Annotated in this window: 88 protein-coding genes and 1 pseudogene (1 of these 89 running past the window's edge); 49 read left to right on the forward strand and 40 right to left on the reverse strand. The window is 57.2% G+C overall.

What is annotated here, in order from left to right:
• From AB1S50_RS01620 to AB1S50_RS01645, 6 genes are all read left to right on the forward strand, one after another.
• A protein-coding gene (locus tag AB1S50_RS01620; protein ID WP_367148625.1) for a MotA/TolQ/ExbB proton channel family protein crosses the window boundary here: on the forward strand, nucleotides 1–177 show its end. The gene continues 1,206 nt to the left of window position 1, outside the view; only the last 177 of its 1,383 coding nucleotides appear in the window; its start codon lies off the left edge, out of view; the stop codon is at nucleotides 175–177.
• Between the two features lie 14 nt (nucleotides 178–191).
• Nucleotides 192–719, forward strand: coding sequence for a MotA/TolQ/ExbB proton channel family protein (locus tag AB1S50_RS01625; RefSeq protein WP_367148626.1), 528 nt, complete (start codon nucleotides 192–194; stop codon nucleotides 717–719).
• A gap of 118 nt (nucleotides 720–837) precedes the next feature.
• On the forward strand, nucleotides 838–1,239 hold the full coding sequence (locus AB1S50_RS01630; protein ID WP_367148628.1) for an ExbD/TolR family protein: 402 nt from the start codon (nucleotides 838–840) through the stop codon (nucleotides 1,237–1,239).
• A 5-nt stretch (nucleotides 1,240–1,244) separates the two neighbouring features.
• The gene (locus tag AB1S50_RS01635; protein ID WP_367148629.1) at nucleotides 1,245–1,868 is read left to right on the forward strand and encodes an energy transducer TonB; all 624 of its coding nucleotides are present in this window, start codon (nucleotides 1,245–1,247) and stop codon (nucleotides 1,866–1,868) included.
• 11 nt (nucleotides 1,869–1,879) lie between these two features.
• The gene (locus AB1S50_RS01640; protein ID WP_367148630.1) at nucleotides 1,880–3,217 is read left to right on the forward strand and encodes a tetratricopeptide repeat protein; all 1,338 of its coding nucleotides are present in this window, start codon (nucleotides 1,880–1,882) and stop codon (nucleotides 3,215–3,217) included.
• A gap of 227 nt (nucleotides 3,218–3,444) precedes the next feature.
• A complete protein-coding gene (locus AB1S50_RS01645) occupies nucleotides 3,445–4,092 on the forward strand; it encodes an energy transducer TonB (RefSeq protein WP_367148631.1) in 648 nt (215 codons plus the stop codon).
• Between the two features lie 41 nt (nucleotides 4,093–4,133).
• Here the strand turns inward: AB1S50_RS01645 and ilvD are convergent, their stop codons facing one another.
• From ilvD to AB1S50_RS01665, 4 genes are all read right to left on the reverse strand, one after another.
• Nucleotides 4,134–5,966 carry a dihydroxy-acid dehydratase gene (ilvD, locus tag AB1S50_RS01650; protein ID WP_367148632.1) on the reverse strand — a complete coding sequence of 611 codons (1,833 nt, stop codon included), beginning with the start codon at nucleotides 5,964–5,966 and terminating at the stop codon, nucleotides 4,134–4,136.
• 144 nt (nucleotides 5,967–6,110) lie between these two features.
• Nucleotides 6,111–7,418: an amino-acid N-acetyltransferase gene (argA, locus tag AB1S50_RS01655; RefSeq protein WP_367148633.1), complete on the reverse strand. Its 1,308-nt coding sequence runs from the start codon at nucleotides 7,416–7,418 to the stop codon at nucleotides 6,111–6,113.
• Nucleotides 7,419–7,523: 105 nt separating this feature from the next.
• Nucleotides 7,524–8,681: an acetylornithine deacetylase gene (argE, locus tag AB1S50_RS01660; protein WP_367148634.1), complete on the reverse strand. Its 1,158-nt coding sequence runs from the start codon at nucleotides 8,679–8,681 to the stop codon at nucleotides 7,524–7,526.
• Nucleotides 8,682–8,823: 142 nt separating this feature from the next.
• Complete coding sequence (locus tag AB1S50_RS01665; protein ID WP_367148635.1) at nucleotides 8,824–9,702, reverse strand: DMT family transporter; 879 nt, start codon at nucleotides 9,700–9,702, stop codon at nucleotides 8,824–8,826.
• Nucleotides 9,703–9,719: 17 nt separating this feature from the next.
• On the opposite strand from AB1S50_RS01665, the gene AB1S50_RS01670 reads away from it, so the two are divergent.
• Nucleotides 9,720–10,178 carry a DUF6314 family protein gene (locus tag AB1S50_RS01670; protein WP_367148636.1) on the forward strand — a complete coding sequence of 153 codons (459 nt, stop codon included), beginning with the start codon at nucleotides 9,720–9,722 and terminating at the stop codon, nucleotides 10,176–10,178.
• Between the two features lie 8 nt (nucleotides 10,179–10,186).
• Here the strand turns inward: AB1S50_RS01670 and AB1S50_RS01675 are convergent, their stop codons facing one another.
• The 3 genes from AB1S50_RS01675 to AB1S50_RS01685 all read right to left on the reverse strand — a co-directional run bounded on the left by AB1S50_RS01675 (nucleotide 10,187) and on the right by AB1S50_RS01685 (nucleotide 13,059).
• Nucleotides 10,187–10,996, reverse strand: coding sequence for a PhzF family phenazine biosynthesis protein (locus tag AB1S50_RS01675; RefSeq protein WP_367148637.1), 810 nt, complete (start codon nucleotides 10,994–10,996; stop codon nucleotides 10,187–10,189).
• 101 nt (nucleotides 10,997–11,097) lie between these two features.
• Nucleotides 11,098–12,372, reverse strand: a complete 1,275-nt coding sequence (locus AB1S50_RS01680; protein WP_367148638.1) for an inorganic phosphate transporter — start codon at nucleotides 12,370–12,372, stop codon at nucleotides 11,098–11,100.
• Between the two features lie 9 nt (nucleotides 12,373–12,381).
• Nucleotides 12,382–13,059, reverse strand: a complete 678-nt coding sequence (locus tag AB1S50_RS01685) for a TIGR00153 family protein (protein ID WP_367148639.1) — start codon at nucleotides 13,057–13,059, stop codon at nucleotides 12,382–12,384.
• A gap of 151 nt (nucleotides 13,060–13,210) precedes the next feature.
• On the opposite strand from AB1S50_RS01685, the gene AB1S50_RS01690 reads away from it, so the two are divergent.
• From AB1S50_RS01690 to AB1S50_RS01700, 3 genes are all read left to right on the forward strand, one after another.
• A complete protein-coding gene (locus AB1S50_RS01690; RefSeq protein WP_367148640.1) occupies nucleotides 13,211–14,983 on the forward strand; it encodes a GspE/PulE family protein in 1,773 nt (590 codons plus the stop codon).
• A gap of 24 nt (nucleotides 14,984–15,007) precedes the next feature.
• Entirely contained in the window at nucleotides 15,008–17,875 is a 2,868-nt protein-coding gene (glnE, locus tag AB1S50_RS01695) for a bifunctional [glutamate--ammonia ligase]-adenylyl-L-tyrosine phosphorylase/[glutamate--ammonia-ligase] adenylyltransferase (protein ID WP_367148641.1), read from the forward strand.
• Nucleotides 17,876–17,945: 70 nt separating this feature from the next.
• The gene (locus AB1S50_RS01700; RefSeq protein ID WP_367148642.1) at nucleotides 17,946–18,899 is read left to right on the forward strand and encodes a branched-chain amino acid transaminase; all 954 of its coding nucleotides are present in this window, start codon (nucleotides 17,946–17,948) and stop codon (nucleotides 18,897–18,899) included.
• A gap of 53 nt (nucleotides 18,900–18,952) precedes the next feature.
• Here AB1S50_RS01700 and AB1S50_RS01705 read toward each other — a convergent pair whose 3' ends face one another.
• From AB1S50_RS01705 to AB1S50_RS01715, 3 genes are read right to left on the reverse strand one after another with little or no spacing between them, the layout of a single operon-like run.
• Nucleotides 18,953–20,296: a UDP-glucose dehydrogenase family protein gene (locus AB1S50_RS01705; protein WP_367148643.1), complete on the reverse strand. Its 1,344-nt coding sequence runs from the start codon at nucleotides 20,294–20,296 to the stop codon at nucleotides 18,953–18,955.
• Nucleotides 20,293–21,603, reverse strand: a complete 1,311-nt coding sequence (locus tag AB1S50_RS01710; protein ID WP_367148644.1) for an O-antigen ligase family protein — start codon at nucleotides 21,601–21,603, stop codon at nucleotides 20,293–20,295. The genes AB1S50_RS01705 and AB1S50_RS01710 overlap by 4 nt, the downstream gene beginning before the upstream one ends.
• Complete coding sequence (locus tag AB1S50_RS01715) at nucleotides 21,584–22,603, reverse strand: glycosyltransferase family protein (RefSeq protein WP_367148645.1); 1,020 nt, start codon at nucleotides 22,601–22,603, stop codon at nucleotides 21,584–21,586. The genes AB1S50_RS01710 and AB1S50_RS01715 overlap by 20 nt, the downstream gene beginning before the upstream one ends.
• Nucleotides 22,604–22,819: 216 nt before the next feature.
• Here AB1S50_RS01715 and AB1S50_RS01720 point away from each other — a divergent pair, with 216 nt between their 5' ends.
• Nucleotides 22,820–23,722: a mitochondrial fission ELM1 family protein gene (locus tag AB1S50_RS01720; RefSeq protein ID WP_367148646.1), complete on the forward strand. Its 903-nt coding sequence runs from the start codon at nucleotides 22,820–22,822 to the stop codon at nucleotides 23,720–23,722.
• Nucleotides 23,719–24,759 carry a glycosyltransferase gene (locus AB1S50_RS01725; RefSeq protein ID WP_367148647.1) on the forward strand — a complete coding sequence of 347 codons (1,041 nt, stop codon included), beginning with the start codon at nucleotides 23,719–23,721 and terminating at the stop codon, nucleotides 24,757–24,759. Before AB1S50_RS01720 ends, AB1S50_RS01725 begins: the two co-directional genes overlap by 4 nt.
• Before the next feature lie 10 nt (nucleotides 24,760–24,769).
• On the opposite strand, the gene AB1S50_RS01730 is transcribed toward AB1S50_RS01725, so the two are convergent.
• Entirely contained in the window at nucleotides 24,770–25,435 is a 666-nt protein-coding gene (locus AB1S50_RS01730; RefSeq protein WP_367148648.1) for a YrbL family protein, read from the reverse strand.
• A complete protein-coding gene (locus tag AB1S50_RS01735) occupies nucleotides 25,432–26,553 on the reverse strand; it encodes a glycosyltransferase family 4 protein (RefSeq protein WP_367148649.1) in 1,122 nt (373 codons plus the stop codon). Before AB1S50_RS01735 ends, AB1S50_RS01730 begins: the two co-directional genes overlap by 4 nt.
• 392 nt (nucleotides 26,554–26,945) lie before the next feature.
• On the opposite strand from AB1S50_RS01735, the gene AB1S50_RS01740 reads away from it, so the two are divergent.
• Together AB1S50_RS01740 and waaA are read left to right on the forward strand one after the other, a co-directional pair.
• Nucleotides 26,946–27,950: a glycosyltransferase family 2 protein gene (locus AB1S50_RS01740; protein ID WP_367148650.1), complete on the forward strand. Its 1,005-nt coding sequence runs from the start codon at nucleotides 26,946–26,948 to the stop codon at nucleotides 27,948–27,950.
• Nucleotides 27,951–28,054: 104 nt separating this feature from the next.
• Nucleotides 28,055–29,356 (forward strand): lipid IV(A) 3-deoxy-D-manno-octulosonic acid transferase, encoded by a 1,302-nt coding sequence (gene waaA, locus AB1S50_RS01745; protein ID WP_367148651.1) that lies wholly within the window; start codon nucleotides 28,055–28,057, stop codon nucleotides 29,354–29,356.
• 211 nt (nucleotides 29,357–29,567) lie between these two features.
• Here waaA and AB1S50_RS01750 read toward each other — a convergent pair whose 3' ends face one another.
• Complete coding sequence (locus AB1S50_RS01750) at nucleotides 29,568–31,055, reverse strand: TolC family outer membrane protein (protein WP_367148652.1); 1,488 nt, start codon at nucleotides 31,053–31,055, stop codon at nucleotides 29,568–29,570.
• Nucleotides 31,056–31,345: 290 nt separating this feature from the next.
• On the opposite strand from AB1S50_RS01750, the gene AB1S50_RS01755 reads away from it, so the two are divergent.
• From AB1S50_RS01755 to AB1S50_RS01905, 31 genes and pseudogenes are all read left to right on the forward strand, one after another.
• Nucleotides 31,346–32,023: a paraquat-inducible protein A gene (locus tag AB1S50_RS01755; protein WP_367148653.1), complete on the forward strand. Its 678-nt coding sequence runs from the start codon at nucleotides 31,346–31,348 to the stop codon at nucleotides 32,021–32,023.
• Nucleotides 32,020–32,688, forward strand: a complete 669-nt coding sequence (locus AB1S50_RS01760; RefSeq protein WP_367148654.1) for a paraquat-inducible protein A — start codon at nucleotides 32,020–32,022, stop codon at nucleotides 32,686–32,688. Before AB1S50_RS01755 ends, AB1S50_RS01760 begins: the two co-directional genes overlap by 4 nt.
• Nucleotides 32,681–35,020: a PqiB family protein gene (locus AB1S50_RS01765; RefSeq protein ID WP_367148655.1), complete on the forward strand. Its 2,340-nt coding sequence runs from the start codon at nucleotides 32,681–32,683 to the stop codon at nucleotides 35,018–35,020. Before AB1S50_RS01760 ends, AB1S50_RS01765 begins: the two co-directional genes overlap by 8 nt.
• A 46-nt stretch (nucleotides 35,021–35,066) precedes the next feature.
• Complete coding sequence (locus AB1S50_RS01770) at nucleotides 35,067–35,639, forward strand: DUF4136 domain-containing protein (protein WP_367148656.1); 573 nt, start codon at nucleotides 35,067–35,069, stop codon at nucleotides 35,637–35,639.
• Nucleotides 35,640–35,761: 122 nt separating this feature from the next.
• Nucleotides 35,762–36,328 (forward strand): DUF4136 domain-containing protein, encoded by a 567-nt coding sequence (locus tag AB1S50_RS01775; protein WP_367148657.1) that lies wholly within the window; start codon nucleotides 35,762–35,764, stop codon nucleotides 36,326–36,328.
• Nucleotides 36,329–36,352: 24 nt separating this feature from the next.
• Nucleotides 36,353–36,988 carry an NUDIX domain-containing protein gene (locus AB1S50_RS01780; RefSeq protein ID WP_367148658.1) on the forward strand — a complete coding sequence of 212 codons (636 nt, stop codon included), beginning with the start codon at nucleotides 36,353–36,355 and terminating at the stop codon, nucleotides 36,986–36,988.
• Nucleotides 36,989–37,089: 101 nt separating this feature from the next.
• Nucleotides 37,090–37,611 carry a DUF1249 domain-containing protein gene (locus AB1S50_RS01785; protein ID WP_367148659.1) on the forward strand — a complete coding sequence of 174 codons (522 nt, stop codon included), beginning with the start codon at nucleotides 37,090–37,092 and terminating at the stop codon, nucleotides 37,609–37,611.
• Nucleotides 37,612–37,653: 42 nt separating this feature from the next.
• A complete protein-coding gene (locus tag AB1S50_RS01790; protein ID WP_367148660.1) occupies nucleotides 37,654–38,457 on the forward strand; it encodes a phosphodiesterase in 804 nt (267 codons plus the stop codon).
• A gap of 32 nt (nucleotides 38,458–38,489) precedes the next feature.
• On the forward strand, nucleotides 38,490–39,290 hold the full coding sequence (locus AB1S50_RS01795; RefSeq protein ID WP_367148661.1) for a hypothetical protein: 801 nt from the start codon (nucleotides 38,490–38,492) through the stop codon (nucleotides 39,288–39,290).
• Between the two features lie 161 nt (nucleotides 39,291–39,451).
• Entirely contained in the window at nucleotides 39,452–40,075 is a 624-nt protein-coding gene (locus AB1S50_RS01800; protein ID WP_367148662.1) for a YqiA/YcfP family alpha/beta fold hydrolase, read from the forward strand.
• A gap of 8 nt (nucleotides 40,076–40,083) precedes the next feature.
• Nucleotides 40,084–41,970: a DNA topoisomerase IV subunit B gene (parE, locus tag AB1S50_RS01805; protein ID WP_367148663.1), complete on the forward strand. Its 1,887-nt coding sequence runs from the start codon at nucleotides 40,084–40,086 to the stop codon at nucleotides 41,968–41,970.
• A gap of 124 nt (nucleotides 41,971–42,094) precedes the next feature.
• Nucleotides 42,095–42,961, forward strand: coding sequence for a GntR family transcriptional regulator (locus AB1S50_RS01810; protein WP_367148664.1), 867 nt, complete (start codon nucleotides 42,095–42,097; stop codon nucleotides 42,959–42,961).
• A 662-nt stretch (nucleotides 42,962–43,623) separates the two neighbouring features.
• Nucleotides 43,624–43,956, forward strand: a complete 333-nt coding sequence (locus AB1S50_RS01815) for a Rieske (2Fe-2S) protein (RefSeq protein ID WP_367148665.1) — start codon at nucleotides 43,624–43,626, stop codon at nucleotides 43,954–43,956.
• Nucleotides 43,953–44,258, forward strand: a complete 306-nt coding sequence (locus AB1S50_RS01820) for a recombinase-like helix-turn-helix domain-containing protein (protein WP_367148666.1) — start codon at nucleotides 43,953–43,955, stop codon at nucleotides 44,256–44,258. The genes AB1S50_RS01815 and AB1S50_RS01820 overlap by 4 nt, the downstream gene beginning before the upstream one ends.
• A 44-nt stretch (nucleotides 44,259–44,302) precedes the next feature.
• Nucleotides 44,303–45,352, forward strand: coding sequence for a Rieske 2Fe-2S domain-containing protein (locus AB1S50_RS01825; RefSeq protein ID WP_367148667.1), 1,050 nt, complete (start codon nucleotides 44,303–44,305; stop codon nucleotides 45,350–45,352).
• On the forward strand, nucleotides 45,352–46,104 hold the full coding sequence (locus AB1S50_RS01830) for an SDR family oxidoreductase (protein WP_367148668.1): 753 nt from the start codon (nucleotides 45,352–45,354) through the stop codon (nucleotides 46,102–46,104). Before AB1S50_RS01825 ends, AB1S50_RS01830 begins: the two co-directional genes overlap by 1 nt.
• Before the next feature lie 25 nt (nucleotides 46,105–46,129).
• Nucleotides 46,130–47,068, forward strand: coding sequence for a VOC family protein (locus AB1S50_RS01835; protein WP_367148669.1), 939 nt, complete (start codon nucleotides 46,130–46,132; stop codon nucleotides 47,066–47,068).
• Between the two features lies 1 nt (nucleotide 47,069).
• On the forward strand, nucleotides 47,070–48,257 hold the full coding sequence (locus AB1S50_RS01840) for an NAD(P)/FAD-dependent oxidoreductase (protein WP_367148670.1): 1,188 nt from the start codon (nucleotides 47,070–47,072) through the stop codon (nucleotides 48,255–48,257).
• 52 nt (nucleotides 48,258–48,309) lie between these two features.
• Nucleotides 48,310–49,575 (forward strand): MFS transporter, encoded by a 1,266-nt coding sequence (locus AB1S50_RS01845; RefSeq protein ID WP_367148671.1) that lies wholly within the window; start codon nucleotides 48,310–48,312, stop codon nucleotides 49,573–49,575.
• 42 nt (nucleotides 49,576–49,617) lie between these two features.
• Nucleotides 49,618–50,139 (forward strand): cupin domain-containing protein, encoded by a 522-nt coding sequence (locus AB1S50_RS01850; protein ID WP_367148672.1) that lies wholly within the window; start codon nucleotides 49,618–49,620, stop codon nucleotides 50,137–50,139.
• Nucleotides 50,140–50,153: 14 nt separating this feature from the next.
• Nucleotides 50,154–50,981 carry an alpha/beta fold hydrolase gene (locus AB1S50_RS01855; protein WP_367148673.1) on the forward strand — a complete coding sequence of 276 codons (828 nt, stop codon included), beginning with the start codon at nucleotides 50,154–50,156 and terminating at the stop codon, nucleotides 50,979–50,981.
• Nucleotides 50,978–51,772 (forward strand): SDR family oxidoreductase, encoded by a 795-nt coding sequence (locus AB1S50_RS01860; protein ID WP_367148675.1) that lies wholly within the window; start codon nucleotides 50,978–50,980, stop codon nucleotides 51,770–51,772. The genes AB1S50_RS01855 and AB1S50_RS01860 overlap by 4 nt, the downstream gene beginning before the upstream one ends.
• A 35-nt stretch (nucleotides 51,773–51,807) precedes the next feature.
• Nucleotides 51,808–52,602: an aspartate dehydrogenase gene (locus AB1S50_RS01865; protein WP_367148676.1), complete on the forward strand. Its 795-nt coding sequence runs from the start codon at nucleotides 51,808–51,810 to the stop codon at nucleotides 52,600–52,602.
• 12 nt (nucleotides 52,603–52,614) lie between these two features.
• Complete coding sequence (locus AB1S50_RS01870) at nucleotides 52,615–54,093, forward strand: aldehyde dehydrogenase (RefSeq protein WP_367148677.1); 1,479 nt, start codon at nucleotides 52,615–52,617, stop codon at nucleotides 54,091–54,093.
• A 45-nt stretch (nucleotides 54,094–54,138) separates the two neighbouring features.
• A complete protein-coding gene (locus tag AB1S50_RS01875) occupies nucleotides 54,139–55,779 on the forward strand; it encodes a thiamine pyrophosphate-binding protein (protein ID WP_367148678.1) in 1,641 nt (546 codons plus the stop codon).
• Entirely contained in the window at nucleotides 55,776–57,014 is a 1,239-nt protein-coding gene (locus tag AB1S50_RS01880) for a hypothetical protein (RefSeq protein WP_367148680.1), read from the forward strand. The genes AB1S50_RS01875 and AB1S50_RS01880 overlap by 4 nt, the downstream gene beginning before the upstream one ends.
• A 267-nt stretch (nucleotides 57,015–57,281) precedes the next feature.
• Nucleotides 57,282–57,398: pseudogene (locus tag AB1S50_RS01885) on the forward strand (transposase); the annotation flags it as partial.
• A 598-nt stretch (nucleotides 57,399–57,996) separates the two neighbouring features.
• On the forward strand, nucleotides 57,997–58,359 hold the full coding sequence (locus AB1S50_RS01890) for a MerC domain-containing protein (RefSeq protein WP_367148681.1): 363 nt from the start codon (nucleotides 57,997–57,999) through the stop codon (nucleotides 58,357–58,359).
• A 335-nt stretch (nucleotides 58,360–58,694) separates the two neighbouring features.
• Entirely contained in the window at nucleotides 58,695–59,162 is a 468-nt protein-coding gene (locus AB1S50_RS01895) for a Fur family transcriptional regulator (RefSeq protein ID WP_367148683.1), read from the forward strand.
• Entirely contained in the window at nucleotides 59,162–60,202 is a 1,041-nt protein-coding gene (locus tag AB1S50_RS01900) for a CobW family GTP-binding protein (RefSeq protein ID WP_367148685.1), read from the forward strand. Before AB1S50_RS01895 ends, AB1S50_RS01900 begins: the two co-directional genes overlap by 1 nt.
• A gap of 74 nt (nucleotides 60,203–60,276) precedes the next feature.
• Nucleotides 60,277–62,502 carry a S46 family peptidase gene (locus AB1S50_RS01905; RefSeq protein ID WP_367148686.1) on the forward strand — a complete coding sequence of 742 codons (2,226 nt, stop codon included), beginning with the start codon at nucleotides 60,277–60,279 and terminating at the stop codon, nucleotides 62,500–62,502.
• 224 nt (nucleotides 62,503–62,726) lie between these two features.
• Here AB1S50_RS01905 and AB1S50_RS01910 read toward each other — a convergent pair whose 3' ends face one another.
• From AB1S50_RS01910 to AB1S50_RS01985, 16 genes are all read right to left on the reverse strand, one after another.
• Entirely contained in the window at nucleotides 62,727–62,918 is a 192-nt protein-coding gene (locus AB1S50_RS01910; protein ID WP_367148687.1) for a 4-oxalocrotonate tautomerase, read from the reverse strand.
• Nucleotides 62,919–63,027: 109 nt separating this feature from the next.
• The gene (gene dmpH, locus AB1S50_RS01915; protein WP_367148689.1) at nucleotides 63,028–63,819 is read right to left on the reverse strand and encodes a 2-oxo-3-hexenedioate decarboxylase; all 792 of its coding nucleotides are present in this window, start codon (nucleotides 63,817–63,819) and stop codon (nucleotides 63,028–63,030) included.
• Nucleotides 63,819–64,847: a 4-hydroxy-2-oxovalerate aldolase gene (gene dmpG / locus AB1S50_RS01920; RefSeq protein WP_367148690.1), complete on the reverse strand. Its 1,029-nt coding sequence runs from the start codon at nucleotides 64,845–64,847 to the stop codon at nucleotides 63,819–63,821. Before dmpG ends, dmpH begins: the two co-directional genes overlap by 1 nt.
• A 3-nt stretch (nucleotides 64,848–64,850) precedes the next feature.
• Nucleotides 64,851–65,774 carry an acetaldehyde dehydrogenase (acetylating) gene (locus AB1S50_RS01925; RefSeq protein ID WP_367148691.1) on the reverse strand — a complete coding sequence of 308 codons (924 nt, stop codon included), beginning with the start codon at nucleotides 65,772–65,774 and terminating at the stop codon, nucleotides 64,851–64,853.
• Nucleotides 65,775–65,793: 19 nt separating this feature from the next.
• Complete coding sequence (gene dmpE, locus AB1S50_RS01930) at nucleotides 65,794–66,579, reverse strand: 2-oxopent-4-enoate hydratase (RefSeq protein WP_367148692.1); 786 nt, start codon at nucleotides 66,577–66,579, stop codon at nucleotides 65,794–65,796.
• A gap of 67 nt (nucleotides 66,580–66,646) precedes the next feature.
• Nucleotides 66,647–68,107, reverse strand: coding sequence for a 2-hydroxymuconic semialdehyde dehydrogenase (locus AB1S50_RS01935; protein WP_367148693.1), 1,461 nt, complete (start codon nucleotides 68,105–68,107; stop codon nucleotides 66,647–66,649).
• A 115-nt stretch (nucleotides 68,108–68,222) separates the two neighbouring features.
• Complete coding sequence (locus AB1S50_RS01940) at nucleotides 68,223–69,143, reverse strand: flavin reductase (RefSeq protein ID WP_367148694.1); 921 nt, start codon at nucleotides 69,141–69,143, stop codon at nucleotides 68,223–68,225.
• 12 nt (nucleotides 69,144–69,155) lie between these two features.
• Nucleotides 69,156–70,079, reverse strand: coding sequence for a catechol 2,3-dioxygenase (locus AB1S50_RS01945; RefSeq protein WP_367148695.1), 924 nt, complete (start codon nucleotides 70,077–70,079; stop codon nucleotides 69,156–69,158).
• Nucleotides 70,080–70,160: 81 nt separating this feature from the next.
• Nucleotides 70,161–71,123: a PDR/VanB family oxidoreductase gene (locus AB1S50_RS01950; RefSeq protein ID WP_367148696.1), complete on the reverse strand. Its 963-nt coding sequence runs from the start codon at nucleotides 71,121–71,123 to the stop codon at nucleotides 70,161–70,163.
• 10 nt (nucleotides 71,124–71,133) lie between these two features.
• Nucleotides 71,134–71,889 carry an SDR family NAD(P)-dependent oxidoreductase gene (locus AB1S50_RS01955; RefSeq protein ID WP_367148697.1) on the reverse strand — a complete coding sequence of 252 codons (756 nt, stop codon included), beginning with the start codon at nucleotides 71,887–71,889 and terminating at the stop codon, nucleotides 71,134–71,136.
• Between the two features lie 11 nt (nucleotides 71,890–71,900).
• The gene (locus AB1S50_RS01960) at nucleotides 71,901–72,383 is read right to left on the reverse strand and encodes an aromatic-ring-hydroxylating dioxygenase subunit beta (RefSeq protein WP_367148698.1); all 483 of its coding nucleotides are present in this window, start codon (nucleotides 72,381–72,383) and stop codon (nucleotides 71,901–71,903) included.
• Between the two features lie 3 nt (nucleotides 72,384–72,386).
• A complete protein-coding gene (locus tag AB1S50_RS01965; RefSeq protein ID WP_367148699.1) occupies nucleotides 72,387–73,676 on the reverse strand; it encodes an aromatic ring-hydroxylating oxygenase subunit alpha in 1,290 nt (429 codons plus the stop codon).
• A gap of 53 nt (nucleotides 73,677–73,729) precedes the next feature.
• Entirely contained in the window at nucleotides 73,730–74,248 is a 519-nt protein-coding gene (locus AB1S50_RS01970; protein ID WP_367148700.1) for a nuclear transport factor 2 family protein, read from the reverse strand.
• Nucleotides 74,249–74,258: 10 nt separating this feature from the next.
• Nucleotides 74,259–74,621 carry an IacB protein gene (locus AB1S50_RS01975; RefSeq protein ID WP_367148701.1) on the reverse strand — a complete coding sequence of 121 codons (363 nt, stop codon included), beginning with the start codon at nucleotides 74,619–74,621 and terminating at the stop codon, nucleotides 74,259–74,261.
• Between the two features lie 98 nt (nucleotides 74,622–74,719).
• Entirely contained in the window at nucleotides 74,720–75,868 is a 1,149-nt protein-coding gene (locus tag AB1S50_RS01980) for an acyl-CoA dehydrogenase family protein (RefSeq protein ID WP_367148702.1), read from the reverse strand.
• 32 nt (nucleotides 75,869–75,900) lie between these two features.
• Complete coding sequence (locus tag AB1S50_RS01985) at nucleotides 75,901–77,013, reverse strand: amidase (protein ID WP_367148703.1); 1,113 nt, start codon at nucleotides 77,011–77,013, stop codon at nucleotides 75,901–75,903.
• 443 nt (nucleotides 77,014–77,456) lie between these two features.
• Here AB1S50_RS01985 and AB1S50_RS01990 point away from each other — a divergent pair, with 443 nt between their 5' ends.
• A complete protein-coding gene (locus AB1S50_RS01990) occupies nucleotides 77,457–77,936 on the forward strand; it encodes a MarR family winged helix-turn-helix transcriptional regulator (RefSeq protein WP_367148704.1) in 480 nt (159 codons plus the stop codon).
• A gap of 113 nt (nucleotides 77,937–78,049) precedes the next feature.
• Here the strand turns inward: AB1S50_RS01990 and AB1S50_RS01995 are convergent, their stop codons facing one another.
• The 11 genes from AB1S50_RS01995 to AB1S50_RS02045 all read right to left on the reverse strand — a co-directional run bounded on the left by AB1S50_RS01995 (nucleotide 78,050) and on the right by AB1S50_RS02045 (nucleotide 89,507).
• Nucleotides 78,050–78,433, reverse strand: coding sequence for a 2Fe-2S iron-sulfur cluster-binding protein (locus AB1S50_RS01995; protein ID WP_367148705.1), 384 nt, complete (start codon nucleotides 78,431–78,433; stop codon nucleotides 78,050–78,052).
• A gap of 127 nt (nucleotides 78,434–78,560) precedes the next feature.
• Entirely contained in the window at nucleotides 78,561–79,691 is a 1,131-nt protein-coding gene (locus AB1S50_RS02000) for a DUF819 family protein (RefSeq protein ID WP_367148706.1), read from the reverse strand.
• A gap of 2 nt (nucleotides 79,692–79,693) precedes the next feature.
• Nucleotides 79,694–80,014 carry a hypothetical protein gene (locus tag AB1S50_RS02005; RefSeq protein WP_367148707.1) on the reverse strand — a complete coding sequence of 107 codons (321 nt, stop codon included), beginning with the start codon at nucleotides 80,012–80,014 and terminating at the stop codon, nucleotides 79,694–79,696.
• A 5-nt stretch (nucleotides 80,015–80,019) separates the two neighbouring features.
• Nucleotides 80,020–81,003 (reverse strand): sugar kinase, encoded by a 984-nt coding sequence (locus AB1S50_RS02010; RefSeq protein WP_367148708.1) that lies wholly within the window; start codon nucleotides 81,001–81,003, stop codon nucleotides 80,020–80,022.
• The gene (gene uxuA, locus AB1S50_RS02015) at nucleotides 81,000–82,175 is read right to left on the reverse strand and encodes a mannonate dehydratase (protein ID WP_367148709.1); all 1,176 of its coding nucleotides are present in this window, start codon (nucleotides 82,173–82,175) and stop codon (nucleotides 81,000–81,002) included. Before uxuA ends, AB1S50_RS02010 begins: the two co-directional genes overlap by 4 nt.
• 14 nt (nucleotides 82,176–82,189) lie before the next feature.
• Nucleotides 82,190–83,671, reverse strand: a complete 1,482-nt coding sequence (locus AB1S50_RS02020; RefSeq protein ID WP_367148710.1) for an aldehyde dehydrogenase family protein — start codon at nucleotides 83,669–83,671, stop codon at nucleotides 82,190–82,192.
• Between the two features lie 4 nt (nucleotides 83,672–83,675).
• A complete protein-coding gene (locus AB1S50_RS02025; RefSeq protein WP_367148711.1) occupies nucleotides 83,676–84,761 on the reverse strand; it encodes a pyridoxal phosphate-dependent aminotransferase in 1,086 nt (361 codons plus the stop codon).
• 26 nt (nucleotides 84,762–84,787) lie between these two features.
• Nucleotides 84,788–86,425: a thiamine pyrophosphate-dependent enzyme gene (locus AB1S50_RS02030; protein ID WP_367148712.1), complete on the reverse strand. Its 1,638-nt coding sequence runs from the start codon at nucleotides 86,423–86,425 to the stop codon at nucleotides 84,788–84,790.
• Between the two features lie 28 nt (nucleotides 86,426–86,453).
• The gene (locus AB1S50_RS02035; protein ID WP_367148713.1) at nucleotides 86,454–86,741 is read right to left on the reverse strand and encodes a hypothetical protein; all 288 of its coding nucleotides are present in this window, start codon (nucleotides 86,739–86,741) and stop codon (nucleotides 86,454–86,456) included.
• Between the two features lie 9 nt (nucleotides 86,742–86,750).
• Nucleotides 86,751–87,905 (reverse strand): nitrilase-related carbon-nitrogen hydrolase, encoded by a 1,155-nt coding sequence (locus AB1S50_RS02040; RefSeq protein ID WP_367148714.1) that lies wholly within the window; start codon nucleotides 87,903–87,905, stop codon nucleotides 86,751–86,753.
• A gap of 18 nt (nucleotides 87,906–87,923) precedes the next feature.
• Nucleotides 87,924–89,507: a phytoene desaturase family protein gene (locus AB1S50_RS02045; protein WP_367148715.1), complete on the reverse strand. Its 1,584-nt coding sequence runs from the start codon at nucleotides 89,505–89,507 to the stop codon at nucleotides 87,924–87,926.
• A 376-nt stretch (nucleotides 89,508–89,883) separates the two neighbouring features.
• On the opposite strand from AB1S50_RS02045, the gene AB1S50_RS02050 reads away from it, so the two are divergent.
• The 3 genes from AB1S50_RS02050 to AB1S50_RS02060 all read left to right on the forward strand — a co-directional run bounded on the left by AB1S50_RS02050 (nucleotide 89,884) and on the right by AB1S50_RS02060 (nucleotide 94,697).
• Nucleotides 89,884–90,594 (forward strand): FadR/GntR family transcriptional regulator, encoded by a 711-nt coding sequence (locus AB1S50_RS02050; RefSeq protein WP_367148716.1) that lies wholly within the window; start codon nucleotides 89,884–89,886, stop codon nucleotides 90,592–90,594.
• 811 nt (nucleotides 90,595–91,405) lie between these two features.
• Nucleotides 91,406–93,703, forward strand: a complete 2,298-nt coding sequence (locus tag AB1S50_RS02055; protein WP_367148717.1) for a TonB-dependent receptor — start codon at nucleotides 91,406–91,408, stop codon at nucleotides 93,701–93,703.
• Nucleotides 93,704–93,842: 139 nt separating this feature from the next.
• A complete protein-coding gene (locus AB1S50_RS02060) occupies nucleotides 93,843–94,697 on the forward strand; it encodes an SDR family NAD(P)-dependent oxidoreductase (RefSeq protein WP_367148718.1) in 855 nt (284 codons plus the stop codon).
• The last annotated feature ends 203 nt before the right edge of the window (nucleotides 94,698–94,900 follow it).

Below are 94,900 nucleotides of genomic sequence, written 5' to 3' on the forward strand. Positions count from 1 at the left end.
CCCAGGGCCATGGCGGACGGTATCTCCTCAGCCCTGATCACCACCGTGCTGGGCCTGTGTGTGGCTATCCCGACCGTTCTGATGCACACCATTGTGAACGGCCGCGCCAAGCGTATCCTGCACGTTCTCGATGAGCAGAGTGCCGGTATCGTGGCGGAAAACGCCGAGCGTAAATAAGAGGAGGCGGCAACATGCACGCATTGATTGACGCATGGGCCGCCGTCAACGCCTTTATGGCGTCGGGCGGGCCAGTACTGCTTCTGATCGCCGGCCTGACCTTCTTTATGTGGACGCTGATTTTCGAGCGGGTGTTCTACTTCAACCGAAGTCTCAAGGTCGATGTGCAGGGTGCGGTGGACCAGTGGGAGGCGCGCCCTGAGCGCAAATCCTGGAGCGCGCACCAAATCCGTCACGCAATGGTTTCCCGGGTATCCGAGAAGATTCAGGACAATATGGACATGATCCAGGCCTGTGTGGCCCTTGCCCCCCTGTTCGGGCTGCTGGGTACGGTTTGGGGTATGATCAATGTTTTTGAGGTTCTCGCGATCACCGGTGGTGGTGATGCCAAGCAGATGGCCAGTGGTGTTTCCATGGCAACCATTCCCACAATGGCGGGGATGGTTGCGGCACTGTCCGGCGTGTTTGCCAACACCTATCTCACCCGCAAGGCGGAGCGCGAAACCCAGCTGCTGGAAGACCATCTGACGATGGATCACTAAGGCACCACACGAGGCGAACAGCTGCGCCTGTCCGCCGTGAAGGTTTAGCAAGCCGGATATTTTCGCCGGGGTGCCCATGGCGCGGCCCCCGGCGGGAAAGTTCGCTAAGAGAGTTGCAATGAGCAAGAAACAAAATACGGCAGAAGAGGAAGCTGGAGCGATTGACCTCACGCCCATGCTGGACGTGGTGTTCATTATGCTGATCTTCTTTATCGTCACCGCGACCTTTATCAAGGTGCCGGGCGCCGACGTGATCAAGCCGGAAGCGACGACCGCTGAACTCAAGACCGCCTCCATTCTGGTAGCGATTAACGAAAACAACGAAGTCTGGATCGCCAAGGAGCGGGTGGAAGACCGCATGGTCAAGCTCACCCTCGAGCGCCTCTACGCGGAGAATCCGAAGGGGTGGTTGGTGATTCAGCCCGACAAGAAAGCGAGTGTCGAGAAGATTGCCCTGATCGCCGATGCGGCCAGGAGAATCGGTATCGAGAAAGTTTCGGTCGCGACAGAAAAGAGTTGACAGCTATGAATCCGGTAAGATTAACAGGGGCGGGTGCGTTGGCACTGGCTACCACCTTTGGTCTGATCTTCACCATGCATCAGCTGATTGAGGCGAACATGAAAGCTCCGGAAGATGTGGAGCAGATCAAGATTGCCGATGTCGTGATGCCCGAGCAGGAGATCGAAACCCAGTACGACACCAGTAAGCCGGACAAACCGGACGAGCCGGAGGAGCCGCCACCCGAGGCGCCGGAGCCGGAGTTCGATGATCCGAATCTGGACAACAGCATCAATATTGCCGCGCCGCGGACATCGGTTGACCTGAGGGTTGGCGGTATCGGCGGTTTCGCCAGCGAGGGCGACTATCTGCCCATCGTGAAGGTCGCGCCCCAGTACCCCCGGCGGGCGCTGCAGCGGGGTATCGAAGGCTATGCAATCGTCGAGTATACGGTGACCAAAAACGGTTCCGTGCGTGACCCGCGGGTGGTGGAAGCCTATACTTTGGATGGCAATCCGACCACTATCTTCAACAGTGCAGCGGTCAAGTCTGCATTGAGATACAAGTACAAACCGCGAGTGGTTGATGGTGAGCCGATCGAAGTACCCGGTGTGAAAACCAAGATCAGCTTTACTCTGGACAAGAGCTAAAGGGGAGGCCTATGAAATTGACCACCATGGCGAGAGGGTTTTCCAGATTCGTTCTGCGTACCTCCGTGGCTCTGCCTCTGGTACTGGCACCGGCGGCGAGTGTCACGGTGCTTGAGGCGCTGGGTGTGTCCGCGACCTTCGCCCAGGCCGAAGCGCAAAGCGACCAGAAAACGCGCAAAGTGCCGGCGATGCGGGAAAATGTGTTCAAGAAACTGGGCAAGGTGCAGGAGGCTGCGGATGCGCAGAACTGGCCCGCCGCCCTGGCCGCGTTGCGGGACATGGAGGCCGGCAAGAGTAAATACAATGCCTACGAAGTGGCGCAGATGTATTACTTCTACGGCTTCGTCTACTACAGCATGGAGCGCTATCAGGACGCCATCAACGCCTATAAGCAGGTGCTTGCGCAGGGTGTGGAGAATATCCCGGTAGGGGTTGAGTTGAATACACTCAAAACCATCGCGCAGCTGTACCTGGCCACTGAGAACTACAAGAGTGGACTGGACTATCTGAATCGCTGGTTTGCCGCCGCCGACAAGGTGAACGCGGAGGACTATGCCCTGCGCTCCCAGGCCCACTACCAGTTGGGTGATGCGGCCAGTGCACTGGCCGACGTCAACCGAGCGGTTTCCATGTACGAGAAGGATGGCAAGGTGCCAAAGGAGAGCTGGCTGAGCCTGCAGCGCTTTCTCTACTATGAAAAGAACGACTACAACAAGGTGATCGATATTCTCGAGAAGCTGGTGAAGCACTACCCGAAAGGGGAGTACTACAAGCAGCTGGCGGGCATGTACGGTGAACTCAAGCGGGACAGGGACCAGCTCTATATGATGGAAGCGGCCTATGCCGCCGGGGCTCTGCAGAAAGAGAAGGAACTCCTGAATATGGCCTACCTCTACATGGGTAACGATACACCCTACAAGGGTGCCAAGGTTATCCAGAAGGGGTTCGATGAGAAGAAGATAGAGCGCACCTCCAAGAACCTGGAAACCCTGGCCCAGGCTTACCAAATGGCGCAGGAGTTGCAGAAGTCGATTCCGCAGCTTGAGGCGGCGGCCAGATTGTCCGACAAGGGTGATCTCTATGCGCGACTGGCCACCATCTACCTGGACCTGGACCAAAACCAGAAGGCAGTGGAGGTGGGTTCCAAGGCGCTGAATAAGGGCGGTGTCAAACGTCCGGATCAGCTTTACATTGTGATAGGCATGGCCAATGCGAACCAGAAGAAATACGACGCCGCACTGGTGAGCCTGAGGAAAGCACTGAAAGACGAGCGTTCCAAGAAGTTCGCCGAGCAGTGGATCAGCTTTGTGGAAGGTGAAAAGAAGCGTGAAGAGCAGCTGGCTATCTGACCGGATTCGCTTTTCGACGCCAAAAAGGCCGCACACTGCTGTGCGGCCTTTTTTTTGATGATTTCCTGTCTATCTTTCGGGCAACCTGACTAAATGTCGAACTATTAATGAGAATTATTTGCAAATTCACCAAAATCAGTTATTAATGGACTTGAGCTGATCAGCTTTTCCATGGCCGCCCTGTCGGCCGACCATTTAAACACCCGACAAGAATAAGGAGAGGTGTTATGGATAGAGCTTGTTCAGCAACCCCCTGGACCCAGTTCACACCCACTGCTTCTGCCCTCGCTGTGCGCAACTGGCTGCTGGCCGCTGTTGTGACTCTGTTACTGATAAGTGTGATGAGTCAGCTGATCACCACGGATTATCAGTTGCCGCAAACGAAGCCAAGTCCACCTATCGCCGATGTGCATCTACCCAAGTTAATACCAACTAAGAAAATTTACCATCGGCCGGAGATTGTGGATGACCCGCAACCGCAGCCCAAATGGCCGCGAAACAAAGAAACAGTGGATCCTGGGCCGGGTATCTTCACCATGGAGCCGCCAAAGCCGGGTAAATTTGGGAAAGATCCCGCATTGGTCAGCCGCGATCCGCTGCCGGTATTCAAGCCGGCTCCACGCTATCCATCGACTGCGTTACGGCGTGGACTGGAGGGCTATGTAGTGGTGGAGTTCAGCATTGGTACCGCCGGCAATGTGCTCAACCCCCGGATTGTCGGCGGCTACGACAATGCAGGCAATGCGACCGATGTGTTTAACCGTGCGGCCCTGGCGGCAGTGGCGCGGTTCAAGTATCAGCCGCAGCTGGAAGGTGGCGAGCCGACGGTACGCCACGGTGTGCGCAACCGTATCCGCTTTACCCTGGCGGATTAGCACCCTGTATAGAGTTTTCGGATACAGGCGCTAGTGGCCCGCTATTCATCATCCAGTGTCCGCACAGCGCCGCGGTCGGCGCTGGCGGCCAGCATCCCATAGGCCCTTAACGCCTTGCTCACCTTCCTTGGGCGCATCTGCACGGGGCTCCAGCCGCGGGCATTCATGGCTTGGCGGCGCCGCTCCAGCTCCCCATCATCGATGTCCACCTCTATGGTGCGCGCGGGGATATCGATACGGATACTATCCCCCTGTTCGACGAGGCCAATGGCCCCTCCGGACGCTGCCTCCGGGGATACATGGCCGATTGACAGACCCGAGGTGCCGCCGGAGAAGCGGCCGTCGGTAATCAGGGCGCAGGACTGGCCCAGGCCCTTGGATTTCAGGTAACTGGTGGGGTAGAGCATCTCCTGCATCCCCGGTCCGCCTTTGGGGCCCTCGTAGCGCACTATCACCGCCTCCCCTTCCTGCACATCTCCGGCGAGGATTTGTTCCACTGCGGCTTCCTGGCTCTCGACTACGCGCGCGGGCCCGCAGAAGTGCCACAGGGCCTCATCGACGCCGGAAGTCTTGACCACGCAGCCATCCGGAGCGAGATTGCCAAACAGCACCGCCAGACCGCCCTGGGCGGAATAGGCGTGCTGTACCGAGCGGATACAGCCGCGCTGGCGATCCTCGTCCAGACTCCCCCAGCGGGTGTCCTGGCTGAAAGCGGTCTGGGTGGGGATGCCCCCGGGGCCGGCGCGGTAGAAATCGCGCACTGATTTGTCGTCGGTGCGGCGGATATCCCACAGCTTCAATGCCTCGTCCAGGGAGTCGCTGTATACCGTGGGCAACGAGGCGTCCAGCAGACCGCCCGCCTCCAGCTCTCCCAGAATGGCCATCACCCCCCCGGCTCTATGCACATCCTCGATGTGATATTGCTGGGTATTGGGTGCCACTTTGCACAGCTGTGGAATCCTCCTCGACAACTGGTCGATATCCGCCAGGGAGAAATCCACCTGGCCCTCCTGTGCCGCTGCGAGCAGGTGCAGAATAGTGTTGGTGGAGCCGCCCATGGCGATGTCCAATGCCATGGCGTTGAGGAAGGCCCCCCGGTTGGCGATAGCCCTGGGCAGCGCCCTGGTGTCTTCCTGCTCGTAATAGCGTTTGGCGAGGGCAACTATTTCGCGGCCCGCGCGCAGGAACAGTTCCCGGCGGTCGGCGTGGGTGGCGAGGAGGGTGCCGTTGCCGGGCAGTGCCAGTCCCAGCGCCTCGGTCAGGCAGTTCATGGAGTTGGCGGTAAACATACCGGAGCAGGAGCCGCAGGTGGGGCAGGCGGAGCGTTCGTACTCGGCCACCTCCTCATCCGATGCGCTGTCGGTGGCCGCAATGACCATCGCATCCACCAGGTCCAGCTTGTGCTCCGAAAGCTTGGTTTTTCCCGCCTCCATGGGGCCACCGGAGACAAAGATGGTGGGAATGTTCAACCGCATGGCGGCCATCAGCATGCCGGGTGTGATCTTGTCACAATTGGAAATACACACCAGGGCGTCGGCACAGTGGGCATTCACCATATACTCCACCGAGTCGGCAATAATTTCGCGGCTCGGCAGGCTGTACAGCATGCCGTCGTGACCCATGGCGATACCATCGTCCACCGCGATAGTGTTGAACTCCTTGGCGACTCCACCGGCTTTCTCGATCTCCCGGGCGACCAGCTGACCCATGTCCTTCAGGTGCACATGGCCCGGTACGAACTGTGTGAAAGAGTTGGCCACCGCGATAATGGGCTTGTGAAAATCGTCGTCTTTCATCCCGGTGGCACGCCACAGAGCGCGGGCGCCGGCCATGTTGCGGCCGGCGGTGGAGGTTCTTGAGCGGTATTCAGGCATCTTGGTCAGTCCGCCAAAGCAGAAAAGGGGGGCTAGCTTAACAAAAAAGCGCCAAATTCGGGACAATTTGGCGCTTTACGAAAGCTAATTGGTGTTTCTTAGGATACAAATCCTGCCTGGATGGGTCCAGGCGGCAGCTTGTCTCTAGGCCAACCGTTTTTGGAGTACGCGGGAATTTCGCTGAATATTGTAGAGAGACTTCCGCGCCGCAGGTAAGTCCTGTACCGCTGCCACCGTGAAGCCTTGTTCGACGAACCAGTGCTCCGCCTGGGTGGTGAGCACATAGAGGGCATCGACACCGAGTACCCGCGCCTGTCGCTCCAGGTGGTGGAGCAACTTGGCCCCGCGGCGGTTGCCGCGGAAGTCCGGATGGATGGCGACACAGGCGATCTCCGCAGCCACGGCCTCGCCTCGTTTATCCCGAATGGGATAGAGCGCAGCGCAGGCTACTGGTGTGCCGTCCACTTCCACCAGGGTGAAGTGGTCAATCTCGGCCTCCAGCTTTTCCCGCGGGCGCCGGACCAGTATCCCCTGCTTTTCCAGCGGGCGGATCAGCCCCAGAATACCCCCCACGTCGGTAATGCGCGCACGTCGCACCACCTCGTAGCTGTCCCGGTAAATCATGGTGCCGGCACCTTCGCGGCGAAACAGTTCCTGCACCATCGCCCCGTCCTGGGTGTAGCTCAGCAGGTGGGCGCGCGGAGTGCCGGCGTTACAGGCGCGGATGGCGCAGTCGAGGGCACCGGACTGCAATGCCTCCGCGCGCTGCTCGGCCTGTACCAGGCTCAGTTCAAATAGCGGCTGGCCGTCCATCAGCAGCTGGGGCGCACGGCGGAAAAGCACCAGCTTCTCCGCCTGCAGCGCGCGCGCCGCCTCGGCGGCCAGTTCCAGATAGTTCACATTGAACAACTCCCCGGTGAGCGACGTGCCCAGGGGTGACAGGAGTACCAGTGCCCCCTGTTCAAGAGCGAGATTGATGGTATCGGTCTCCATGCGCCGCACTGTGCCGGCCCAGCCCAGATCTTCGCCGTCCAGGACGCCGATAGGACGCGCGGTGACGAAGTTGCCGGAGACCACTTTGAGGGCCGAGCGCGCCATGGGTGAGTCCGGCAGCCCCTGGGAGAAAGCGGCCTCGATATCGAAGCGCAGTGTTCCCACGACGGACTTGATCACCTCCAGTGTGTCCCGGTCCGTAACCCGGATATTGCCGTGAAACTGACAGCGGCGGCCGTGCCCGGCCAGAGCCTGGTTGACCTGTGGCCGCGCGCCGTAGACCACCACCAGCTTGACCCCCAGGCTCACCAGCAGGGCCAGGTCGTGCACCAGATTGCGAAAATTGGCGTGCTCCAGGGCCTCGCCGGGGAGGGCGATCACCACAGTACGGCCGCGCAGATCGTTGATGTAAGGCGCCGCATGTCGAAACCAATTGAGGGAGGCGTTGGTGTCGCTCAAGCTCAATTCCCCTGTCGTTAACTTTTACCAGTGCGCCTTTAGGGCCAACTCAGTTAGTGTGAACAGGCCCGGACAGGGCGCCGGTTTCCCCTTGCAAATATAAGCTTACAGGCAAAACTTGGCGATCAGTCCGCGCAGTATGTCTACCATCGGCTCTATGCGCTCCTGCCCCAGATACTCGTCGGGCTGGTGAGCCTGATCGATATCGCCGGGCCCCAGCACTATGGTGTCTATGCCCATGCGTTTGAAATAGGGCGCTTCGGTGGCGAAGGCGACGCTTTCCGCCCGGTGTCCGGTGAGTTTTTCTGCGGTTTGAACCAGCTCGCTGTGGCGATCCTGCTCAAACGCCTCGGTGCCGTCAAACAGTGCCCGGCACTGCAACTGCACCTGTTCTTCACTGACACTGTCCTGCAGGCGCCGCTCCAGTTCCCCGCACAGATCTGCCAATGCCATGCCCGGCAGGGGGCGCAGGTCAAACTGTAATTCCGCTGAGCCACAGATGCGATTGGGGTTGTCACCGCCGTGGATACAGCCCAGGTTCATGGTGGGAACCGGCACCGCAAACCCGGGGTTTTGGTAGCTGTCCTGCCACTCGGCCCGCAGTGTCAGCAGCGCGCCGATGACCTTGTGCATCGCCTCCAGCGCGCTGGCGCCCAGGGCCGGGTTGGAGGAGTGGCCGGAGCGGCCGGTGATCCGCACCGCCTGCATGGTGATGCCCTTGTGCATATGCACCGGTTTCAGGCCCGTGGGTTCCCCCACCACCGCGTAGCGCGCGCGCGGGCGGCCGGCCTTTACCAGGGCCCTGGCACCCGCCATGGAGGTTTCCTCATCGGCAGTGGCGAGAATGATCAGCGGCTGCCGCAGGGGTTTGTCGAGAAAGGTTTTTGTGGCTTCGATGGCCAGGGGGAAAAAGCCTTTCATGTCCGCAGTGCCGAGCCCGTACAGGCGGCCATCGCGCTCCCGCAGCTGGAAGGGGTCCGACTGCCAGCGGCCCTCGTCGTAGGGCACTGTATCCGTGTGTCCGGCCAGTACCAGGCCGCCGTCGCCAGGGCCGCCCGCGGATAGTGTGGCGATCAAGTTGGCTTTGTGGGGCTGCCCCGGCAGCGGCAGGATTTCGGCCTTGAAACCGAGTGTTTCCAGCCAGGCGGCGAGCAATTCGACCACCGCCAGGTTCCCCATATCCAGTTTGGGGTTGGTGGCGCTGACACTGGGAAGTGCCACCAGTTGCTCTAGCTGCCGCATCAGGTTTGGAACTGTCGCCATCGTCCGCCTCATTCTGTGCTGTTTCTACACAAGGGTCCACGTGATTGGCCGTCAACCAGGCAGGCAAACCCTTGGCCTTTCCGTTGGATCGCCGATACTCAAATAGTGGCGCAACAGCCTCTGGTGCGAAAGTCCGTGTCGCTTAATCCGGCAGACCGGCAGCTGCTGTTCTGGTGCGGCCCCGGTTGTAGCGGCCACTGACAACCACCGCCGCCACGATGACCACGCCGCCAACAAAAAGCCGGGTAAGGTCGGTTTCGCGATTCCAGAGTAACAGATTCACCAACAGCCCGGCGGGTACCAGTGCGTTGTTCATGGCCGCCAGGGTAGCGGCGGATACCTGGGTGGCGCCTTTATTCCACAGAAAATATCCCAATCCGGAGGCGACGATACCCAGCCACAGGAGCACCGCCCATTGTTCCACCGTGTGCGGATAGTTGGGCGTCCCGAGTCCCCACCAGGCGCCGGTGGCCACCAACAGGGCTCCCAGGTAAAACCAGCCGAAGGTCTGGCGCACCGGCAGGCGGGGGTGGGTTTGTGCGAACCGTCGATAGGCGACCTGGCCGAACGCGAAGCAGAGATTGGCGCCCTGCACGACGCAAAAGCCGCGCCAGAACTCGCCGGACAGATGGTCCCAGCGAATGATTGCCGCTCCAAATACCGCCACCGCGGCAATCAGCAGATTCCAGCCCGACAGCTGCTGTGTCAGCAGGTCGTAGATCAGTGCAAGGTACAGGGGGGTGAAGATGGTAAACAGCAGTACTTCCGGCACACTAAGCAGCAGAAATGACTGATAATAAAACAGGTACATCAGCCCCAGCTGGACCGCGCCTATACCCATCAGGGCAAAGGCGCTACGGGCCGGCAGGCCGCGCCATTGCAACAGCGGGAGAAATACCAGTGCAGCGAGAAATACCCGGCTCAATACCGAAAAATAGCTGTCCACCTGTCCGGCCAGGTAGACGCCGATCAGACTGAAAGAAAAGGCCCAGAGGGCGGTGACAAATATGAGTAGTGGCATTGGAAGAAAGGTGTCTCGTGGGCGATGATCAGCGCCGGGCGCTGGCCTGCCTGTGGCAGTGCCTGGGCCGGGTGAGCGAATTTAGTTTTACCGCCAGCAATGGCCCCGGCTCTGCCACCGATTGGCACGGTCACGGGCGCGGTCAGGTTGTAGCCGAAACAGCGGCCTCACAGTTACTGTTCGAGGAAAGCGCGCATTTTACCCATAGCGACGGGCGTCGGGTCAAAATGCAAAACCGCTATCGCTGGACTCTGTTGCAGGACAGCCTGAAGCTGGAACACCTGCGCCGCGCTGTGCCGGTACTCTTGTTTGAATTGGCGCCAGTCACCGCCCACGGCTTCCGCCAGGTGACTCCCCATCATTGCGGTCGCGATACCTATACCGCTGAACTGTTACTGCACCGGCCGGATATCGAGCTGATCTGGCAGATACAGGGACCGCATAAAAATGAGCGGCTGCACTACCACTACTGGTGAACAACCTGCTAGAGCCTGATTTCACCGCGCATATAGGTCACGGCCCTACCCCGCAATATCACTCTGTTGCTTTGCAACTGGCATTCCAGCACTCCTCCGCGGGCGGAGATCTGCCGCGCCTGCATTTGTGCCAGGTCCAGCTTTTCCGCCCAGTATGGCGTCAATAGGGTATGCGCAGAGCCGGTTACCGGATCTTCGTCGATGCCGACATTGGGGGCGAAAAAACGGCTGACAAAGTCGCATGGGTACTCATCGCCGGTGGCGGTGCACACCACTCCCTGGTACGGCAGGGCGGCAACGGATCGCATGTCCGGTTTCAGTGCCGCCACCTGGGCGGCACCGGCAAATTCCAGCAGCAGTTTTCCCCCTTCACTTTCTTCCCTGACCGCGTTGCGTGGCAGACAGCCGAAGGCCTGCTTTAAGTTGTCGGCAAAAGCCCCGCTGGTGGTCAGGGGCTGCATCTTCTGCGCGGGAAAGTCCATCGAGATCAGATCCTTCTCGCGCTGCACCCGCAGCTCGCCGCTCAGGGTACTAAAGAGAATCTCCCGGTGCCCGCAGCCAAGCTCGGTCCACAAAAGGTGCGCGGCCGCGAGGGTGGCGTGGCCGCAAAGGGGGACCTCCGACGCTGGAGTGAACCAGCGCAATTGGAACCCCGCCGCGCTCGGCACGGTAAAGGCGGTTTCCGACAGCTGGTTCTCGGTGGCTATCTGCTGCAGCAGGTCATCGGGCAACCACTGTTCGAGAGGCACCAGGGCTGCCGGGTTGCCTCCAAACAACTCCGCTGTGAAGGCATCGGCCTGAAAAATGGGTAGTCGCATGAACATTCCTTTTGCGGGTGGCACGGTGGTGCAAAAAAAAGGGAAGCGCATAAGGCTTCCCTATTTTTATCAGAGCAAAAGACCGGTTGCTAGAACAGGCCCTAGCCGAATATGCCTTTAAAGAAAAAGAAAAACAGGATGGCAAGGCCGGCGCCAGCCGGCAATGTGACCACCCAGGAGGCGGCAATGGTGGTGACCATACGCAGGTTGAGGGCGCCGATACCTCGGGCCAGGCCAACGCCCAGCACAGCACCTACCAGGGTGTGAGTGGTGGAGATCGGCAGGCCGGTTCCTGAGGCCAGCACCACTGTGGCCGCCGCACCCAGCTCGGCGGCAAAGCCGCGGCTCGGCGTCAGTTCAGTGATCTTGCGGCCAATGGTGGCCATGACCTTAAAACCGTAGGTAGCCAGGCCCACGACGATTCCCAGTCCGCCCAACAGCAGTATCCACGAGGGCATGGTGGCCTTTGCGGTAACCGCCCCCTGCTGGATGGTATTGACCACCGCCGCCAGCGGTCCCACGGCATTGGCGACGTCGTTGGAACCGTGGGCGAACGCCATGGCGCAGGCGGTAAAAATCATCAAAATCGCAAATACCCGCTCCACATTGGCAAAGCGGTTTTCTTTTTCCCGCTCCGGGTCGCGCTTGACGCGCTTGAGCATCACCACACCCACAGCCATAACCACCAAGCCGACAATGGCCGCTATACCGGCATCCTGTATAAAGCTCAGCTGGATAGCGGCATCCTTGAACACATGTTTGAGACCCTTGGTCAGAGTCACCATGGCGATCATCCAGCCTACGGCAAACATGTAGAAGGGAATGTAGCGCTTGGCATTGCTGAAGGGATCTTCGGTATTGAGGATCAGCCGCTGCACGCTACGAAACAGCATGAATGAAATGGTGCCTGCCAGCACCGGGGATACGACCCAGCTGGCAACAATGCTGCCCACCTTGCCCCAGGAGACCGCGTCGACGGAAATGCCTACCGCGGAAAAGCCGACGATAGCGCCGACAATGGAGTGGGTGGTGGACACAGGCCAGCCGAGGATACTGGCGATCAGCAGCCAGGTACCGGCAGCCAGCAGCGCCGAGAGCATACCGTAGACAAGTAGCTGTGGCTGGTCGGAGAATATCTCCGAATCGATGATGCCCTTGCGGATGGTGGCCGTGACCTCTCCGCCCGCCAGATAGGCGCCGGCGAACTCAAATACCATCGCGATCAGAATTGCCTGCTTGATGGTCAGCGCCCGGGAGCCCACGGAGGTGCCCATGGCGTTGGCAACGTCGTTGGCGCCTACACCCCAGGCCATAAAAAAGCCGAAAATACAGGCGAGAATCAGCAGAATAGTGCCGTACTGGCTGATAATTTCCACGGTGCCCCCTTAGCGTGCCAATAACAATTGCAATCGGTTACCCACGCTGTGGGCGCGATCGGCCAGGACGCCGATCCATTCAATGACCCGGTAGAGGAAAATTACATCCACCGGTGGCAGTTCTTTTTCGATTCCGAACAGCTGCGCGCGGATTTCCACTTCCAGCCTGTCGGACTCGCGCTCCAGGTCGTCCAGTTCCTCGGTCATACGCTGGACGATTTCCACTTCCCGGCCCGCGAAACCGGATTCCAGCAGCTCATCCAGTTCGTTGATGGCCCGCAACGCCTGGGCCGAGGCGGCTACGGCGCTGTCGACAAAGGTTTTCATCTTCGGCTGCAGATCCGCGGGGATCTCCATCTTGCGGCCCGTGGCCAGCCCGGCGATATCCTGGGCGGTATTGGCCACTTCGTCCTGGGCCCGCAGCAGTTCCAGCAGGTCGGAGCGGGATACCGGCAGAAACAGGCTGTTGGGCAGGTGCAGGCGCAGGTCGCGCTTGATATCGTCGGCGTGATTTTCGCTGGCAGAAATGCGTTTTTGCAGTGTTTCCGCCGTTTCCAGGTCGCGCTCCATCAGGGCAGCAAAGAAGGGCACCAGGTCGGCGGCGGCCTGCTGGGCGGCGGCCATGTGCTCCTTGATGGGTTTGATGGGGGACTGGCCAAACAGGTTGGCGATGTTGGACAAGGGCATGGTGAGCTCCGTTGCTCTGGACGCAAGCGCGGCATGGTACCCCAAGATGTGCGCAGCGCGGTAATTCGGGGCAAAGTGCACTGTGGTACGGCGCCGATAGAGCTACAATGCGCCGTCAGGCCAATCGAAAATAGATGATGGAGTGTCCGCTATGGGGGCCAGATTGACGGACAGGGTACTGGACTTGCCGGGTTTGCTGGAGGAGCTGGTGTCGGCGGGGCTGGTGAGTCGCAGGGATGCCAACCGCCTGGTGGGGACGCCGCGCTCCGCCGAACAGGCGCAGATGCACCCGCTCACATATATCGCCAGCTGTGCACTGGAGCACCAGGGCGACGCCGGTGGGGTGCTCGGCGCGGAACTTCTGACCCAGTGGCTGGCGGATGCTTCGGGCCACGACATCTATCACATAGACCCACTCAAGGTGAATGTGGCTGCCGTCACTGAAGTGATGAGCTTCCAGTTTGCCAAGCGCCACGAAATTTTGTGTGTCGAAGCGGGTCCCGAGGAACTCCTGGTCGCCACTGCTCAGCCCTATACCAGCGGTTGGGAGGAGCAGCTGGGGCACACCAGCGGCCGGCAGATCAAACGGGTGGTGGCGGACCCGGCGGATGTGCGGCGCTACTGTGTGGAATTCTATTCCCTGGCCAATTCCATTTCCGGGGCCAGCGGTCTCAAGGGTAGCTCCTCTTCCGGTAACTTCGAACAGTTGCTGGAGCTGGGCAGTCTCAAGGACCCGGACGCTAACGACCAGCATATCGTCAACATCGTCGACTGGTTGCTGCAGCACGCTTTCGATCAGCGTGCCAGTGATATCCATATCGAACCGCGCCGCGAAATAGCGCGTATCCGCTTCCGGATCGACGGTGTGCTGCACCCGATCCACGAGTTGCCGGATCAGGTCAACGCCGCGGTGACCAGCCGCCTGAAAATACTGGGCCGCATGAATGTGGCCGAAAAGCGCAAACCCCAGGACGGCCGCATCAAAACCAAGCGCCCGGACGGCAGCGAAGTGGAGCTTCGTCTGTCCACACTGCCCACCGCCTTTGGTGAGAAACTGGTGATGCGGATCTTCGACCCCGAGGTACTGGCGCGCTCCTATAGCGACCTGGGGCTCAGCGGCGACGACCTGGCGCGCTGGCAGGCGATGCTGGGGCGCCCCAACGGCATAGTGTTGGTCACCGGCCCCACAGGTTCCGGCAAGACCACCACCCTGTACACCGGCCTCAAGCAGCTGGCCACCAGTGCGGTCAATGTATCCACCATCGAAGATCCCATTGAAATGGTGGAGGAGAGTTTCAACCAGACCCAGGTCCACCACACCATAGGGCTGGATTTTGCCGCCGGTATCCGCACCCTGATGCGCCAGGATCCGGACATCATTATGGTGGGGGAGATCCGCGACCTGGAGACAGCACAGATGGCGGTTCAGGCGGCGCTGACCGGCCACCTGGTTATTTCCACTCTGCACACCAACGATGCCCCCACCGCTGTGACCCGCCTGCTGGACCTGGGGCTGCCACACTATCTACTGAAGTCCACAGTGTTGGGCGTGATGGCCCAGCGCCTGGTGCGCACCCTCTGTCCGGCGTGCAGGCAGGAGGGCGCTGTCGACGACGGCGACTGGCAGGCGCTGGTACGGCCCTGGAAGGCGCAGTCACCGCAAACCGTATACCTGCCGGGGGGCTGCCTGGAATGTCGCAACACCGGCTACCGGGGCCGGCAGGGGATCTACGAGATACTGCCGTTCAGCACGTCAATCCAGGCCCTGGTGACCGCCGACTGCGATCTGGAGCAGCTGCGCCGCCAGGCCATGCGTGAGGGTATGAGCAGTCTGCGGCTGTCCGGTGCCAGAAAAGTCGCTGCCGGTATCACCACTGTGGCGGAAGTACTGCGGGTGGCACCGCCACCGGACATCGCTTTTTGATCTCTGCCGTGACACGACCTGAGTATGATGAGCTCCCCTATGTTTGACCCGGATATCTGTCCCGTGGCGCTGCAACCGCTTTTACAGCGGCGCTGGCACCATTGGGTGGACTCGGTAGAGCCGGAAATTGCGTTCGAGGTGGAGGCGCTGCTCGGCGACGGGGACAATCAACTGGCGCTCGCCCGCTGCCTGGTGGGCTCTGAATTTTTCCTGCAACAGTGCTGCCGTTTCCCGACGCTGTTGCCGCAACTGCTGCAACGGGATGATCTGGGGTTGTCCGCCGATGGGCTGGGCGTTATCGGCACAGAGGCGGAATTGCAGTCGGTCCTGCGGCATCTGCGCAACCGGGTTACGGCCGAAGTGATCTGGCGCGATTTTGCCGGTCAGTGGGACATTCCCACCGCCTGTGGACGACTCACGGATCTGGCGGAACTCTGTATTCAGGTGGCGCTGGACTGGCATCACCGGGCACTGGTGTCCCGCTATGGTGAGCCCCGCGATGGATTGGGGCGGCCACAGTCACTGCTGGTGCTGGGTATGGGCAAGCTGGGTGCGCGGGAATTGAACTTGTCCTCCGATATCGACCTGATTTTCGCCTTCCCGGAGCCCGGCCATACGGATGGTGCAGAGGCGCTGGAAAACCAGAAGTTTTTTCAGCGCCTGGGCCAGCGCCTGATTAAGTCCCTCGACACCATCACCGCCGGCGGTTTTGTGTTTCGTGTGGATATGCGCCTGCGTCCCTATGGCGACAGCGGCCCGTTGGTGAGCCATTTCGCCGCTCTGGAGGATTACTACCAGACCCAGGGGCGGGAGTGGGAGCGCTTCGCCATGGTCAAGGCGCGCCCAGTGGCGGGAGATCCGGAGGCCTGTGCCGAACTGATGGAATTGCTGCGGCCCTTTACCTACCGCCGCTATATCGACTTCAGCGCCATCGATGCCCTGCGGGAAATGAAAGCACTGATTCAGCGCCAGGTGCGTGCCCGTGGGCTGGACAACAATATCAAGCTGGGGCCCGGCGGTATTCGCGAAGTCGAGTTTATTGCCCAGGCCTTCCAGCTGATCCGCGGCGGGCGCGAGCCGGCCCTGCGCGAGCGCAATCTGCTAAAGCTGCTGCCGCTGCTGGAGAGTGACGGACATCTGGCCCAGGGGGTCGCGCAGCAACTGGTAAACGCCTATCTGTTACTGCGCAGAGTGGAGCATGCGCTACAGGCGGAGCGGGATCGGCAAACTCAGTCGCTGCCGGCAGAATCGGAGCACTGCGAGCAACTGGCGTTTGCTCTGGGTCGGGCGAACTGGGTGGCGCTGGAAACCGAATTGAAGGCGGCGCGGAGGGTGATTGAGCGGGAATTCGATCGGGTGATTGCACCACCTGAAGAGATTGCCGAGTCCAATGCTGCCGAGGAGTTGCAGAGCCTGTGGCTGGGGTGCGGTAGCGACGCGGGGAAGGAAGCCAATCTGGCCACACTTGAGCGGGCGGGGTTTGCGCCGCCCGGCGAGGCGCTGCGGCTGCTGTCGGAACTGGCAGGCGCGCGGATCGTTGCCGCGTTACCCAATACCGCACGGGTGCGGCTGGACCGCTGCATACCGCTGTTGCTGGCGGCTGCGGCGGGAGAGCCACAGCCGCTGCTGGCGCTGGACAGGGTGTTGCCCCTGATACGCGCGGTGCTGCGGCGCAGCGCCTATCTGGTTCTGATCAACGAAAACCCGCCGGTGCTGACACAGCTGCTGCGCCTGTGCAGTGCCAGCCCCTGGATCGCTGATCAATTGGCGCGCCATCCCATCCTACTGGACGAACTGCTGGACTCGCGCCGGTTGTTGGTGCCAGCCACGGCGCGGGATATTGCTGACGAATTGCGCCGCGACCTGCTGCGGATCGACCCGGACGACCTGGAAACACAGATGGAGGCCCTGCGCCACTTCAAGCAGGGTCAGAGCCTGCGTATCGCCGCTCAGGAAGTGAGTGGCGCCCTGCCATTGATGAAGGTGAGCGACTCCCTCACCTGGCTGGCGGAGGCCATCCTGCAGCAGGCGCTGCAGCTGGCCTGGGCCCAGCAGCGGGATAAACACGGCCTGCCTCCCGGCACATCCGACGAGGACATGCGCTTCGCCATCATCGCCTACGGCAAGCTCGGCGGTCTGGAGCTGGGGCACGGGTCCGACCTGGATCTTGTCTTCGTGCACGATGCCGATCCCGGGCAGGTGACTGACGGCGCCGCCCCCATCGACACTGGCCGTTTTTACACGCGCCTGGCCCAACGCCTGATCCATATACTGCAGACACGCACCCTGAGTGGCCCGCTGTACGAGGTGGACACGCGGTTGCGCCCCTCCGGCAATTCGGGCCTGCTGGTGACGCCGCTGGTGGCGTTCGGCAAATACCAGCGCGAGAGCGCCTGGACCTGGGAGCACCAGGCGCTGGTAAGGGCGCGCCCGGTGGCCGGCAGCCGCCGTCTGAGTGGCGATTTCGAGCAGCTGCGGCTCGAGCTGCTATGTACACAGCGCGATGTGCAAACATTGCGCGGGGAAGTGGTAACAATGCGCGATAAGATGCGTGCGCACCTCGACAGCAGCAATAATCAAACATTCGATTTGAAGCAGGGGCGCGGCGGTATTGTCGATATTGAGTTTATGGTTCAATATGCTGCTCTGGCCTGGGCGCACAGGGCGCCATCGATAGTGCGGTACTCCGACAATATCCGCATTCTCGACAGCCTCATTGAGGCGGGCCTGATGCCGGCCCACCAGGCCGGTCATTTGATCGATGCCTACAAAGCCTACCGATCCGAGAGTCACCGTCTGGCATTACAACGACTGCCGGGCGCTGTTGACAATAATCAGTTCAAAGCGGAGAGAGAGACCGTCTGCAACTGCTGGCAGCAGCTGCTGGGCTGAGCCAGGCCGCGGGCCGCTCTAAGCTTAAACTGTGTCTGTGGTCCGAGTTACGGTTTTGTAGGAGTTCATCATGTCTTTTGCCGATCGCGACGGCGTTATCTGGTTCGACGGCGAGCTGGTTCCCTGGCGGGATGCCCGGGTCCATGTGCTCACCCACACACTGCACTATGGCATGGGTGTCTTCGAGGGTGTGCGCGCATACGGGACCGACAGCGGCACCAGCATTTTTCGTCTGCACGACCATAGCCGCCGACTGTTCCGCTCCGCCAAGATTATGAATATGGCCATGCCATTCGATTTGGAGCAGATCGACGAGGCCCAGCGGATGGTGGTGCGGGAGAACCACCTGCAGCAGGCGTACCTGCGGCCGATGGTATTCTACGGATCCGAGGGTATGGGTCTGCGTGCCGACGCCCTGCGCACCCACGTGATTGTGGCGGCCTGGGAGTGGCCCAGTTACATGACGCCGGAAGCGCGTGAACTGGGTATCAAGGTGAACACCTCTTCCTATACGCGCCACCACGTCAATATCAGTATGTGCAAGGCGAAGGCCAATGGCAACTACATTAACTCCATGCTGGCCCTGCAGGAGGCGGTCCGCAATGGCTGCGAGGAGGCGCTGCTGCTGGATCCGGAGGGCTATGTGGCCGAGGGCAGTGGGGAAAATGTGTTTATCGTCAGCGACGGCGTGCTGTTTACCCCGGAGCTGACCTCCTGTTTGGACGGCATCACCCGCAACACTGTCATCGAGCTGGCGCGTGAGTGCGGTCACCGGGTGGTGGAAAAACGCATTACCCGCGACGAAGTGTATATCGCCGATGAGGCATTTTTTACCGGTACTGCCGCCGAAGTGCTGCCGATCCGCATGCTGGACGGCCGCACTATCGGCCGGGGTCGCCGCGGCCCGGTCACCAGGCGTTTACAGGAATTGTATTTCGACGTGGTGCAAGGGCGCAGCGCGGCACATCGGGGCTGGCTGACCGATGTGTTGGACCCGGTCGAGCCGCAGGCTTATGGGGCCTGACCGGCTTGCGCCTACCGCATGCCACAGAATGTGGTAGGTGATCGGCTCTTCCCCTATCCGGCGGTGTGGATATCCGGGCGGCCGACACAATAGTAGTGGAAGCCAGCCTGGCGCATCTCCTCCGGCTCGTACTGGTTGCGGCCGTCGAAGACCACCGGTGCTTTCAGTGCGGCTTTCACCGCATCGGTATCCAGGGCCTTGAATTGCTGCCACTCAGTGGCAATGATCAGCCCATCGGCGCCTTCCAGGGCCTTTTCCTTGGTGTTGCACAGCTCCAGGTCCTCCCGGTCCCGATAGAGACGCCGGCACTCCTCCATCGCCTCCGGATCGTAGGCGCGCACCGCGGCACCCTGTGCCCACAGCCGTTCCATCAGCATGCGGCTGGGCGCCTCGCGCATATCGTCGGTGTTTGGCTTGAAGGAAAGGCCCCAGAGGGCGAGGGTCTTGCCCTGCAGGTCGCCCTGGTAGTGCCCGCTGATCTTGTCGGCCAGATAGTGCTTCTGTTGCTGGTTGCGGGATTCCACCGCGGTGAGGATATCGGCGCTCAGGCCCCATTGTTTTGCCGAGGAAATGAGGGCTTTGACATCCTTGGGAAAGCAGGAGCCGCCGTAACCGATGCCGGCGTAGATAAAATGGTAGCCGACGCGAGGGTCTGAGCCGATGCCTTTGCGCACCGCCTCTATGTCCGCACCCACCCGGTCGGCGATATTGGCCATCTCATTCATAAAACTGATCTTGGTGGCCAACAGGCAGTTGGCGGCGTATTTGGTTAACTCCGCGCTTTTTACATCCATTACCAGGATTTTTTCGTGGTTGCGGTTGAAGGGTGCATACAGGTGACGCAGCTTCTGTTCGGAATCCCACTCCGAGGTGCCGATGACAATACGATCGGGGCGCATACAGTCGGCGACCGCGGATCCCTCCTTGAGAAACTCCGGATTGGAGATTACATCGAACGCCAGCGCAGCCTTGTCGCGTTGCGCCAGAGTGGCGTCCACGGCTGCACGCACCTTATCCGCCGTGCCCACCGGCACGGTGGACTTGTTAATAATGTATTTTTTGCACTCCATATGTTTGGCGATGGTCGTGGCTACTGCCAGCACATGGCGCAGATCCGCGGATCCATCTTCATCCGGTGGCGTGCCCACGGCGATAAAGATCAGTTCACCGTGCCCGACCCCTAAGGCGGCATCAGTGGAGAAAGACAGGTTGCCGGTGGCTACGCTGTTTTTCACCATCGGTTCCAGGCCCGGTTCGTAGATGGGGATTTGCCCCCTTTGCAGGCGGGCGATCTTGTCCGCATCGATATCAATACAGACTACTTTGTTGCCGGCTTCCGCCAGTACTGCGGCTTGCACCAGGCCCACATAGCCGGTTCCGAATACGGTGACATTCATTTGTTTGACTCTGTTGTTATGGTTGCAAAACCACTGTACTGGGATGGCAGCTGCTGCCTGCTGGATGCTTTTTGCAGCACCGTGGCCTGAAGTTGGCTGCGCGCCAGCAGCAGCGCCAGCGGAATCCAGTAGAAAAACCAGATATAGGAGGGTTTTACCAGCGGCTGCTGGGCGTAGATGGCCATTGCCAATGTGCCGAAGCCAAACCAGGCGGCGATGAGTCCCGGTATCCAGGTCAACAGTTGCTCCCGGGACAATACTGTATAGACGGCGCCCAGGCCCTGCCAGGCACAGGCGGTCAACCCGAGCAGACCGGAAAAGCGGGCCACATCCAACAGGTAATTGTGTGGATGCGGCAACAGATGATGCAGTTTAATAAACTGTTTGTGCACCAGTCCCGATCCCAATAGGGGTGCCTGAACAAACTCTCGCCAGGCTTGGCCCCAGAGTTCCAGGCGGACCGAGTAGGCATTGCTTCTGTGCAGGAGAGGCAGGTCGCCAAACAGCGCCAGATATCCCAGCGGCAGCGCCGCCAACGCCGCCAGTAAAAGCAGGCCCCGCAACAGACGCGAACCGCTAATAAAGGCCGCCAGCAGTAGCGCGCACAATGCCATGACCAGGGGCAGCTTGGTTTGCGACAGGACTATGTAGAGGCAGGAAACAACCAGTCCGCTCCAGGACAGCCAGCGCCAAGGGCGGGCTGACTGTGCGATGCCGTAACAGCAAAACAGGGCGTGAAAGCCGAACAATAGGCCGGTTTTGTCGATATCGCCCTCCAGGGAAATACCGCGGATGCGGCGAAAGCGCAGAAGGTCGTCGTCAAGCCCGTAGGTGATCAGCGAGGCCAGACCGGAAACCAGTCCCACTGCGATCAGTGCCAGCAGCCACTGGTGCAGCGCCCTGTCGCCGCGGCGCTCCAGCACCAGATAAGTACCACAGTAAAACAGTGCCAGGTAGAGCACCAGTTTGAAATAAAAGCTGGTTTTTCGCTGGACATCGGCGACATCGGCGGATGCCCACAATGTCGACAGTGCCAGCACCAGTGGCAGGGTACAAAAGGCGGCAAACTGCCAGGACCAGATGAAACGGTAATCCCTCCGCCAGAGCATCAGCAGCAGGGCGGCCGGCAGCAGAGTGAGATAAAAGGCGGTCTGCACGCCCGCCACTTTCGGGGCCAGGTAGAAGCCGCACAGCAGCAGGAACATGCCCCCATAGGCCAGCGTTGACAGTCCCGCTATCCACTTTGAGTCCTGCTGGCGATACAGGCCGGGAGAGAGGATTGCGTTGTTAATTTCTGATCCAGACATAATCGTGGCTGTAGGGCAAATTCATGGCGCTCTCGACAATATACTGCGCGTAGAGCCTATTGTTGATTTCGAGGTGGAAAAACGCTCGGGCACGACTGGCCCAGTGTCGCCGCCTGGCATCATCTTCGTGGAACTCCAGCAGGCGCCGCAGCAGCGACTCCTCACTGTCGAAGTACACCAGGCTCTCCGCCGGCATAAACTCGTCGAAGCGCGCTGCGGCATGGGTGAAAACCAGCAGGCCATTGCCCGCCATCTGGGCGATCCGCGCCGAGGAGTACCATTGCAGTCCCTCCTGCCGGTTGAGGTTCAGGCCCATTTTGCTGTCGCCGAGCATGCGGTCATAGTCCCGTCCCCAGACGGTCGGCTGGTCGAACATTCCGGGTGTGGCGAAGCGAAAATCCTGCGGGAGTCGCCCGCGGAGGTAATCGATCAGTTTGCCGCGCTCCGTATAGGCCTGGGCTTTGCTGCAGAACAGCAGATCCACGCTCTGGTTGCTGTGGGCGCTGCAGTCCCAGGTTTCCACCGCCGGGTCCACCGGGTTGGGCATATGCCACAATGTTGCCCGCTTGCCCTCGAAGCGCGCCAGTTCCGCGACACCGGTAGAGACAAACATGGCGTCGGCAACTTCGCAGCGCCTGGCGATATTGGCGGCGTTTCGGGGGACGAACAAAGGGTCGTTATTGCATGCGGCTATGACCGTTTGCGGCCGCATACGGCGAATCTCCGCAAAGGTCTTGTTGTCGATCAGGTCGCAGTGGCCAAATACCAGTAGGTCTGGCTCGAATGCCTCCACGGCCTGTAGCAGTCGGCGGTTGACCTTTTTGCGGCTGGCGAGTTCGCGAATGCGCAGCGGCGCTTCGAATGCGGCCACATCGCGGTCGCTGAAAGCCAATACGTTGTGACCGGCGCGCACCAGGCCGGTATATAGCTTGATCGCCCAGCTAACGCGGGTATGGCCATATTTCCGCTGTTGGTGATTGTCGACGTGGATGATACGCATAGGATCTGGTGTGCCGCTGGGGTTATCTCTCGCCGCCGGTCGACAGGATTTTGCAGAATAAAGTGCGGGCGCGGGGCGACGCCACGGCCGCTGGATTATACTGCATGCTTCCGGTGCTTCAATAGAGCCTTTCTATGGGCTAGCATGGCTCTTCGGTATTTTGAGGGTTTGCGATAAACTTCCGCGGTTCCAAAGGTCAATCCCAGGGTTTCCCAATTGCAGCTGACGATCTGGCGCTTTCTCGATGGAAACTGCGCGCACGAAAAACAAAGTGCGGCGTTGATAAGCGGTCTGCGCGATTGTATCGGCGATACATTGGATTGCTACGATATTGCACCATTGACACTCTTCCAACTGTTGCGTCGGGGGCTGCCCGCGGATCTGCAACAGCTCCCCCGTCCCCACTTTATCGTCGGTGCCGGTCATCGCAGTCATTGGCCGATGCTGCTGGCCAGACGCCGCTTCGGCGGCCGCAGTGTCGTGATCATGAAGCCTTCGTTGCCGTTGTGCTGGTTTGATTTCGCCATTATTCCGGAACACGATCGGCCTCCCGCGTTGGCCAACGTGATTGTCAGTCAGGGTGCCCTGACCGAACCCCTGCCCGCGGGCCCCACTGTTGCTGGCCGCGGTCTGATCCTCCTGGGGGGGCCGAGCAAACACTTTTGCTGGGACGGTACAAAAGTGCAGGCGGTGGTGGAAAAGTTACTGCAGATGCCGGGAGACTGGATAGTCTCCGACAGCCGGCGCACGCCGTTGGGGGTGCTGGAAAGGTTGCGTGGCAGCGGGGGAAAGATTTTTCACTGGCGTGATTGTCCGCCCGACTGGCTGGCGGAGCAACTGGCGCAGGCTGAGCGTATCTGGGTGACCGGTGACAGTATTTCCATGCTGTTCGAGGCTTTGCAAAGCCGAGCTCAGGTGGGAGTCATAGCGCTGCCCAGCCGCCGGCGGAACAACAAGGTTCGCGCCGCGGTGCAGCGCTTGCTGGATCAGGAAATGCTGGTGGATGCATTGGCCTTGGAGCAGGGTGAATGCATAAAGGCTGTGCCCAGGGAACCACTGGCGCAACAGAGACTCTGTGCGCGGGCATTGCTGCGGCGCAGCGGTATGGTTGAGTCGTGAGCACTGAGTATAAGCAGGGAGAACCGCTGCGTATCTGCCACCTGTTTACCAGCCAGGAAACCGGCGGGCTGGAAAAACATGTGCAGGAGCAGTGCCGCTGGCAGGTGCAGAATACATCCGCCCAAGTCTGTGTGGTGGCGCACCCCCGTTACCGGAAACTATTTGCCAGCGAAGTGCGCTTCATAGCCCTCGACACAGACCGGGGGCGCCGCAACCCCCTGTTTCTCTTGGCATTGCTGCGCACCCTGCGTCAGGGGCATTTCGATCTGGTGCACGGCCACGGTGGCAAGCCCGCCTATCTGTTACAAAAGCTGCAGCCGTTGCTGCGAGGTCGATGTGTGATTACGCGTCATAATGCGCCCAATCCGAAGGATGGTATAGCGCGCCATTTTCCACAGCGAATCGCGGTCAGTCACAAGGCAGTGGAGGATTCCGCGCTGGACTGGCAGGTGATTCCCAACGGCACCCAACTGCCGGCGGACGCCGGAAGCCTCCCCGAACAGCTGGAGGCTGGGCGCCCGGCAGTGATTGCGGTGGCGCGCCTGGTTGCGGCCAAGGGTATCGATCTATTGCTGCAGGCCTGGGGAGATACAGCCCGGGGTGAGGCGCAGTTGTATATTGTCGGTGACGGTCCCGAGCGCACAGGACTGGAGGCGCTGGCAAAAGAGCTGGGTATTGCTGACAGCGTAAAATTTGTCGGGTTTTCACCCCAGGTCGCCTCCTGGTATCGGGCGGCGGATATGCTGGTGATCTCCTCGCGCTATGAAGGCGGCCCCTACACGGTGGCGGAAGCACTGCTTAGTGGCTGCCCTGTGGTTTCAACCGATGTGGGCTATGTGGCGGAGAATATTCCCGCACGCTGGCTGGCCCGGGACCTGAATCCACTCACCCTGGCGGCCCTGCTGACCGAGGCATTGGGGGATTTGGGGGTTCTGCGGGAAAGTTATCGGGAAAGCATTGCCCGCGCCGCCGGGCGGCTCACACTGGAAGCGATGGCAGCGGATACCTGGCAGATATATCAGCGTGCATTGGCGTGATCCTTAACCACTAGGTGCCTCGGTGCTCGGCCTCCTTCCAGGTCAGCCTTTTGTCCGACACCTCCCAGTGAATGCGGCGCCACATGCGCTGTATCCGTCGCCGGATATAATGCCGCTTGGAAATGCCAAGCCATTCCGGAAACAGCAGCTGGCTGGAGCGACCCAGGCCGTCGATGACTACCAGCTCGGGGGTGCCTTGCCGCATCTGTACCACCAGGTTGTGGGGCAGGATATTCTTGGTGAGTACCCCCGTTTCCACCAGCCACTGGGCAAAGCGTTCCAGCGCCGCCCTGATGGGGGCATCTAGCCCATGCTTCTGCAGGTAGCGTTCCAGAGTCGGCGCCGGGCGGCCCTTTTCATCCAGGATCAGTTGGGTTACTGCGGCCCTGCCCTGGGTGCTTTGCTGCAGGCCATACCAGCGTGCCAAGTGGTGCCACACTCGGCTGTCGGGACCCTGGTTGCGCAGAGCGCGCTGGCTGTAACCGGCCTGCTCGCGCAAGTTGTCATCGAAGCGGGCGCTGCCAGTCAGACGTTTGTACCAGGGTGCCCGCGCACGCAATTCGGCAATGCGGCCAGCGCGCATCACCTTGACACACTTGGTTGGCTCCAGCGGGTGGCGGTAGCAGTGCCGGTTGCCGCCACTGGCAAAAGGCTGTTGGTCGCTCAGGTCGATCACGCTCTGGCCTTCCCAGATTCATTTAGCAGTGACTTGTACAGGCTGAGGGTGCGTCGAACCAGGGTGTCCAGCGTGAATTCACTGTCCAGGGTCGGTTTGGCGTCGCTTCCCAACAATTCCAGCGTTTTTTCAAACAGTTGTTCGGCATTACCGTTTGCCACCAGCCCCTCTGGAAAGCAGGCCCGCAGGGACTCCGCCGGGCCACCCAGGTTGTAGCCGATGATCGGCGTACCTATCGCTGCCGATTCAATAACCGTACGACCGAAGGGTTCCGGCCGCCTGGAGAGGTTATACACCAAGTCGGATTCACAGTACCAGTAGCGGATGTCGCTGCGTTGGCCCACGAAGGTCAGCCAATCCTCTATACCCAGTGTTTTAACCTGCTGTTTAAGCTGGTCGACATAGTGTCGCTTGTTGGCCTCGGCCCCGCCGAGAATTACCCCCTGGATATCGTTTCGATGGCTGCGGAGGCGATGGACCAATCGTATGAAGTCTTCCTGTCCCTTCCAGCGGGTCAGGCGCCCGGGTAGCAGCAGCCAGCGTTTGCTGGCCAGCTGCGGAAATTCCTGTTCGACGGACTGGCGCCAGCCGGCTGGTGGACGCAGGTGCGGATAGAACTCCCCGGTGTCCACGCCGCGGTAGATGACCTGTGGCGGTCGTTGCAGGTATCTAGCGTAGTGGGTCAGCAGGTAATCGCGTACGCATTCCGAGATGGCGATTACCTGTTCACTGCGGGCCATGATGGCGCTGTAGGGGCTGATAGAGTAGAGGCCGTGGGCGGTAGTCACCAGGCGCGGTCGTGTGCGCGGATCCAGCTTGCGCCAGGCCAGGTAGGTCAGCCATGCCGGTATCCGCGAGCGGACATGGAGTATGTCCGGTTGCTCCGATGCGATCAGCCTGCGCAGCGGGCGCACGGTACTGAGACTGGTGAGCGATTTCCTGTGGATTGGCAGGGTTATATGTCGCGATCCCTCCCCCTGTAACTGTGTCACCAGTTTACCGCCACTGGATACCACCAGTGACTGGTGGCCGGCCTGCACCAGAGCGCGGGCCAGGTCCAGGGTACCGCGCTCTACGCCACCGGTGTTCAGAGCCGGCAGCAGCTGCATAACTTTCATGGGTGGTTTACCAGGGTCGGGTGGTGCTTAGAGCTTGCGAACTGCCCGCCGACAATTGCAGTCTGCGCCAGTGGCGTACACGTCACTTTTGGCCTTTGATTTAGTTCGCTATTTGCAATGCATGGTCGCCTATTATAGACATCCAGGAATGGCGGGTATAGGCTGTGTTCCCAATGGCCGAATCGTCCGCCTGCAATCCAGTGTCATTTCTGGTGGGCTTTTGGCTTTGGATCTGTTGTTGGCACCGCATTCCAGAGTTGGTCCTGCAGACGAAAGAACCTTATTTTTCAACTCGCGGTTGTTAGAGTTTACCGGCAATACAGTACAGTAAGCTATCCGGTTGATGTTGCCGCAGGCCAGTGTGGGCCGATTATACAGGATGGACTTCACGCATGGGCGCCACTAACCCAGAGGCGGTCGTCAAGCCGGTGGTCGAGGACGGATCCGGAAGGCGGATAAATCAAACAGGCTTTAAATTACAGCCGCTGCTGTGTGTCTGTGTCTGCACCTGCAAACGGCCCAAGTCGCTGCGTGGGGCCCTGCAGAGCTTGGGTGCCCTCCAGTTGCCGCCGGATGTGCGCGTTGCGGTAACGGTCGTGGACAACGACCCCGAAGGGCAGGCGGGCAGGGCGGTGGTGGAGTCCCTGGCCGGAGAGTTTCCACTGCCGTTGGAGTGTATATTGGAACCGAGGCGGGGCATTCCCTATGCCCGCAACCGCTGTATCCACGCGGCCAGTGCCAAAAATGCAGACTACCTGATATTTATCGATGACGACGAATGGGTGGCGCCGGACTGGCTGACCCGGCTGTATGGTTACGCCAGGTTTCTGGGTGGCAGTGCGGTGGTCAGCGGCAGCGTGATCAGCCAGTTGCCGGCCGCCGCACCGGAATATTATTCGATGTTCTTTTCCCGCCGCCGGCGCAAAACCGGCGAGCGGCTGACCTACTGTGCCACCAACAATGTCCTGGTGCCCATGGGGATTGTCGAGGAACTGGGACTGCGCTTTGATGAGAGGGATCCCTTTGCCGGCGGGGAGGATGTCATGTTTTTCACCGAGGCCAGCACCAAGGGCGTGGAGATAGTGCATTGCGCCGAAGCCACTGTCTACGAGGCGGTGCCCGTCGGCCGCGCAAACCTGCGCTGGCTGTCGCGGCGAAAGTTTTCTGTCGGCGTCACCCTGGCAAAACAGAAACTGGTCTGTGGGCGCAGTCGCGCCGGGGTACTGGCCTCGGCCCTGTTTCAGTTGCTCACCGCATGCGCCAGCCTGCCGTTCGCCATGGTGACGGGCAGACGCCTGGGCTCCAGGGCATGGTTGCGACTGTGTCGCTCCACCGGTATGGCCTGTGGCGTTTTTGGTGTCCGACCGCAGTTCTACCGGGTGGTGGAAGGCGGTTGAGCAAAGCGTTGCGCTGAAAGTCCCTTGCCGTTCCGTATAGAATATCCTGTGACAGCGCCGCCGGAATAGGCGGCGGATACTATGGACCGGTTGCTTCCCAATTGATGTTGACTCTCTATTCCTGGCTGTTTCGGCTGGCGCTCCCGTTTGTGCTGCTGCGGCTCTGGTGGCGCGGCCGGGCACAGCCCGACTACCGGCGCCGAATCCGCGAACGCTGCGGGCGGGTGCCCGAACGGCTCAGCCGTGCCCCTCTGGTTTGGGTGCACTCGGTGTCCGTGGGTGAAACCCTGGCGGCGGTGCCCATGATCGCCCGGCTTGCCCGTCGTCACCCGCAGTGGCAGTGGTTAGTCACTACCATGACTCCCACCGGGTCGGAGCGGGTGTTGCAGACGCTGAAGCCACTGCTCGGCGGACGTTTGCTGCACTACTATCTGCCCTATGATCTGCCCGAGTGCCTCAATCCCTTCCTGGATCGCCTGCGCCCGCAGATGCTGGTAATCGTCGAGACGGAGCTGTGGCCGAATCTGCTGGCAGCCTGCGCCCGGCGCGAGATTCCGGTATTGCTGGCCAATGCCAGACTGAGCGAAAGGTCCGCGCGGGGTTACCGGCGTTTTGCCGGATTGACCCGGGCTATGCTGGATAATTTATCGGCGGTGGTGGCGCAGTATCCGGCCGATGCCGAAAGGTTCGTCAAGCTCGGGCTTTGCGCAAATAAGGTTGGCATCAGCGGCAATATCAAATTTGACCTGCGCATCGACCGGGGACTGGTGAGCGAGGCCCAGGTACTGGCGCACCGATGGCGCGGGAAAGGCCGCAGTGTCTGGTTGGCGGCGAGTACCCACGGGGGGGAGGAAGAGCAGCTCCTGGATGCCTTCGCAGCACTGCGGCGGGAGTTCCCCCAATTGCTGCTGGTATTGGTGCCCCGGCACCCGCAGCGATTTGATGCCGTGGCGCGCCTGGTGCGCGAGCGCGGTTTCAAGCTAAAGCGGCATAGTAGCGGCGACTGGCCCGATGAGAGCGACCAGGTTCTGCTGGGGGACACCCTGGGAGAACTGCTGCGATTCTACGGTGCCTGTGATGTGGCTTTTGTGGGGGGGAGCCTGGTACCTGTGGGTGGCCACAATATGATCGAGCCAGCCGCCTGGGGAATACCAGTGGTCTGCGGCCCCCATCTGCACAATTTTGCCACCGTTGCCGGAATGCTGACCCAGGCCGGCGCCATGAGGGTGGCGGACGATGGCGCACAACTGGTGTCAATTGTCGCTAACTGGCTGCGGGATGAGGGCGCGCGGCAGAGTGCGGGATTGAGTGGGAAACAGGTGGCCGAAGCCAATAGCGGCGCTCTGGAACACCTGGTGGATGAGGTGGAGAAGCTGGCTGTCGCCATTAACCCTGCTATCCAATAGATGATCCCTCCTCTATTGGATTGTCGCCCTTAAAAGCCTGCGCGATTCCACGGAATCGCTTGCTTTTCAAGGGCTTGCGCCGGCCTCCGTCCGGCGGCGGCACATCCTTGTGCCGCTTTAACCCGGCAACATACTTAGTACCGGGTTAATAGAGGGCCGAAAAAACCGGGGAAGGCTTCTTCAGCAACCTGCTAAGCGGCTAGTAGAGGAACTATTTCACCGAGGTGGGGACGCTGGTGGGCAATGGATCCGCGACCCTGGTGACCGGAACTGCCGGATTCAGGCGGCTGTCCAGTTGCTGCAGGTCCAGCGGCGCCAGCAGTCCCGCGAACCGCTTCAGGTTCAGGGTGTTGAGTACATAGTCGTAAAGCGCATTGGCGTATTGGGTCCTGGCATCAAACAGGGTGCGCTGGGCCAGCAACACATCGACGATATTGCGCGTACCCACCTCGTAACCGGCCTGGGTGGCATCCAATGCACTTTTTGCGGATACCACCGCCTGTTGGCGGGCCGATACTCGCGAAACGTCGGTGACCACCGCCCGGTGCAAAGTGCGGGTATTCTGGATGGTATTGCGCTGGGTCAGGTTGCGCAGGTCTTCCGCCTGGAACGACAGGTTGCGGGCTTCCCGGCGGCTGGCGCTGATACGGCCACCGGAGTAGATGGGTACGTTCAGGGTAATTGCGGCAACAGTTGTTTCCTGCGTTGTGTCAATCGGTAGATCAATTGAAGGCTCTCCCATCAATTTAGTGGTACTGTCCCCATCTTGATGGTAGTCCTGGTAGCTTATGGAACCAGTTAACGTGGGTAGGTGTTCACTGGCGGCGGCCCGGGCATTGTAGCGGGCGGCGTCGGCGGCCAGGCTGGCTGCCTTGAGGTCGAAGTTGTTCTGCAGCGCAAAGTCCACCCAGGCACTGCGCTCTATGGGGTCTGGCGGCGCCACACTGAAATTGGCCTGCAGCGGCGCCACCTGTTCGTGATTGGTGCCGGTGAGCACTGACAGAGCGTCGAAATTGCTGAGCAAATTGTCTTGTGCTGTCAGCCGCCGGGCCACCGAGCTGTCGTAGGCGGCCTGGGAGTCGTAGACATCGGTAATGGCGGTCAGGCCCACCTCAAAGCGCTGCTGGGTTTGCTCCAGCTGCTTGGCCAGCGCCTCCTCCTCGGCGACTGCGGCCTCCAGCACATCGTGGGCCCGCAGTACGTCAAAATAGGCGGTGGAGACCCGCAGCATCATATCCTGTTGCTGGGCACTGAATTCCGCCGCCGCCTGTTCGCTGACTTTCTTTCCCTGCTGATAGCCAAACCAGGCGGGCAGATCAAAAATAGCTTGGTCCAGACGTGCAGAGTAGGTTCGCTCATCGGTTTCCGTGTTGCTGTCGTTTGGAGTGGCAATCACTGTGTCCGGGCCAAAGGTGTAACTAAAGCGAGTGGCATTAGACTTGGTATGGCTGGCTTCAGCACTGCCATTAATCTGTGGCAGTAGCGCCGAGCGACCCAGATTCTTGGCTTCCAGGCCGGCGTTGTAGGCGGCGCGGTCGGCGGCCAGCTGCTGGTCATTGTCCAGTGCCTGGAGATAGATCTCCCACAGAGTGTCGGCCTGAGCCTGCACGGCGCCCAGGCTCAGCAGGGCCGATGCAAGCAGGTGTTTCAGCGGACGCCTGATACGGCCGGGCGCACTGGCTAACTCGTTTCTTTTCATTGATCCTAACTTCCCATGGTGTATGCGGTCTCAAAAGTGCCAGCCTCCCCGACTGGCCAGACTCACCTGGGCGAGCCTTGCAGCGCGTGAGTGTAACGCCGGGCCAACGGGGCGTCGAGGCGACGGTGCCGGCTTTTTGCTATATCTTCGTTAAGCTGACACAACGGTGCGGTTATCGGTCGGCGAATCACGGCTGTGGATTGGCGTCCGGGGCAGTGGCCACCCGCTATAGACGCGGGCGGGTGCAAGATTGGATGCAATGGCTTGGAATTAAAGGACAGTTTGCAGCAATGGGACCAACGGCGATCGACCACAGAGTCCGGGATCCAAACCGGAAGCGTGCCTGCCACGAATGTGATTTGCTGCTGGACAAGGGTATAGCGCCCCCGGGCGACAAGCTCTCCTGTCCCCGTTGCGGAGCCACCATTCACCGCAATCCCTCGCGCAGTGTTCACTACACAGCCGCGCTCAGTATTACCGGATTGGTGCTGTTTGTGCCCGCTGTGAGTCTGCCGTTGCTGCACTTTTCCATCCTGGCCCTGGGTGCTGAAAATACCCTGTTCAACGGGGTTCATTCGCTGTTGGGTGCCGGTTTTGTCTGGCTGGCTTCACTGGTGCTGTTTTGCAGTGTACTGGCACCACTGGGCAAGTTTTTATTATTGACCTTTGTCAGTATCGGTTGTCACTTCCGTACTTTGGACCGACCGGTGACCGGTGCGGTGCGCTGGTACCAGCACTTGAAAGACTGGGGCATGCTGGATGTCTATCTCCTCGGCCTGCTGGTGGCACTGGTGAAAATGGAAGACCTCGGCAAGCTGGTGGTGGAGCCGGGCTTTTACTGTTTCTGCGCGCTGATGGTGGTGTCGAATCTGTCCATGCTTGCCTTTGACCAGCAATCCATATGGAACCGCATGGAGCGCCGCCGGCGGGTTGCGTTGCCCGCAGCCGAAGGGGGTGAAGTGGGATGAGTCCGGACAGGGCGCTGGCACAGGGGTTGGTTACCTGCCTGAGCTGCTATCAGCTGCTGCACCTGCCGGCGGGCGCCAGCAGCGGGTGTTGCGTGCGCTGTGGGGCGCGGGTATACGGCCGGGTCGAGAGAAGCCTGATGCTGACCTGGGCCCTGGTGATCACCGGTGCGCTGTTGCTGATTCCCGCAAACATCCTGCCGGTGACTACAGTTATTTATCTGGGTTCCGGCGAGCCCTCAACCATTATTAGCGGCGTTTTCCAGCTGTATCACGCGGGTCTCTGGGGTATAGCGCTGATTGTGTTTGTTGCCAGTATTGCGGTACCGGTGATGAAGCTGGTGGGACTGACTATTTTGTTGATTCAGGCGCAGTGGCTGCCACCCAGAAACCCGGTACAGAGTATGAAACTCTACCGGCTGGTGGCAGCTATCGGTCGCTGGTCGCTGCTGGACCTGTTCATGATCTCCATCCTGGTGGCATTGGTGGATATGGGCTTGATTGCACGAGTGGAAGCGGGGCCGGGCAGCACCGCCTTTGCCACAGTGGTGGTGGTCACCATGCTGGCGGTGCGCGCCTTCGATCCGCGCCTGATCTGGGATGCGGTGGAGCGGCAGCCCGCATCGCCCAGCGCAGCTGCCCCCACCGGGGGGGATGCCTATGGCTGAGCCGCAAGTCGCCCAGCCGGAGGTGCGCCGCAGTCGCGGCCTGCCGCTGGTGTGGCTGGTGCCCCTGGTCGCGGCACTGATCGCCGTCTGGCTGCTCTATCGCGACCTGGCCCAGGGGGATATTCAGGCGACGATTCTGTTTCGTACCGGGGATGGCCTTGTGGGGGGCAAAACCGTAGTCAAATACGCCGGTGTGGATATCGGCGTAGTGCAGAATTTCCGCCTGGTGCAGAACGCGGAAGCGCTGGGTGGCGCCGACGGGGTACTGGCGGAGGTGGCGTTCAATCCCAGTGCGGCCTACCTGCTGGTGCGCGGCAGCCGTTTTTGGCTGGTAAAGCCGGAAGTCTCGATCACCGGCATCCGCGGACTCGAAACACTGGTATCGGGCAACTACATCGCTCTGGAACCGGGTAACGGTGTGCCGGAGAGAAAATTTGTCGCGGTGGATAAGCCACCGGTCACGGTTTCCGGCGAGGGATTGCGGGTCGTGCTCAAGACACCGCGCCTGGGGTCGCTGAGTCGCGGTTCGCCGGTCTATTACCGCCAGCTTGAAGTGGGGGAGGTGGAGAGCTACCAGCTTTCCGAAGACGGCACCGAAGTGGAGGTGGGGGTATTTGTCCGCCGTGAGCATGCGGGCTTGGTGCACCGCGGCAGCCGCTTTTGGAACAGCTCCGGGGTTTCCATCGAGGCCGGCATCGGCGGCGTCTCGGTGGATATCGAATCCCTGGCGTCGCTGCTGGCGGGCGGGATTTCATTTTATACGCCCAAGAACCAGCTGCACTCACCCCTCGCGAAAGACGGTGCCCAGTTCAAGCTGTTCAAGAATTTTGAATACGCCGATGCCGGTATTCCCGTCACGCTGCATTTCGAGCGCGGGGTCGAGGTGACCCCGGGAACCACAGAGGTATTTTATCGGGGCATCATGGTGGGCAAGGTCAGTGATGCCAAGCCCAGCGCCGGCATCGACGGTATGGAAGTCCAGGTGATGATGAACCCTATCACCGATGACCTCTTGAGTGAGAACACACGTTTCTGGATGGCGTCGGCGACACTGGATCTGTCCGGGGGGCTGAGCGAACTGCTGCAGGGCAAACGCATTGAAGTGGATCTGCGCCGCGGCCAGCGATCGGTACGTGAATTCTCTGCCCGGGCCGTGGCACCGGAGCGGGACCTGCGGGAGCCGGGTCTGCACCTGCAGTTGACTGCCAAAGATCCGGGCTCCCTGCAGCGCGGTGCCCCCATCCATTATCGGCGCATCGAGGTGGGGCGGGTGCAGGGCATGGAGCTGCGCAAGGATGGTACTGGTGTCACTGTGTTTGCAGTGATCCAGCCCCGCTATGCGCACCTGGTTAACAGCCACAGCCGTTTTTGGAATGTGAGCGGCCTGCGCGCCAAGGCGGGCCTGGCCAGTGTCGAGGTTGAAGCGGACTCGCTGCTGACCCTGGTGCGCGGCGGTATTGCATTTGGCAATGAACTGGCCGCTACAGGCAAAGTTGCGTCGGCACCCGATGGTGCCCGGTTTCAACTTTACCCCAACCGGGAAGCGGCGCTGGAAGACGGAATCAGGGTGCGTATCGCGCTGCCGTCGGCGGAGGGGTTCAGGCAGGGTGCACCGCTGCGCTACCGGGGTATACAGGTGGGCGAGGTGGAACAGTTGCAGCTGGGACAGGATCTCGATTCCGTCTGGGCCATCGCCAAACTCTACCGGCGCGGCGAGCGGTTCGCCCGCGCCGGTACCCGCTTTTGGGTAGTGGCACCTCAAGTCGGGCTGGAAAAAGTCGCCAATTTGGATACCCTGGTCACCGGACGCTACCTGGCATTGGAGCCGGGTGGCGGTGAACCGCAAGCGGAGTTTGCGGCCCTGGCCGAGGCGCCAAAAGTGAACCTGGCCCAGAGCCTGCAACGCCCCGGCCTGACAGTGATTCTCGATGCATCGCGCCGCGGGTCCCTGAGCGCGGGCAGCCCAATTTACTATCGCCAGGTGCAGGTGGGGGAAGTGATCGGCTATGCCCTGGGGGAACTGGCGGACCGCGTGTACATATACGCCTACATAGAGCCCCGCTATCGTCCGCTGGTTCGCGAAAATACCGTTTTCTGGAACGCCAGCGGAGTGGAAGTGAACTTTGGCCTGCAGACCGGACTCACAGTCCACACAGAGTCGGCGCGCGCGCTGCTGGCCGGGGGTATAGCGCTGGCCACGCCGGAAGGGGCGGAGATGGGGCGGGAAGTGGAGTCCGGAAGCCACTATCCACTCTACCCCGAAGCCGAATCCGAATGGCACCGCTGGCGCCCCAAAATACAACTTTACGCCACTGACGAGCCGCAAAAATAGCGTCATTATGGCGACCGGATCGCTGACAATAAGAGGTAGGGAGTAAATGATGATGCGAATAGGAATGCTTGCCCGGCTCGCAGCCGGCTTGTTGGGTGCGGCACTGTTGGCCGGTTGCGACACGGTGCAAACACAGAGAATCGAACCGCGTTCCGCGCCGGAGGCTTTCTCCACGTATGCCTGGGGACGATCGGGGTTGGCCACAGTGCCCGAGGCATCGGCGCAGTTGGTGGAGCTGGACGAAACCCTGCGCGCTTCGGTATCGGCTTTGATGAGCGCCCGCGGCTATCAGTTGATCGAGGATCCGACGAGGGCGGATATGGTGATGGACTATCAGGTGGCCGTGATCGAGGAACAGTTTGCCGGGGACCCAACGGACAGCAGCTGGGATGCCCAGTTTGACAGCAATGCCCCCAGCGGCGTGGTCGAACTGCCCGCCCGCACCGGCGCGCCGCGGTTCACTCTCACGCTGGGGCTTGGGCGGCCCGGGGGCATGGCGCTGTGGGGCGGCAATGCCACCAAACTGATGACCCGTCCCGAAGACGCCAATGAGCGCCGCCGTATCATCGACACCGCTGTGCGGGAGCTGCTGGAAAGTCTGCCCGCGCGCGTTCAGTAAGGTTGTACTGCAGTCACCCGACTCCGCCGCGCGGCGGGTGGTTGCCGTTGCATGTCACATGGTTGTTTTCATCAGTGTGGCAGGGATGCTGTTTCTTGTGATGTCTAGCAGTAGGAGAGACTATGCCTGCCTTTCAAACAACATCGAAAACGGTTCTGTTGTGTGTCCTGGCGTTGTGGTTGACAGCCTGTGCCAGCGCTCCCCCCGTGGCGGTGGATTATGATCCACAGGCCGATTTCTCCGGGTTCAAAAGCTACTTCCTGCTCGATGCCCTCGCTACAGGACCAGTGGCGCCGCTGGAGATGAAACGTGCGCGCCAGTCTCTGGATGGAGTCCTGCGCACCCACTACCTGCCGGCCGCGAGCCGCGACGAGGCAGATTTTCTGGTGCGGGTGCAGATAGTGGCGTCGGACAAGGTTGCGGTCTACCAGGACAGCTTGGGTTTATACGGTAGCGGCTACTACTGGGGCTGGGGTGTGCGGGCACCGCTCACAGTGCGCGAGTATCGCGAGATGTCGCTGGTAGTGGATGTCCTCTCCCCATCCAATGCGCCCCTGTGGCGAGGCAGCTTGGTTTCAGATGCACAGCGCGCCGGCAGTCCGGAACAACAGCAACAGCGGCTGCGCGAGGAAGCGGCGCAGATTCTCAGCCGTTTCCCGCCACATTTGCGGTTGCGCGACAGGGGATAAGCGGCAATACAGAAGAGTGGAAACATGGATAAGGACCTGAGCCCGAGATTCGGCCGCGAGGATGTGGAGATCATCGCCCGCGCACCTGTGTTTCAGGGATTTTTTACTTTGCTCCGGGTGAGACTGCGCCACCGGCTTTATGGCGGAGGCTGGAGCGAGGAGTTCGAGCGGGAACTGTTCGTGCGCGGTGCCGCGGTGGGGGTTTTACTGTACGATCCGCGTCGGCAACTGGTGGGCCTGGTGGAACAGTTCCGTATCGGTGCCCTGGCAAGGTCGGGAGGACCCTGGTGTCTGGAGTTGGTTGCAGGGATGGTGGAGGACAGTGAGTCGCTGGAGAGTGTCGCCCGGCGCGAAGTGCTGGAGGAGGCCGGGATAGCTGTCGACGGCTTGCACCATATCCGCAGTTATATGCCGAGCCCCGGTGGCAGCAGCGAGCGCATACATCTGTTCTGTGCCCTGGTCGACCTGCAAGGGGCCGAGGGTTATTTCGGCCTGGATCAGGAGCACGAGGATATCCGCCTGCGTGTGCTGCCCTTGGCGGCAGTGTTGGAGGCACTGGAAACTGGGGGTGGGGAAGGCTGTGCGATCGACAATGCGGCCACCATCATCGGTTTGCAATGGCTGCAATTGCATCGAACGGAGTTGGAGTCTAACCACTGACGTAACGGGACCTTCTGGTCATCGATTCTTGGGTTGCGCCGCTGGCAAGGGACTTGAACTGAGATCTAGATCACGGCGACAACAGAGGCTGAGTGTCAATAATGGCCCCACCGACAGATACTGAAACGGAAGCGCCGCCGGCTGAGCAAATGTCGCGCAAGGCGCAACAGAAGCCTGCTTATCGGGTAAATCTGTCGGATTACCATGCCGACTGTGATGCCAATTATGTGCGCCTGTGCAAGTTGTTACCGGGCCTGGAGGAGCGGTGCTACTGGCGCTACCGCATGCCTGCCGGCGCACTGGAAATGTCCGTGCAGGAGCGCTCGCGCTATACCACCGAAGTGCGCCTGAGCGCCTGTAGGGATCGGGGTGACAGTGACTGGTTGATGCCGCCACAGCTTACAGTGCGCCTCTACCACGATACGCGCATGGCGGAGGTGGTGGCGGTTGGGGGGCGCGGACCCCTGGGTGAACAGGGAGTGAACTTCACCTATCCAAATCCGCGCATGGAGCAGGCCGACGAGCGTCAGCAGGTCAATCGCTTTTTGGGCGAATGGCTGGGACATTGTCTGACCAACGGCCGCGTGGAGTTTGATTTGATACTGGAGGGTCGGCGGTTCTGAGTATGCACCGACCACACAGGGAAGTGACTGGATGGTGAGAGAGTGAGCGAAGCGTCGAGCGGATCTGTGTATCGTCTGGTGCAGTTTACCGACCCCCATATCGGAGGGCGGCCGGATTACCAGTTGTTGGGCCTGGATACCGGCTACACCCTGGGTCAGGTACTGGAAGCCATAGCGCGGGATCAGTCCTCGGCCGACCTGTTGGTGGCCACTGGTGATATCACCGCCAATGGTTCCGGTGCAGCTTATCATCGCTTCCTGCAGCAGATGCAGTCGGTCACCAAGCCCTGGTACTGGCTGCCGGGTAATCACGACCGCAGCGCGCTTATGCAGCAGCTTGCCCCGGGGCACTGTACCGATGCCATTGAACTGGGCAACTGGCGGTTGTTATTACTCGACACCAGCGTGGAAAATCAGATTTGCGGCGGTCTGAATGACGATCAGCTGGACCGTCTGCAAATGCAGCTCCACGAGTGTGGTGATCACCCGGTAATGATCCTTATGCACCATCAGCCGGTGCCGGTTGGCAGTGACTGGATCGACGGGCATATGTTGCGCCGGGGTGCCCCGCGCCTGCTGAGTATGGTAACTGAGGCAGCTAATGTGCGCGCACTGGTGTGGGGACATGTTCACCAGCAGTTCGACAGCCGACTCGAACACTGTGGCCTGCATGCCACCCCCTCAACCTCGATCCAGTTCACCCCGGGCAGTGGTCCTTTTGCCGTGGACGACTGCATGCCCGGCTACCGCTGGTTCGAACTCAGCGCCGACGGCAGCTACCGCACAGGGGTTGAGAGGGTCACCATTGCCGAGTACGACGTCGATCTGGACTCCGACGGTTACTGATCGCCAACGCTATTAGAAGGTGATACCCGCCCTTGGGTCTGACGCTGCGGGCTGTGACTGGCGTCGCCCCGCCCTACAATGAAGTCTGCGGTGCCGAGCAGTTGAGGTTCAGCATGATAAAGGTCCTGATTGCCCCAGTGCCCCTGTTAACGGCGGTGCTGGTCTTACTGGGTGGCTGCCAGCAGAGCGGTACCACCACAACCCCATCCCAACTCACGTCTACCGCCGAGACAGGCGGGTCAGCCAGCAGCGGTGCTTCCGGCTTGGTGCCGCGCGCAGGTGGGGCAGGTCTGAATAGCGTGGAAGCCGCCTTTGCCCTGGATGTCAGCGGTGCCTCCGTGTACGTCGAGCCATTGGTCATCGATTACAGGCGCAGTGCCCAGACCGGCCCCCGACGCCTGGGGGAAGGGGACCTCCAACTGGGGCCCAGTGACCGGGCGCGACTGCAATCATTGACAGCGGGGGCGTTTAACGAGCGCTTTCTCGGCCCCAGAGGAGGGCGCCTGGCCACAGATCCGGGCGGCGCGGACTATCGTCTGCGGTTGCGACTGGAGAATTTTGCCCTGAGTGGCCCCCTGCAACTGACGACAGGTCTGCAGCGCACCTTTGCCCGGAGCAGCGCCCAGGGCACCCTGACAGGCGGGCTCTACAATCGGGAAGGCCAGTTGGTCATGCGATTCCGCAGCCGCAACCTGTATCGCGAGCGCGCGGGAGGGCTGGGTTCAGCGCGCTTTGAGCGCTTCTCCAGCGCCAGCTTCTGGGCCGAAACCCGCGCCTCCATGCGACGCACCTTTTCCAGCCTGGGTGCCAGCCTGGATGGGGGTGGGCGTTAAACCCCGCCGCAGACGTATATAACCCCGCTGTCGCTTGCCGGTGAGTCTGGACACAAGGCGCGCCGCGCGCCGTCTATAGGCGGCGGATGGTTTGCAATTGCGCCGGAAAAGGCCTGAGAAAGGGCTTTGCTCCCGCAAGGACCGGGCTATAATTCGCGGCCATGTCCGCCCAGCAATCTGTCAATCCACCGCTGTTGATCTATCTGCACGGCTTTCTGTCTTCATCGCAGTCGTTCAAATGCCGGTCGATGTGCGGCTGGCTGGCGCGGGCGCACAGCGATATCGCCTTCGCTGCACCGCAGTTGTCGCCACACCCCGGCAAGGCCATGGCGGTATTGACTCGGCTGATCGACGACCGCTTCGCGGCCGATGCGGATTCCAGAGTCGGGCTCTTGGGTAGCTCCATGGGTGGATTTTTCGCCACGGTGCTGGCCGAGCGCTATCGGCTTCCCGCAGTGCTGGTCAACCCCGCCGTTCGCCCCGCCCGGTTTATGCCCGCCTACCTGGGGCAGACCCTGATTCCGTACAGCGGCGAGGCGCGGGACTATCGCTTAACCGAAGCCGACGTTGATACTATGCAGCAACTGGAAGATGAATTGCCGCAACCACTGACGAGTCGTTACTGGCTGCTTGCGCAGCGGGGCGACGAGACATTGGATTGTCGCGAAGCGGAGGTGTTTTACCGCGGTGAGCGGCAAACTGTAGAGGATGGCGGCAATCACAGCTTTGCCGGGTACGAGCGTTATCGTCAGCCTATAATCGATTTTTTATTTAAGCAGCAGTAATAAGCAGTATGGACAACTATTCCGCCGAAGATATCGAGGTGCTCACGGGGCTGGATCCGGTACGTAAGCGCCCCGGCATGTACACCGATACCACCCGTCCCAACCACCTGGCCCAGGAGGTCATCGACAACAGTGTCGACGAAGCACTGGCCGGGCATGCGAAGAAAATTGAAGTGGTGCTGCACAAAGACAATTCGCTGTCGGTGAGCGATGACGGCCGGGGTATGCCGGTGGATATACACCCGGAGCAGGGGCGTCCGGGAGTGGAAGTCATCCTCTCCACCCTGCACGCCGGGGGCAAGTTTTCCAACAAAAACTACCAGTTTTCCGGTGGTCTGCACGGTGTCGGGGTTTCTGTGGTCAACGCCCTGTCCAAAGTTCTGGAAGTCACCATCCAGCGGGGCGGACAGATCTATCGGATGGGGTTCCACAACGGCGACAAGGCCTCGGAGCTGGAAGTGATCGGTAGCTGCGGCAAGCGCACTACCGGTACCAGCCTGCGTTTCCTGCCCGATCCCAAATATTTTGATTCCATCAAATTCTCCGTGCGGCATCTGCGCCACCTGTTGCGCGCCAAGGCGGTGCTGTGTCCCGGCCTGACGGTGGTTTTTATCAATGAACAGGATGGGGAATCGGATCAGTGGTATTACGAGGACGGTCTCACTGACTACCTGGCCGCTGCCAATCAGGGCTGGGAGGTACTGCCCGCAGAGCCATTCGTAGGCAGTTTCAGCGCCACCAGTGAAGCGGCCGACTGGGCTGTACAGTGGCTGCCCCAGGGTGGCGAAGTGACAACCGAGTCCTATGTCAACCTTATACCTACCGCCCAGGGAGGCACGCACGTCAACGGCCTGCGCGCCGGCCTGCTGGATGCGATGCGGGAGTATTGTGAAATCCGCAACCTGGTACCCCGCGGCGTCAAACTTGGCCCCGAGGATATCTGGGCCCAGTGCAGCTATGTGCTCTCCGCCAAACTTGCAGAACCGCAATTTTCCGGCCAGACCAAAGAGCGCCTGTCCTCCCGTGAAGCGACTGCATTTGTGTCCGGCGTGGCCAAAGACGCCTTCAGCCTGTGGCTGAACCAGCATACCGGGGAGGGGGACAAGCTGGCCGAGCTGTGTGTCAGCAACGCGCAAAAACGCCTGCGTTCGGCTAAGAAAATTGCACGTAAAAAGGTTACCCAAGGCCCCGCACTGCCGGGCAAACTGGCGGACTGTGCCAGTGGTGATACCAGTAGCTCGGAACTGTTTCTGGTAGAGGGGGACTCCGCCGGCGGCTCCGCCAAGCAGGCGCGGGATCGCGAATTCCAGGCCATAATGCCGCTGCGCGGAAAGATCCTGAACACCTGGGAAGTGGATTCGGCGGAAATTCTCGCCAGCCAGGAGGTGCACGATGTCGCCGTGGCGCTGGGTGTAGACCCCGGCAGTGACAATCTGGAAGGGTTGCGGTATGACAAAATCTGTATCCTTGCAGACGCCGACTCCGACGGGCTCCACATCGCTACCTTGTTGTGTGCATTGTTTCTGCGACACTTTCGCCCTCTGGTGACAAACGGTCACGTCTATGTGGCTATGCCTCCCCTGTATCGCATAGATATCGGCAAGGACGTCTACTATGCGCTGGATGAAGCGGAGAAGCAGGGGGTTCTCGACCACATAGCGGCGGAAAACAAGAAGGGCAAAATCCAGGTCACGCGGTTTAAAGGGTTGGGTGAAATGAATCCGCTGCAACTGCGGGAGACCACTATGGATCCCAATACCCGCCGACTGGTGCAACTGTATGTGGATGCCGGTGATGACAGCAACCAGCTGCTGGATATGTTGCTTGCCAAAAAACGCGCAGGGGATCGCAAGCTGTGGCTGGAGAGCAAAGGAAATTTGGCTGAAATAGGCTAAGTGTAAATTTTACCAAAAGCTTATAAATTTTTATGGCAATCCTATAAAAATTTAGGGGTTGTCTATAAAAACTGTATACTTCGAGAAAGGAATCTCGGAGTATCCTGCGTCCTGTCGTTTCACTGTGCGCTATAATTGTGGCTCCGAACTAGGCGCCAACCAAACAAGAAAAAGGGTTGCCTGTTCTTTTGTGGCCGCGATAAATCACAATTCCATGCTTGAACTTCTCGCCAAACGTACCGCTGACCATTTGCGACTCGCCCCAAGATCGCCGAAATATTTGTGCCTGCGAGATGCCATTGTGCAGATGATCTCCGAAGGGCTTCTCAGCGAAGGTGATCGTATACCTACGGAGCAACAACTTGCCGCGGCGCTGCCCGTTAGCTTGGGGACAGTGCAAAAAGCGCTGAACAACCTTGTGGAAACCGGCGATCTCTATCGCCAACGGCGGCGGGGAACCTTTGTCGCGGAAAGCGAGCGCCGCCACCAGCTAGGGTATCCTATCTTCTCTTTTTTCCGCCCCGATAACACCATGGTGCAGCTGACCTTTGTCAAGTTATTGAAACGGGAGCGCGTACAGAAATCGGGGCCTTGGAGTGACAGACTGGGGTCCTGTGCTGAGGGCTATGTACATTTGGTGCGTCGAGACCGCATCGACGGTGTTTTTAATTGCCATACGGAACTCTATCTGCGAGCGGATACCGCTGAGCAATTGATGCAAGTGGATAGCACGGTACTGGAACAGGAGAGCATCCTACCCCTATTGCAAACGCTGCACAGCGAACAAAAATTTCAAGCGCAAAACCAAGTTGGCTGTATTCGTCTGCCGCGGCCAATAAGGGAAGTGATTGATGCGGAAATGCCCGAGGAAAGTTGGGGAATGCGCCTTGAAACGCTTTATCAATTGACAAGTGGCAGCACGGTTGTCTGGCAAGTAATGCATATCCCCATCAATGAATATCGTCTGAATTTCCTGGTTGCCCACGCCTGATTGCGCTGGGGGTGGGTTATAGGCACTGTGTGACTTGGCTGAAAATTTCACCTAATGCCTAGCAGGTTGTTGAAAAAGGCATCCTGCCTGTTTCAAAACACGAAAAGCAAAAAATGTGATTTTCACTTTTCTCCCAAAATCAACGACTTAGGCGTCGCTGATTTTGCCGGAACATCCATATTCCGGTACCAGGCATCGAAATTCTTCGAATTTCAACAGGCCCTAGCTCAACACCAGTGGGTAGCATTGTCAGCGGTCCGCAAACGCCCCAAGTGACCATTTTGGGCCTCGCCATAGCCTCACTGTCCTGAATTTTTCAACACGATCAGTATCCGAATTAATACCGTAGAAGCTGGTCGATAAGCCCTGACTTACTTTTTGTTTTAAAAGTCTGAAATAAACAAATATATCACTTATAAATATATTTATAGTAAAACTCACCGCACATAAAGTAATTTAATAGGATAAAGCTCATTGCTGAGCCTCAGACTATCTACCTCTTTTCTATTCTCAAAAAAGAGATAAATCCTGCTTTTTAATAACAAATCAGTATATGTAAATACTATATAGTATTGACGAGAGATTTGTTTGGCGCTTATTCTCACCTCCGGCTATTCGAAAGATAACGCGCCAGATTCAGTTTTCTGCGGAGGTTTATTTCCATGAGCTGGACCACTGTCTGCACAAAAGAACAGATACAGGAAGACTTTCCCTGCTCGGTAGAGATCAACGACAAGAAAGTTGGGGTTTACCTAGTGGAAGGGGCCTATTACGCCCTTGAGGACATCTGCCCTCACGCCTATGCACTGCTGTCCCAAGGGTTCGTTGAGAACGGCCAAGTGGAGTGCCCGCTACACGAAGCCGTGTTCGATATCAAAAGTGGCAAGTGTATTCACGACGTGGGCTTTGGGGGCAAGAGTTTACAGACCTACCCCATTCGGATCGTCGATAACGCCATTCAAATCCAGACCGATAACCAGGAGTCCGATTCGTGAGCGAGCAGAACTTCAACCCCCAGCTCAAGCAGTGGGCCCAAATTATCCCTTCCAGCGAAGCCGGCCAGGGCCGGATAGAGCAGCCCGGCGGTTTCGACAATCGGGTATGGCAGACCCGTGAAAGACCTGCTGAGCCCTTTGAGCTGGCCCTGGCGGAAGCCCTGGAATGCGCCTTTGAAGGCGGTGCAGAAACCTTCGAAGAGTTGCTTGTGGCGCTACAGACGCAAAAGAGCTTGGATCGCCAGGGCTGCCTGTGGAGCGAGCAGACCTTGCTAAACGAATTAACCGTGCTCGGGCAATAGCCGCCTTTGTCGGTACCAGCGGCATAACAATTAAGAGGTTCACTATGCACACCCTTTCTTCCTCCGAGCAGGCAGTTCGCGATTATTTGGACACCGGTTTGCGTTCCCTATGGTACCCGGTGATTGCCAGCTGGGAGCTTGGCTCCGAACCCTTGGGCATCACCCGACTGGGTGAGAACATCGTATTGTGGCGCGACAAAGAGGGCGTTGTGCGTGCCATTGAGGATCGCTGTCCGCACCGGGGCGCACGTCTGTCCCGGGGCTGGAATCTGGGGGACAGGCTGGCCTGCTGGTACCACGGCGTAGAGGTGGACGGAGAGGGCCGCATTCGCGACGTTCCCGCGGTGGACAACAGCCCCCTGGTGGGCAAGAAGTGCCAGCGCCGCTATTCGGTGATTGAAACCCAGGGTGCCATTTTTCTCTACTTTCCCACCGTCGAGGGGGAGCCGGTTCCGGAATTGCAGTTGCCTCGGGAATTGAGCGACGACAGCTACAGCAATTTCTTGTGTGTCGCCAGCTGGCGCTGTAACTACCAGTACGCCGTCGACAATGTGATGGATCCCATGCACGGGACCTACCTGCACGCCAATTCCCATTCTATGGCCGAGGGCAATCGCCAGGCGGAAATGGAACTCAAGCCCACCGAAAGCGGCTTTGTGTTCAAGAAAACCGATCAGGCAGGGGTCAACTTCGACTGGGTGGAGTACGGCAATAGCGGCGCCCTGTGGCTGCGTCTGTCCATTCCATATAAGAAGTGCTTTGGCCCTGGCGGACCCTTTTGGATCGTGGGTATGGCGGTGCCGGAAGATCGCGACCACTGTCGAGTGTTTTTTTGGCGCATTCGCAAAGTAGAAGGCTGGCAGCGCCAGGCTTGGCGCTTCCTGTACCGCACCAAACTGGAAAAACTGCATTGGGATGTGCTGGAACAGGATCGCATGATCCTGGAAGCCCTGGACCCCGCCGCCCGGGATCTGGAAAACCTCTACGAACACGATGTGGGTTTGCAGCGCCTGCGGCGGGTGATGCAAAAACTTGCCAAAGCGCAGTTGGCCCGGCGCGCTGAAGCCGAATCGAGCCAAGGGGCAGGGCACTGATGCGGGGCCAGTCTCTTGCGGGCAAACGCTTGTTAATCACCGGCGCTGCCCGCGGTCTCGGTCGTGCCATCGCCGAGGCGGCTGCCGCCGAGGGTGCGCAGTTGGTTCTGAGCGATTTGCTCGACAAGGAATTGGTGGCCACTGCCGAAGCGCTGCGCAGCAGCGGTCATTCGGTGGAGACCCTGCTGATGGATCAGGGCAACCCCGATGCGGTCAACTCGGCCATGGCAAGCCTTCGGGGCCCTCTACATGGATTGGTCAACAACGCCGCCCTGGCCACCGATGTCGGCGGCGCGTTGATGGAAGACTACGATCTGGCGCTGTGGGACAGGGTGATGCAAGTGAATGTGCGCGGCCTCTGGCTCACCACCCGCGCAGCCCTGCCGTTGATGGAAAAAGCCGGGGGTGCCAGCGTCATCAACCTGGCCTCGGATACAGCGCTGTGGGGCGCACCAAAACTGATGGCCTACGTGGCCAGCAAGGGTGCTGTGATCGCCATGACCCGTGCCATGGCTCGGGAATTGGGAGAACGCCAGATTCGGGTCAACACCATCGCTCCCGGACTCGTCCGCGGTCAATCAACTGATTACGTTCCCGCAGAGCGCCATCGCCTGTACGCGGAGGGGCGTGCCCTAAAACGGGAGCAGCAGCCGCAAGATGTCTGCGGCAGTGTGCTTTATCTGCTCTCAGACTGGTCGGAATTTGTCACTGGTCAATTGCTGCCGGTGAACGGCGGTTTTCTTTTTAACTAAACGGTTACTTTATCGGAGCCAATCCATGTGCATTATCGGAATCGAAGAACTGGAATTTGGTGTGCAGGATATTGAGGCTGCCGCCCGCTTCGCCGACGACTTCGGTCTCGCTCGCGCCGCGGATTGTAACGGGCAGTTCCCGGCTTTTGAGACCCTTGACGGCGCGCGCATTTTGCTGCGAGATCTCAATGCGCCTGAGTTGCCGCCCGCCTTTGAATCCGGTTCCACCCTGCGGCGCATCACTTGGGGAGTGGTCGATCATCAAAGCCTAGAAGCCATGCGCGCGCGCATGCAAGGGCAACCGGGATTTATCGATGGTGGCGATCACTTGCAGTGTCGCGACCCCAACGGCCTGACCCTGATGGTGCGAACCAGCACCTTGCACCCTGTGGACCTGGAGGTGCCGCCGATCAATCAGTGGGGCGATATGCGCCGGGTGGACCTGCCCAGTCCCGTGTATGAAAAAGCCGAGCCAATTGGCATTGGCCATGCAGTTTTTTTTGTCGCTGATCTGGCCGAGAGCGAAAGCTTTTATCGCGAGGTAATGGGCTTCCATGTTTCCGACCGCTATACCGATCGCGGTGTTTTTATGCGTATGCAGGCGCGCGGCGGCCACCACAATATTTTTCTGCTCAAATTGCCTGGTCGCACGGCCGGCCTGAACCATGTCGCCTTCACCGTGCGGGATATCCACGAAGTGATTGGTGGGGGACTGGCGATGCACCGCAAACAGTGGACCACCTTTATCGGCCCGGGTCGCCACCCAGTGTCTTCAGCCTACTTTTGGTACGTCAACAGCCCAATGGGCGGCCCCTTTGAATACTACACCAACGAGGATTATCTGACCGAACATTGGACCCCCAGGGAACTGGTGCACTCGCTGGAATCTTTTACCGAGTGGGGTGTCGAGGGCGGTATCGACATCCACACCCGACGCCAGAAGCCCCGAGCAGTGGAGTCTTGAGGTGGACAAGGTTCTGGTAATCGGTGGCGGCCAAGCGGCAGGGTGGGCTTGCAAAACGCTGCGGGCCGAAGGTTATGACGGTGCGATTACCGTAGTGGCGGAAGAGGCGCATGATTTTTACGAACGCCCACCCCTGTCCAAAGATGCCTTGACTGCCGATGCACCGCTGCCGCGGTTGTTTTCGCCGGAGGATATGGCTGCGCTCCAATTGTGTTGGAAGCGCCCGGCACGTGCTGTCGCCATAGACCGTGCATCTCGGCAGGTGACGCTTGCTGACGGCGAGCGCCTGTCCTACGAACGCCTGCTGATCGCCACGGGTGCCCGCGCACGCCTGCCGGTGGCTGACTGGGCACAGTTGGACCGGGTGGTGACATTGCGAAGCTGGGATGACGCACAAGTGCTGCGCCGCCGACTGGCGACTGCACGCCGGGTGGCGGTGATTGGCGGCGGTTGGATTGGCCTGGAAGTTGCCTCCAGTGCCCGTGCTCTCGGGCTGGAGGTGGCAGTGTTCGAGCGCGCACCTGGTTTGTGTGGGCGCAGTGTCGGCCCCGAAGTGGCAGAGGCCATCGCCGAATTGCATCGCGAAAACGGTGTTGCCTTACATCTGGATTGTGGTGACCTCCATCTGGCGCAAACGCCTTCCGCCATTCATGTCAGAGCCGGTGGCAGTAGTGAATCTTTCGATCTGGTGGTGGTGGGCACTGGAGTACAAATCAATTTAGAGCTGGCCCGCGACGCTGGCCTGGACACAGACCAAGGGGTGCTGGTGGACGAGGCGGGGCGTACCAGCGATCCACATATTTTTGCCGCCGGCGATGTGGCCCAGCATCCGCAATTGGGTATTTGCCTGCAATCCTGGGCCTTCGCGCAAAATCAAGCGACAGTGGCCGCCCGCGCCCTGTTGGGCCAAGCGGTCGGCTACCGGGAGCCCGCTTGGCTCTGGTCTGATCAGTGCGGACGCAATATTCAAATTCTCGGTACGCCGGTCGCTAATGGCCGCTGCGTAGTACGGCGGGAAACGGCAAGTATCGTGTTCTTTTACCTGGACGCTGACAATCGGTTGGCGCAGATGGTGGCCTTTGATCAGCCCCGCGCCATCAAGTTAGGCAAACGCTGGATAAACACCGGGTTGGCGCTGGATGCCAGTCTCCTCGCCAATCCCGACTTCAACCTGATGCAGCTTCGCTAGCCCGCGACACAATTCGCGGCACGAGTATGCAAAGCAACCATGGGACCAGACGATGACAATAATAGCGGTTAACAAGTCGGCCAAGGCGCCAACCACGAGTACAACCAGTGCAAAGCAATGGGCCATTCCACTAGCCTTGCTTACCTGCGTGATTCTCTCCTTTTTCGACAAGATCAGTATCGCCGTGCTGCTGGCCATTCCGGCGTTTCAGGCCGATATGGGGGTGGTGGGGGACACCACTAAGCTCGGTTGGTTGATGTCGGCATTTTTGATTTCCTATGGCTTCTCGTCCATGTTCCTCAGTTCTCTCGCCGACGTTATCAGCCCTAAGCGTTGCCTCTATGCCATTATGATCGTGACTGCACTGATCATGGCGCTGATGGGGCTGGTTGATAATTACCAGCATATGCTCACCCTGCGCATTGTGCTGGGGGTGGTCGAGGGCCCGCTGTTTGGCATCGCCTACGCCATCGTCAAGCGAAGTTTTCCGCTACGGGAACAGGCCCGTGCCACCATGCTGTGGATTATCGGTACCCCGATCGGCGCCATGATCGGCTTTCCCCTCACGTTTCAGATTTTGCAAACCTTCGGCTGGCGCGCCACCTTTTTCACTATGGCACTGTTGACGATACCGATCCTGCTATTGATGTGGGCGGTGTTTCGCAATCAGCTCCATTTGGATCACACAACGCCCGAGGGCGAGCAGCGCGACCGTCAGCCGATCAGTGCGAAAGCTTACCTGTCGGCTTGTCGCGAGCTACTGGCAAACACCCCATTCGTTGCCGTGTGCCTGTTCAATGCCGCCCTGCTCAGTTACCTGTGGGGCCTCAACTCCTGGCTACCCACCTACTTGACCCAGGAGCGCGGTGTGCAGCTGAGAGATGCCGGGCTGGTTTCCGCGATCCCCTTTGTGTCCATGCTCTTGGGGCAGTTTGTCGGCGCCAGCCTGTCGGATCGCTACGACCGCCGCGCGTTGATGTGCGCCTTGCCGCTGATCTTCGCTGGGGTCGGTATTCTCGCTCTGTTGGCGTTTGACAATAGTGTTTTGGCAATCGCCGCGTTGGCCTTTAGCACCTTTTGTTGGGGCATGGTGCCGCCGAGCATCTTTACCCTGGTGGGCAAGCTGGCACCCGCCGACAAAATTTCGAGCTATGGCGGTGTCGCCAACGGTTTTGGCAACCTCACTTCCGCTTTTATGCCCGTCGCCATTGGCGCCTTGATCGCCTTTACCGGCAGCGTGAACTTCGGCCTGTTGTTTATGGCGTTGCTGGCGTTGATTGGCGGAGCCCTGCTACTGCCGCTGGTGCGGCGCTACTAGCGCGCCCGGCCATTACCGGAACCTGAAATAGAGGAGACAACCATGACCGCACAATCCGCCACTATGAATCGACCCGCCGACATGAACTTTTCCGACTGGATAGAGAGTCGCGTTGCACGCTACAAGGGCCGTACCTACGACTGGAACGCGCTGAAATTTCAGGCAGATTTCGACCCCAAGTACCGGCGCGCGCAGATGCGTTATATCGGCACTGGGGCCACCGGGGTTGCCACGGATACCAATACTATCCCCGCGGAACATTTCACTTTTTCCACCATGGTATTGCCTTCCAAGTGTGAAGGTCCTCTGCATGTGCACGATGATGTAGAGGAGGTCTTCTTCATACTCAAGGGACAGATTCGCCTGTTTTTAAAAGATGGTGATGACTACACCGAAACCGTGTTGCAAGAACGCGATGTAGTATCGGTTCCCCCGGGTATCTACCGCGGCCTGCTCAACGAGAGTGAAGAGGAGGCATTGATGTGCGTGATGTTGGGCACACCCAAGCCCAAGATTCCCACCTACCCGGAAGATCACCCGCTTTCCAAAATTAAGCGCAATTAAGGCGGCGATACCTCGTGCAGATAAAGCATTTGCAACTGTCAGCGGGTCCGCTCTATTACCGCGAGAGCGGTCGCGGCCCGGCATTGGTGTTGCTGCACGGCATCAGCTCCGGTGCTGCCTCCTGGGAACCGCTAGCGGCGCATCTGCCGGACTACCGCTTGCTGGCTTGGGATGCCCCTGGTTACGGCCAAAGTCAGCCGCTGGCGAACCCGTGTCCCAACGCTGCCGATTACGTGCAGCGCCTGGAGGACTGGCGCCAAGCTCTGGACTTAGAGAGTTTCGTCTTGGTGGGCCACTCCCTGGGCGCCATGGTCGCCGCCGCCTATTGGCGGGCCTATCCGGAGCGGCTCGCCGGGCTGGTGCTGGCCAGCCCCGCAGCGGGTTATCAGTACGCTGCACAGGAGAAAAGGGCCACTGTCTATCGCAGTCGCTTTACACAATTGCAGGACATGGGCCACGAGACCTATGCCGCGGCGCGCGCACCTCACCTGCTGCGCCGCAATGCATCTACGGAGGATATCGCCCAGGTGCAGGCCGGCATTGAGCGACTCAATATCGACGGGTTTCGGCAAGCCAGTTGGATGTTGGCGGAAGATGCCATCGCCAACTATTTGAATACTTCGTTGGTGCTTCCGGGGCTGGTGCTGTGCGGAGGAGAGGACTCCATCACCCCGCCGAAGGGTGCGCGAGAATTGGCACAGCACCTGTCTCTACCTTATCGGGAAATTCGCGGCGCCGGTCACGCTTGTTATATCGACGCGCCTTTGGCGTTCGCCGCTGCCTTGCGAGGCTTCGCCACCCGGGAAAAGTTCGCCACTGTCAACGGGAGGACCTCAGTATGAAATTGTCGATTGACAACCGTGTAGCGGTGGTAACAGGCGGCAGCTCTGGTATCGGCTTTGAGACGGTGCGTCTGCTGTTGGCCGCCGGTGCGCGAGTTGCCTTTTGTGGGCGCAACAAAGAGCGTCTGGAAAACGCGCGTGTGTTGCTGGAGGGCGATTACCCGAGCGGTGAGCTGTTGGCGCTGCCATGTGATGTTTTGAATGAGGACGACTGCCGCGAATTTGCTGTGGCGGTAAAAGAGCGTTTTGGTGGCTGCGACCTGTTGATTGCCAATGCGGGTCAGGGTTTTGTAGCGCATTTGGACGATACCCCTGAGGAGGCTTGGTTGGGCGAGTCACGCCTAAAACTATTCGGTGTGCTGAATCCCTTGGCCGCCTTTCGTCCCTTGCTGCGCAATTCCGACATCGCCTCGCTCACCTGTGTGAACTCGCTGCTGGCGCTGCAGCCGGAGCCACACATGATCGCCACTTCAGCGGCGCGCGCGGCGTTGCTCAATTTAACCCACTCTCTATCCCATGAGTTGATTGGGGAAGGCATTCGCGTCAATTCGATTTTGCTCGGCATGGTGGAATCGGGCCAATGGCGGCGGCGTTTCGAACAGCGTGGCGAGCGATCGCAAAGCTGGGAGCAATGGTCCAGCGCCATAGCGGCCAAGCGGGGCATCCCCATGGGCCGCCTGGGGCGGCCGGAAGAAGCGGCGCGGGCGCTGGTGTTTTTAGCGTCGCCATTGGCTTCTTTCACCACCGGCGCCGCGCTCGATGTATCCGGTGGTTTCAACCGGCATCTATAACGGCGCCGTATTTTTAACTGAGAGGAGTCCAGCCCTTGGACAAGAAATTAATGATGATCGGTTACGGCGCTATGGGGCGGGAAGTACACCGACTGTTGCCGGAGGGCTTTCGCCTGCATTGGGTAGTGGTGCCTGTCGCCAGTGCCGCCGCAACTCGCGAGCAGCTGGGCGGCCATACCAAGGTGTTGGTGAACCTGGATAACTTTGATGAACGTCCGGATCTGGTGGTGGAATGTGCCGGCCAAGCGGCTTTGGAGGAGCATGGCGAGGCACTATTGCGCCGCGGTCTCACCCTGGTTTCGGTGGCCAGCGGTGCCCTGGCGAATCCGGATTTACGTGGGCGTCTCGACCAAGCCTTGCAAGAGGGGGGAGGGCGCCTGGAAATCGCCACGGGTGCTATTGCCGGTATGGACGGCTTAGCGGCGGCCCGCAGTGGCGGTCTCGACAGCGTTTTATATGAGTCCTGCAAGGCGCCCCGAAGCTGGGCCGGCAGCCACGCGGAAACCTTGATCGATTTGGATCGGGTAACGGAAAAAACAGTTTTTTACCAAGGCAGTGCTGGTGAAGCGGCGCGCTTGTTTCCCGCCAACGCCAACGTAGCGGCCACCATTGCCCTGGCCGGCGTGGGTATGGAGGCCACGCAGGTGCGATTGGCAGTCGATCCTCAAACCGAGCGCAACAGCCACCGCATCCATGCTGTGGGGCGCTTTGGTGAATTCAATATGGAGGTCCGCGGCGTGCCACTGAAGGACAACCCCAAGACGTCCATGCTGGCCGCTTTATCTGTGGTGCGCGCCTGTCAGCGCCACCTGGACCCAGTTACCCTATAAATGAGTCACCCTATGCATAAGCCCCGGATACAGCCTATTTTTATTGCCGGCGAGTGGCGCACTGGGCGCGGCGCGCCGCTGATCTCTCAGTTTCCCGCCGACAGCTCGGTTAATGCTGAGTTGCGTGCGGCCAGCGTCGAAGACGTCGAAGAGGCGGTGGTACGGGCTGACGCCGCCCAGCGCAGCGCGGCCTGGAGAGCCACATTGCCACACCAGCGCGCCGCCATCCTCACGCGGGTATCGGATTTGCTGTTGTCTCGTGTAGAGGAATTGGCGGCTCTGCAGACCCGCGACAATGGCAAGCCGTTGGCCGAGACACGTGCCTTAGTGGCCAGTGCGGCGGGCACCGCGCGCTATTTCGCCGCTGCCTGTGAGACCCTTGAAGGCGAACTGCCAACCCCGCGCAACGGGGATTTCATGACGTTTAGCCAGTACGAGCCACTGGGGGTGGTAGGGGCCATCACACCCTGGAACTCTCCGATCGCCAGTGAAATGCAAAAGATCGCCCCGGCCATCGCTGCCGGCAACGCGGTGTTGCTTAAACCCGCCGAGGCCACGCCACTGGCGGCCTTAAAACTAGCGGAACTGTTTCAGGAAGCCGGGCTGCCGCAGGGATTGCTGAGTGTGCTGCCGGGTCGCGGCAGCTTGATCGGAGAAGCCATCGTCCGCCACCCGCTGGTGCGCAAGATTTCCTTTACCGGCGGCACAACTACTGGTCGCCACCTGGCCCACATCGCCGCGGATAAATTGATCGGTACCTCGTTGGAGTTGGGGGGTAAGTCGCCCACCATCATCTGCGCAGACGCGGATCTGGAGCAGGCGGTCAAGGGGGTCGCCTACGGCATTTTTAGTTCCGGCGGCCAGGCGTGCGTCGCTGGTTCACGGTTGTTTGTCCACCGCAGTATCTACCAGTCGGTGCTGACGCAGTTGTGCCAAGTGGCGCGTCAGCTGCGTGTGGGGCACCCGGAAAAGCCTGGCATTCACGTGGGACCCTTGATTAGTGAGCGGCATAGAGAGCAGGTCGCCAGCTATGTGGAGCGTGCGCGTGCAGAGGGTGGGCGTGTATTGGTGGGCGGTTGTCCTCCCGAGGATCCCGCACTCGCCGGCGGTAGTTACTTTCTCCCCACCGTAATCGAGGGGCTGCCAAATCACAGTGTTGTGTGTCAGGAAGAAATCTTCGGTCCGGTTTTGGTCGCGCAGCCTTTCGACGACGAGGCGTCCCTGCTGGCCCAGGCCAATGACAGTGTTTACGGCCTCGCGGCGGGTATTTGGAGCGCAGACTACCGCGCCGCACTAAAACTGGCCGAGCAGCTGGAGGTCGGCACTGTGTGGATCAATACCTACAAGAAATTTTCCATCTCCACGCCTTTCGGTGGCTACAAGGAGAGCGGCCTGGGGCGCGAGAAAGGTCGGCGGGGCATTCTCGCCTATATGCAGCAGAAAAGTATCTACCTGGGTCTCGATCCGAACCCGATCGGCTGGTGCGACTGATAACTGCTGCCCTGAGCGCGGCGAAATTCAAAAGATGAGTACAACATGAGCAAAGAGATCACCGTTGGAGATGCGCTAGTCCGCACCTTGGAACAGCAGGCCGTGAGCGCAGTTTACGGTGTCATTTCGATTCATAACCTGCCCATTGCAGACGCCCTCGGCCGTCGCGGCAGCCCTCGTTTCGTGCCTGCCCGCGGTGAGGCGGGAGCGGTCACCATGGCGGATGCCCACGGTCGCCAGACTGGATTGGGTGTCGCGCTTACCAGCACCGGGGCGGGTGCTGGCAACGCTGTAGGGGCCCTATTGGAAGCTCTGAACGCCGGGACCCCACTGTTGCATATCACCGGCCAGGTGGAGCGACAGTATTTGGGCCGCGATGCCGGGTTTATTCATGAGACTCAAGACCAATTGGGCTTTTTGCGCGCCTGTTGCAAGGGCGCCTATCGAGTGACCAGCGCTGAGCAGGCGGTGCCGATCGTTCGGCGCGCAATTCGCGAGGCGATGACCGCCCCCATGGGCCCGGTGAGTGTGGAGATCCCCATCGATCTACAGGGGGCCTTGTTCGATGGATTTTTGCCAAGTGCGCCTGTGGCGCCGGCGAGGCCGCCGGCATTGGCGAATTGTCGGGTCCAGGCCCTGGCGCAACGATTGCGCAACGCCACGCGGCCCTTGTTGTGGGTAGGGGGCGGTGCCTTGGGGGCAGGCGATGGCGTGCGACGCCTGGCGGACGCGGGCCTGCCAGTGATTTCCAGCACCCACGGACGGGGCATAGTGCCCGACAGCCATCCCCGCAGCCTGCGCGCTTTTCACAATGCGGAAGCGGTCGAGGCGCTGTTTGCACAATCGGATCTATTGATCGTCGCCGGCTCGAAACTGCGCTCTAACGAGACCAAGACCTATTCGCTGGCACTGCCAGAACCGCTGGTGCAGATCGACATCGACCCGGCTGCTTGCCACCGCAACTATCGGGCGGATGAATTTATTGAGGGGGACTGCGGCGAAGTTCTTACGGCGCTGGCGGAGTGTTTTGACGGCGAGAGCTTGGCCGACGGTCAATACGACGGCGATATTTCCAGTGCGATCGCTCAAGCGGAACAAAAACTTCGTGCACAGATGGGCCCCTATGCGGTGCTTTGCGATGCCGTGCGCGCGGCATTGCCCGCGGATGGCTTGTTTGTGCGCGACATCACCATGTCTGGCAGCACCTGGGGTAGCCGCTTGCTGCCGATTGAATTTCCCAACACCAACATTCACTCCCTGGCGGGCGCCATCGGTATGGGGTTACCGATGGCCATCGGTAGCGCGGTGGCACAGCCTGGACGCAAAGTTTTGGGACTGGTGGGGGATGGTGGCCTGATGCTTGGCGTTGGTGAGATCGCCACGATGGTACAGGAAAATCTGGACCTCACCTTGCTGGTCATGAATGACGGCGGTTACGGCGTGATGCGCGGCATACAGCGCAATCACTTCTCAGACCGCCAGTACTACAACACCTTGCTTACGCCTCGGTTTACCACTCTAGCGGATTCCATGGGGCTAAAACATTGGCAAATTCGTGACGCTTCCCAGGCGAGCGAGTTGCTGTTCCAGGCAGTGTCCCACGCTGGCCCAGCCCTGGTAGAAGTGGACATGGCTTGTTTCGGCGAACTGAAGTTTGCCGGCCCACCGCAACGGAAGCTTTTTTGAAACAGAAAGAAAGACAACTGAGAGAGATTAAAATAATGAGAGTTGATAAATCCTTGCACCTTTGCAGTACTTTTGTCGCACTGTGTTTTTTGTTCGAAACCGCGGTTGCTGCCGAAACAACAGAAGACCCGGTGGACTCCAACCTGGATCTCGGCGGAGCCTTACGCCTGCAGCATCGCTACGAAGACTGGGATTCCAGCAGCAAAGGTGGTGCTGGCAAAATTGATTTTGAGTCCCTCACGCTCAAGCTCAAGGGCAATCAAGGCAACTTTTTTGCCGACGCTTCTTATTACCTGCGCTACCTCAATGATGAGGAAATCAACTCGCTGGAGCACGGCTATGTAGGTTATCGTTTTTCCAGCGATCGTCAGCTCCAGCTCGGTTGGGCCTATGAGCCGTTTGGCCTACAACCTTATCCCCAATTTGGCTGGACATTCAATATTCCTTTTTATCTGGCGATGGGACATTCCAGTGCCCTCGGTGGAAAATACGTCCAGGAATTCGGTGATTGGGATATACAGCTTGGGGCTTTTAAAAAAGCCATACCGGTAGAAAACCGCTTCTCCCCCAACATGGCCGACGCCAAGGATGTCGATGACGCCTTTGTGGCGCCGACAAACCGCCTACAAGCCAACGAGAAGGAAAATCAATTCAACCTTCACCTGAATCGTGAATTCAAGGGGGATGGCTGGGATGGCACCTTCGGGGTGTCTGCCTATCGGGGAGACTTGGTTAACCGGCTCAGCGATGGCGATGGCGACTACTGGGGCGCAGAGCTTCAATCTATCATCCACCGGGGTCCCTGGACACTGGCACTTCAGGGCATCCGTTACGCCTTCAACCCCAACAATCCTGCCGGGGTCAGCGAAGACAGTGTCCTCTTTGCCGGGGCCGGCACGCCCAGTTATCTGGTGGCCGCAAAAGGTAGTATCGGTGTCGCCAACCTGGCCTACGATCTGCCTGTAAGCAGCCTGGGGCCGGTTAAAAAATTACGCTTGTACTCCGATTACAGCCATTTGTTCAAAGACAAGGCTGGTTGGGATGATTCACAGATGGCGACTCTTGGAGTTCAGTTCTTTGCCTGGCCAGTAATGGGTTGGCTGGACTTCACCTGGGGCAGGAACCTCAACGTCATGGGCGGCCGTCCTGGCGGTGTCGGCTTGGCTTCCGCGGATGCTTCCGGGAGTGATCGGGTGGAATTTCGCACCAATCTCAATATAGGCTATTACTTTTAAGGCAGTTTGACGGCCTGTGGCGAAAATCTGGCCATAAACTTATAGTCTATTAATTCGTAAACTTGCTACTTCCGATCTGTGGACTTAACCCCCATCATTTCGGAGGTATCTGCTTTGACAGCCCAGCTGTGCGAGTGTATTGGTAATCCCCCCATTATCAACCAAAGCTAAAAGTAGAGAGTTATACGACCTCCAGCCTCTCACTTTGGGGTAGCCTGATTTCTCCAGACAGCCCCGATTGTTACCATAGGCAATCGGGAGTATGTAATGACTATCAGAAAGGCTTATTCAATAGAGTTTCGCTCAGAGGCTCTAAAGCTGCTCCTCAAGCAGGGGTTGGCGCATGCGGAGGCGGCCCGGAGGTTGGGTATCTCCAAGGGGACGCAGCAAATTAGGTGGTGGTTGAAAGGGCTGGGGGCGCCATCGTTCGCAGTCCTGAAGACGGAGTGATAATGTTGCTACACAAATAAGTTGAGAATGAGATTGATTCCGACAACTTTTATAATCATATAGTAAAAATAGCTTTATAGGATTTTGCTAAAACTTCCCTTAAGTAATTGATTTCACGCAACTTTATTTATAATGTCCCGGTAAACTGCACAGCTAGGGCCTGTTGACACTAATGGAGTTGGCCCTGTTGTGACAGAAAAGGTGCCAATCGAGGAGAGAGAAGCGCGGTTTGGTTGCTCCAAATGAGCGACGAACAACGAAGAGTGGCGCCTTCTCCGGCACAACCCGAAGGGCTGCAGCTGGTTTCACGCCCTGCAGTGTTAGAAATTGCTTATGTGGACCCACCACACAGCGCCATTCCTGCCTTGCAGGCAGTGGCAGCAGGGCTATCTCGGTTAGTGTCAACAGGCCCTAAGTAAGGGTTGATATGGGCGAAACCTCGCTGGTTTTCTTTACTTTAAGATATGATATATCATAATTCAGTTGAAATGCACATGCCTGAATCGAGCGTGGACGAATCAGAAGGGTTGTTGTGAGAGATACTTTAGGAATCGTGGCTTCCGGCTTATGCTTGCTCCACTGTATGTTGATCCCTGTTTTACCTGCCCTGGGGGGACTGGGGGTATTGGTCGCGCTGCAGGGGAGCCAGTATCTCCACTTGGCTTTGCTCATACCAGTGGTACTCTTGGCCCTGGCGAGCTTCCCGGCTTCATGTAGGCGCCATCGGCGCCATGCGGTAATGATTGCTGGGTTTTCTGGGATCTTGTTGTTGGTTATTGCGTTATACCTGGAGGGTATTTGGGAGCTACTTGCCAGTATCCTGGGAGCTGGCCTGTTAATCCTCGCTCACTGGGTAAACCGACGCCTGATCTATCGAGCGGTGCTGGCTGATTAGGTAAAGGTCATGAAATCTATAGGGATCATTTTTATTATTGTATATCTTTATCGATGCCCTGGCAGCTTGTTGAAAAAGGCATCCTGCCTGCTTCAAAACACGAAAAGCGAAAAATGTGTTTTTCACTTTTCCCCCAAAATCAACGACTTAGGCGTCGCCGATTTTGCCGGAACATCCATGTTCCGGTACCGGGCTGGTAAAATAATTCGAATTTCAACAGCCCGCTAGATGGGTGATCATGCCTTTGACAGGGCAATAGATTTTTTTATGAAATTTTGCGTTGCCGAAGCCTATTTGTTCACCTCAAAGAGAAACAATCACGAATGAAATAAATTATGAATGTATCCCAAATTAAAAAGACCTTGAGTGCGGCCGAGGAAACTTGCCGTAGTTCAGGGGTTCGGTTTACCGAGAAGCGCAGAAATGTTCTTACCATCCTGCTGTGGTCAAAAATTCCTCTCTCTGCCTATGAGATAGCAGAGCAGTACAAACGTGACTATGGTGATTCAATTCCCGTCATGTCCGTTTACCGAATGCTGGATTTCCTGGCTGAAGAAGACTTTGTCCACAAGCTTAATTCGGAAAACAAATACCTGGCGTGCACCCATATTACTTGTGACCACAGTCACCAAACGCCACAATTCCTGATTTGCAATCGCTGTAACAAAGTGCGGGAAGTCGGTATCAAGCCCGAAGTGATCGCAGCGTTGCGTGAAACGGTTAAGAATGCGGGCTACCATTTCCAAACATCCCAGCTGGAGCTGGATTGCCTCTGTGACAAGTGCGGTCAGGATGCAGCTTAGTGGTCAATAAGCAGTTGGTACAGGGGGTGCCTGCGAATGTTATCACTGGCTTTCTCGGTGTGGGTAAGACGACGGCGATTCGCCACCTTCTGGAAAGCAAGCCCGATGGTGAACGCTGGGCTGTTCTGGTAAATGAGTTTGGAGAGGTGGGTGTTGACGGCGCATTTTTTGAGCCGGACCAGGAAGACAGCGTTTATATCCGAGAGGTGCCCGGTGGCTGTATGTGCTGTGCGGCTGGCTTGCCAATGCAGGTTGCTTTAAACCAGTTACTGGCTAAATCCAGACCCCATCGATTATTGATTGAGCCTACGGGCCTGGGACATCCTCGCGAGGTATTGGCAGCGTTGTCTGACGCTGTGCGTGGTGGCGTTTTAGATCTTCGCTGTACACTTGCTTTGGTAGATGCCCGCTGCATTGAAGATGATCGCTACTTGCGTAGTGAGACTTTTCGACAGCAGTTAGAAGTTGCTGACCTGGTGATAGCCAACAAGTCTGATCTCTATGGTCCTGAGGACTTGCAAAACCTCCAGCGTTTTCTCTCATTCTCAGGTAAAGACACTGAGCAGCCTTTGCAAGTGGTGGAGCAAGGGCGTATCGAATTAGATTGGCTTCATCTCCCCAGTCGTTTCCAGGCTTCTGGAGGGGGCAATCACCAGCATCCGGCTCCGCAGGAGGCGGATGAAGTTGAGCTATTGCCAGCGTGTGGTTATCTCCGTTCAGAGAATAGCGGAGAGGATTATTATAGCTGTGGCTGGCGTTTTAGCCCGGAATTTATATTTGACTATGACGCTCTCTTTTCGCTATTCAGCGCCGCTGAAGCGGAAAGGATCAAGGGTGTATTTATTACCGGGCAAGGTGTTTTCGGATTTAATAGGGCTGGCGAAGTGTTAACAGTGCTGGAGTTGGATGACATATTGGAAAGCCGGGTAGAAGTGATTAACCAGCTACGCCTGGGCTGGGATGAAATGGAACGATCCTGGATCGACGCCATAACAGGTAATCAGAATACAGAAACGAAAGTTTTTAATGAATCCAGATAGTTCTTGGGTCAGATACTTAAGTCTGGCCTGACCTATAGGATGTCTCTGACTTTAATAAAAATTGTTGAGTAAATATGAAAATAAACCATTCAATCGTTTTCAGGATTGCAACTGCTGCACTGCTCGCTGGTGCCAGTTATTCCAGTCTTGCTGCAGGGAAAGAGAGTGTTTCGACCGAGGGGATGTGGCAGCCACACCAGTTACCTGAGCTGTCCAAAGAACTTAGTGGACATGGTCTTGAGCTGGATCCGGCCAGCATGACCAAACTCACTGAATTTCCAATGAATGCGGTGATCAGTTTGGGAGGCTGTTCGGCCTCCTTTGTCTCTCCACAAGGATTAGTGATTACCAATCACCACTGTGCCTACGGCTCGATTTCTTACAACTCAACAGAATCCAGGGATCTACTTGCGGAAGGTTTTCTGGCTGGGGATTTATCGGAAGAGCTACCTGCCGCTCCTGGTTCCCGTGTCTATGTCACCGTAGAAATGAACGAAGTGACAGATAAGGTCAACGACCGCTTGATTGATGACATGGATGGCGCCGCACGTTTTGCCGCAATCCAAGAAGCGGAGAAGGCACTGGTTTCCGAGTGTGAAAAAGATCCGGGGCATCGCTGTGAGGTTTACAGCTACTACGGTGGTTTGAATTACTACCTGGTCAAGCAATTGGAAATCCGCGATGTGCGTTTGGTTCATGCACCTGCGTCTTCAATCGGAAAGTTCGGCGGCGATATCGATAACTGGATGTGGCCTCGCCATACCGGCGATTACGCTTTCTATCGTGCCTATGTTGGCAAGGATGGCAAACCGGCCGATTACTCCAAGGATAATATCCCTTACCAGCCCAAGCACTACCTGCCCGTAGCGGCAAAAGGACCTAAAGACGGTGACTTTGTCATGGTTGCCGGTTATCCGGGCCGTACAAACCGTTATCGCACTGCGCAAGAAGTGGAAAGCAACTTCAACTGGTATTACCCGAAGATGCAGCGGGTATTGGGGGAGTGGTCTGAAACCATTGGTGCTGCTACCGCTGACAATAAAGATGCGGAGCTAAAGTATGCCAGTCGCGTGGCAGGCTTGAATAATTACTCCAAAAACTTTACCGGCATGATGGAGGGATACCAGCGTAGCGACCTGCTACAGCGCAAACAAAAGCTGGAAAAAGATTTGCAGGCCTGGGTGAATTCTGACAAAGCCCGCCAGAAGAAATACCAATCTACTATCGATGACCTGGAGGCATTGGTTGTTGAAGAAGAGTCAACCCGTGAACAGGATCTGGCCATCAATTATATGGATCGCTCCGCCATGTTGGGCGCCGCGCGTAAATTGTATCGTTTGGCCAAAGAGAATGAAAAACCTGATGCCGAGCGCAAACCGGGTTATCAGGAGCGGGATCTGACACGATTCACAGAAAGTATGCGTCGTATTGAACGCAGCTACCACCCATCGGTGGACAAGCAGATTTGGCTCTACTTCCTGGAGCGCTACCAGGCGCTTCCGAAAGAACAGCGTATAGCCAGCTTTGATCGTTACCTGAACATCGATAAGGGCAATGCTGGTTTAGAGGCAACTCTCGACAAGATGTACAGGGACACAGAGCTTTCCGATGTCGAGGTGCGTGAAGGCTGGATCGGCAAAAAGCCTGAAGATTTCAAAGAGAGCAAAGATCCGTTTATCCAGTTGGCCGTGGCCATGTACGATGACATGCTTGTGCGTGAAGAGCATGAGGATTCCATGAAAGGGCGTTTTGCTCAACTCCGCCCGGAGTATATGGAACTGCTGATCGATTATTACCAATCACTGGGCAAGCCGGTCTACCCTGATGCAAACAGCTCCCTTCGTGTGACCTATGGTCTGGTCAAAGGCTATCAGCCACCAGCCGGCACAATTAAAGAGGCTGCCGATGGCAACGATGGTAAGGAGGGATTTGTACCTTTTACAACCCTGCGCGGCATAAAGGCGAAGTACACCGGCGAGGATCCCTTTGATGCGCCTAAAGCCCTGATGGAAGCTATTGATAAGAAGGACTTTGGCCGTTACTACGAAAAGCAGCTGGATTCAGTACCGGTGAATTTCTTAAGCACCGTAGATATTACCGGCGGTAACTCCGGATCTCCGACAATGAATGGTCGCGGCGAGTTGGTAGGGGTAGTGTTTGATGGGACCTACGATAGCATCAATGCTGACTGGGACTTCACTGATAGTACCCGGGCGATTCATGTCGATATCGCTTACATTCTTTGGGTGATGGAGAATATCGACGGTGCCGGATATTTGGTACGCGAGATGGGTCAATAATCTTACTGCCGGCCAGTAGCATCACTAAACCAATCGGGACTGATTGTTTAGTGATGCATTGGGAGCAATCTTTTCCTTACTGGTTTTCATGCTCCAAAAGCTTTTTCTGATCAATATGGCGGTGATCCGGGCTGGCACCTCGAGTGAACACCACTTGTCCACCCATTGTCAGGGTGCCGAACACCACCTATCGGCCGCATATCCCTTTGTAGCATTAACCTGGGTTATCGACCCAGTTTTTTGGCCGTTTTGCCGCCTATCCCCCAGTTTTGCTTGGGAATTTCCTGCACAAGGACTCTAACATTCTCTTCGGGTGCATTCAGTGAGCGGCAAATGGCGGCCGTCACCTCGGCAATCAGCGCCTCTTTTTGTTCTTCGGTGCGTCCTTCCATCATATTGATATGTGCGATAGGCATAATCTATTCCTCTTAATTAAGTGCCACTAGTCCCGTAACTTTAACCGTGGAAGCAATCCTGCTGCATCGCTCTGTAACAAAGAAGGCAGTGCAACAGGGGCTAGTGTGGCTAAACGAAGCGGCCGCTGATGGTGCCCAGATCCTGGTACCTTACGCAGAAGCTATCACCTTTGTTCACCTGCACTGCCGCAGTGATGGCGCCCACCATTACGAAGGACCCGGCTGGCAGTTCCTCACCCCGTTCGCCCAGCATATTGGCCAGCATGGCGACTGAGGCGGCGGGGTGACCCAATACTGCGGCGCCGGCCCCCACCTCGACCACTTCGCCATTCACTTCCATCACCACGCCTAAATTGCGCAGATCCAGATCGCCCACATCCGCCATCCGACCGCCAGTAAAAAAGCGGGTAGAGGAGGAGTTGTCCGCGATGACGCTCTTCAAATCAAATTTGAAGTCCTTGTAGCGTGAATCGATCACTTCCACCGCCGGCAGAACGAAATCCGTGGCCCGCAGTACATCGCCGATATGTACTCCCGGGCCTTTTAGGGGCGCCTTGGTGACAAATGCGAGTTCCGCTTCAATCTTGGGGTGAATCAACTCATCATGCTTGACTTCCCCGCCTTCCGGCACAGAGAAATAATCGGCCAGAAAGCCGTAGCAGGGATGCTCTACTCCCATCTGCGACATCTTCGCCCAGGAAGTCAACCCCATTTTCATGCCCACTATCTTGTGCCCGCGGGCCTCCTTGCGACGGCGGATCTCCCACTGGATGTCAAAGGCATCCTCGTAGGTCATCTGCGGATAATCATCCGTGATTTTGGTAATTTCGTATGCCTGCAGCTCGGCGTTTTCGCAGTGTTCCGCCAACTGTTCAATTTGTTCTTTGGTCAAGTTACCCATCAGATTAACCCTTTGTCTTTGGCCATGGTCAATGCCAGGTCTTCAATCATGTCTTCCTGTCCGCCTACAGTGCCGCGACGCCCCAGCTCCACCAGAATATCGCGCGCCGGAATGCCATACTTGGCTTCAGCGCGTTGGGCAAACAGCAGGAAGGAGCTGTAAACACCGGCGTAACCCAGTGTCAGCGCATCGCGGTCGACGCGAATCGGTTGGTCCATCATCGGCACAACGCGGTCCTCGGCCACATCCATAATTTTGTACAGATCAATATTGTGAACTGCACCCATTCTATTCAGTACCGCTACCATCACTTCCAGCGGCGTGTTGCCGGCACCGGCACCCAGCCCGGCAACGGAGCCGTCGATACGAACAGCACCCGCTTCCATCGCTGCCAGTGAGTTGGCAATCGCCATCCCCATATTGTGGTGACCGTGAAAACCGATCTCGGTATCGGATTTCAGCTGTGCGCGCAACAGGCTGATTTTTGCAGACACTTCTTCCGGTAGCATATAACCGGCCGAGTCGGTACAGTAGATGCAGTTGGCACCGTAGGATTCCATCAACTGAGCCTGTTCCAGAAGTTGTTCTGGCGTAACCATATGGGCCATCATCAAAAAGCCGACCGTATCCATACCCAGGCTGGCGGCGAGATGAATGTGCTGCTCGGAGACATCCGCTTCCGTACAGTGGGTGGCTACACGGATGGTGCTGACCCCAAGATCGCGGGCCATACGCAAATGGTCGACAGTTCCGATCCCGGGCAGCAGCAACGCAGATACTTTGGCCTGCTTCATTTTCGGGATAACTGCGTCCAGATACTCCTCATCACTGTGGGCCGGAAAACCGTAGTTGACGGAAGCGCCACCCAGGCCATCGCCGTGGGTCACTTCGATCAATGGTATGCCGGCCTCATCCAGGCCAGTGGCAATATCCACCATCTGCTCCAGGGTGATCTGGTGACGTTTAGCGTGCATACCGTCGCGCAGGCTCATATCGTGGAGCAGGACTTTTTTACCTTGTAAATTCATTGATTAAGCCTCCACTTGACCGCGAGCGGGCAACTCCAGCACACCCAGGTCCACTTCTTCGGCGAATATTTCCGCAGTGCGCAAACCAGCCGCGGTCATGATGTCCAGGTTGCCGGCATACTTGGGCAGGAAGTCACCCAGGCCTTCCACTTCAATAAAGATGGAGACGCGATTGCCGTCAAATACAGGACCGTTCACCAGTCGGTAGCCGGGTACATACTTCTGAACTTCCTGCACCATGCGGTGGACTGAGTCGGTAATAGCCGCCTGATCGGGTTCCGTTGCGGTCAGACAATGGATGGTGTCGCGCATGATCAGGGGCGGTTCGGCAGGATTAATAATGATGATTGCCTTGCCCTGTTTGGCCCCACCCACTTTTTCCACAGCACCAGCGGTGGTGCGGGTGAATTCATCGATGTTCTTACGTGTACCCGGCCCCACCGAGCGGGAGGATACGGTGGCAATGATTTCTCCGTAGTCAACTGGTTGGACCCGCGACACCGCAGCCACCATAGGAATAGTCGCCTGACCACCGCAGGTGACCATATTGACGTTCATTTCCAGGTTCCTGGTGTGATCGGCCAGGTTGACTGGTGGTATGCAATAGGGACCGATCGCCGCCGGCGTGAGGTCAATCATAATTACCCCCAGCTCGTTCAACTTGCGGCTGTTCTCGGCATGCACATAAGCGGAGGTGGCATCAAAGGCAATGCGGATATCGTCCTCCAGTACATGGGGCAACAGGCCGTCCACACCGGCTGCCGTGGTGCGGATACCCATTGCCCGGGCCCGCTTGAGACCTTCGGATTCCGGATCAATACCGACCATCCATACCGGCTCTATCCACTCCGAACGCTGCATTTTCATCAGCAGGTCTGTGCCGATGTTGCCAGGGCCGATAATGGCCGCTTTTAGTTTCTTGCTCATTGTCAAATCATCTGCCCGGTTAAATGAAGCGAACGGATGCGGAACCAATACCGCCAATACTGACGCACATATGGTCGCCGGCCTGTACCGGTGCCAGCGGTACCAGTGAACCCGACAGGATAACTTCACCCGCTTTCAGGGCGATGCCGAATTGGCCGAGGGTATTGGCCAACCAGGCGACACAGTTGACCGGGCTGCCCAGTGCCGCCGCACCGGCTCCGGTCGAGATGACCGCGCCATTTTTTTCCACCACCATGCCGCAGGTGGTCAGATCCACTTTGCGCGGGTCGACTGCTTTGTCGCCCAGGATAAACAGCCCACAGGAGGCGTTATCTGCGATGGTGTCCTGGATTTTGATCTGCCAATTCTCGATTCGTGAGTCGATCACTTCGAAACAGGGCATCACGCACTCGGTCGCAGCCAATACCTCTGCGTTGGTGATACCCGGCCCCATCAAATCCTTTTTCAGGATAAAGGCAATCTCGCCTTCGGCCTTGGGCTGAATCAGCTGCTCGCTGATAGGCATCTCCTGACCCTGGCTGAAGGCCATCTTGTCAGTGAGATAGCCGAAATCGGGCTGATCAACCTTCAGCATGGTCTGTACAGCCTTGGAAGTGAGGCCAATTTTTTTACCGATTACCCGTTCGCCGGATTCTAGGCGGCGTTCAAGCATGCGCTGCGAAATGCTGTAGGCATCGCCGATGGTGATATCCTCAAAGCGAGTCGTCAGAGGAGCAACCGCTTCGCGCTGCACCATCGCCTGATACAACTCATCACCGAGGTCTTGAATCTGTGTCTTTTCCATTTTGAAATACCAATAAATGTTTCTAAGGTCCGCATAGGTGCTTGTATCTGCGACCGCTCATCACTGTTTACAGTTTGATGCAGATATTCTTCAGTTCGGTATAGAATTCGAGTCCGTGCACACCACCTTCACGACCGATGCCTGATTGTTTGGCGCCCCCAAAGGCCGTACGCAGGTCCCGCAGGAACCAGCTATTGACCCAGACAATTCCCGCTTCCATCTGCTCAGCCACGCGCACCGCACGGGTGCTGTTCTCGGTCCAGATCGCCGCCGCCAGGCCATAGTCGGTATCGTTGGCCAACTCGATCACTTCTTCCTCAGTGTCGAAGGGGCGGATATGACAACAGGGGCCAAAAATTTCCTCACGTATCACACGGGCATCGTCGGCCAGTCCAGTCCAGATGGTGGGTTCGATCCAGGCACCGTCATTCAGCGCAGAACCCATATCCGGCACGCCGCCACCAATCTCGACTTTGGCCCCTTCTTCTACCGCAAGCTGGTAGTAAGACAACACCTTGTCCCGGTGTTCATGGCTGACCAGCGGCCCAAAGTTGGCGTCGGCGTCCTGTGGACGCCCGAGTTTCAATTTACTGACTTCCTCTTTTAGGCGCGCCAGGAATGCGGCAAAGATGGGGCGTTCAACATAGATGCGTTCTGTACCCAGACAAACCTGGCCACAGTTCACAAACGCAGAACGCATGGTGCCTTCTATGGCCTTTTCCAAATCACTGTCTGCAAATACAATGCCCGGGTTTTTGCCGCCACACTCCAGCGAGATGTTGCGCAGCCCGACCGCCGCCGCCTTCATGATGGCCTCTCCCGTGCAGGTTTCGCCGGTGAAGGTGATCGCATCCACCTGTGGGTGGGTGGTGAGAAATTCACCGGCTGATCCCGGCCCCAGGCCGTGTACCACGTTAAAGACACCGGCTGGGACACCGCACTCGTTCATCACTTCCCCCAAAAGGGTGGTAGTCGCCGGGGTTTCCTCTGAAGGCTTTACCACTACGGTATTGCCACAGGCCAGAGCAGGGCCCACCTTCCAGGTCATTAGCAGCAGCGGTAGATTCCAGGGGCAGATCACGGCAATCACGCCTTTTGGGGTACGGTGTCCCACATTGAGTGCGCCCTTACCGTCCGGGGTATCCAGGCGGAAACCTTCGGTGGGGTGATTCGCCAGAGTCTCGGAGAATGCCTTGAAGTTGGCCGCCCCGCGTGGAATATCGATATGGCTGGCAATACTGTGGGGCTTGCCCGTATCGCGGCATTCCGCTTCGAGAAATTCATCGAAGCGCGCATTGATCCGATCGGCCACTTTATTCAGTAACTGAATACGCTGGGTTTGGGTAAACTGGCCCCAGGGGCCCTTCAGCGCCCGTTTAGCCGCAGCTACAGCGGCATTGACCTCATCTTTACCGGCTTCGTGCACCTGACCAATCAGGCTGCCATCAACGGGGCAAATGTTATCGAAGGTCTTACCGCTCGCCGAAGTAACAAACTCGCCGTCGATAAAATGTTTAAACTCTTGCATAAAACACCCTGATTTTTGCAGTCTAAAGTTCTGCACAAAATGCCATCGCCAGATCCTGAATGACCGTATCTATTTCTGGCATTCGCGAACTACAATTGCCTGGAAACCGTGGTCACTAGGCAAAGCTTCTCTGCAGTACCTTTAGGCCCTCTTTCAAACACTGCTGCTGCCCGGCACCGAGACCGGAGAGCACTTTCCCCTCGTGTTCAATCGCCTTGCCCAGCAGTTTATCGGCCAGCTGCTGGCCTTTGTCCGTCAGCTGAAATTCATTGCCGCTCACCGACAACAGTCCTTTTTCCTGCAACCATTCACCGATATCCGCCAGTTCCTGCAGGGGTTGGGAGACAAAACGGCTGATATTTTCCTGTGTCATGGGTTTGCCGTCGGCCAGTAGGGTCAACACCCGCCACTCTTCGGTGTTAATACCAAATTGACTTAACTGGGGGTAAAAATCCGCAGCATAGGCATTCAGGGCCTGGCGCAACTGGTACAACAGGTAGTCATCCAGAAAACCATGAGCCTGCAAAGATTCGGTGGGTGCTTTGACTGCGGGGTGGGTCAGCGGTACCGCGTAGCGGCCATTGTGGAAGACCAGTGAGCTGACGTTTTCCTCGTAGTGGTAGTCAGTCACCTCACCGACGATAATGAAGTGATCGCCGCCTTCGTAAACCTCCCAGGTGTTGCATTCAAACCAGGCGGCGACATCCGGCAGCAGCGGCGAACCATTGGCACAATCGCGGGTGTCGATACCCGCGAACTTGTCCTCGCCCCTGCGGGCGAAACCATTGGACAATTCCACCTGATCGTTGCGCAATACGTTGACGGCAAAGCCCCGGCCTTTGGTGAAAGACTCCAGGCTCCAGGCGCGCTTATCGATACTCCACAGCACCAGTGCCGGGTCGATCGACAGGGTATTGAAACTACTGGCGGTCATGCCGATAGGTGCACCCCCGGCATCCCGGGTTGTGATCACCGTAACCCCGGTGGGGAACTGGCCCAGCGCCCGGCGGAAATCTTTTGGATCAAACGACATCATAGATCTCCGATATCAAGTCAGGGCGGTCAGGAACCGTTCGTTGAGCTGGCGATCATGGTAGAAAATCGCCTTGCCCAGTTTGTCCGCATCCCAGGTAACGGGCGCATGGTCGGGATAAAAATAATCACCGCCGCAGAATACTTCGTTGCGATTACCGGAAGGATCGAAAAAGTAGATGGTCTGGCCGTGAGTGAGACCATGGCGGGTGGGACCTATATCGATAGAGGTATCGGTCATGGAAATCAGGTCACCCGCGCGCAGGATATCTTCCCAGGTTTCCAGCTTGAAGGAGGCGTGGTGGAATTTACCCGGTTCCTTATGATCGATGAAGGCAACATCGTGGGCTTTCATGCTGGTGGTGAGGAACTGGGCAACACGGGTACCATCCGGGGTCACCACCTGTTCGGAGAGGTCGAAGCCGAGTACATCCCGGAACAAGTCCAGTGTCTTGTCCAGCTCAGGACCGTACAGCAGGCAGTGGTCAAAACGCTGTGCCTTCATACCACTTAGGTCGCGCGGCCAGGCTTCCGGATTGTGGTTGCCCACCCCGTAGCGCCCGGTCTGGACCTTGGTTGCGAAGACTTCGAAGTTGTGGCCGCTGGGAGCCTGGAAGCGAATGCGTCGCCCGCAGTCCTTCAGTTCACCCGCAGGGATTTCCTCCGCGTCTACGCCATAGGCCAGCAGCGCCTGTCGCAGCTGTTCAAGTGTGTCTTCGTTCACACACTTAAAGCCCATGAAGTCCATTCCCGGCTGGTCCGCCTCGACCAATACGACGGAGAACTTGTCGACCTCTGTCCAGCCTTTAAGGTAAATACGGCCCTGTTCGTCACGGTCAACCTCGATCAGGCCGAGCAGGTCCACATAGTGTTTGATCGCTTCGTCAAGATCCAGTACACGAATTTGTACATGTCCTGGTCGCATTACACCTTTTTTCATCGCTATTTCCCTCAGTTGGGTTTTTATCGTCGGTCGATCTCAACTGGCACCGTCTATTTGCATCGCGCCAGTCAACAGTTGTCAGATATCCACTACCAGTCGACCACTCTTGGCTCTGGAGCAGCAGAGGGCAATCTGGTCGTTATCTTCTTTTTCTTCATCCGTCAGAAATTGATCCCGGTGATCGGGGGTTCCCTCAATCACATCGCAAATGCAAGTGCCGCAGACCCCTTCTTCACAGGATACCGGCACCTTCACGCCCGCTGCTTTTAGGGCTGTGGCAATACTTTCTTCGGGACCAACCTGTACCGTGATATCACTGCTTTCGGCGTATACTTCAAACGCCTCGCCACTGACGTCTACCTCGGCACTGAAGTATTCAAAGTGAATCTGTGACTCGGGCAGACCCGCCCCTTTTGTCTGGTCGATCACCCATTCCATAAAGGCGCTGGGGCCACACACATAGAGGTGGGCATCCGGGCGGGATTCCGCCAGCGCTTTCGGTTTAATCAGGCTGGCTTCGCCACAGTCGTCGAAGTGCGTCACCAGGGATGCGCCAAACTCGCGCTGGAGCTCCTCCAGGAAAGCCGCTTTGCTCTCACTGCGACAGCAGTAGTGCAGCTCGAATGACTTTCCGGCTGAGCGCAACGCATAGGCCATCGCTATCATCGGCGTGATGCCGATACCTCCGCCGATCAAAAGGCTGTGTTGCGCCTCCATTGCCAATGGGAAATGGTTGCGCGGTGCACTGACTTGCAGTTTTGCTCCGGCTTGCAATTCCGCATGGATCTGGCGGGATCCGCCCCGGGAGTTGGGATCATTGAGAATACCCAGGCGATAGTGGCCCTGGCCCGGTGCGTTGCTGAGCGAGTACTGACGGATCAGGTCCGGTGCCACCACCACATCGATGTGCGCGCCGGCTTCGAATTCCGGCAGGGGACTGCCATCTGCCGCCGCCAGCTCAAATACCGAGATCTCATCGGTGTGGTCGTCGCGGCCGGTGACAATTACGTCCATGAGGGTGTTTTTGATACTAATAGTCATAGAGGTAACCTCAGCGCATGAACAGGCCGCCGTTGATGTCCCAGGTAGCCCCGGTGACGAAAGCGGCTTCCGGCCGTGCCAGCTGCACCACCGCGTCACCGATGAAATCGGCATCCCCCAGCTGTCCTACCGGGATTGCGGCCAGCAGGCTGGGAAGGCGGGATTCCGGTACCAGTGCTTTTACCATCGGCGAGTCAATCGGACCGGGGGCGATGGCATTCACCGTGACCCCCTGTGCTGCTAACTCTTTGGCAAATACTTTGGTCAGTGTCAGGATGCCGCCTTTGGAGGCGGCGTAGTGGGCCCCGGTAGAGGTGCCACCATTCTGGCCAGCCAGGGACGAGAGATTGATGATGCGTCCGTAGCCCTGTTCGGCCATATGGCGACCGATCACCTGGCAGCCGACAAAGGTGCCACCCAGATTGATGTTGACAATGTTATTGAACTCTTCCGCTGAGATTTCCATGACCGGAGTGGCACGGGTAACGGCCGCGTTATTCACCAGCACATGCAGTGCGCCCCAGTGCTCCAGTACCTGGTTCAATGCCGTTTCAAACCCGCTTTGGCGGGCCACATCGAGACACAGGCCCAGGGCAGTGTTGCCGCTGGAATCCAGCAGCTGCGCGGCCCCGTGGGCGGCCTCGCCATCGACGTCACTGAGCACCACTCGGTAACCGGCGGTGTGCAGCTTTCGGGCAATATGCTGGCCAAGACCCTGGGCGGCTCCGGTCACCAATGCCACCTGTGACTCTGCAGATACCGACATAAGCAAATCCCTCAAAAGATAAAGCTGACGGTGCGCAGGAAACCGTCGCTGTGCAATAACTTGACGACTTTCTGTTGCAGCTCAAATCCACCGGATTTTGGTTTCAGGGTGTATTCGACGTTGGCCGGATAAGTCACCAGCTTGCCATGGCGCAATTCATTGAGGGTCATGGCACAGCGCGCTATGACTAAATCCTCCCCGGCTTCGAGGATGCGCACACGGGACACCATGCGCACTGTGTAGCTCACTGAGCGCGCAGATACGGATTCGCCATTTTCCAGGCGAGCCACACGCATACGGCGCATGTCGGCGTCATCCAGTGCCAGATTCAGGGTATTTAGGTAATCGGTTTCATCCAGGTCCGCCGGAACGATATAGAGACCGGAGTCGGTCCACAGTGACAACCATTCCTGGTAGTTCTTATGGTCCAGCAGATCTCCCTCATAGCCGATAAATTCGGTTACCTGGGTCAACAGTTGTGTGTTGCTATTCACGATTTATTCCCCCTTTCCGGCAGCCATCATCTTTTTATATTGACGATAGGCACCGCGCATTCCGGTTTCCGAGCACACCGCGCCGGCGGTGTTGCCGTCCGCAGATTCATGCAGGTTGTTCATGCCCCGGTTGACCAGAATCCAGCCGTCTTTGCCCGCCGTGGCACCTTTCTGTACACGTTCCCAGGCTTCGCCGTCATCCGGCGTACCAAAGCCCATTGGGCCCTGGAAGTGTTCGTGCAGACGCATGCGCTTGCGGTTAAAGGCGCTGGGTGCACCATCGCCACCCAGGGCCACATGCTGAATTTCTGTCTCCCCCACGCTGACCGGACGCAACACGCGGAAAAAAGCCATGGAGCAGGAGACGTTGGGAAACAGGTTGAGGTTAAAGCCTGTGCCGTGGGCAGCGCGCACCAGTTTTTTCACTTCGTCTTCGGGCTTGCCTTCATCGCGCAGCGCTTGGGCCAGCTCGGAGAAACGTTCTGGAATCGGCTGGTCCAGGTCCTCTTCCAGGTCCACCAACTGTGGGATCATCACCATCACACTGTGACCATTACTCAGGTCTTCCACAAAGCCATCGCCATCGAGGAAATCGAAGATGTCTGCGGTCGCCTCATCCAGTGAGCTCACAAAGGACTTGTGCACAATGGGGAAATGGTAGGCATCAGTGGTGTTTTCCAACTGGATTTTCCAGTTGCCTGGAAAGTTGAAGCGGTGCTCACCCAGCACTTTTACCGGGTAGCCACCACCTTGTTTCATAAACAGGTCGATCCACTTCTTGGCACCACCGAGAAACTCCTCCAACGGCTCTATGTCATTTTTGAAAGTGGCAAACACCATTCCCTGGTAGGTTTCAACACGCAAGCTTTCCAGGGGCATGTCTTTTTTATCGAAGACACCCTCGTATTCTTCCGGTTTCGGCAACGCGCGCAGGCTGCCGTCCAATCCATAGCCCCATCCGTGGTAGGGGCAGGTGAAGGCCTTGGTTTTACCCTTGCGCGCTTCACAAACGGTAGCGCCGCGGTGGCGACAGCGGTTTTGCAACACATGCAGATTTCCCTTGCGGTCCCGGCTGAGGATAATTGGCTGCCGGCCTATATAGGCGGTCCTGAAACAGCCGGCTTCGGGGACTTCGCTTTCGTGGCCTACAAATACCCAGGTGTTGTTAAACACCTTGTCCAGCTCTTCCTCAAAGATGTCGGGGTTCGAATACAGATCTTTGTGAACGCGTCCCTCTTCCACCATCTCAGCTGCTTTCAGGCTGAGATTTTCTACGTCGATCAACTCACTCATGTTTGTAACCTCTTTGTCCAATTTCTCTGCCCGGCTTTGGCCGGGCGAGATTGTTATTCTTCCGGCACCGGTAGCGGCTGCGGATTGTCCCAGGGGGTCTGCACCGGACGGTTGAAGCGACTGGTGGTACAGAAATGGGCGATCTTCCAAGCGCCTTCGGACAGGCGAAAGCGCACATTGAGCAGCGCACTGCTGAGCTGGGAGCGGCCATCGGCAAAGGTGGACGTTTGCAACAACACCCAGCTGCCTTCGGCTTCGGAATCACTCAGTACCGCCACTTTTTCGGAAGTGAGAAAATGCACGTTGAGTGCGAAGTGCGCCGGTGGCTGTGTGTAGCGCGCAAACATTGTCCGGATCGCTTCGCGTCCTTCCCGGCGGCCGAATGTCGCCGCATAGCGCTTGCCTTTTCCTTCCCAAATGGCGTCCCAGGTAAACAGTGCCATGAGTGGAGCCAGATCGAAGCCCTCGTCCAAGTGGTCGCACAACCGCATATATTCGTGCAGGCAGGCACTGACATCCCGGCTCGCCTCCAGGTCACTGACCCGCTTGTGCAACTGCTCCAGTTCGCTCACTTCTCTATCCTCAAGCCCGCTGTACAATCAGTTCACGTCCAATACGCGCCTCTACCTGGGCGTAGCGCCAGAGTTTGTAGGGGGTTTCGCCCACTGCTGTAGTTCGAAACAGATTGCAACAGGCAACTACGGTGGCGTAGTCGACCACATCGGCAAGCAGGTAGGTGGTCCATGGGTAGCCGCTTGAGGGGCCAACCATGCTCTGGTCGTCATCCATGTTGCCAATCACTTGCACACCGTCCATGTCGTGAATGCCATTCCACATTTCGCCGAAGGCCGCCCACACATCCAGTTGCTCGGGGCGGGCCGCGTCCATAAAGTTCTGGTTGATACCCATGCAAAACAGAACGCGAAGGGGTTTGTTATCACTCATGATCTATCTCTCCATTCATTTGATTCAGTGGCGTTGCCTTGCTTCATAGCCACCTTTTTATTCACAGCTGTTGCTTCAATTACAGTGTTTCGCACAGGTCACAAATAACCTGGCAATGGGTCATGTCCAAAGAACATTGCGCCAGCATTTTTCAGGGTGATGGCGCCCATAAAAGCGTGCTGGGTACACATCATCGAATCACGCACAATGCGTGACAGCGGGTGGTCGTTGTAACTGCCGGTCATCCCCGTCACTTCATAGGTGGAGCGAATCACTTCGGCACAGTCGTGGGTCAGGTGGGTAGCTGCCAGCCGAACCAGATTGGTCTGCTCAGGGGACGGTTTGCCCCCGGCCAAAACGGTATTCCACGCATCCTCGGTGGTCTGGTAGAAGAAAGCGCGTGCAGCCCGCAGCCTGGCTTCCGCCTTGGCGATTTCAATCTGTACATGTTCGCGTTCCCCCAGGTTGGGGGCGCCGGTAACGGACTTGCGCCCCGCCGCCATTGCCTGCACCACATCCAGGGCTTCACGGGCAAGGCCGGCAGTAGTCACCGACAGTACCTGGGCGGCAAAAGCCAGTGACGGGTAGCGGAAGAAGCTGGATTCGATATTGGGCTTGCCACCGCGGATAAAGGTCCACTCCTCCGGTACAAACACTTCTTTCACTACCAGGTCGTGACTGCCGGTACCGACCATTCCAATCACATCCCAGTTGGGCTCGATGCCTACCTGCTCGGCCGGCATCACTGCCATGCGGGGCAATGCATCACCGCTATCCGGCTGAATACCCACTCCAATAAGTGAGGCACCCATAGAGCCACTGCCAAATTTCCAGCGGCCGTTCACAATGTAACCGCCGGGGACTTTTTTCGCGGGTTGCAGCGGAAAGATACCGCCGGCAAACACAACGTCGGGGCTGTCCGACCAAACTTTTTCAACGGTTTCCGGGGGCAACGCCGCCAGGTAAGCCGGGCTCATCCCGAAACTGGCCACCCATCCGGCAGAGCCATCGGCCGCGGCCATCGCTTCCACCATCTGTAAAAATTCCATCGGACTGCGCTCATCACCGCCTTGTGACGCGGGCACCATCGCCCGGTAAACGCCGATCTTCCTGAAAGACTCGATAATGTCCTGGGAGATGTATTTCTGATCTTCAAACTCCTGCCGGCGTTTGCGGACATCATCTAACAGGGCATCAAAAACCTTCTCCCCACCCCACAGGGATTTATCGATCTGATAACCAGGCATGCATTGGTCCCCTTGCTTATCGCCTTATGGTTTTAATTGGTCTGGCCGGCCTCAAGCAGTGCATGAGCCGCTGCGAATACGGCCTCATCTTCATGCTTGCGACCCACCAGTTGAATTCCGATTGGATTGCCATTCACCTCGAAAGGGATGACCAGGGCCGGGTGGCCGGACAGATTGAACGGCCGCACCAAGGCCGTCATATTCAAATCCATCTGCCCCTCCCGGGCTTGCTGCAGGGACATGGGGCCCTTGGGCATCGCCGGCAGGACCAGAACATCTGCCAGCTCCAGCAGACGATCCACTGCAGCGGTGAAGGCCTCGCGTAACTTCTCCGCCGCCTCTACTTCCGAGGCCACGACTGTACCGGCGCGAGCCAGCCGGGCTGCCACATCAGTGCCGATCAGGCCCGTCGCCAGCAGCTCCGCCGTTGCCGCGGAGGTTTCCGCATTAATTACCGCCAGCGCTGCCTGGAAAGCTTTCTCGAGCAGGGGCAACTCAACGCGGATTAACGATAGCGGGGATAAAAAGGTATCGAGCGCAGCCTCCACCGCCGGCTCTGAACCAGTGTGGGTCAGTAACGCAAATCGAGTTGGCGTCAACGCCGGCCCAGGCTTGAAAGAGGGATCTATGGCCTCCTGGGCCTCCTGTAGCATGGACAGGTCAGCGGCAAACGGGCCCACGCAGTCGAGGGAGCTGGACGAAGGCCAAACACCGCGACGACTGACGCGGCCAAAGGTCGGCTTGAAACCAAAGACTCCACAGCAGGCCGCAGGGATCCTTACTGAGCCACCGGTATCTGTCCCCAGTGCGTAATCCGCCAGCCCTTCGGCAACTGCTGCTGCGGATCCACTGGAAGAACCGCCGGGAATTAACTGGGGATAGCGTGGATTGATGGGTGTGCCAGAGTGATGGTTGATACCGGTGACCCCAAAGGCCAGCTCGTGCATCACCGCCTTGCCAATAATGTGATGCCCCGCCGCGAGCAGATGCTCAACCACATCGGCATGCTGCGCGGCAGGGACGGCATCATCACAAGCTTTGCTGCCCAGGCGGGTTGGCAGGCCGGCAATGTCGATAGAGTCTTTGATGGCGACTGTTCGCCCATTTGAGGCACCCAGTTCGCAACGGGAAACCAGTACTGTCATAAGGCTCTTCTTGTTATCACCATATTCTTCGGCGGTTTTTTAATTGGGTAATCTGCTCAAATTCTGTCATCGAGAATTATATAATTCACTTGAATTGTCAACTAAATATTGAGCAAAAATCAATCAAAGTCGGCAGGGGATGTTTCTGCAATTAAGCGCTATGAGATAACAAAAATACCTTTAAAATGGTCTAATGTGTATTTTTTTGCGATTTTGAAACATAAAATTAGATTTATACAATAAAAATGTACTCTTTAGTGCAATAAGGAGGTGTCGATGAGGTGGATCAGAATGGTTTATTTGGCAAATATATGTGACCAGAAAGGCGCATTTAGTTGGACAAAATTGGGTGAAATTTTCACCCTGACAGGATTGGCTATATACTTTCCAAATCAACTTTAACCTCCGCCTACAGGCGGGACCGCAAGAGCGCTTCCTCCCCCATGACCAGCAGATCCAAGTCAGACAGGTATGACCCCCTCAGTGATAATTTCAAACGGCAGGAATTTCCCTTCTACTGGGTAGCGCAGCTCAATGCCCTCTACACCCAGGAAATGGAGCGATTGCTCAAGAGGGTGGGCATGGACGTGCCCCGCTGGCGCATCATCATGATCCTCAAGGAACATTCATTGCTGAGTATTTCTGAGATCGCGGATCACGCGGTGGCCAAATTACCCACCACCACCAAGATTCTCTACCGAATGCAGGAAGACGGACTGGTTCGGCTGACAGTGTCGCCCGAGGACGGCCGGGTAACGCTGGTTTCCCTGACGGACCTGGGCCTGGAGCAACTGGAAGTGATTCGCGGCCCCGCCAGCCAGCTGTTCAAGCGCAGCTTCAAAGGACTGACGGTTGCCCAAATTGAGCGCACCAATCGGCTGCTGGCAATGATCTATAACAATCTGCGTCAAAGACCTGATTGACCCTCGAATCACCACCAGTACCAATGAATTGAGCCCCCTGGCAATAGTCCCCATGATTAGCGGAAGATAAACAGGATTGAACCAGCGCTGCCAATCCACCGCGTTTGTATCAATTAGCTCTTTTTGTCGTCCACTATCGGGGCATCCATCGTGTGCCTGCTGACGCCAATCTCGGGGGGATCAGGTTCAATCAGCAGGTCGCTGCGGGGAAATACCCGGCAAGCCAGTGCCGTGCCCTCCGCTGCCATTTCCGGTGTGACCCAGGCGCTGCTCATACGCTTGCCCACATAGTCACCGCGCAAAATACGGATACGGCACTTGCCGCAACCACCGCCACGGCAACCGACAGCAATAAAACCCTTGCCCGCCTGCTCCATGGCCACCAGCAGACTCCGGTCTGACCGGGCGGTGAAATCTCCGCCGTCTGGCGTCTTCACGACAATGCGGTGTTCCCTGACATCCTCACTGCCGGTATCCGTCTGCTTATTCGTAGTCATGGCTAACTGACAGACTGCTTAAAAGAGTTTATCCGGGTTCCTGCCTGTGAGGTTTCGCCCTGTGGTTGTTGAGGCGGAATTCCTCTTGAACAAAAGTGGCGCCGGAAAGCCGAGGCCTCCACCGCAATTAGCTCAACAACTTGCTGACTGCAACACCGATAAAGGTTGCAATTGCATAGCCGAAAACACCGCACATGATCCCCGGCGTAATCAAATTCCGCCACCCCTTGGAGATGGCGATTGCGCTGGTGACCGCCGGACCGACCAAAGCCGCTGCTGAGGCCACCAGGGTTTCCTCCATGGTGAATTTGAAAGTGCGACCCAGATATATTGTCAGTAGCAGATGGCCGAGAATAATAAACATGCCGTAAAAGAACAGTGTTATTGCCACCCCGAAGAAGGCGGATGTATCGGTGCCGGCGCCAACAACGGCGAAGAACAGATACATCAGCAACAGACCAATCTCAAACTCCCCTTCCAGTTTGGCCATGGTCTGGGGAAACAGGTTGGCCACCAGTAGACTGAATAGTGTAATCAGAAGAAAAGTATATTGCTGATAGCCGCTAATCTCTGCCAGCCACTGGGAGATGGTACAGATCACAAAACTTAATGCCAGTGCCCCGGAGATATGGGACAGCTTGAGTTGCGCCGTATTTTCATCAGACTTTAACGTATCCAGTTTAATGCCCGGCGATTGTTGTGTTACGCCAAAGTAGTGCAGCAGCCAGCGGAAAGAGGGGAGGGCCAACAGCAGCATCAGCGCCAATATGCTCACTATACTGCTGGCGCTAATCGCGGTGCTGAACTCCGTTTCGCTCATTCCCATGACCTGCGAGACCGCCAAAAAATTCACGGCGCCGCCAATAAAGCCACCGGTGTAAACTCCCGCCACCTTGGGGCCAATCTCCCCCAAATTAAACAGGAAAAAACCTGCTATGGCTGCAGTTACAGTCGCTGTACTGGCGATCAGGAATACAAGCATTACCCGGCCGCTATCTTTAAAGATCCTGCGCAGGTTACTTTTGAACAGCAATAGGGGAATAGCCAGTGGGACCAGACTGGAGCCCACAAAATCATAGCTGGGAGCCTTGAAGGGAATAATACCGAAATTCGACAGTAACATAGCTGCCAGCAATATCCATACGACCCCGGAAATCCGTTTGCCAATAGGTCGGGTATCTATCCAAAACCCGAACCAGACCAGGCCCATAATAACGGCGCAAATGGCCATGGTGTTGTCTGCAGAGATTAAGCTCATAGTCAATTTCCTACAGCGGCAAATAGATTTTGCCAATAAAGGGATTTTTCTTTCAATGTTTTATTATCTTGCCGTTTTTGCTGCTCGCAGCTATAAGCCGCCAGGAATCCATCGTGGGCATCCGCCAGGCAGGCGTCCAATAACTGGGAGAGCAGTTCAGCGGGAGTTATTCCCAGCATTTCCCCCATGGCGTGTATTCTGGCTTGCTGCACGACAGAGAATTCGTAAGAAGCAATCGCAGTGCCTTCTGCCGCCGGTGCTGAATCACCAGCAGTCTTTAACTTTTCAGAATTCAATCGGCAGGTAAGTGCTTGTGTATGCATTGTCTTTATTGCTTAGTTGCAGTCGGCATTGATGCCATCGGTATAATGGCGCCACGATGTTGTACTACAGTGCCCGCCAGTTGTTGCCCCAGCGATACCGCTTCCACGCAATCGAGCCCACGCAGGCGGCCAATTAAATATCCGGCATTGAACGAATCCCCAGCCGCCGTGGTATCGAGCGCTTTGACGGGGTTTTCGAGTGGGCACTGTGTCTGCATATCGGCATGGAACAGTGTGCACCCCTCTACCCCCTGTTTGACGACCAGTTCAGAAGCGTCGTAGGCCCGCAACCTTTCCATCAGCGAATTGGATGATTCCCCGGGGTAAAGCAGAGCTTCGTCTTCCAGTGTTGGCAGAGCTATGTCCGCCAGAGAGTAGGCCTGTGCAAACAGTTGGCGAGCGCGATCGGGATCAGGCCATTGTCTCGGTCGGTAATTGCTGTCGAACGCAATGACGCCACCGGAATGCTTGAAGTGAGTGAGAAAGTCCAGCCAGTACTGAAGTGATTGATCGGAAAAAAGGGACATGCTGATGCCCGTGAAATAAATCACATCCGCGTCAGCCAATCGGTCAAAAATACGTTGCCGTCTATCGGGGTCGTCGAACAGTTGCCTGACCGGCGCCTGGTTGCGCCAATAGTGAAAGCAACGCTCTCCCGCATCGTCGGTCTCAATGGCATAGAGCCCCGGCAGGGAGCCTGGAAACCGCTCTACCAGTGCCGTGTCCACCCGCTCCGCCTGCCACTGGCTGAGCAGCCAGTCGCTGATGGTGTCGTCACCCAGAGCGGTCAGGTAGGCTACCCGACCACCCAGCCGGGCCATATACAGTGCGGTGTTGAAGGTGTCGCCGCCGTAGGAAAAGCTGGCCGCTAGCCTGGCCGACGACGTGAGTCCCTGGGGCAGGGACAGCTCAACCATACACTCACCCATAATCGCAACCCGACTGCCGGGATTGCGCGGAAGCTTCGGATTTGAAGCTTCATCACTCATAAGCTGAGTTCCAGTGCGTAAATAAGGCCGCGTAACTCCGCCAGCCCTTTCATTCGGCCCAGCATGGAATACCCGGGGTTGGTGTCCTTGCCTATATCGTCACCCAGCAGGTGACCGTGGTCAGGCCGCATAGGAATCTGGCTGTTTTCAAGTCCCTCTTCCTGCCGGCGGCGCTCTTCCAGGAGCAGTGCCTTTGTCAGGGCAAACATGTCGTTGTCACCTTTCAGGTGCTCTGACTCATAAAAGGAACCATCCGGCTGTCGGCTGACATTGCGCAAATGGACAAAGTGAATCTGCCGGCCAAACTCCTCCACCATGGCTACCAGATCGTTGTCGCCCCTGGAGCCGTAGGAGCCTGCGCAGAGTGTCAATCCATTGCTGGGGCTCTGTACCGCATTCAGCAGCGCCCTGGCGTCGTCGGCGGTAGAAACCACACGAGGCAGTCCGAACAGAGAAAAGGGTGGGTCATCAGGGTGAATACAGAGCCTGACGCCATGCTTCTCCGCGGTAGGTACCACATCGGAAAGGAAGGAAAACAAATTCCGCTGGAAGCTTTGATTGTCTACATCCTTGTACTCCGCAATAGCGGCGCGAATGCCTTCGCGATCGAACCCCTCTGCACCACCGGGCAGCCCGGCGATAATGTTTGCCTCCAGCAGGTCAATCTCTTGCTGGGTCATGGAGCCAAAGCGCGCTTCAGCTGCGCTCAACTGCTCGGCGGTATAATCCGCTTTGACGCCTTCCCTTTTTAGAACATAGACATCGTAGGCGATAAAATCGTCCATACGAAACTGGAGCGCATAGCTTTCGTTGTCAAGTTTGTAGTTCAGGTTGGTCCGGGTCCAGTCAACCACGGGCATAAAGTTGTAGCAAACGGTATTGATGCCGGCTTTTGCCAGGTTGATCAGCGTCTGTTTATAAGCTTCGATATACTGTTGATAGTCACCGCGCCACAGCTTGATATCATTGTGTAGTGGAACGCTTTCCACCACATTCCAGCTCAGGCCACTTTTCTCGATTTCAGCTTTGCGCTGCGCGATTTCCTCCAGGGGCCAAGCTTCGCCAATATCCAAGTGATGGAGGGAAGTAACCACATGGGAGGCCCCTGCCTGAACAATATTCTCCAGGCTTACCGGATCCTTGGGGCCAAACCAGCGCCAGGATTCTTGCATATTTCACCTCGTTGTTACAGACGGACAACTACCGATTTAAGTTCTGTATATTGCAGCAGGGCTTGGTGTCCATTCTCCCGTCCCCAGCCCGATTGTTTATATCCCCCAAAGGGAACCGCCATATCCGGAATGCCGTGGCAATTCACCCAGAGTAACCCCGCTTTTATCGCCGCCGCAGTTCTGTGGGCGCGACTGACATCAGCGGTCCATACACTGGCTGCCAGGCCATAGTCGCTGTCGTTGGCCAGTGCAATAATGTCGTCGTCATCGCTAAACGGTAAGACGGTCAATACAGGTCCGAAAATTTCTTCACGAACCAGGCTCATATCCGCGTTGACCTCGGTAAATACTGTTGGACTGATATAGTAGCCACCCTGTGTTTCCAGAACCTGGCCGCCGCACAACAAGCTCGCGCCCTCGGCCAGGCCCGCATCGATCTTTTGTTTTACCGAATTGAGCTGTCGCGCTGAGATTAATGGGCCCATTTGGGTGTCGGTATCACAGGCATCACCAACAACCAGTGACTCCGCGCGATGCTTGATTTTGGCAATAAGCTCCGGGTAGATATCGCGGTGGACATAAAGGCGCGAAGCTGCCACGCAAACCTGTCCCGCATTGGAGAAGATGGCTTCGATAGCGCCCTGGGCTGCCGCTTCAACATCCGCGTCGGCAAAAACGATCATGGGCGACTTGCCGCCCAACTCCAGGGATACCTTCTTCAGGTTACCCTTGGCGGCTTCGACTATTTTTTTCCCCACTTCGGTGGAGCCTGTGAAGGAGACCTTATCCACATCCCTGTGTGCCGCTAGGTGGTGGCCAATGGTGACGCCATCCCCCAAAACGATATTGACCACTCCTGACGGAATACCCGCCTCCATCATCAGCTCACCCAGCAGCATGGTGGAAAGAGGGGTTTCCTCGGCGGGTTTGATGATGCAACTGCAACCGGCCGCCAACGCCGGTGCCAGTTTCCAGCACGCTTGTACCAGTGGGCCATTCCAGGGCACGATGAGTGCAGCCACACCGACCGGTTCGCGCCGCGTATAGACATGAAACTCGGAATCAGGGGCTCCGGAAAGACTCTTGCTGTCCCCTTCGAGCTTGGTGCACCAGCCTGCGTAGTAGCGAAAGCACTCGGCAGCAAAAGGCACTTCACCATTTTTGGTGGAGAGATATAATTTCCCCCCATCCAGCATTTCCAATTCAGCCAGCTGCTCGGCATGCTCATCCATCAAGTCCGCCAGCTTCCACAGTACTTTGGCTCTGGCAGTGCTGCTTAGACCCGTCCAGCGCTGCTCGTCAAAAGCCTTTCTGGCAGCCGCCACGGCGCTATCCACATCTGTCGTAGTTGCCGGATAGTACTGGGAGATGGCTTCCCCATCACTGGGGTTGACTACCGGCAGAATCTGCTCTGAGCAAAGCCACTGACCGTTAACCAAACTCCCCTGGTGTTGTTGTAAACGCCGCTGAGTTTTCTCTGAGATCTCGTGCTGCATTTGCTTAGGCTCGCATATAGTCTGCCAAAGCGGATAAAACCGCTTGGTTCTCCTGGTCCAGGCCAACGCTGATTCTCAGATATTGATCCGATCCCCCGGCCGGCCTGGGTATTATTCCCCGGGATTGCAGAAAAGCTGCTGCATCTGATCCGCTTTTACCCTGGGATTCCGGGAATTTCATCAGATAGAAGTTAGTTTGACTGGGAATAATCTCTATACCCATAGCACCAACTGCTTCTCTAATATGAATTAGGGACACTTTATTGTGGTCCTTTATCCGGGCTGTAAACTCTACATCTTTGATCGCTGCCTTTGCTGCTGCCAGAGCCGGTCCGTTGGTATTGAATGGTGTGCGAATTCTCCCTGCAGACCTGACAACGGACTCCGGACAATACGCCCATCCAATACGCAAAGACGGCAAGCCGTATATTTTTGAGAATGTTCGCGTCATCACGACATTTTCGAACTCTTCTACCAGTGACGAACCGTCTTCATAGCTTTCATCCCATACATACTCGGCGTAGGCATCGTCGATCAACAGAAGACAACTTTCAGGCAAGCCGGCGTGCAGTCGCCTTAACTCGGAGCCGCTGATAAAGGTTCCGGTGGGATTGTTGGGATTGGCGATGGTGCAAAAGCGGGTTTTTTCCGTAACCCGCTCCAGCAATGCGTCCACATCCACCCGGTAGTCTTTTTCCGGTGCGATCACCAATTCGGCACCCTGGGCAACGCAGTGAATGTTGCTCATAATAAAGCCGTTTTCACTGAGCAGCGCCTGATCCCCGGGGCGCACATAGGTTCGCACCATCAGTTGAATCAGCTCGTCTGAGCCGTTGCCGCAAATAATTTTGTCAGCATCCAGGTTGTGCACTTCGGCTATGGCATGGCGCAGTTCATACTGGCTGCCGTCCGGGTAGCGGTTCAGCGTCGCCGCAGCATCCTGGTAAGCTTCCAAGGCCCTTGGCGACGGCCCATGGGATGACTCGTTTGAGGATAACTTGATGGGGTTGCTGACCCCGTCTATCTGGCTTTGCCCCTGCTTGTAGGGAGCCAGTTTCAGTACCCCGGATACCGGTTCGAGTTTACTCATAATTTAGCCTCGTGCAGTACGCCGGTTTATTTGCAAACGGATTTGCGGTTTTGCGGCATCATCAAAAAAGGCCAGGGTGCCGGGAAGAATTCATCTATCGCCACTTCGATGATGCTGGGCCCGCGTTGGTCAAAGGCCTGGCGTATGGCCTGGCGCATAGTCTCCGGGTCCGAGGCTTTAAAGCCCGCAGCACCGAAGCTTTCCGCCATTTTCACGAAGTCCGGGTTGTGCAGGTCCGAGCAGATTACGCGGCCGTCAAACCACTCCTTCTGCTGGCGCTGTACATTGGTGAAGCGCTTGTCGTTGAAGATGATCGTCACCAGTGGCAGCTGGTACTGTACCGCCGTTGCCAGTTCCTGCATGGTGAACATAAAGCCACCGTCGCCACTGATTTGGATTACCTTCTTGTCCATATTGCCCGCCATCACTCCCAGGGCGGTGGCATAGCCGTAGCCCAGAGTGCCCTGGTAGCCAGCGCTGATATGCTGGCGGGGTTTGTATACGGGGAAACCATACCAGGAGACGAAGCCCACCTGGGTAACCTCGTCGACGAATATGCCATCTTTGGGCAGCTCTTCGCGGATAACGTCCAGGTAGGCCATCTGCGGCCCCACCTTTTGCCGGATCTCGGCGTCGATCGCGGTCTTAAGCGCGACAAGCTCCTCTTCGCGGCTTTCCGAACGGTGATCCTTGAGGTTTTCCAGCAGCGCTTGCACCACCTGTGCTGAGTCCCCAACGATACCCACCTCGGGCTTGCATATGCGGGAGATCTGTGTGGGATCGATATCCACCCTAATCAATTTAAGGTCGTCATCCTTGCCCCACATGGTCAGCGGCCAGTTTAACCGTGTGCCGATTGCCAGCACCGCGTCTGTATCCGCCCAGAGTCGATGTCCCATGGGGAAATTGGCGCTCAGGTAATGTTCACTGGATACGATACCCTTGCCGCTGCGGCAGGCCATTACCGGTGCCTGCAGCCTTTCCGCCAATGCCTGGATTTCATCACTGGCTTCCAGTGCTCCGGAACCCACGACAATCATCGGCTTGCGCGCATTGCGCAAAACCTCGGTTGCCTCGGCGACAAGCTCTTCGTCCACCGGCGGGGTGATATATCCGGTCACCGCAGGTAAAATTTCCACTTCGGCCTGTAATGCCATGATGTCCATGGGCATTTCGACTTCAACCGGGCGCGGATAACCGGATTGTAGTTGTTTGAACGCCTCGGCAATTTTTTCCGGTGCCTGACTCGGGTAATCGATCGACGAGGACCATTTAGTGATATGGCTGATCATACCCAATTGGTCATCGATTTCATGCAAGTCCCCATATCCTTTACCGATAGCGGTGGAGGGGATTTGCCCTGAAATACACAAAACCGGTGCATAGTTTGACCAGGCTGTACAAAGCGCGCCGGCCGCGTTCAGCAGTCCCGGCCCAGGCACTACAGCACAGGTGCCCACCTTGCCTGTGGATTTGGCATAGCCATAGGCCATATAGGCAGTACCCTGCTCGTGACGGGTATGAATGAGTCGGAAGTCCTCGCCTTCCTTGTACATTGCGTCGAACAGAAAATCCAGCTGTCCACCGGGTAGTCCGAAGACGGTGTCTACACCATTGGCACGCAAGGACTTAATGATCGCCTCGCCCCCTGTCATTTTTGTCATGATTAAAACCCTACTGCTAAAACTGTGACTATTTATTACGTTGCGATATCGGACGCTTGGCGCTGCTATTGCTCGCTTGCCGCATGGCTTTGCGTCGACGATAGCGAATCAGGAAAACTGGAAAGGCCAACAGGTATAGCCACACCATGGGAACCTTCAGCGCCTTGCCCAATGCGGACACCACATCATCGGGGCTCACGTATACCCGGCTCTGCATGGCTTGATCCGGATGGCTGTGGATAATCAGGTGGTCTTTCTTGTATTCGAAATGACCGAACTCAAAATCTATATCCGCCAGTTTACTTTTGACTTTCATAATGACCTCTTAGGTTTTTTTGAGTCGCCCAGTCGACTGTGCGTAGTCAATACGCTTCTGCAGCAACTCTGATACCTGTCCGGGCTCCATCCCCGCCGGTGGTGTAAATTGCCCGCGGGCGTAGAGGTCGTCGAACACTTCCTTGCATATGGAAATTTTTTCCACCAGCGCTTTCGGGGGTTTTCCGGAAGGGAAGCGGTTGGGTGGATAAATGGAATTGGTATACATCTCCCGAAAGCCTTCGGTACGCACGTCAATCCAGCAGTTGTGATTGGTTTTGGTCCGGTACATGCGCAGCGCTTCGATATCGATGGGGACCGCTAACACCTGCTCATTGGGGTAGGGTGCCTCGCGCAGCATCATGCCGGTATAGTCGATGGCGAAGGAGTGCCCCGGGCAGAATGCTTTCGGGTAGTAGTCGTAGTTTACGCTGCCCCAGTTGGCACCAAGCAGGTAGCACATATTGTCGTGGGCCCGGGTACGACGGGTAAAACGCCAGAAATCCCAGGGTTCTGAAACCCCTTCGAACTCCTGTATGGCGCCCGGGTGACAAATGACCTCTGCGCCGTTATAGCCCAATGCCCTGGAGACTTCGGGGGTACAGCCATCGTGGCAGGTCATGGTACCCAGCTTGCCTATTTCGGTATCAATTACCGGGAACAGGTCTTTGATGCCGCCGCCGAAGTGTTCGCAGTATTCGTCAAAGATATCGTGCGGACTGGTTCCCAATCCCAGTGAAGCGTTGATATGCCACTTGTGGTATTTCAATACCACTTCGCCGGTGGGGCCCACAATAAAATTGGTGTTAAACCAGCGGTCCGGAAATTCCGCAACCTGTTCCACCACACCGCCACCGCAAATGTAGAGGCCGTATTCCTTGGCAATCTCGCCGAGTTGATCAATTTCCGGACCGGGGATGGTCACCGCTTTCTTCATCTGGTCGGAAATCTTGCTTTCACCTTTGCCCGGTGTGCCCACACCCTGCATAAAATACTCGGGCAGAATCACCAGGCGAACCGGCACTTCCCAGTGATAACCCACGCCAAAATGGATCAGGTTTTTCACTCGGTCCAGGTTCAGCTGGATGCCTTCGCGGTCATTTACCACATTTACTTCGGGCTGAATGATCAGCGCCGTATATGGATCCACTTTCTTCTGTGTCATATTTGTTTAGCCCTGTGCTTAAAAAGCAAAATCGTCGTCTTCTTGTTTGATACCGAGATCCAGCAGAATCTCGTTGGCGGCAATGGTGCCCATACCGCAAATACCACCCCCGGGATGGCAGGAAGGCCCGGTCATATAGAATTTCTTCACCGGGCCACGGTAGTCGGCGTAATTGGGGAAGGGGCGAAAGGCGCCCATCTGCGCCAGCGTTCTCTCACCGCCGGTAGTGACGCCGCGATGGAAACAAAGATTGGCTCTCGCCAGGCTCGGCCCTGTCTCCACATACTCCGCCAGGATATTGTCGTCGGTCATATTGGTGGTGTAGTTCCGCAACTGGGACAGTAAGGTGTTGCGGCAGTAGTCAGCGCCGATCTTCTCCCAGTTTTCACCACTGGCGAGATCCACCGGCACGAAGGTGTCCATAATCAGCGTGTGCTTGCCGTCTGGGGCGCGGGTGGGGTCCATTTGTGTCCAGGCGGCGGTCCACAAGAACGGATCGCTGGGCACCTGCCCGGCGGCGATTTCCCGGTACTGCTTGTCGATGTCGGCAACGGTTCCAAACATGCGCTGAAAGGCGGTCGCGTTCATATCCGCACCGCCCTTAAAATGGGGCGCTTCATTCAGGGCGTAATGCACTCGGGCAATCGTGATGTCGCCAAAGCTAAAATTGCGCACCATTTGTTTGAAACCGCTGGGGAGTTCATTGTCTTCGAATCCCTTTAAGTAGGTCTGGAAAGGATCCAGAGCACTGACTACACCCTGGCGGGCGAATATTTCACGGCCATCTTCCAGGCGGATGCCCTTACACTCATTGTTTTCGGTAATGAATTTGTCCAGGGTTGCGCCGGTCAGAACAGTGCTGCCATTGGCCTCAATATAGCGGCGCATGGACTCAGACAGCATGCCACTGCCGCCCTCGGGGATGGACTGGCCATAGTAGTGAATACTGGGGATCATCACGTAGAAGCCGGCGGCGGTGCCCAATTGATCCGGCAGGGTCTGAGGTGCCATAGCCCACCCCAGAATAAAGGCGCGAACATGGTCGTTTTCAAAGTTTTCCAGGGTGAACTGGCGGGAGCTGAGCTGGTAGTCCCGCAGGCGCTTTAAGCCCTCGGGGTTGTTCTCCAGGCCTTGATACATATAGCTTGGAGGCGCCGGTGGGGAGAACATTCCCTTGATTACGCCATCCTGAATCTCACCAAACTCCTGGTAAATTTCGCGGTAACGGCGGGCATCATTTTTGGAGTACTCGGCGATGGTATCGCAGGTCTTGTCCACGTCCTTATAGACTACGATTCCCTGTCCTTCGTATTTATTGGGGTGACCTGTGATCTGGTCCTCGGACCAGATGTATTTTAGGCCGTGTTTCTCAAGTTCAGGTTTCAGTTCCTTGAAATCTGGATTCAGATGAATCCAGACATGGGAGGAGCCAAAAGGATCATGCTTGAAACCCGGCAGGGTCAATTCCCGGGTCAAGGCTCCACCTCCAACCCAGTCGTTGCGCTCAGCTACCAGTACTTTGAGGCCATTCTTTACCAGCAGTGAGGCACATATCAGGCCGTTGTGGCCGCCACCCGCAATAATGACATCGTAATCCGCCATTTAACCCCCTCTCCACTCCCCACGCTTAGCGGGGTCAAAATTTTATGAGTTCCTGTTTCTGCTGCCCTGGCTATCCTAGTAGCCTTAGGGAGCCACAAGCTATCAATAACCCCATTAATTGTCAAACACTCAAAAAGCCAGTTAGGTAATTAGTAGGTAAGGAGTATAAGGATTTGGTTCATATAGGCAGCAGAATCTGCTTATTTTGGTTAATTTTTAATCTATTTCAAAGCAGATGGCAGCTCGGTTTAGATGGTCGACTGGTATAAAAGATTTGGTCAATATGGCTATAAGCCCATTATTTGGCTGTTGATTAGATTAAATAGTAGATTTTGGGTAGAATCTTGAGGGCTAAATATTCTTAACAAGGAACATAATGGAAACCGAAGAGATCTCGCGTAAAAACACCCGGGGACAGGTGAACGCGGCCGTGCATACCCTCGGCCGGAGGATTGCCAACGGGACCTACGCTGAGGGGAGCACATTAGCCATCGAACAGGATCTAGCGGCTAATTTGGGCGTGGGTCGCAACGCATTGCGAGAAACTGTAAAGGTGCTATCCGGAAAAGGCTTGTTGTCCACAGCTCCCCGCAGTGGTACCAAGGTGCGCCCCAGGGACGAGTGGAATATGCTCGATCCAGACGTGCTGGCATGGCATGCAGACCCGGATACGGCTACCCGCGAATTTATGCTCGATCTCATAGAGTTGCGTCATATTATTGAGCCCAAAGCCGCAGAACTGGCGGCGAAGCGGGCAACCCGGGAAGATATTTCAAACATTTTGTCGGCTTACGATGCCATGGCCAACTGCGGAGAGGATCTGCAAAAGCGCATAGAGGCGGATATTGAATTTCACACCGCAGTGCTAAAAGCCTCGCACAATTCGGTGCTTACTCACTTCAAGCACGCCATTTCAACCTATTTACGGGCGCATGTGAAACAAGGTGAGGCCCAGACGGAAGAGGTCAGTCAAGCCGATTTGGAGCGCCACTACCAGATCGCCCTGGCCATCGCTTCGGGTGAGGCCAAGTCCGCCTGCAGTCTGGCTAAGGAGATGCTCAATCTGAATCGCCGCCACTTCGACTAGTACTCTCTCCCCAGGCAGTGCCCTTTTGCGGGATCTCCAATCGCTCCCTGCAATTTGGTGCGTGAGTGATTGAAGCCCGATGGCCCTGGCGCGCAAATATCGGGTCATCTGTTGTGGTGAGCCCGGCCCCTTGCAGTCTGACCCCAGCCTTCATAGGGGTCATCATCCGCGTCGAAAGGAACAATAATATCCCTGAGTTTTCCTCAGCAAATCATGCAGTTACAGGCATAAGTTGCGCCCTGAATATCGCTGTTCCGGACTGCCTCCTGTTGGAAAAGCCTCTTTCAGTAGCCGGACATTAACCTGGCAACTTATTTAGTTGTCGGGTCAGTAGCTACACCTGCGGTGCCATAGGCCCATTGATCATCGGTTGCGGGGCGAATACAAAGCCGGCTTCTCGTAACGGATGCCGGGTGCCCGGAACGCTGGGCGCAACTCGGTTTTTTCTTGGGTCTCCCCCTGATGCCCTGGTGCTCAGATTGGCCGTTTACTGGAGCGGTATCAAGCATATCGGCATACCCGATAGCATTAAATTCTATGAGTATAATTTGCTTAATGGGATTAATCGTTCTCATGGCATTCTTAAAAGAATGGGCGAAAAGTCCAGTTTAACTACAATATTGACAAGATAGTCACTTATTATGACGAAGATTAATGTAAAAAAAGGGGGTTAAATCTGTTGACCGGTGATTATTAATGGGATTATATTGAGTTCCGGTTTGGGTGGTATATGTTCTGGCTATAAGCCAATCCTCGCTTTATGAGAAGACCTGAGCCCCGATAAGTTAATAATGAGAGGAGGCGTTACAAGATGATCAATGGGAGATCTTTGAGTCCATTGGCCGCGGCGATAATGGCATTGGGCTCTAGTGTCGGTCTTGCTCAAAGCGACACTGATACCAAACAGCTCGCCTTGGAAGAGGTGGTTGTCACCGCGCAGCGGAGAGAGGAATCACTTCAGGATGTGCCTATCAGTGTTTCAGCCTTTACCTCTGAATCCATCGAAAAGGCGAATATTACTTCTGCTTCCGACTACCTGGCGGTAACGCCCAATGTGGCATTCTCCGAGGATGGAGAGGGCGGAAGTCGCAGCATCAACATCAGTATCCGCGGTGTCAGCAATATCACCCTGGACGGTATCTCCACCGCCAACTCCATTGGCTACTATATTGATGAGCTTTCCGTTGGCAGCGTGGCTCAGGGCACTATCAACCCACAGTTGCAGGACGTGGAGCGTATCGAAGTCCTGCGGGGGCCGCAGGGCACCTACTTTGGCCGCAATGCAGTCGGTGGTGCACTCAATATCACCACCAAAAAGCCCGACGACCAGTTCCTTTTTGAAGGTTCAGTAAAAGCCGGCAATTTCGGCAGCAAAGGCGCTGAAACGGTGATAAACGTTCCCATTAGTGACAAGCTAATGGCGCGTGCCGTACTGGGTTACGACGAGTCCGATACGCCTATCAAGAATGTGAACCCTCTGGGTAACGACCCGTTTTATGAGTATACGACGGGGCGCGTGTCCATCCGGGCTTTGCCAACCGATGACATCACCCTCGATCTAAGCGTGACCCATACCCAGGAAGACGAGGGTGGGGATATCAGTATTCCGTCAGGGGTAGTTGACCTGGACACCCAATCGATTTTTGGTATCGGGGCGCATGATGCCGTTGATTCAGGTCAGGGATTTTACCCCGAAAACAAAACCCGCATCGATCGCGATACCCGCGAACTCAATGAAAAAGAGTTCACAGTCGTCAATGCACGATTGACTTGGGAACTGGAGAACATGACATTCAAGTCAATTACAGGTTGGCTTGATAGCTCTTTCGACCGTGTTGCTGACCTGGATGGCATTCCATTTACCTTTGGCCCCTTGCCGCTTCGCCGGGTGAATGACTACGCTGGCGACTCGATCAGCCAGGAATTTCGCTTGCAGTCCGCCGGTGAAAATACCGTCGACTGGACAGCAGGTCTCTATTACGTAAAAGATGAGCTGGATCGCAATAATCAGATCCAGATTTTGCCGAAAGACGACCCTAATGCAGCAGTGCCACTGGGATTTATCAACAGTAATATACAGGAGTTCGATTACGAGAGCTCGGCAGTATTCGGCGAAATGGTATGGCACTTAAACGACCAGTTTGACCTGACCCTGGGCGGGCGTTACTCGCGGGATAAAGTCACTGCCAGCGAAATTGATCTTGTCGCCAGGCCTGTACCGGTAAAAGATACTGTGGAGTTTAGCGACTTTTCTCCGCGGGTAGTGCTGCGTTATATACCCACTGATGATCTGACCCTCTATGGCAGCGTTTCCAAGGGCTATAAAGCGGGTGGAACAGACGTGACAGGTGGCTCCAGGACCGAGGGGGCAGAATTTGATCCCGAAGAGCTCATTAACTACGAATTAGGTTTTAAGAGTTCTCTCTTGGATGGTCGTGTGAATCTGTCGGGCGCCATATTTGCGCTGAGATGGGATGACTTCCAGGTACAGACCAGTCGTCTGGAAGATCCGACTGATATCGGCTCGGATATTTCAACCACGCAAAATGCCAATGAAGCCAGTGCTGAAGGGGTTGAGCTGGAAATGCTGGCACTGCTGACTGAAGGGCTAACCTGGTCGGTGGGCCTGGGCTATATCGACGCACAGTTTGATGACTATCAGGATGCCGTATTGAAAGGCGAGACCAACGGCTTGCCGAACGTAGTGGATGTATCTGGCCAGCCGCTGCCGCGCACGCCGGAATGGACATTCAACACAGCCCTGGAGTATCGCTTTAACGTCGGTGGAATGGACCCCTATGTGCGTGCCCAGTGGGCCTATACCGATGAAACGGTTAGTGATATTGAGGGGGTTGGCTCGCTGGTTGGTCAGACAGTCAATGGCGATCCGTTCAACCTGCCGGAATTTCCCTATCAAATTGATAGCTATGATGTGCTCAACTTAAGCGCTGGCCTGGAGACGGATAATTACCGCGTGTCGGCATTTGTCAAAAATGCGCTGGATGGAGACTACTATACAGGTACTGCGGATAATTTCGGTGCCGCGGGAATTCGGCTTCGTCCCCACTACCGGGAATTTGGTGTGAAGTTTACCTACATCTATTTTTAGGTAAGTTTGTAACAGCATTGTGATTGACAACTTGTTTGTCTTGTTCGCGGGTGGCCAATGGCCACCCGCAGTTTTTTGGGGAATTCCTTTTTAGGGGTAGTGCCATTTGATGGCGTAAACTCTGGGTAAGTTTTGCTGTGTGCAGCGAGCGAAAATTAATATTGTGACAGTGAGTGATAAACTGATGAAGCCATTGATGGTTGTCACCGGTGCCGCCAGTGGTTTGGGTGCCGAGCTGACAAAACAAGCATTGACTGCTGGTTACCATGTTCTGGCGATTGTGCGCAGTAAAAGCAGCTTTAAAAATTCCACTGTTTCTGAGAATAGAGCACTGCATATTTTGCAGCTTGACTTAAATCGCCATGATTGTGGTGAAGTACTGCAAGAAAAGCTTACTGCCATGCTCAACGATGGTTTTAGTTTGAAGGCGCTGATTTTTAATGCCGGAGAGCACCATTGTTCAACAATAGAAGAACATCCTTTGAAAGATGCAAAGCGTCTATTCGATACTAATTTTTTTTCCGTTTTACGATGCCTGCAGGAAGTTCTCCCTCTTATGCGGGAGCAGGGAGAAGCACAAATTTGGGCAACCAGCTCTCTGTCGGCACATGTCAGCCTGCCCTCCGATGGGCTTTATGCGGCAAGCAAAGCAGCGCTGGAGAGATTGTTCGAAAGCCTGCGCTTGGAATTGGAGCCATTTGGTATAGACGTTGGATTGCTGGTACCCAGCACATTTGAATCCCGCCTGATGCGACAGGAGCAGGCAGTCTTGGAGAATTCATCCTGCGACCAAGCCCAACGGGCAGGTAGCACGTCAACGCCAGGGAAATCTGTAACGATACTGGCTTCCAGACTGTTGGAGCTTATAGAGCGGACGCCGGAAAGTTTTCGCTATCCTGGAGACAGTAAAGCCGAAGCTATTTTGGATCAGCTCTATGTGGATTTTGGAATTCAGAGGCTGGGGTTGGCAAAACAGTGGTCAGATCGCAACTAAGAATATTGAGAACTGTTATAATTGCAAATTAATGAGGCGTGATTTTTATTAATCTGCATATACTAGGGAACCTCTGAAAAACTGCTCCAGTCTGGCATAATTTACCCCATTTCCAACATACACAGATTCAATCATGAGCCAACTGACCTTCGCCGAAGCCGAATACACTATCAAGAAACGCAAAACACGGCGCGAACTGTTCC

The sequence above is a fragment of the Microbulbifer discodermiae genome (assembly GCF_040742695.1).
Taxonomy (GTDB): domain Bacteria; phylum Pseudomonadota; class Gammaproteobacteria; order Pseudomonadales; family Cellvibrionaceae; genus Microbulbifer.

Excerpts from the sequence above, each read along its gene's own strand:
- AB1S50_RS01625 (WP_367148626.1), top strand. The coding sequence starts at position 192 with ATGCACGCATTGATTGACGCATGGGCCGCCGTCAACGCCTTTATGGCG.
- AB1S50_RS01630 (WP_367148628.1), top strand. The coding sequence starts at position 838 with ATGAGCAAGAAACAAAATACGGCAGAAGAGGAAGCTGGAGCGATTGAC.
- AB1S50_RS01635 (WP_367148629.1), top strand. The coding sequence starts at position 1,245 with ATGAATCCGGTAAGATTAACAGGGGCGGGTGCGTTGGCACTGGCTACC.
- AB1S50_RS01640 (WP_367148630.1), top strand. The coding sequence starts at position 1,880 with ATGAAATTGACCACCATGGCGAGAGGGTTTTCCAGATTCGTTCTGCGT.
- AB1S50_RS01645 (WP_367148631.1), top strand. The coding sequence starts at position 3,445 with ATGGATAGAGCTTGTTCAGCAACCCCCTGGACCCAGTTCACACCCACT.
- ilvD (WP_367148632.1), bottom strand. The coding sequence starts at position 5,966 with ATGCCTGAATACCGCTCAAGAACCTCCACCGCCGGCCGCAACATGGCC.
- argE (WP_367148634.1), bottom strand. The coding sequence starts at position 8,681 with ATGGCGACAGTTCCAAACCTGATGCGGCAGCTAGAGCAACTGGTGGCA.
- AB1S50_RS01665 (WP_367148635.1), bottom strand. The coding sequence starts at position 9,702 with ATGCCACTACTCATATTTGTCACCGCCCTCTGGGCCTTTTCTTTCAGT.
- AB1S50_RS01675 (WP_367148637.1), bottom strand. The coding sequence starts at position 10,996 with ATGCGACTACCCATTTTTCAGGCCGATGCCTTCACAGCGGAGTTGTTT.
- AB1S50_RS01685 (WP_367148639.1), bottom strand. The coding sequence starts at position 13,059 with ATGCCCTTGTCCAACATCGCCAACCTGTTTGGCCAGTCCCCCATCAAA.
- AB1S50_RS01690 (WP_367148640.1), top strand. The coding sequence starts at position 13,211 with ATGGGGGCCAGATTGACGGACAGGGTACTGGACTTGCCGGGTTTGCTG.
- glnE (WP_367148641.1), top strand. The coding sequence starts at position 15,008 with ATGATGAGCTCCCCTATGTTTGACCCGGATATCTGTCCCGTGGCGCTG.
- AB1S50_RS01700 (WP_367148642.1), top strand. The coding sequence starts at position 17,946 with ATGTCTTTTGCCGATCGCGACGGCGTTATCTGGTTCGACGGCGAGCTG.
- AB1S50_RS01705 (WP_367148643.1), bottom strand. The coding sequence starts at position 20,296 with ATGAATGTCACCGTATTCGGAACCGGCTATGTGGGCCTGGTGCAAGCC.
- AB1S50_RS01710 (WP_367148644.1), bottom strand. The coding sequence starts at position 21,603 with ATGTCTGGATCAGAAATTAACAACGCAATCCTCTCTCCCGGCCTGTAT.
- AB1S50_RS01715 (WP_367148645.1), bottom strand. The coding sequence starts at position 22,603 with ATGCGTATCATCCACGTCGACAATCACCAACAGCGGAAATATGGCCAT.
- AB1S50_RS01735 (WP_367148649.1), bottom strand. The coding sequence starts at position 26,553 with ATGAAAGTTATGCAGCTGCTGCCGGCTCTGAACACCGGTGGCGTAGAG.
- AB1S50_RS01740 (WP_367148650.1), top strand. The coding sequence starts at position 26,946 with ATGGGCGCCACTAACCCAGAGGCGGTCGTCAAGCCGGTGGTCGAGGAC.
- waaA (WP_367148651.1), top strand. The coding sequence starts at position 28,055 with ATGTTGACTCTCTATTCCTGGCTGTTTCGGCTGGCGCTCCCGTTTGTG.
- AB1S50_RS01750 (WP_367148652.1), bottom strand. The coding sequence starts at position 31,055 with ATGAAAAGAAACGAGTTAGCCAGTGCGCCCGGCCGTATCAGGCGTCCG.
- AB1S50_RS01755 (WP_367148653.1), top strand. The coding sequence starts at position 31,346 with ATGGGACCAACGGCGATCGACCACAGAGTCCGGGATCCAAACCGGAAG.
- AB1S50_RS01760 (WP_367148654.1), top strand. The coding sequence starts at position 32,020 with ATGAGTCCGGACAGGGCGCTGGCACAGGGGTTGGTTACCTGCCTGAGC.
- AB1S50_RS01765 (WP_367148655.1), top strand. The coding sequence starts at position 32,681 with ATGGCTGAGCCGCAAGTCGCCCAGCCGGAGGTGCGCCGCAGTCGCGGC.
- AB1S50_RS01770 (WP_367148656.1), top strand. The coding sequence starts at position 35,067 with ATGATGATGCGAATAGGAATGCTTGCCCGGCTCGCAGCCGGCTTGTTG.
- AB1S50_RS01775 (WP_367148657.1), top strand. The coding sequence starts at position 35,762 with ATGCCTGCCTTTCAAACAACATCGAAAACGGTTCTGTTGTGTGTCCTG.
- AB1S50_RS01780 (WP_367148658.1), top strand. The coding sequence starts at position 36,353 with ATGGATAAGGACCTGAGCCCGAGATTCGGCCGCGAGGATGTGGAGATC.
- AB1S50_RS01785 (WP_367148659.1), top strand. The coding sequence starts at position 37,090 with ATGGCCCCACCGACAGATACTGAAACGGAAGCGCCGCCGGCTGAGCAA.
- AB1S50_RS01800 (WP_367148662.1), top strand. The coding sequence starts at position 39,452 with ATGTCCGCCCAGCAATCTGTCAATCCACCGCTGTTGATCTATCTGCAC.
- parE (WP_367148663.1), top strand. The coding sequence starts at position 40,084 with ATGGACAACTATTCCGCCGAAGATATCGAGGTGCTCACGGGGCTGGAT.
- AB1S50_RS01815 (WP_367148665.1), top strand. The coding sequence starts at position 43,624 with ATGAGCTGGACCACTGTCTGCACAAAAGAACAGATACAGGAAGACTTT.
- AB1S50_RS01825 (WP_367148667.1), top strand. The coding sequence starts at position 44,303 with ATGCACACCCTTTCTTCCTCCGAGCAGGCAGTTCGCGATTATTTGGAC.
- AB1S50_RS01830 (WP_367148668.1), top strand. The coding sequence starts at position 45,352 with ATGCGGGGCCAGTCTCTTGCGGGCAAACGCTTGTTAATCACCGGCGCT.
- AB1S50_RS01835 (WP_367148669.1), top strand. The coding sequence starts at position 46,130 with ATGTGCATTATCGGAATCGAAGAACTGGAATTTGGTGTGCAGGATATT.
- AB1S50_RS01845 (WP_367148671.1), top strand. The coding sequence starts at position 48,310 with ATGACAATAATAGCGGTTAACAAGTCGGCCAAGGCGCCAACCACGAGT.
- AB1S50_RS01850 (WP_367148672.1), top strand. The coding sequence starts at position 49,618 with ATGACCGCACAATCCGCCACTATGAATCGACCCGCCGACATGAACTTT.
- AB1S50_RS01860 (WP_367148675.1), top strand. The coding sequence starts at position 50,978 with ATGAAATTGTCGATTGACAACCGTGTAGCGGTGGTAACAGGCGGCAGC.
- AB1S50_RS01870 (WP_367148677.1), top strand. The coding sequence starts at position 52,615 with ATGCATAAGCCCCGGATACAGCCTATTTTTATTGCCGGCGAGTGGCGC.
- AB1S50_RS01875 (WP_367148678.1), top strand. The coding sequence starts at position 54,139 with ATGAGCAAAGAGATCACCGTTGGAGATGCGCTAGTCCGCACCTTGGAA.
- AB1S50_RS01895 (WP_367148683.1), top strand. The coding sequence starts at position 58,695 with ATGAATGTATCCCAAATTAAAAAGACCTTGAGTGCGGCCGAGGAAACT.
- AB1S50_RS01905 (WP_367148686.1), top strand. The coding sequence starts at position 60,277 with ATGAAAATAAACCATTCAATCGTTTTCAGGATTGCAACTGCTGCACTG.
- AB1S50_RS01910 (WP_367148687.1), bottom strand. The coding sequence starts at position 62,918 with ATGCCTATCGCACATATCAATATGATGGAAGGACGCACCGAAGAACAA.
- dmpH (WP_367148689.1), bottom strand. The coding sequence starts at position 63,819 with ATGGGTAACTTGACCAAAGAACAAATTGAACAGTTGGCGGAACACTGC.
- dmpG (WP_367148690.1), bottom strand. The coding sequence starts at position 64,847 with ATGAATTTACAAGGTAAAAAAGTCCTGCTCCACGATATGAGCCTGCGC.
- AB1S50_RS01925 (WP_367148691.1), bottom strand. The coding sequence starts at position 65,774 with ATGAGCAAGAAACTAAAAGCGGCCATTATCGGCCCTGGCAACATCGGC.
- dmpE (WP_367148692.1), bottom strand. The coding sequence starts at position 66,579 with ATGGAAAAGACACAGATTCAAGACCTCGGTGATGAGTTGTATCAGGCG.
- AB1S50_RS01935 (WP_367148693.1), bottom strand. The coding sequence starts at position 68,107 with ATGCAAGAGTTTAAACATTTTATCGACGGCGAGTTTGTTACTTCGGCG.
- AB1S50_RS01940 (WP_367148694.1), bottom strand. The coding sequence starts at position 69,143 with ATGATGTCGTTTGATCCAAAAGATTTCCGCCGGGCGCTGGGCCAGTTC.
- AB1S50_RS01945 (WP_367148695.1), bottom strand. The coding sequence starts at position 70,079 with ATGAAAAAAGGTGTAATGCGACCAGGACATGTACAAATTCGTGTACTG.
- AB1S50_RS01950 (WP_367148696.1), bottom strand. The coding sequence starts at position 71,123 with ATGACTATTAGTATCAAAAACACCCTCATGGACGTAATTGTCACCGGC.
- AB1S50_RS01955 (WP_367148697.1), bottom strand. The coding sequence starts at position 71,889 with ATGTCGGTATCTGCAGAGTCACAGGTGGCATTGGTGACCGGAGCCGCC.
- AB1S50_RS01965 (WP_367148699.1), bottom strand. The coding sequence starts at position 73,676 with ATGAGTGAGTTGATCGACGTAGAAAATCTCAGCCTGAAAGCAGCTGAG.
- AB1S50_RS01975 (WP_367148701.1), bottom strand. The coding sequence starts at position 74,621 with ATGAGTGATAACAAACCCCTTCGCGTTCTGTTTTGCATGGGTATCAAC.
- AB1S50_RS01980 (WP_367148702.1), bottom strand. The coding sequence starts at position 75,868 with ATGCCTGGTTATCAGATCGATAAATCCCTGTGGGGTGGGGAGAAGGTT.
- AB1S50_RS01985 (WP_367148703.1), bottom strand. The coding sequence starts at position 77,013 with ATGACAGTACTGGTTTCCCGTTGCGAACTGGGTGCCTCAAATGGGCGA.
- AB1S50_RS01990 (WP_367148704.1), top strand. The coding sequence starts at position 77,457 with ATGACCAGCAGATCCAAGTCAGACAGGTATGACCCCCTCAGTGATAAT.
- AB1S50_RS01995 (WP_367148705.1), bottom strand. The coding sequence starts at position 78,433 with ATGACTACGAATAAGCAGACGGATACCGGCAGTGAGGATGTCAGGGAA.
- AB1S50_RS02000 (WP_367148706.1), bottom strand. The coding sequence starts at position 79,691 with ATGAGCTTAATCTCTGCAGACAACACCATGGCCATTTGCGCCGTTATT.
- AB1S50_RS02005 (WP_367148707.1), bottom strand. The coding sequence starts at position 80,014 with ATGCATACACAAGCACTTACCTGCCGATTGAATTCTGAAAAGTTAAAG.
- AB1S50_RS02010 (WP_367148708.1), bottom strand. The coding sequence starts at position 81,003 with ATGAGTGATGAAGCTTCAAATCCGAAGCTTCCGCGCAATCCCGGCAGT.
- uxuA (WP_367148709.1), bottom strand. The coding sequence starts at position 82,175 with ATGCAAGAATCCTGGCGCTGGTTTGGCCCCAAGGATCCGGTAAGCCTG.
- AB1S50_RS02020 (WP_367148710.1), bottom strand. The coding sequence starts at position 83,671 with ATGCAGCACGAGATCTCAGAGAAAACTCAGCGGCGTTTACAACAACAC.
- AB1S50_RS02025 (WP_367148711.1), bottom strand. The coding sequence starts at position 84,761 with ATGAGTAAACTCGAACCGGTATCCGGGGTACTGAAACTGGCTCCCTAC.
- AB1S50_RS02030 (WP_367148712.1), bottom strand. The coding sequence starts at position 86,425 with ATGACAAAAATGACAGGGGGCGAGGCGATCATTAAGTCCTTGCGTGCC.
- AB1S50_RS02035 (WP_367148713.1), bottom strand. The coding sequence starts at position 86,741 with ATGAAAGTCAAAAGTAAACTGGCGGATATAGATTTTGAGTTCGGTCAT.
- AB1S50_RS02040 (WP_367148714.1), bottom strand. The coding sequence starts at position 87,905 with ATGACACAGAAGAAAGTGGATCCATATACGGCGCTGATCATTCAGCCC.
- AB1S50_RS02045 (WP_367148715.1), bottom strand. The coding sequence starts at position 89,507 with ATGGCGGATTACGATGTCATTATTGCGGGTGGCGGCCACAACGGCCTG.
- AB1S50_RS02050 (WP_367148716.1), top strand. The coding sequence starts at position 89,884 with ATGGAAACCGAAGAGATCTCGCGTAAAAACACCCGGGGACAGGTGAAC.
- AB1S50_RS02055 (WP_367148717.1), top strand. The coding sequence starts at position 91,406 with ATGATCAATGGGAGATCTTTGAGTCCATTGGCCGCGGCGATAATGGCA.